The sequence below is a fragment of the Caballeronia cordobensis genome, assembly GCF_001544575.2.
GTDB classification, from domain to species: Bacteria; Pseudomonadota; Gammaproteobacteria; order Burkholderiales; family Burkholderiaceae; genus Caballeronia; species Caballeronia cordobensis.
The window spans coordinates 114195-229537 of sequence record NZ_FCNY02000004.1 but is presented as its reverse complement, the minus strand read 5'-3'; the positions used below and the strand labels follow the sequence as shown (position 1 = coordinate 229537).

Genomic DNA, 115343 nt, shown 5'->3' with positions numbered 1-115343 from the left:
CGTGTGGTCCGTCATCAAGGCGAATGCGTACGGTCATGGCATCGAGCGCATCTATCCGGCGCTTGCGGAGGCCGATGGCATCGCGCTGCTCGATCTCGACGAAGCCGTGCGCGTGCGCGAACTCGGCTGGACGAAGCCCGTTCTGCTGCTCGAAGGCGTGTTCGAACCGAAGGATGTCGAGACGGCGGACCGGCATCGGCTGACCGTCACCGTGCATTGCGAGGAGCAGCTGGCCATGCTCGAAGCCGCGCGGCCGCGCGAGCGCATCGATATCCAGTTGAAAATGAACTCCGGCATGAACCGGCTCGGCTTCCGGCCGGGCGAGTTCGAGCGCGCGTGGCGGCGCGCGTCGGCGATCGGGTCGATCGGCTCCATCGGTCTGATGAGCCACTTTGCGAACGCGGACGACGGCGCCATCGACTGGCAAATCGACGCATTCGACGCCGTCGCGCGCGATCTGCCCGGCACGCGCTCGCTGGCCAATTCGGCGGCGGTGCTATGGCACCCGCGCGCGCATCGCGACTGGGTGCGGCCCGGAACGATCCTGTACGGCGCATCGCCGACGGGCTGCGCGCGGCATATCGAAGACGCCGGTCTGCGCGCCGCGATGACGCTGTCGAGCCGCATTATCGGCGTGCAGACGCTTACGCCCGGCGAAACCATCGGCTATGGCCGCACGTTCGCCGCGGATCGCCCGATGAAGATCGGCGTGGTCGCATGCGGCTACGCGGACGGCTATCCGCGCCACGCGCCCGCAGGCACGCCCGTCGCGGTGGACGGCGTGAGCACGCGCATCGTGGGGCGGGTGTCGATGGACATGCTCACCGTCGATCTCACGCCGTGTCCCGCGGCGGGCATCGGTTCATCGGTCGAACTGTGGGGCGAGCGGATCAAGGTGGATGAGGTCGCGGAGCCTTCCGGCACGATCGGCTATGAGCTGATGTGCGCGCTCGCGCGGCGTGTGCCCGTTGCCGTCGATGCGGGGGTGATGGCTGAAAAGGAAGCGCATACCGTTTGACCCTCACCGGATTGCGCACACCGCCGGCGCTTATTCGCGCGCTGTCGCAAAACTTGAAATCGACCTTTCGTCCCGCTATACCTTCAAAGAATCGGGAGTAAATCTGTAAGGAATCGCTGTTGCCCGGGCGCTCGCGTATCCGGCGGCGTGTCGTTTCGTCCGGACCGCGGGCACGTTTCGAATCCAAGATCAACGAGGAAACGACATGTACCATCAGACGTACAACCCGCTGGGCAATGTCTTCCTTTCTACGATCGTCGCGGCGATTCCGATTCTCACGCTGCTTTATTTCATTGCGCTGCATCGCCATCGCGACTCGCAGGGCAACGTGCATCTGGGCATATCGGCGCCGTATGCGGCGTTCTTCGGCGTGATTGCCGCGTTCATCATCTCGTGTCTCGTGTTCCGGATGCCGGTGACATCGGCGGTGTCGGCGTTCGCGCTCGGCTCGCTTTCGGGATTTCTCGGCATCATCTGGATCGTGCTGGCCGCGATGTTTCTCTACACGATGAGCGTCGTGACCGGCAAGTTCGAGATCGTCAAGGATTCGATCGTCCACATCTCCTTCGACCGGCGCTTGCAGTGCGTGCTGATCGCGTTTTCGTTCGGCGCGATCATAGAGGGCACGTCGGGATTCGGCACGCCGGTGGCGATTGCCGGGGCGGTGATGGTGGGGCTCGGCTTCCGGCCGTTCCAGTCCGCCGTGCTGAATCTGCTTGCGAATACGGCGCCTGTCGCGTGGGGCGCGATCGGCACGCCGATCGTCACGCTCGCCGCCGTCAGCGAACTCGATCAGGTCACGCTCTCCGCGATGGCGGGCCATCAGTTGCCGCTCGTCTCGGTGCTCGTGCCGTTCTGGCTCGTCGCGACCTTCGTGAAAATGGAAGGCGGCTCGTGGAAGGAAGTCTTCGAAGTGTGGCCGGCGATGCTCTGCGCGGGCGGCTCGTTCGCGATCATGCAGTTCTACGCGTCCGGCAGTCACGCGCTGCATTTGATGACGGATGTGGTGTCGGGCGTGTTCTCGGTGATCTGCACGGCGCTGTTCCTGCGTTTCGTGTGGCATCCGAAGACGCGCTTTCTGCTCAGGTCCGAGCGCGAGGCGTTGGCGCAGCAGGGCAAGACCACGACGACGGTCGCGTTGAACAAGGCGGAATGGAAGTACAAGTATTCGGTCGGCGAAACGATTTATGCGTGGATGCCGTGGGTGATTCTGATCGCGTGTTGTGCGCTGTGGGGCGTGCCCGAATTCAAGAAATTCCTGAATAACGTGTTCGCGGGCGTCCCGTTCTCCACGACGCTTTTGGGCTCGCCGTTCAAGGGCACGCTGTCGCTACCGGTGTGGGACATGCCCGCGCTGCACAACCTCGTGCAACGCATGCCGCCCGTCGCGCCCGTCAATGCGAAGGCGGAAGCGGCGCGCTTCACGATCAACTGGCTGTCGGCGGCGGGCACGGGCGTGTTCGTCGCGGCGATGCTGTCGGGCTTCGTGCTGCGTCTGTCCGCTTCGCAGTGGAAGGACGCGTTCACGCAGACCATGCGCCGCATGAAGATTCCGGTGCTCGTCATTGCGCAGGTGCTGGGTCTTGGCTTTCTCACGCGCTACTCGGGCACGGATGCCGTCCTCGGCCTGGCGTTCACGGGCGCGGGCGTGTTCTATCCGTTCTTCGCGGCGTTCCTCGGCTGGCTCGGCGTGTTCCTGACGGGTTCCGACACGGCTTCGAACGCGCTCTTCGGCAGCCTGCAGCGCATCACCGCGCAACAGCTCAATCTCAATCCGATCCTTATCGTCGCGACGAATTCGACGGGCGGCGTGATGGGCAAGATGATCGATGCGCAATCGATCATGGTCGCGTGCGCCGCGTGCTATGACGATCCGAAAGAGCGCGCGTTTGCGTTAGGGCCGATTTTCCGGACGGTGTTTTTCCATTCGATCGCGGGGGCGGCGGTGATCGGTATTATCGCGATGCTGCAGGCTTATGTGTTCCCGTGGATGATTCCGGTGCCGCCGGGGGGGTGAGGGGGGGCGGGGTGTGGGTGGGTTCTTGCGGCCTCGCAGCGATCCTTCAGTCCCGCGTGGATACAAAGGTGGTTTTCATCCTCGGCCAGCTTGCGGCGATCCAACCGCTTACCGATAAAGGAAGGGGAGCGAGATCGCAAGGCAAGGCAGTCGTGACTTGCTGAAAGCGTGCGCTTACCTTATGCCCGGTCGCAGTGTCATAGTTGCCGGGGTCGCTCATCTACTCCGGTTCGATGTCGTTGAAATACACGTCGTGCGTTATCGGCAACAATCCGACGTCGTCGCGTCCGTTGCATTTTTCGCGAGATGCCGCTTCACCTCGTTAGCCACCGTGTTCGCTGTGACGAGTTCAAAATCGCTCTCGCGAAACTGCTCGAGCCGAGCGAGCAGCCCGCTCTCCGGCGCGAGACTGTTCTTTTCGAAAATCGTCGTGTCAATGGCCAGTGCGGTGATTTCACCGGCAAGGATTTGATTGTTGATTTTCTCATCCATGAACGTTGGTGCAGCTAACAGTAGTGGTCAGATCCTCGCCCGGCACAAGTCATATTTCCCAGGTGTCGATGATCGCAGGAGCGACTTGAAAATAGCATGCGACGTCCATCCGATGACAGCCTATCCCAGCGCTTGATTTGAAACAGTTTTTCATCGATTGTTCACATGAACATCCGGTAATCGTAGACCTCATTCACGATGGCAGACGATTGCTTTACGACTTCCGCAAAGACCTGTGAATACACCAGCGTGACCGGCAACGTCTTATATAGTGTGTTGTTATTCCAATCGACCCTCGTGAGCGCAAGAATACTTGCACATGTCGCATGCCAGCCTCCTGCGCCGGAAAAACGACGCAGCATGATCGGACTGGCGAGAGGTTTGAGCGGCGCCTCTTTAAAAACTGGTTGATTAGGATTCTGCTGATTGATCTTATCGACAGATCCCTGTGTCCACAATAGGCACTCGTTTTCGGTAAGCGGTTGATAAAGCCCCCGATCAACCGAATATCCTGCAGGGGCAGGTTTCGTATTCCATTTGTTTGGACCGTCAATTTTTAAACCATACCAATTGCTTCCACGCACGATTTGAATCAACTCTATTTCCATCTTCGACCCGAAAGCATCGAACGCACCCTGAATTTCATCCTCAGTGAAGTGCGTCGTCTTATGGACATAGATCTTCTTCGGTAACCGCCCGTTGTGAGAGTTTTGATAAAGCAACAAGCTTTTCGAGAGTACAGATTGCATCTCTTGATACGTCAGGTAGGGATTGCCTTTTCGATCGGTTGTATAATCGCGCGCATCGTAGGCGATGAATTCGAAGCCGGTTCCATCCGGATCAAAAACCTGACTGCAACAAGTGCTGTATTCAACACCGTCCTCAAGCTTTTTGATGGCATAGCTAAGCCCGATATACGCTTCGTCTTTGTCCCAATCAGCGAGCTTCCACGGAATTCCGTTTGCCTTCGCATAAAGGGCAACACTCAATCCCCAGGCAACCTGCGCACGACACGTCCGCTCGAACATGGTGTCATTGACAATCTGTATCGGAATGTTGAGTGGCGCGACGTTCGCTTTGATTTTGTCATGAAGATTGAAGCCCTCGTAGAGATAAGATGCCTTCCATACCGCAGGCAAATAGACAATGAGTACGTCAAAGGTATGTTTAAGCTTCTGTAGGGGAAGGCTTGCCTGCAAGATCAATTCGGCTAGACCGTTGCCATTCCCAGCAGAGGCCATGGCATTGCATTCATTCGGCGTAGCCAGACGTAGACATTCCGGCGCCGGGATGAGCCGAGTTCGAAAGATATTTTCGAACCCCTCGTACGCGATGTAGTAGTTGGGAGCCTCGCGTACTTGCTGCTTGCCCATCAATTCTCGAACAAGCGCATCGAGCCTTGGAAGGAGGTCCATCGGCGCGAGGTACGCCAGCCGAACCACTGTCGGCGCGCCGATGTCAAGGCTATACGGCCCGTGATCCATTAGACCGCGAAGCGGATGAGCGTGAGTCTTTCCGCCCGCAAAAAGCAGGTTCGGTTCCGGTAGGATGGAATTGGCTGGCAGTTCACTAGGATCGTTAGTCATTTGTGCCGCTCCTCTTGCTAAATGCAGAGCGTGTAATAATTTGGAATTGCGCGGGATGGTCCGTGCCTTTGTACGCGGTGACTATTGCCTCGCCCTTCCCAATGCTTCCGAGAAGAATTTTGATCCAAGCGCTCAGAATTTCTGAAGCCTGTTTATTGTATCGACGTATTTTTTTCTTGTAGACAAAGTCAGTTGCCTGTTCGCGCATCTTATTTGGAGAAATCCAAATATCCGGTTTCAGAAGCAACCATATCTGGCCGTTCCGCTCTTCAACCCTCAGCGAAACAGCCTCAGCCCAATACACATCCTTGAGTCCAGCCACCTGGCCGTTTACAACACCGTTGTGCATTTTGCCGTCTCTATCCTTCCAGGAAAGTGCCTCTCGCAATGGTTTTAACGTATCACTGCTCGCTTCTTTGTGGTCAGTAATCGCATACCAAGTTTTTCTCTGCTTGCGAAGAACGAGAGGCTTTTCGTAAATTAATGCATTCGCAACCGTTTCCTCCACCATCGACTTAAAATAGGTTGAAGTGTTGATTGCGACGACTAGATCATCAATCTCGAATGACGAAACTGATTTCACTCGGTCCGGTTCGTATATCTTGACAAGTTCCTTTCCGTTTCCCCAAAACAGAATGCGATCCGTGTAGCAGACTGAGCATTGGGGGCGCTTTTCAAACAAGACACTCTTCAACTGCGCAAGGTCCACAGCTCCGTCATAATCGATGGCGCCGCAGCTAACTGGCACCCTTTTGATTTGAAGCGCGTTCGTGCGAAGAATGGGGTATCCCGATCCGGCAGGAGGTAGAGGAATCCTCACTTGCTTCGCCGTAGCACTCCTAACTTTTGCGTCGACGGCCGGATTCTTATCGGAGACCAATCGCCATATCTTCGCAAGCATTTCATCAAATGTGCCGGTTTCGACAATCCCGCCCTTAACGCCCTTGCTGTTGGCGTAATCCATCAACTGACGCACCGACGCTTCAACATGGGAAATGCGTGGCACCGTCCAATAAAGACCATGTGGAAACGAGTTGTTCTGTTCAATGGCTTCGCCGAACATCGCCATCACGTTGCGATCGCGCCCACTGTACCCACTCACGACCATGCCGAAACGGACAGAGGCAGCCACGAAACATTTTTGAATTTCTCTATCGTTGCTTAGCAAATCGGCTGCAAGATTTTTAACCGTCTGGTAACGAAAGTCACCGTGAACCTTTGCTAAGAAAGGAAACCGTTCGGAGTTCAATGCCTCAAGCGCGGCGTAGGATCCTTCAAGGTGGAATGTCGTAAGATTCTTGCCTGCAATTGAGGCATAGGTAGATTCCACAACCTCGTCGAAATTCGTAGTAAAGATGATCCGGGCAAGACCCATTTGCATGAGTGCAGCAAGTGCGCGCTGACCGATCGTCGAGGATATTTTCTCTGTGGCAAGTGCTTTATTGAGATATTTTTGTTGCGACGAATAGTCTCCTCCAAATAGCAGCTCGAAATAGAACGAGTATTCGGCCGGATCCCAAAGTGGCGGAAAGCTTTTACTGTCCATGTACGCCTGAATGCGGGCTTGCACAGCCCTATTGCTCACGTCGTGTGCAACTACGTCTTGGTTTTCCTGAGCGCAGTAGTAACGAAGCTTAAGGTCCCAAATTAAGTCTGTTGCGGTCGGAAGCCCGGAACTACGTGACGCCCCAGCCCCCAGAAACCACATTAGTTGTTGCCCGTTCTGGATGACTTGCTGACGGAAATCAATTTCTTTAATCTCTGACATCGGCATTGCGGACCGCACCTCTTCTTATGGTCTAAACTAGGAATCCTGAATTCAAAGGCTATTGTATTACCAATTTTTCATTCGTCTGCCTGTGCCGGCGCCGTAGAGTTTGCGGCAGACGTCAAAGAAAGATCTCGTCTGATCGCCGACAGATTTCCGCTTTTGGCCGTCAGCAGACCGACGAACCGCAGCGTCCTGCAGCATTCCTCGGGTGACTACACCGCCGCGAGTCCTTCCTCCAAGGCGGACCGCACAACCATACCGCCGCCTTTTCCCACGCCCCCTCACGGTCCCAGCGACTGCATCAACCGCCCAAGATCCCGCGGCTCCACCCGAATCATCCCCCCTTTCGGGCTATCGATATCCGCGATCAATGCGAGCGACAGCGCGACCGTCGTCGGAAGAATCGTGATGAGCAGGCCTTTCCGCAGACTCCCCTTCGCCCCGTAACCCTGCACGACGCAGCCGAGCAGCGCGATGATGATCATCAGATACCAAGCGCCTAGCGGAATGTGATTGATGCGCGCGGCCTCCGAGTAGTCCTGCGAATTCAAAACGTCGTTCATGCCTGACACGACCAGCGCGCCGATAGGCGTCGGCTGCGCTTTCGCCACCTGGGTCGCGAGCTGCCACAGTTCCGCCTCGACGTTCGTCGTATCGCTTACGATTTTCGCGAGCGCGTCGGGCGCGCGCGTCTTGTAGTTCGCCAGGCGCAGCTTCGTATAGCGGATCAGCGCGGACTTGATCTTTGCCGCGGTGGCCGCATCGGCGAGATCCGCGCGGGAATACTCGGTGCCGATCGCATTGGCCTCGCTTTCCTCCAGCGTCTTGCGCAGGTCGTAACGGTTCACCGCCATCGACAGGCTGAAGCCGACCAGCAGCGCAAGCAGCGTCAGTGTGGAAGTCTGGACGAGGTTGAAGTCTTCACGGTCGTTCTCCGGCAGCAGCGCCCAGCGGCGCAGCACGAACGCGCCGAACGCCACCGCGCTCACGAAAAGCGCGAGCAGAACGACGAACAACACAGCCGGGTGGTCGATGAAAGCTCTCATTCCGTGCCCCTGTCTCGTCCTCGCTCAGCGCGCATCGACCACGAGAGATTCGGCGTCCGCGAGCATGGCCGTCGCGCCGGTCAGATAGAAGTTGCGCCGTGGCGCGGATCGTTCTTGAGGCAAACTCTGCGGTGAAGCATGACGACGCATTGAAGCAATACTTGAAAAGCGGGGCGTTGACGGATGAATTCCGTCTATCGGCGTCATCTTTCAATTGATGAAGATGAAGCGCTTTTTAACGAGGCTTCCGTCGTCTTCGACGAAACGGGCCAACAACTTCCGTCGAAGCCCTTCGATTCAACTTTCCGCTGGCGATGGCATTCCCGACATCCGTTTGTTCAACAGCAGACGCTTCCTTAGCTCGATTCAGTGACTCTCGATCGACAAGTGCAGCGAGGGCGTCGTAAATGAGCCTGGAAGTCTCTTGCGGCGTACCCTTTCCATTTATCCGGATGAACTGGGCTAAGCTGTCCGGGGGAGGGGTGTCGTCTAGAGCAACGACCAGAATCGGCTTTCTTCTCTCGATACATGCCGATATTGCGCTCCCGAGCTCGAAATGCACCCAAGGTGCGTCCTTGCAGTGCCTCGACCAAAAGATAGTAAAGTGACTAGACTCGGTCAAGCCCGCATTCAACGAAAGCCCGAGAGAGTCTGACGGAAGCATTCTCTCTTTGTCCAACCAGGTCGAAATTCCGGTTTTGAACAGATTATCCGAAATGGCTTCGACGACAGGCTTGTCCACCGAACGGTGACTGAGAAATAAACAGACCCCACGAAAACGAGAGATGGATCCCAGCCTTTCATGATTCTCAACGGCTGCCCGGAGATGTCGGATTATATTGATAATCCACTCGATGTTTCCGTGGCTTTTCTTAGTCACATAATTCGATGAGACTCTGGCTGCGATTGCAACCAGATAGCCTCTTCCCAGTTGGCAGACCGACGCGAAAGGCCCGAAGCTGCCTCCGCCCATCGGACTTTGTGGATGATAACGAAGGCGGTGCTGATCGAATCCAGTCTCAGGGGGTTCCCACCAACAGTCTTGACACATTGTTCCCATAGTATGACTGACAATATTGGCGAGCCAGCTTTGAGAATTCCCCAGATCTAAAGGACCACCTACCAGAATAGTGGAAAGGCCGTTGTATATTGGCTGGAGCCATTCCGCACAATGGGTTCGTGCAGCTTCACAATCGACCCAAATCTCTGACCAATATGAGTTCTCGCAGCGTCCCGGGTCGACGATTTCGATCGGATTACCTTGCCTGCCATCTTCACGTCGAAACCATGCCTTGAAGAGACGTCCGAAGCGGTCTTCGTCAATCGACCGTGCGATGTTGATATCAAGATCCGCTACAACGACAATCCCTCCACGCCTTGCGAACTCCTCGATCATTGGAGCCGACATCTTCCAGTCTGAGCCGTCGAACCCCGTTAGACAGTGGGAATCTAATCCGCCCTCTAGATACACCACGTTGACGCCCGACCGATGGAATTCGCTCTGCGTGATTACGTCATCGAGAATAGATTCTGGAAGTCCCTCGGAAACCGAGTCTGGAATGATCATATGCGAAGTCACTGCAGCATCGAGGTCCGCCTTTAATGCCTCGTACAGCAGTTTTCCCATAATGGCGTCCGGACCGTCGAGTCCAAAATGGCGGCGGTGCAAATAAAGAAGCCGGTTTTTCGCCATTGATACCCCCACGAATCGATCGATCACTCCGGTGCGACACCGGCCCGAACGATTCCTCATAGTAGGAGGAGGATACTTTTAAAACAATCCTGTCTGCGGACGAAATGGCCCCCTCACCACCTCGCCGCCGACGCCCCCGGCTGCTCTGATCGCCGCGGATATCCCACCGCCGTCCGCTCCAGTTGCGCACTCGGCGTCACCGCCACCAACTCCCCAAACCCCGACTCATACCGCTCGACAAACCCCGCGATATCCGGCTTTGCGACCTTCAATCCGCCATCGACGCGACCCAACCCCCGCAACCAGTGCCCCGTCTGCGCAAGCGAAACCTCCACATGCCAGCTCCCGCCTTCCCGCTGCTGCTTCCACAACGCCGCCGCAGCGCCAAAAGCCATCAAAAACCCGCTCGCCATATCGAGCATCTGCATCGGCAACGGACGCGGTTTGCCATCGCCCGCCGCCTCGCCTTCGGCCGCATTGAAGCCCATCGCGGTCTGCACGAGCGAATCGAAGCCACGCCGGGAACCCCACGGCCCACGCGTACCATAAGCCGTCAGCGACGTATAAACGATCCCCGGCCGGCGTGCCGCCAGCGCCTCCGGTCCGAACCCGAGCGAAGCGATCCCGCCCGGCCGATAACCCTGCGCAAACACATGCGCCTCATCGATCAGACGCCAGAGCGCGTCCCGCTCCGAAGCCGACCGCAGATCGAGCAGCGCCGAACGCTTGCCGCGGCTCGTATCCGCGATCGCCGGAATGTTCGGCAGATGCGGCCCGTTCACGAGCATCACGTCCGCACCGAACGCGGCCAGCGCGCGCCCGCCGACCGGTCCCGCGAGAATGCGCGTGAGATCGAGCACGCGAACACCGTCGAGCGGACGCGCGTTAGCCGATAAAGCCGGCAACGCGAGCGCAGGCCCATCGCCGATGCGCGTGATCGTCATCAGCGGCTGCGCGGCAATGGCGCGCCCCTGCGGCGTCGCATCCCATTCGTCGAAGGTGCGCAGCATCGTCGCGACGAGCCCTTGCGCCGCCGCCGCATCCTCGAAATCGCCACCACGCCACGCCAGCAACGCGCGCTCGGCATCCTCGCGCGTGGCCGTCTTCGGGTCGAGTCCGAGCAGACGCAGCGCGCCATCCTGATGATGTTCGAAGTTCGCGTGAATGCGCACGTAGCCATCGGCGCATCGATAGAGACCGGAGAAGCGTCCCCACGTCTCGGGCTCCTTGCCATCGAGGGTGAACGCGCCCGTGCATTCGACGGCCGCATGCGTCATGTCGACGGCCACGCGCTGCCGCTCGACGCCGCGCGCATGCGCCAGTTCGCACGCAGCGAGCGCCGCCGCGCCGATGGTGGCCTGCGCGGCCGTGCCGACGGCAAAGGTGGAAGGAAAAACCGGATCGTGACCGGAAAGGTCGACGAAAGAAAGCGCATCGTCGGGCAAGCCGGCGATGCGCCATAGGTTGCGCAGCGTATCGAGAGAAGCAGTCATGACGGGCGCTCGCACGTGTGTGAAGCGCCCATTATCACGCCATAAGCGTCAATGACGCCGTGTCGCCAGTTCCGCGCCCTGACGCAGCGCTTCGAGCATGCTGCCTTCGTCGGCGATGCCCTTGCCCGCGATATCGAACGCGGTGCCGTGATCGACCGACGTGCGGATCACGTCGAGCCCGACCGTCACGTTCACGCCGGCTTCGAGGCCGAGCACCTTCACGGGACCGTGCCCCTGATCGTGATACATCGCAACGACGAGATCGAAATCGCCACGCCCCGCGCGATAGAACAGCGTGTCGGCGGGCAGCGGGCCGGTCACGTCCAGGCCGCGTTCCTGCAGCACTTTCACGGCGGGAATGATCTTCTCTTCTTCCTCGCCATAGCCGAAAAGGCCGTTCTCGCCCGCATGCGGATTGATCCCGCACACGCCGATACGCGGCTTCGCAATGCCCGCCTTCACGAGCGTCGCATTGCCGCGCTCGATCGTGCGCTCGACGAGACCCGGCTCGATCTTGCGGATCGCATCGATGATGCCGATATGCGTCGTCACGTGAATCACGCGCAATTGCGGCGCGACGAGCATCATCGAGACTTCGTCGACGCCGGTCAGATGCGCGAGCATCTCCGTATGGCCGGGAAACTTGTGGCCGCCCGCGTGCAGCGCTTCCTTGTTAAGCGGCGCGGTGCAGATCGCGTCGATCTGATTCGCCTGCGCGAGCTCGACTGCGCGCGCGATGTACTGGTATGCCGCATCGCCCGCGACCGCCGACAGTTCGCCGAAGGGCAGGTCGTCAGGAATCAGGCCGAGGTCGATGCACTCGATCACGCCCGGCTCGTAACGCGCCTCGGTGGCGTCCTTGACGCGCCGCACCGTCGCCTTGCCGCCGGTGATCTGGTTCGCGCGTTCGAGACGCCGCGCGTCGCCGATCACGAGCGGGCGGCACTGCTTGTAGACCGCATCGTGCGCGAGGCTCTTGACGACGACTTCCGGGCCGACGCCGGTCGCGTCGCCCATCGTGATGCCGATTACGGGAAGATAGTTGCTCATGATGTTCGTCTGGTGATGTCTGTTCTCAACGCGCGACGGGAAGGTCCGCGCCGCGCAAATGCAGGTAAGCGCCGAGCAATGCGTGCTCGCTGCCGAACGCGCCGGCTTTCGTCACGATCGACGGTCCGCTTGAAGGTCCGTTTCCATTCGATGGCCGCCCGAGTGCGACGCCCGCCTCGATCTCGGTCACGAGTTCCAGGCTGCCGACGTGAGCCGCCGCGAGCATCGCGCGCGCGGTTTCGCCGCCGGTCGCGATGAGCCCGCCGAGCGCATCGAAAGAGGGCGCGACGAGCGCCGCCAGCGCCGTCGAGAGCAGCGCGCCCTCGGCGGGATCGAACGCGTCGTCGCGGCCGATGCGCACGATCGCGTCGATCTGATCGCGCACCGAAGCGCCGATCCGCTCGCTCCACGCCTGCCATTCCGGATGCCGCGCGCCCTCGCGCAACACGGCGGGCGGCACGATCATTTCCTGTACGCCGGCTTCCGTGCAGAGCATCGCGCATTGACGCTCCGAAATCGCCGAAAGACTGCCGACGAGCGCGAGGATCGGGCCACGCGCAGGCTCGACGGAACGCGCCGCTGCCACGGAAGCGCGCGCATCGAACAGATCAGGCAAGGCGGCCAGCTCGCGGGCGAGGCCACCCGAGCCGACCCAGAAAAACTCCGCGTCCACGGCGGCGGTCACGCGTGCGAGCGTGGCGAGGTCGTCGCTGGCTTCGGCATCGACGACGATCGCGTCGATGCCTTTCGCCGTCGCCGCCGACGCCACCATTGCCGCGATGTCCCGCGGCGCGGCGCGCAACGCATCGAGCGAAACATGCGCCGTGCGCAGGCCGACCATGTCGAGCATGACGCGCAGTTCGGCTTTCTGTCCGGCGTTTTCGAGCTGCCACGTTTCGGTGTCTTCGAGCGGCACGCCGCGCACGATCACGCGGCCATCGCGCACGATGCGGCCCGTCGCCGGAAACGCGGGCGTGACGATCGCCGGGCCGGCGAGCTTCGTCAGCGCCGCGACTTCGGCGGTCCAGTTGCCGCGCAAGGTCGAATCGATCTTCTTGTAGAGGCGGCGTCCCGGCGCGCGCAACGCCTGCCACGCGGCCGTGGTGCGCTTCGCGGCTTCGGCGGGCGTGAGGCGGCGCGTGTCGGTGTCGGCGGCGATGACGGCGGCGTCGTCGTGCGGCGCGTTCGCGTCAAGCGAGACGATCGTCTTCGAACCCGCCGCCGCGAACGGAATCGCGCAGTCGGCCGCGCCCGAGAGATCGTCCGCGACGATCAGCAAGCTCTTCATTGCGTGGCCCCGCGTGCCTTCGCGCGTTCCTTCGAATCGGACGACGCGCGCGCCTCGTTGCGCGCATTCACGCGCTTCGCGATGGACGCCGTCAGGATCGGCGAGATGATCGCGGTGACGACCACGCAGGCCGCGACCAGCAGCGTCGCCGATTTCGCCGCTTCTTCATAGACCGGATTGGCCGCCGCTATCAGCGCCGGAACGGCCGCCGCGTTGCCCGCGGTATTCGCCGCCGCCGCGCCCGCCACGCCCGTGCCACCCGTCAGACGATCCGCGAAGTAGAGCGGAATGCCCGTCACGATGACGACCGCGAGACCCAGGCCGATGCCGAGCAGGCCCGCCTGCCAGACCTTGTGCAGATCGAGGCCCGCGCCGAGCGCCAGCGCGAAGAACGGAATCATCACCGGCACGGCGCGGGCGAGGAAGTCGCGCATTTCGCGATCGAGGTTGCCGAGCAGCATGCCGACCGCGAGCGGCAGGATGCTGCCGACGAGCGTCGGCCACGGGAACGCGGAGAGGCCCGCGACGCCGAGCGTGACCATCGTCAGGAACGGGCCGGATTCGAGCGACATGATCGTGTACGCGCCCACGTCCTCCGAGCGGCCGTACTGGCCCATCAGCGCCATATACAGGCCGCCGTTCGTGTCGTTCATCGCGGCGACGACGGCGAGCGTCGAAAGGCCGGCGAACAGGCCCGACGTGATCGGCTGCTCGCCGAGGAAATGCCCGAGCACGATGCCCGCGACGATTGCCGTGCCGACTTTCGTCGCGAACAGCGCGCCGCCTTTCTTGATGAGATACGGCGTCGCTTTCACGTCGATGCTCGCGCCCATGCAGACGTAGAACACCGCGAGAATCGGCAGCGCGCCGGTGAAAAGCGCGCTCGTGAACGAGCCGAAGAACTTCGGCATGCCGGGCAGGAAGGTCGCGATCAGCGAGCCGATCAGGAGCGGGACGATCATCATCCCGCCGGGTACGCGCTCGACGGCGCGCTTGATGTGAATTTGAGCCATGCAAGTCTCCACTGTGGTTTCCGTCCGATTCGATCAATAAGTGATTGAATCGATCAAATCGGAGTGTAGTCCTCCGCTGTGTTTTGCGCAAATCGGGCGGTATGCGGGTTTACTCTGATCGATTCGCGCGCTTTCAACTGTTCGAATGATCGAATCAGTCAAAATGTTTGACACGGTGCCGGGCAGGGCGAGCATTCGATGGTCCCGGCCAGTTCGCTACACTGTGCCTCGCCGCCGCAACCGCAAGAATTCAGGGAACAGGATGAAAGTCGAGAAACGCCGCGAGGCGATGCTCAAGGCCGTGCTCTCGGGCATGAACGATGTCGCCGCGCTGTGCGATCACTTCGGCATGTCCGAGGCGACGGTGCGGCGCGACCTGCGCGCGCTCGCCGACGAACGGCGCATCGTGCGCACGTATGGCGGCGCGGCGTCGGTGGGCATGCACGAGCCGGAAGAATCGCTCGATACGCGGCGCGAGAGTTTTCGGGAGCAGAAGGAAGCGATCGCGCGCGCGGCTGCGAAACACGTGCAGGACGGCGACACGATTTTTCTCGACGGCGGCACGACCACCGCCGCGCTCGCGCGCTGCCTTGCCGGACGCACGCAGGTTCACGTCGTCACGAACAATCTGCTCGCGGTCGGCGTGCTTGCGGCGGCGGAGGTGCGCGTGACGCTGATCGGCGGCGACGTGCGGCCGTCGAGCATGAGCACGCTCGGGGCCTTTGCGCAGGTGGCGCTTTCGCGCGTCACGTTCGACAAGGCGTTTCTCGGCGCGGACGGCGTCGTCGCGGGTCGTGGGCTGTGCGAAGCCACGGCGGAGCAGGCGTTTTTGAAGGAATGCATCGCGCGCCAGGCGGCCGGGTTGTTCGTGCTGGTCACGTCGAACAAGCTGGAGCGCGCGAGCCAGCAGCACTGGACGCCGCTCGCGCGCGACTGGACGCTAATTACCGATGCGTTGGCCGAAGCGCCGGTGCTCGCGCGCTTCGAAGAGCAGGAGAATGTGACGGTGGAGCTCGCCGGGCCCAACGACTGATCAGGTCGAAAGAATCGTGACCAGCGCGACGGCCGAATCGCCCGCGAGCTGACCGCCGTTGTTCTCCGCGAGCGCGACCTTCGCGTGAGGGCGTTGCCGCGCGCCCGCCCGGCCGCGCAACTGCTGCGTCAGTTCCACGATCTGCGCGACGCCCGTCGCGCCGACCGGATGCCCGCGCGACAGCAGGCCGCCGCTCGGATTCACGCTGATGCGCCCGCCGATATCCGTCTCGCCCGAACGGATCAGCTTCGGCGCATCGCCGGGCGCGCACAGGCCGAGGTTCTCGTAGTGAATGAGCTCGGCGGGCGCGGATGCATCGTGCAATTCGACGACATGCACGTCTTCCGGCCCGATGCCCGCTTCCTCATACGCCTCGCGCGCCGCGCGCACCGCGACCAGTTCGCCGGAGCCATCCGCTTTCGCCGAGACGATCGAGCTTGCGCGGATGAACACCGGCTGAATGTCGTGCTTCGCCGCGAAGTCTTCGGAGCAGATGAATACGGCAGCGCCGCCATCGCCGATCGACGAGCACATGAAAAGCGTCAGCGGATCGCTGACCATGCGGCTCGTCAGCACTTCCTCCACGCTCGTTTCTTTGCGGAATTGCGCGTGCGGATTGAGCGAGCCCGCACGACGGCTTTTCACGACCACGCGCGCGAAGTCGCTCGCTTGCGCGCCGGTCTTTTCCATCCACTTGCGCGCCTTTGCCGCGTACAAGTCCATGAAGAGCGAGCCGGTTCCGGTCGTCACGCCTTCGGGCAGCGGCTCTTCGAGATCGACCGCCTTCGCGAACGCGCCGAACGAAACCGCCTTGTCCTCGTGCGAGAGCTTTTCCACGCCGACGACGAGCGCCGTTTCCACTTGCCCCGACGCCACCGCGAGGCACGCGAGATTCAGCGCCGAACTGCCCGACGCGCACGCATTTTCCACGTTGAACATCGGCTTGCCGTCGAGGCCCGTGTTGCGCAGCGACGACTGCGCGCGAATCATCTCCTGCCCGGTGACGACACCCGCCGCCGCATTGCCGAAGAACACGCGGTCCACCTCGTTCACGCCGACGTGCGCGTCTTTCAGCGCGAGCGACACCGCTTCTTCCGCGAGCGATTTCAGATTGCGTTCGAGAAACTTGCCGAAGGGCGTCATGCCGACGCCGCCGATCACTACTTTGCGCATGGTTGTCTCCATTGCATGTAAAGAAAGAAGGTCTTAATCGAGCGTCTTGCCGCGTGTTTCCGGCATGCGCGCATAGACCACGCAGCTCGCCACGCACACGGCCGCCACGTAGATCCAGAGGTATTGCGCGAGACCGGCGTTGTTCATCGCGGTGACGATGGTCGGCAGCGTGCCGCCGAAAAGTGCCGCCGAGATCGCATAGGGAAGCGCGACGCCCGTTGCCCGGACATGCGCGGGGAATTGCTCGGCCATCACGGTGGCGCAGGTCGCGGCGAAACCCGAGGACAGCACCATGCCGATGGTGACGATGAGCGTCGCGGTGCCGTAGTCGTTGCCGAGAAAGTGCAGCGCGGGCCAGGCGAACAGCGCGGAACCGGCGGCGAAGGCGAGCAGCACGGGCTTGCGTCCGATGCGGTCCGACAGGATGCCGAGCAACGGAATCGCGACGAGCGATACGACGATCGACACGACGCTCGCGCTGAACGCATCGCGCAGCGGCAGGCCGCGCATATGGGCGAGGGTCGGAAACATCACGAGCCAGAGATAGACGCAGAGATTGCCAGCCATCGCGATGCCGATCACGCGCAGCGCCGCGCGCCGGTGTTCGCGCACGATCGTGACGAACGGATGCCGCGTGTGCTGCCGTGCCGATGCGCTCTTCTTGAACGCATCGGTTTCCGCGACGGCAAGGCGGAACCACAGCGCGACGAAGCCCATCAGCCCCGCGATCGTGAACGCGACGCGCCAGCCCCACGCGGCCATCGAAGGCGCGTCGATCATCGACGTGAGCAGCGCGCCGATCGAGGCGGCCACGAGCACGCCCGCATTCACCGCGAAGTGCTGCCACGATCCCGCGAAGCCGCGTCGCGCGGGCGTCGCCGATTCCATCAGGAACGTCGATGCCGAGCCGAACTCGCCGCCCGCGGCAAAGCCCTGCACGAGCCGCGCCGCGACCAGCACGAGCGGCGCGGCGACGCCGATCGACGCATAGCCCGGACACGCCGCGATCACGAGCGAGCTGCCCGCCATGAGCGCAACGGAGAGCGCGAGGCCGTTCTTGCGCCCGTGGCGGTCCGCATACGCGCCGAGCAGCGCGCCGCCGATCGGCCGCATCACGAAGCCGACCGCGAACACCGCGAAGGTCGCGAGCAGCGCGATGCTGGCGTTGTCGGCGGGAAAGAACTGGCGCGAGAACAGCGAGGCGAACGTCGCGTAGATGATCCAGTCCGTGAACTCGACGATGGTGCCGAGCGTCGCCGCGACGATCGCTTTTTTCTGCGCTCGCGTGAGTGAAGTCGCGGCGGGCTGCGCGACGTTCGGAAGCGTGGTGTCCATGATGTCGTCTCCGTATGGGTATGGGATGGACGCATCGTAGATTTGGCTTTGCACGCGCTCAAACGACATTTTTTGCGCGCTCGATTGAGTTTTTTTGCTTAACAAGAAGTCAATCGAAACCGCAAAAAATGTCGTTTGAGCGCGTGGCCGATGACGTCCTAGCATCGGGGCATTCGTTCAAGGAGACAGCAATGAATGCATCGAAGGAAGTCGCGATCGTCACGGGCGGCGCGAAAGGCATCGGTTTCGGCATCGCGCAGGGATTGGCCCGCGACGGCAAGCGCATCGCACTATTCGATCTCGATCGCGCGGCGCTCGACGAAGCCGCGACGCGTCTCGCCGCGCAAGGCGCGGACGTGATCGCGCTGCCGGTCGATGTGACGGACAGCGCTTCGGTGAACCACGCCGTGGACGCCGTGATCGAGCGCTTTCAAAGAATCGACGTGCTCGTGAACAACGCGGGCATCGTGCGCGACAAGCGCATCACGCGCATGAGCGACGACGACTGGGACGCGGTCATCGACGTCAATCTCAAGTCGCAATTTCTCTGCTGCCGCGCCGTGCTCGCGCCTATGAGCGCGGCGAAGTACGGGCGCGTCGTGAACATCTCGTCGCGCGCGTGGCTCGGCGGCGCGGGGCAGGCGAACTATTCGGCGGCGAAGGGGGGCGTCGTGAGTCTCACGCGCAGTCTCGCGCTCGAATGGGCGAAAGACGGCGTGACGGTGAACGCGGTCGCGCCCGGCATCGTCGATACGCCCTTGTTTCAGGCTTTCGATATCGAGTTGCAGGAGAAGCTCAAGCGATCCGTGCCGGTGCAGCGTATCGGCACGCCGGACGATATCGCGGAAGCAGTGCGCTTTTTCGCGCGGCGCGAGGCGTCGTACATCACGGGCCAGACGCTCTATGTGTGCGGCGGGCGCTCGCTCGCGTCGCCGAGCGTGTAAGGAGACGACGATGAGCATTCGCTACAGCGTGTCCGGCCATGTGGCCATCGTGACGCTCGATCGGCCCGAAGCGCTCAACGCGCTCGATCTCGACAGTCTCACCGAACTGCGCGCGCGCCTCGCCGATGCCCGCGACGATGACGAGGTGCGCGTGATCGTCCTCACCGCCGCGGGGTCGAAATCGTTCTGCGTGGGCGCGGATCTGAAGCGCACGCTGCCGCCTTCGACATCGTTCGGATCGTCGTTCGTGAAATCGCTCGATCGAGCGGGCGCGGAAGGCATTTACGTGCGGCTGATGGAGCTGAGTTCGCTGCGCATCTTCAAGCCGATGATCGCCGCGATCAACGGCTATTGCCTCGGCGGCGGGCTCGAACTCGCGCTGCAATGCGATCTGCGCATTGCATCGAAAAGCGCGGTGTTCGGCTTGCCGGAAGCGGTCGTCGCGAGCATTCCCGCCGTGTGCGGCATTCAGGCGTTGCAGCGCGCGGTGCCCTCCGCGATTGCGATGAAGATGCTTTTTACCGGCGCGAAGATCGATGCGGCGTATGCGCATCGGATCGGTTTGATATCGGATATCGCGGAGCCGGACGCGCTGCTCGACGATGCGCTCGCACTCGCGCGAAGCATCGCATCGAACGGGCCGCTCGCGGTGCAGATGATCAAGAAGGTCATCGAGACGAGCGCCAACGTGCCGCTCGCGCAGGCGCTCGAATTTACCGAGCTGGCGTGGGGCGCGATGCGCGAATCGGAAGACCGCGTCGAAGGACGCAAGGCGTTTGCGGAGAAGCGCCAGCCGGTTTATCGCGGGCGCTGAAACATCAGGCCGCCAGCAGCCACGTGCGGAACGCGGCGAATTCCGGATTCGCAAGATGCGCGGGCGGATAGATCAGGTAGTACGTGAACGCGCCGAGATCGAGCACGAAGGAAAACGGCATGACGAGCGTGCCCGCGCGCAACTGCTCTTCGACGAGCACGCGCTGGGCGATGGCGATGCCGTGCCCTTGCGTGGCGGCGAAGTACGCGAGGATCGAGCTTTCGTAACTCAGGCCGCCGAGCGGATTCACGCCGCGCACGCCGGCGGCGTCGAGCCATGTGGCCCAGTCTTCGCGGCGCGCGAGCGAGTGCAGGAGCGGCACGTTGCGCAAGCTTTCGGGCGTGGCGTCGCCGAGATCGGGATGCGCTTGCAAGAACGCCGGGCTGCATACGGGCACGAGTTCGTTCGGCACGAGGCGGTCGAAGCCGAAATCGGACGAAGGCGCATGCGACAGGCGAATCGCCGCATCGACGTCTTCGGCGTTGAAATCGACCGGCTGAAGCGAGGTCGTCAGGCTCACTTCGATATCCGGATGATCGCGATGAAACGTCGAGAGACGCGGCAGCAGCCAGTTCATCGAAAACGTGGTGTAGGCGCGGATTTTCAGCGTGCGCCGCCGCCGCGCCTCGGTGAGATTGACGGTCGCGGTGCGCAGCGTGTCGAAGCTGCGGATGACGTCGGCGAGATAGCGCGAGCCCATTGGCGTGAGTGTGATCGCGCGATGCCCGCGCTCGAACAGCAGCACGCCGAGCTGGTCTTCGAGCAGCTTGATCTGCCGGCTGACGGCGGCGGGCGTGACGTTCAGTTCATCGGCGGCGAGCTGAATGCTGAGCAGGCGCCCGCAGACTTCGAAGGCGCGCAGCGCGTTGAGTGACGGAAGGGTTCGCATCGAAAAATGGTAGCAATGTGCGCGATGGCGCGCCAGCGGTGGAAACAAGGAGACGATCATGCTGGAAGGTGTGCGAGTGCTGGCCTGCGGCGGGCGCGATGCGGTGACGCTGTGCGCGACGCTGCTCGAACGGGCGGGCGCGACGGTGGATGTTTGCGCGAAGGATCCGGTGGATTACGACGTGATCGTCGTTTCATCGGATGTGGATCGGGCGGCCGGCTGGAGGTCATCGGGCGAGGCTATCGTGTGCGACATCACCGCGACGGGTCCGCAAGACTCGCGCGCGGGCACGCCCTGGTCCGATGCGCACATCCAGGCGATGAGCGGCCTCATGGACACGACCGGTTTCGCGCAAGGCGCGCCGGCGCGCATCGGCGTTGCGTTCACGGAAGTGTCGGCGGCGCTGTATGCATCGGCGGCGATTGCGGCGGCGGTGCGCGTGAAGCGCAGGCGCGGCATCGTGCAGAACATCGACGTGACCTTGAGCGGCTGCGCCGCGAGCGCGCTCACGACTTTTCTTCCGGCGGCGTTCGCGGGGCGCACGGCCGGTCGCGTCGGCAATCGCCATCCGGCGTGCGCGCCGTGGAACGCGTATCGCACGTGCGACGGCTGGATTCTCATCTGCACGAGCACCGAAGCGCAATGGTGCAAGCTCAGGCAGGAAGCCCGCGTGCCGCAACTCGACGACGCTCGCTTCGCGACGCTTGGCGATCGCGTGCGCCACGCCGACGAACTCGATGCGCTGATCGAATCGTGGACGGCGACGCTCGCCACCGACGCCTGCACGCGCATCTGCGAGCGCATCGGCGTGGCGGCGGGGCCGATCGTCGGCATCGGGGAATTGTCGCGCGAGCCGAACTTTCGCATGCGTCACGCCGAGGCGGCACAGGCGATCGAAACCGGCGGCATCGATGCCGATACGTATAAGCAGGTGTCGATCTTTCAAACGTCGGCGTTGAGCCGGACGCCAGCCATCGCAAAGCCGCAAACAGGCGAATGCGGCGGGCCGCTCGCGGGCGTCAAGGTGATCGAGATCGGCCAGTACACGACAGCGCCGCTCGTCGGCAAGCATCTCGCGGCGCTGGGCGCGAAGGTCGTGAAGATCGAACCGCCCGAAGGCGAAGTCGCGCGTTCGTGGCTGCCGGGGCAGGGCGGCACCAGCTATTTCTTCGCGCTCAACAACACGGACAAGGAGACGATTGCGCTCGATCTCAAGCAGGAAAGCGATCGCGCGCACCTGCGCACGCTGTTGGCCGATGCCGACGTGCTCGTCGAAAACCTGCGGCCCGGCGCGCTCGCGAAGCTCGGCTTCACGCGCGAGGCGCTCGGCGCGATCAATCCGCGTCTCGTCTATTGCTCGATATCGGGCTTCGGCATCGCGTCGGCGTATCCGTCGCGGCCCGCGTTCGACACCGTCATTCAGGCGATGGGCGGCCTCATGGATCTCACGCGCGGCGAGGGCGCGCCGGTCAAGATCGGCGCGTCGGGCGCGGATATTCTCGGCGGGCAGGCGGCGCTTTTCGCGATCGTCGCGCGCCTAGCCACGCGAAGCGAAGAGGCGGATGAGGCCGGCACGTTCATCGAAATAGCGATGCAGGACGTCGCCGCGTGGTGCGCGCTGTTCGCTGCGGGCCGCGAGCGGCCGCGCGGGCAGGCGCTCGCGTGTCTGGACGGCCACGTGTGGGTCGAGCGCGATATCACCGACGCCGAGCGCGCATGCTGCATCGCGCTGACGAGGAAAGAGGCGGCGGCAAGGCTCGGCGGCGCGACGCCGGTCGCGCGCGTCGACGAACTGCTGCAAGACGGCGATTTTCTCGCCGACGTGCTGAGCGCCGCCCGCGATGCGAACGGCGCGTTCTGGCCGGTGCTGAAAGTGCCTTATCGGCTCTCGAAGACGCCCGCCAGCGTGCGCGCCGTGCCGGGCGCGCCGCACAGGATCAGACGCGTCCGGCCAGCGACAGCACCCGCTCCAGTTCCGGAAGATCGACCGGCTTGACGAGATGCGCATCGAAGCCGGCGGCGCGCGTGCGGGCGATATCTTCGTCGGAACCGAGGCCCGTCATGGCCGCGACGATCACGCGCGTGCCGGGCCTGTCGTTCTCGTCGCGCATGCGGCGGATCACGTCGAAGCCCGTCAGTCCCGGCATCGACAGATCGAGCAGCACGACCTGCGGCCGCGACGTCTCGAACGAATCGAGCGCGGCCGTGCCGTCGTAGGCGGCGCGCGCGCTGTGACCGAGCATATCGACGAGCAAGGTCATGCTGTCGGCGGAATCGCGGTTGTCGTCGACGACGAGCACGTCGAGCTGGCGGCCCGCGATCGCGGGTGGGGCCGCGCCGTGCTCCGTGCCCCGCGTGGGCGGCTCGGCGAGCGGCAGCCACAGCGAAAACGCGCTGCCTCGCCCCGCGCCGCCGCTTTTCGCTTCGACATGACCGCCGTGCAGTTCCGCGATCGCGCGCACGAGCGTGAGTCCGATGCCGAGGCCGCCTTCGTCGAGATGCGCGCCCGGCGGATGCTCCTGCACGAAAAGATCGAACACCATGCCGAGCGCTTCCGGCGAAATGCCGCGGCCCTCGTCGATCACGCGCACCATCGCCGAGCCGCCGCGCGGGCCGGCTTCGAGCGTGATGGTCGAACCGTGCGGGCTGAACTTCGACGCGTTGTTGAGCAGATTGTTGAGCGCCTGCACGAGCCGCGTCGGGTCGCCGTTGACAAAGAGCGGCTGGCCGCCGTCCTGCACGACGATGCGCTGCCCGCGGTCGTCGCACAAAGGCTGGCTCGCCTCGACGCTCAGATGCACCACGTCGGCGATATCGACGGTTTCGGTCGTGAGGCGGATCTTGCCCGAACTCATGCGCCCGGCTTCGAGCAGATCGTCGACGAGCTTGGTCAGATGCGCGAGCTGGCGATCGACGATCTGCCGGCTGCGGATCACGTCGGCGTCGTTCGATGCTTTCAGCTTCAGGATGCTGACGGCGTTGCGGATCGGCGCGAGCGGATTGCGCAACTCGTGCCCGAGCAGCGCGAGAAACTCGTTCATGCGCCGGCTCGACGCTTCGAGCTCTTCCAGCCGCCGCCGCGCCGTCATGTCGCGCGTGATCTTCACGAAGCCCTGCACGCCGTCGCCGTTGCCGGGCAGCGCGCTCAGAATGACGTGCGCCCAGAACTCGGAGCCGTCCTTGCGCACCTGCCAGTCTTCGTGCTCGACGCGCCCGCGTGTCGCCGCGAGGATGAGATCGTCGCCGGGACGGTCGCGGCCGTGTTCGTCGGCGGTATAGAAGAGCGCGAAGTGGCGGCCGATCGCTTCGGCCGGCGTGAAGCCGTAGATCGCCCGCGCGCCGTCGTTCCATGAGCGCACGTAGCCTTTCTGGTCGAGCATGCAGATCGCGTAATCGCTCACCGAGTCGATGAGCAGGCGCAGACGTTCGTTCGCCTCCGTCGCCGCGCGCCGGTCGGTGATGTCGTGCACGAAGCACGCGAACTGGCGCTGGCCTTCGTACCAGACTTCGCTGATGGTCAGCTCGGCGGTGAACTCGCTGCCGTCGCGGCGCAGCGAGGGCAGTTCGACGCGCTCGTTGATCATGCGCGCCTCGCCCGTGGCGAGATAGCGCGTGAGCCCGGCGCGATGCCCGTCGCGAAAGCGCTCGGGCACGATGAACGCAGCGAGTTCCTTGCCCGCGACCTCGCTGGCCTTCCAGCCGAACAGCAGCGCGGCGGCCTCGTTCCAGTCGACGACCATGCCGGCTTCGTCCATCGACACGAAGGCGACGTGCGCATTGTCGAGCACCGTCTGACGGCGGCGCAGGGCGTCGGCGAGCTTCTTTTCATACTCGATGCGCAGCGTCGATTCGACGGTCAGATCCGCCGCGACGCTGGCGTTTTCCTTCAGCAGCTTGCGGTTTTCCTGCGCGCTTTCCTCACGCGCGATGGTCTCCGCGATGCACGCGCAGAAGGCATCGAGAATGCTGATGTCCGACTGCCCGAAATGATCCGTTTCGCCGGAGATGAGCTTCAGCACCGCGACCGATCGGCCGTTGTAGACGACGGGCGCGACCACCATCGACACTGCGCCGACCGCCTCGCACGCGGCGCGATCGACGCGGTGATCCGTCGCCGAATTGCGGCAGATGAGCGCCTGCTGGCGCGTGATGCAGAGTCCCGAGAGGCTGCCGGCCGTGGGCAGCCGCACGCCGATGTGCGCCGCCGCCGCGCCGCTCGCCGCGCGATACAGCAGTTCGTCGCCTTCGATCCATTCCACGACGGCGGACGCGACGCCCGCGACTTCTCTCAGCGTATCGGTGACTTTCTGAAGATAGGCGGGAAGCGGCAGACGCGAGTGCGCGAGACTCGCGAATGTGGCGAACCAGCGCTGGAAATGCGCCTGACGCCTGTGCTCCGCCTTGATTTTCCTGTCCGGTGTCGATGCCTCGTATTGTGTCCGCATAGGCCCTGTCCGATCGATGCATCGCGATGGTGGATCGCAGAGGTATCGGGGTTTTCGAAACGGATATTCGGAAGCATTGAAACATAAATCGGGGGCAATCGTTTGCGGAGAGCGGAGAAGACTCAATACGCATACCGCCCGACCACTTCCGCAACCCGCTTCAACGCGCCCTCCAAAGTCGCCGCATCCACCGATCCCAGCGCCAGCCGCAGCGCATGCGGCACATGCGCCGAGGTGCAGAACGGTCCGGCCATCGATACCGAAATGCGCTCCTCCGCCAGCGCCGCCGCGATGCGGTCCGCGCGCACCTCCTCGGGCATCGGCAGCCATACGAAGTACGAAGCCGGATGCGCGACGCGCGTAAGCCGGCCGAGCGCGCGCGACGCGATGACCTGCCGCATCGAGGCGTCCGCGCGCTTTTCCGCTTCGAGCCGCTCGACGGTGCCGTCTTCGAGCCAGCCGCACGCGATCGCCGTCATCACGCCGGGCGTGTTCCACGTCGTCACGCGGATCGCGCGCTCGATCTTGCGCACCCATTCGAGCGGCGCGACGACGTAGCCGACGCGCAAGCCCGTCGCGACGTTCTTCGAAAAGCCCGAGACATACACCGTCAGTTCGGGCGCGATCGCGGCAATCGGCGGCGGCGCGTCGTCGGCGAGAAAGGCGTAGGCGGCATCTTCGATGATGAAAAAACCCTGCTTGCGCGCGAGCGACGCCACTTGTTTGCGGCGCGTCGCCGTCATGACCCAGCCGAGCGGATTGTGCAGCGTCGGCATGGTGTAGAGCGCGCGCACGCGGCGGCGCTTGCACAGCGCGTCGAGCGCGTCCGGGTCCGGGCCCGCGCCCGATGCCGGCAAGGGCGCGAGTTCGAGCCCGTACGCCTCGGCCAGCATCTTGAAGCCGGGATAGGTCAGCGTATCGACGGCGACGACATCGCCCGGTTTCAGCAGCGCCATGACGGTCGTCGCGAGGCCGTGCTGCGCGCCATCGACGAGCACCACGCGCTCGCCGCTTGCCGCAAGCCCGCGCCGCGCCAGATGCCGCGCCACAGAAGCGCGGTCGCGCGCGCGGCCGCCATGTGGCTGATAGCGCAGCAACGCTTCGAGATCGCCCGCCGACGCCAACTGCCGCAATGCCTGGCGCAGCAGATCCGCCTGGCCCGCCAGCGCGGGATAATTGAAGTTGAGATCGACCATGTCCGCGGCGATCGCGACCTGATCGATGCCGAGTTCGCGCGCGAGCGTCGTTTCCTTCACAAAGGTGCCGCGGCCTGTTTCGCCGCTGACGAGCCCCATCGCGTTCAGTTCGGAATAGACGCGCGTGGCGGTCACGATGCCGAGCCCTTCGCGCGCGGCCAGTTCGCGATGCGTCGGCAATCGCGTGCCGGGTTTCAGGCGGCCTGCGCGGATATCGTCCGCGAACCGGTCGACGATTTGCTTGTAGCGCGGCGCTTGCGGCATGACGTGGCAGGTGTATCCATGACAATGTTTTGATTGTATTCGCTCATGGCCGTAGCATGGGTCCATGCGCAATTCATGCGCCTGAAGGAGCACATCGTGCATATCGCCATACTCACGTTCGAGGGCTTCAACGAACTGGATTCGCTGATCGCGCTCGGCATACTGAATCGCGTGAAGAAGCCGGACTGGAAGGTGTCGATCGCGTGTCCGTCGGAAGAAGTGCGGTCGATGAACGGCGTCGTGCTGAAGGCGCAGGCGACGCTGGAAGACGCGTCGCGCGCCGATGCCGTGATCGTCGGCAGCGGCATGCTGACGCGCGAAGTCGTCGCCGATGCCGCATTGATGGCGCGCATCAGGCTCGATCCCGCGCGTCAGTTACTGGCGGCGCAATGCTCCGGCACGCTCGTTCTCGCGAAGCTCGGCCTGCTCGCCGACGTGCCCGCCTGCACCGATCTGACGACGAAGCCGTGGGTCGAGGAAGCGGGCGTGCGCACGCTCGATCAACCGTTCGTCGCGCACGGCAACGTGGCGACGGCGGGCGGCTGTCTCGCGTCGCAGTATCTCGCGACGTGGGTGATTGCGCGGCTCGAAGGCGTGAACGCGGCGCGCGCTGCGATGCATTACGTCGCGCCCGTCGGCGAGAAAGAAACGTATGTGGACCGCGCGATGCGCAACATCGCGCCGTATCTCGACGTCAGCGTGCCGGCGTGACTCATGTCCGCTTTTACGCCCGCTTCTTTTCGCGCGCCGTTTCGTCCACGCGCTTGGCTCGGCCTTTGCCCGGCACGACCTTCAGCTTCGTGTGCATGAGCGCGAGGGCTTCCGACTTCGTCGCGACGCATGGGCCGGAGCCGAGCAGCGGCTGGCGCGCCGTCTCGCGCAACGCGCGCACGGACACGATACCGATCACCGATGCGGCCATCAGGTAGTACGCGGGCACCATCAGGTTGCCGGTCGCATCGACGAGCCATGCGGCGACGAGCGGCGTCGTGCCGCCGAAGAGCGACACGGATACGTTGAAGCCGATAGCGAGCGCGCCGTAACGAATGCGCGTCGGAAAGAGCGCGGGCAACGCTGACGGCATCACGCCCGTGAACGTGGAAAGCAGCGCGCCGAGGATCAGCAAGCCGAGAAACACCGGCAGGAGCGCGCCCGTGCGCACGAGCAGCAGCGCGGGAATGGCCAGCACGAAGAGACCGACGCAGCCCGCCATCATCACCGGCTTGCGGCCGATCATGTCGGAGAGATGACCCGCGAAGAGCGTCATCGGGATCATCAGCACCATGACCAGCAGCACGAGAAAGAGGCCGTGCGTTTCGTCGAAATGCAGTGTCGCCGAGAGGAAACTCGGCAGGTACGACAGCGCCATGTAGTCGGTGACATTGAAGATCAGCACGAGGCCGACGCATTGCATCATGGGCCTGAACTGCTGCCGCAGCAGGTCGAGAAACGACTGCTTCGGACGCGACCGTTCGTGCGCTTCGCGCGCTTCCGCCTCTTTCCTGAAGGCGGGCGTCTCTTCGAGCTTCATGCGGATATAAAGGCCCACGAGCCCGAGCGGCCCCGCGATCATGAACGGCACGCGCCATCCCCATGAAAGCAAGGCGTCGTGCGAGAGCGTCGCGGTGAGGAGCGCGACCGTGCCCGCGCCGAGGATATAGCCCGCGAGCGTGCCGACTTCGAGAAAGCTGCCATAGAAGCCGCGCCGCGCATCGGTCGAAAATTCGGCGATGAACGTGGCGGCCCCGCCGTATTCGCCGCCCGTCGAAAAGCCCTGCACGAGACGCGCGACGAGCAGCAGCACGGGCGCGAATATGCCGATCGAGGCGTAGCTCGGAATCAGGCCGATGCAGAAGGTGCCGACGGCCATCATGATCATCGTCATGGCGAGCACGCGCTGGCGGCCGATCTTGTCGCCGAGCGGGCCGAACACCATGCCGCCGATGGGCCGCACGAGAAAAGCCGCGGCGAACGTGCCGAAAGTCGCGATCAGTTGCGCGGACGGGCTGCTCGACGGAAAGAACACCTTGCCGAGCACGACGGCGATATAGCTATACACGCCGAAGTCGAACCATTCCATGGCATTGCCGAGCGCCATCGCGCCGACAGCGCGTTTCAGCAAGGCTCGATCGACGATGGTGATATCGCCCAGCGTGGGCGGCGGCGGTGATTTGCTTCGGGCAGTGCGATCGTACGAGGGGCTCAATTGTCTCACTCCTGATTTCCGATGAGCGCGCGGCCCCCGGCTTGATGGTCCGTCAGAGTGTGCGCAACGCGGCGCGTGCATGCCTTCGCTCACGCGTCTGGAAATCGGCTGAAAACGACACTGGCGCGGCGGCGCTGTCGGGTGGCGGCAACCACACGCGGGCCAAGCGTTGGCCGCGCTCCGACAGGCGTGCCCGCGCGCGGCGGGCGCGTGCCGCTGCGCAACCCTTTGCCCTCAAGGCTTTCAGCGATTCGAAGCGATCCGCCGATACGACTGGCATGGGCCATGCATCGTTGGGCGTGGGCGCGATGAACCCTCGGCACACAAGGTTCGATGTCCGGCGAACGTGTCGACGGTTCCATCGCGCTTCTTTTTATCGACACGCCATTGGAGTCGCAATGAAAGCGAAATACCTCGCCGCTATTCTGGCCGCGCATGCGGTCGCGTTCGCCGTTCCCGCTCTTGCGGACGAGTGCACGGCCGACATGGTCGTTGGCGCCGCGGCCGCCGCACCGGCATCGCCGGGCGAGCAGACCATGCATGCGATGGCGGCGAAAGACGCCAGGCACGATATGCACGATATGCCCGACGTCGGCGGCGCGGATGCGTACAAGACGCAGTCGGGCAAGCACGAAGCACGCGACAGCATCGACGCGTGGCTTCGCGGAGGCTGATCAGTCGAACGTGATGCCGTCGAAGCGATGCCCGCCGAGCGGGCTGATCAGATAGCCGTGCACGCGCTTCGAGATCGGCTGAAAGATGTTCGCGTGCGCGAGCGGCGTGTACGGCACCTGATCCTTGAACACGACTTGCGCTTCTTCGTAGAGCTTCGTGCGCGCGTTCTGATCCGTGACGAGGCGCGCCTTCGCGAGCAGATCGTCGAACTGCCTGTTGCACCACTTCGCCATGTTGCTGCCGTGAACCGCGTCGCAGCCGAGCGTCGTGCCGAGCCAGTTGTCGGGATCGCCGTTGTCGCCGAGCCAGCCGTAGAGAATCGCGTCGTGCTCGCCGTTCGTTTTCGCGCGCTTGTTGTACTCGGCCCATTCGTACGTGATGATGTTCGCCTTCACGCCGATCTTCGCCCAGTCCGACTGGATCAGCTGCGCCATCAGCCGCGCGTTCGGGTTATAGCCGCGCTGCACGGGCATGGCCCAGAGCGTGATCGTGAAGCCGTTCGGAAAGCCAGCTTCCTTCAGCAGTTCCTTCGCCTTCGCGGGATCGTGCGGCGCGTCTTTCAGCGCCTTGTTATACGACCATTGCGAGGGCGGCATGGGATTCGTCGCGACGGTCGCCGCGCCTTCGTAGACGGTCTTGATGATCGCCTGCTTGTCGATGGCCATGTCGAGCGCGCGGCGCACGTTGACGTTGTCGAGGGGCTTGTGCGTGGTGTTGTAGCCCACGTACGCGACGTTGAAGCCGACGCCCGACAGCACCGTGAGCTTCGGATCGTTCTTCGACGCGGCGATGTCGGCGGGGCGCGGGAACGACGTCACCTGGCATTCGCCGCCCGAGAGCTTCTGCTGACGCACGGCGGCATCCGGCGTGATGGAAAACACGAGCTTGTCGATATGCACGTCCTTGCGATTCCAGTACGTCGGGTTCGCGTCATAGCGGATCGTCGCATCCTTCTGATAGTCGCGGAACACGAACGCGCCCGTGCCGACCGGCTTCTGATTGAGATCCTCCGGCTTGCCGAGCTTCAGCAATTGCGCGGCATACTCCGCGGACACGATGGATGCGAACTCCATCGCGATGTTGCGCACGAACACGACATCCGCCGTCTTGAGCGTGAAGCGCACGGTGTAGTCGTCGAGCTTGTCGACCGATGCGACGTTCTTGTCGTAGCCGAGGTCGGTCAGATACGGAAAGCTGACGGGATGCGCTTTCTGGAACGGTTCGTTCGGATCGATCATGCGCCTGAACGTGAACACCACATCGTCCGCATTGAAGTCGCGCGTGGGCTTGAACCACGCGGTCGATTGAAACTTCACGCCGCGCCGCAGATGAAACGTGAAGGTCTTCGCGTCCGGCGACTCGTCCCACTTTTCCGCGAGACCGGGCACGAGATCGAGCGTGCCGCGCCTGAATTCGACGAGCTGGTCGTAGACGGCATGCGCGCCCGCGTCGAAGTCGGTGCTGGTCGTGTATTGCGCGGAGTCGAAACCGGCGGGGCTGCCTTCGGAGCAGAAGACGAGCGTCTTGCTCGCGGCCGATGCGTCGTGCGCGGTGATGGCAAGCGCGGCGGAAAGAGAAACGGCAAGAGAAGCAGACAACACGCGTCGTGAAAGAAGCATTTTTCTTGTTTGCTCGGAAGAGTGGGCGAGCCGCCTCGCGGCGGGCGTGAGCCATACTCTACCAAGCAAACATTTTTTCGGCGCTACATGGCGCGCAATGCGAAGCGCTTGAGCTTGCCCGTCTCCGTGCGCGGCAACGCATCGAGGAACGTGACGAGACGCGGATACTTGTACGGCGCGACAGTGCGCTTCACGAACGCCTGCAACTCGGCGATCAGCGCATCGTCGCCCGTGAAGCCCGCATTGAGCACGACGAACGCCTTCACCACTTGCCCGCGCGTGTCGTCGGGCACGCCGATCACGCCGCACTCCGCGACCGCTTCATGCTGCATCAGCACGCTTTCGACTTCCGGCCCGGAGATGTTATAGCCCGCCGATACGATCATGTCGTCGGCGCGCGCCTGATAGAACACGTAGCCGTCCGCATCGATCATCACGGAATCGCCCGGCAGGTTCCAGCCGTCGCGCACGAACTTCGACTGACGTTCATCCGCGAGATAGCGGCAGCCGGTCGGCCCGCGCACCGCGAGCTTGCCGAGCGTGCCGGGCGGCACAGGCTGCATCGCGTCATCGACGGCCTGCACGATGTAACCCGGCACCGCGCGTCCGATCGCGTGTTCGCGCACGTCCGTTCCCGCCGACGCGATGAAGATGTGGATCATCTCCGTGCCGCCGATGCCGTCGATCATCTCGATGCCGCTCGCTTCGCGCCACAAGGCGCGCGTCGAGTCCGGCAAGGCCTCGCCGGCGGATACCGTCTTCGCGAGACTCGATATGTCGAACCGGCCGACGAGCGGGGCCATTTGGCGGTAGAACGTCGGCGCGGTGAACATGATCGTCGCGCGAAAGCGTTCGACGGTCTGCAGCAAGGTCTCGGGCGTGAGCTTTTCGAGCAGCACTGTCGACGCCCCGGCGCGCAGCGGAAAGCACAGCAGGCCGCCGAGCCCGAACGTGAACGCGAGCGGCGGCGTGCCGCAGAACACATCGTCCGCCGTGGGCTTAAGGATGTGACGCGGGAAGAGATCGCACATGGCGAGCACGTCGCGATGAAAATGCATGCAGCCCTTCGGCGCGCCCGTGGTGCCGCTCGTGAACGCGATGAGGCAGACGTCGTCGGCGGCGGTATCGCAGGCATCGAAACGATCGGGCTTCGACGCCGCAAGCGATTCGAGCGAACCGGGCGCATCGTCGTGAAAATAAAGCACTTGCGTGAGCGCTTCGCAATGGAACTCGTCGCCTGGCTTCGTGCAGCGCGCGAGCTCGTCGGTCAGGCGCACGTCGCATAGCGCCGCCGTGATCTGCGCCTTGTCGGCGATCTGCTTCAGTTCCTTCGCGCGCAGCAGCGGCATGGTCGGCACGACGACGAGACCCGCCTTCAACGCCGCGAAGAACGCGACGGCCATCTGCAGCGTGTTCGGGCCGCGCAACAGGATGCGGTTGCCGGGGCGCAGGCGCATCTCGTCGACGAGCACATGCGCGCTGCGATTCACGAGCGCGCGCAATTCGCGATAGCTCGTGGCGTGCGGCTTGCCGTTGACATCGGACCAGATCGCGGGACGATCGCCCTGTCCGTTTTCGATCGCGCGATCCAGCAGTTCCGTCGCGCAATTGAGGCGCGCGGGATAGGTCACGTCCGCGTTGTCGAGCATCAATACCGGCCATTGCTCCTGCGGCGGCAGATGATCGCGCGCGAACGTATCGACGTGTGCTGACCGTTCCATCGTGCTCTCCGCTTCAGTTGGGGATGACAGCCGTGGCTTCGATTTCCACCAGTGCATCGTCTTCGATGAGCGCGACGACTTGCACCGCGCTCATCGCGATGTCGTAATCGCCGATCAGTTCGCGAAACGCCGCGCCGATTTCCTTCGCCGCCGCGAGATAGGCGCGCTTGTCGGTGACGTACCACGTCATGCGCACGAGATGCGCGGGCTCGCCGCCCGCTTCGCGCAGCACCGCGACGACGTTGCGCAACGCCTGCGCCGCCTGCGGGCCGAACGCCTTGCTGACGAAGCGCGCCTGTTCGTCCCAGCCGATTTGCCCCGCGATATACACCTGCGTGCCGCGCACGGCGACGCCGTTCGCATAGCCGCGCGGCTTGATCCAGCCCGAAGGCAGAAGCGTCTTTTTCATGAGCGTGTCTCCTCTTGCATGACGCGGCTCGTGCCCGGCGCGAACTGCTCGATTGCGCGGGCGATGTCGCCGGGAATGTCGATCGAACGGCCATCGTCGAGCGATGTCGTCACCAGAACCTGCTTTGCGCGAAAGCGCACTTCGCCGCCGCAATGACAGACGATGTCGATGCGAATCGAGCGCTGGCCGACCGTATCGACGGCGAGCGCGAGCGTCACCGTTTCACCCATGCGGCTCGGCCGCGAGAAGTCGCAATTGAGCTTCACGATGGGCAGCCCGACGCGGCGCACCGAAATCATGTGCGCATAGTCGATGCAGAGCGCCTCGTTGAACCAGTCTTCGACGAGCGCGTTCGTCATCACGAGGTATTGCGGAAAATAGACGATGCCGGCCGGATCGCAATGCCCGAAACGGATGCGCACCGGCATGTCGAAGGTCGGCTTCGTCATCGACGTTCTCCGTGCGCTTTCAGCAGATCACGCCCGACGATCAGCTGCTGCACTTCGGTCGCGCCTTCGTAGATGCGCAGCGCGCGAATCTCGCGATACAGCGATTCGACCGCCATGCCGCGCGTCACGCCGAGACCGCCCCATAGCTGCACGGCCGCGTCGATGACCTGTTGCGCGCCTTCGCTCGCGTGCCACTTCGCCATGGCGGCTTCGCGCGTCACGCTTTCGCCCTGATCGCGCAACCACGCGGCGCGATAGACGAGCAGCGCGCTCGTGTCGATGGTCAGCGCCATCTGCGCGAGCTTCGCCTGCGTGAGTTGAAAGTCGCCGAGCGTCTGGCCGAACATCTTGCGCGATGCGGCGCGATCGAGTCCTTCCTGCATCGCGCGGCGTGCGAAGCCGAGCGATGCGGCCGCCACCGACGTGCGGAAGATATCGAGCGTGCGCATGGCGATCTTGAAGCCTTCGCCCGCCGCGCCGAGCATCTGGCTGCGCGGCACGCGCGCGTTGTCGAAATGCAGGCGCGCGAGCGGATGCGGCGCGATCACGTCGATGCGTTCGGCGATCCGCAAGCCCGGCGTGTCGGCATCGACGATGAACGCGCTGATGCCGCGCGCGCCCGGCGCTTCACCGGTGCGCGCGAACACGACATAGAAGTCCGCGATGCCGCCGTTCGAAATCCACGTCTTGTCGCCGTTCAGCACGTAGGCGTCGCCGTCGATGCGCGCATCGAGCGACATCGCCGCTACATCGGAACCGGCGTCCGGCTCCGACAAGGCGAACGCCGCCAACGCCGTTCCCTTCGCGACACGCGGCAAATAGCGCTCTTTTTGCGCATCGGTGCCCGCGAGCGAGATCGCGCCCGAGCCTAAGCCTTGCATCGCGAAAGCGAAATCGGCGAGGCCGTCGTGTTTCGCGAGCGATTCACGCAACAGGCACACGGCGCGCGTATCGATGGTGTCGTGCGATGCGCCGTAGCGCGTGCCGCCGATGCAATGCGTGAGCCAGCCCGCATCGCCTAGCATGCGCACGAGGCGCTTGCAGGTGGCGTCGGTGTCGGCGTGATCGATGTGCTTCAGGTGCTCGGCGGCCCATGTATCGACGGCGCGCGCGAGTTCGCGATGCCGTTCGTCGAAGAACGGCCACGCGAGCGCGCTGTGAAGATCGGCGTTCAATTCAGTCTCCTTCGAACACGGGCCGTGACTTCGCCGCGAAGGCGCGATACGCGCGCTCGAAGTCGCGCGTGCTCATGCAGATGGCTTGCGCCTGTGCCTCGGATTCGATCGCTTCGTCGATGCTCATGCTCCATTCCTGATGCAGCATCTTCTTCGTGATGCCGTGCGCGAAGGTCGGTCCCGCGACGAGTTCGGAGGCGAGTTTCGCGGCTTCGTCGAGCAAGGTTTCAGGCGTGCAGAGACGGTTATAGAAGCCCCAGCTATAGCCTTCGTCTCCGCTCGCGGCGCGACCCGTGTAGAGCAGTTCGGCCGCGCGTCCCTGGCCGATGATGCGCGGCAGGATCGAGCACGCGCCCATGTCGCAGCCCGCGAGACCGACGCGCGCGAACAGGAACGCGAGCTTGCTGCGCGCCGTGCCGAGCCGCATGTCGGAGGCCATCGCGAGGATCGCGCCCGCGCCCGCGCAGACGCCGTCCACGGCCGCGATGACGGGCTGCGGGCAATGACGCATCGCCTTCACGAGATCGCCCGTCATGCGCGTGAAGAGCAGCAGTTCCGGCATCGGCAGATCGATGAGCGGCGCGATGATTTCATGCACGTCGCCGCCGGAACAGAAGTTTTCGCCCGCGCCGTGAATCACGACGGCTTTCACATCGGTCGCATAGGCAAGCTGGCGAAATAGGTCGCGCAACTCCGCATACGATTCGAAGGTCAGCGGATTCTTGCGCTCGGGCCGGTTCAGCGTGATGGTCGCGACGCCGTTCGCCGCGGACCAGCCAAAATGCTTCGCGCGATAGCCGGCGAGCGTTGTTCTGTTTCCGGCAAGAAGGGCATTCGATGATGTCATTGTCGTCGTCTCCTTCAGTCCTTCAGCGTTTTCAACAGATGCTGTTTCAGCTTGCCGAGCCGCTGATGCGTCTGCGATTTCTCGTTCAGTTCGAGGCCGCCGAACATTTCGACGACCCATTGCTCATGCGCGGTCGCCATCTTGTCGAACGCGGCGCGGCCTTGCGGCGTGAGGCGCACGCTGATCGAGCGGCGGTCGCTCGGATCGGTATAGCGCGATACGAGGCCTTCTTTTTCGAGCTGATCGGTGATGCCCGTCACGTTGCCGCCCGTGACCATCATGCGGCGCGAGAGCTCGGTCATCTTCAGGCCTTCAGGATGGCGTTCGAGCTGCGCCATCAGATCGAAGCGCGGCAAGGTCGTATCGAACTCGGTGCGCAGGCGCTTGCGCAGTTCGGCTTGCACGAGGTTCGTCGTGGTCAGCATGCGCAGCCACAGGCGCAGTCCCATGTGGCTGTCGACGCCCGTGCTCATCTCCAGATCGACGACGTTGTCCGCCGGTTTCTCGACACCCTTGCGCGGCGTCTTCGGCTCGGCGGCGGCCGTCTTTTTGTTGCGTGCGGCGTGGGTCACGTGACTTCTCCACCTGATACGGAAATGGATTGGCCGTTCATCGCGCCAGAGCCCGGCGCGCACAGCCAGAGCACGGCATGGGCGACTTCTTCCGGCTGCACGAAGCGGCGTTGCGGGTTGTGGCGCGCGAGCGCATCCCGCGCGTCCTGCTCGCTGCGCGATGTCTTCGCCATGATCTGATCGAGCGATTCGCGCAGCAGTTCGGTTTCGGTATAGCCGGGGCAGACCGCGTTGACCGTGACGCCCTTGGTCGCGACTTCGAGCGCGAGCGCGCGTGTCAGACCGATGACGCCATGCTTCGCCGCGCAATAAGCGGCGACATAGGCATAGCCGATTTGCCCCGCCGTGCTCGCGACATTCACGATGCGGCCATAGCCGCGTTCGAGCATCGAAGGCAACGCGGCACGGGTGCAGAGGAACACGCCGGTCAGGTTCACGTCGAGCATGTTGTGCCAGAGCGCGGCGTCGGTCTGCGTGAAGGGCGCGGCGCGCGCGTGGCCCGCGTTGTTCACGAGAATATCCACCGGGCCCGCGCGCGAGAACGCGTCGTTCACGGCGGCTTCATCCGTGACATCGACGCTGATACACGCGACATCGCGAAACGCATGCATCGCGTCGCGCTGCGCTTCGAGACGCGCGATATCGCGGCCCATTAGCGTGACGCGCGCGCCCGCTTGCGCGAGGGCCACCGCGCACGACGCGCCGATGCCGCTGCCGCCGCCCGTCACCACCGCATGTTTGTTGGCAAGCGCTGTCATGGCTTATACCGTTCCTTCGGCGCGTTGCGCCCGTTCTTGCGGCGTCAGGCGCGCGTTGTCGGCGGCCATCGCGCGTTCGCGTTCCAGATTGCGTTCGAGCTGCGATTTGGCGGCGGCATATTGCTTCGGCCACGCGATATCGAAGAAGCCGATCTTCGCGGCTTCGTTCAAGGTCCACGCCGGATTCGCGAGATGCGGACGCGCCACCGCGCATAGATCCGCGCGTCCCGCCGCGATGATGCTGTTCACGTGATCCGCTTCCGATATCGCGCCGACCGCGATCGTCGCGATGCCCGCTTCGTTGCGGATGCGATCGGCGAACGGCGTCTGGAACATGCGGCCGTACACGGGCTTTTCTTCCTTGCTGACCTGACCGGACGACACGTCGATCATGTCCGCGCCCGCGGCCTTGAAGGCGCGTGCGATCTCGACGGCATCGTCGGGCGTCGTGCCGCCATCGACCCAGTCGTGCGCGGAAATGCGCACCGACATCGGCTTGTCTTGCGGCCAGACCGCGCGCATCGCCTTGAAGACTTCGAGCGGATAGCGCAGCCGGTTCTCGAGCGAGCCGCCGTATTCGTCGGCGCGATGATTGGTGAGCGGCGACAGAAAGCTCGACAGGAAATAGCCGTGCGCGCAGTGCAGTTCGAGCCAGTCGAAGCCCGCCTGCGCGGCCATTTGCGTGGCGCGGACGAATTGCGCCTCGATCTCGCGTAACTCCTCGCGCGATGCCTCGTGCGACCACTGGCTCACATCACGCAAATACTGTTGCGGCGATGCCGAAACGAGCGGCCAGTTGTTATCCGAAAGCGGCTGATCGATGCCTTCCCAGCTCACGCGTGTCGAAGCCTTCGCGCCCGCATGACCGAGCTGCATGCCGATCTTCGCGTCCGATTGCGCGTGCACGAAATCGACGATGCGCTTCCACGCGTCGAGATGCGCCGGCGCATACATGCCGGGGCATCCCGGCGTGATGCGCGCTTGCGCCGACACGCATGTCATCTCCGTCATGACGAGCGCCGCGCCGCCCATCGCGCGCGCGCCGAGATGCATGAGGTGATAGTCGCCCGCGACGCCATCCACGGCGGAATACTGCGCCATCGGCGAGACGACGACGCGGTTCTTCAGCGTGATCCCGCGCAGCGTGAAGGGCGTGAACATCGGCGGAACGGAACGTTGCTGCGCGTTGCGTTCGATGCCCGCGCGCGCGGCGAGCCAGTCTTCGAACGAGGCGAGATAGCGTGCGTCGCGTTCGCGCAGGTTTTCATGCGAGATGCGTTGCGAGCGCGTGAGCAGCGAATACGCGAACTGCTCCGGCGCGAACGAGGCGTAGCGGTCCACATGCTCGAACCATTCCGTCGAATTGCGCGCGGCGTTCTGAATGCGCAGCACGTCGATGCTGCGCACTTGCGTGTAATGCGCGAGCGCGCCTTCGAGATCGCCGGACTGCTTCGCGAACGCCGTGTCGATGCTGTTGGCGAGCTCGATCGAGTCTTCGAGCGCGAGCTTCGTGCCCGAGCCGATGGAGAAGTGCGCGGTGTGCGCGGCATCGCCCATCAGCACGATGGGGGTGCGCTTGCCGTTCGCGTTGTCGCGCCAATGCACCCATTCGCGGTTCACGACGCGCGGAAAGCGAATCCATTGCGCCGAGCCGCGCAGATGCGTGGCGTTGGACATCAGCGCGTGGCCGTCGAGATACCGTGCGAAGAGCTTTTCGCAGAACGCGATGCCTTCTTCCTTGCTCATGTCGGCGAGGCCTGCCGCGCGCCATACGCGCTCGGGCGCTTCGACGATGAACGTCGATGTGCTGTCGTCGAAACGATAGGCATGCGCCTGAAACCAGCCCCATTCGGTCTTTTCGAACGCGAACGTGAACGCGTCGAAGCATTTGTTCGTGCCGAGCCACACGAAGCGGCAATCGCGCAGATCGATGTCGGGCTGATACGTCGAGACGTATTTCTGGCGAATGGCGCTGTTCGCGCCGTCGCTCGCGATGATGAGATCGGCCTCGTAGTCCTCGTCGTTCACGACATGCGTTTCGAAGACGAGCTTGACGCCGAGTTCTTCGCAGCGCGCTTGCAGAATGTTCAGCAGACGCTTGCGGCCGATGCCGCAGAAACCGTGACCGGACGAGCGGATCGTGCTGCCGCCAATATGGACTTCGATGTCGTCCCAGTGGTTGAAGGCATCGAGAATGGCGTCGGCGCTTTCCGGGTCGGCTGTGCGGAGGTTGCCGAGCGTCTGGTCGGAGAAGACCACGCCCCAGCCGAAGGTGTCGTAGGGGCGGTTGCGTTCTACAACGGTGATGTCGTAAGACGGGTGGCGGCGCTTCATTAAAAGGCTGAAATACAGGCCCGCCGGGCCCCCGCCGATACAGACGATGCGCATGGTTGATCTCCGACCGTGTCTCCTCGAATCGATAATTTAGGTTTAGATAGTTTAGATGTCAAGTATATGATTTCGTATGCAGATTGAATGGGCGGCTTTTCGTCCTGTTTATTCTCGAATGCAGAAGAATGAATTCTTCGGATCGGCCGTTCTGTTCGTGCGCTCACGTCGTTAGAGTGGCTCCATCTGCTGAAAATCCGGGAGTCAAGCATGTCGAACGTGCCATCATCGCCAGGTTGGGGACTGGATCAATCTCCGTTCCATGAAGGAGAGCTAGCCGTCCAGGAACGGGTGGGTGTCCGCGAAAAGATGGCAGCGGTAAGCCGGCATGTAGTAAGGCACTACCTGACCGAGCAGCACCGCGAATTCTTCGGCCTGCTTCCTTATATCTTCGTTGGCTCTGTGGACGCGCAAGGACGGCCGTGGGCTTCGATCCTGCTGGGGAACGCAGGCTTCATGCACGCGAGCGATAGCACGACGATCACGATCGAGGCGCAGCCGCTCCATGGCGACCCGCTCGTCGAGAACCTTCGCATGGGAGCGGAGATCGCCATGCTCGGTGTGCAACTCCACACGCGCAGACGCAATCGATTTTTCGGCACGGTCACGAGCTTGAAGGATGGCGAGGTCACGATCGGAGTGCGGCAGACGCTCGGGATTTGCCCGCAATACATTCAGGGGCGCGAGCCCGTCTTTCACCGCGATCCGTCAGTAAGCACGGTTTCACCCGTGCATCGCAATCAGCGTATCGATAAAGCGGTGCGGGCGATCATCGAAGGCGCCGATACGTATTTCGTCGCGTCAGCCAATTTGCGCGAGAGCGATGGTGTCGCCCGTGGCGCTGACGTATCACATCGCGGCGGCCGTCCGGGCTTCGTGCGTATCGACGACGACATGACGCTCACGGCCCCCGATTTCGTGGGGAATTTCCTCTTCAATACGCTCGGAAACTGGCAGCTCGATAACCGCGCCGGTCTTCTGTTCATCGACTTCGAAGGCGGCGACCTCGTGTACATTTCTGCCCGCGCCGAAATCATCTGGGACGGGCCGGAGGTGAAGGCCTTCAATGGCGCGCAGCGGCTGGTTCGCTACCACATCGAGGAAATCATTCGTGTGGAAGCCAGCCTTCCAGCCCGCTTTTCGGCGCCGGAGTACTCGCCGTTTCTTGCTCGTACCGGAAGCTGGGGCGACGCAGAGAAAACGCTCGAAGCCGAGCGCTTTCGCAACGAATGGAGACCGTTGCGCATCTCACGCATCGAGGAGGAGAGTTCGACGATTCGATCGTTCTATCTCGAACTCGCCGATGGACGCGGTCTGGCAGGCTACGAGCCGGGTCAGTTCTTGCCGATTCGCGTGCAGCCGGATGCCTGGGCGGAACCGGTGAACCGCACCTACACGCTCTCGAGCGCGCCGGGCGGCGCGTCGTATCGAATCACGGTGAAACGTGAAGGAACAGGAGGCGTCTCGGACTGGCTTCATGACCATGTGACGGTCGGCACCGTGATCGAGGGGATGGCGCCGCGCGGTTCGTTCGTTTTCAACGCCGATGCGCGCGCGCCGGTCGTTTTGATCTCCGCCGGGGTCGGCATCACGCCGATGATTGCCATGATCGACAGCCTGCTCGTGAACAATGGGAGAACGCTTCATCACGCACCGATCTGGTTCGTGCATGGCGCGCGCAACTCCGCCAGTCATGCGTTCAGCGCGTTCCTGAATGACAAGCTCGGCAGGCACGGCAACCTGCATGCGCATGTTCGCTACAGCCGCCCGTTGCCGGACGATCGCATTGGGCTGACGCATGACAGCGAGGGCATCGTCGACATCGACCTGCTGAAGGCGATCCTGCCCTTCGACAATTACCAGTTCTTCCTGTGCGGACCGGCGGCGTTCATGCAGTCGTTGTATGACGGGCTCATCGACCTGGGCGTGCGCGATACATCGATTCACCTGGAAAGTTTCGGCCCTGCTTCGGTGAAGCGTCGTATCGAGCGTGCCGCGGCGGACGAGGCCGAGGAGTCGATCGTCGTGACTTTCGCCAAATCGGGCAAGACGGCTCGCTGGCGTCCTGAACATGGTTCGATTCTCGACCTGGCGGAGCGGGCCGGCATTCCGGCGTTATCGAGTTGCCGTGTCGGAAGCTGCGGTACGTGCTCGGTCAAAGTTCTGAACGGCTCGGTCGATTATGCCCAGCCGCCGGGCCATGAGATTCCTCCCGGCGAGGCGCTCATCTGTTGCGCGGCACCGCATCCTGGCGTTCATCTTGCGGATTCGCTGGACCGGGAGGGCGTATCGCTCGACTTATGAGCGTCAGCGAGAGACAGCGAGACGTAAGCGCGCGCCAACACGGCGCGGACAAGGCCGCCCTTCAGTTTGCGGCCGGGTTTGCCGATAACGGGCGTACCACGCGCGAATCCCGTCACCTTGTCTATCCACAGTTTCCCGATGAAGCTCAGCCTCAAGATACCCCTCGCTTTTGCCGCCGCGCTCGTGCTCATGTTCGCGGGCGCCTTGTACGGCATCTTCGCGCTCAATGCCTCCATCGATGCCTATCGCGATGAAGTCGCGAACAATGTGGCCAACGAGCGGATGGTCTCGGCAACGCTTGTCACGTTCAAGCTGCAGGTGCAGGAGTGGAAGGACACGCTCTTGCGCGGCAAGGACCCGGCCAAGCTCCAGAAGTACTGGAGCGCCTTTCAGACCCGCGAGCGTGCGGTCGGCAAGCTGGCCGACGAACTCAAGCACAGACTTCCGGCGGGCGAAAGCCGCGACCTGATCGAGCGTTTCGCTTCCGCGCATGTCGCCATGGGGGAAGGCTACCGGCGCGGCTTCGAGGCGTTCAAAGCGGCGGGCTTCGAACCTTCGGCGGGCGACGACGCCGTCGCCGGCGTCGATCGTCAACCGGCGGCACTGCTGGAGCAGGCGGCGAAGAACATCGCGGCCGATAGCGCGCGCGTGTCGGAGGAGGCCGATCGCGGCGCCCGGCGCGCGTCCATCGCCAGCGTCGCGCTCATGCTCCTCGTGCTTGCGCTGGCGCTGATCGGCGGCTACCTGTTCAGCCGCACCGTGTCGCGGCCGCTGGCGCGGGCGCTGGGCTGCGCGCAGGCCGTTGCAACGGGCGACCTGTCACTCGAATTCGAAGCGCGCGGCAAGGACGAAATCGCTGAATTGCTCGCAGCGCTCAAGCACATGCAGACGAGTCTCGCGCAGGTCGTGAGCAAGGTGCGGGACAACGCCGAGGGTGTTGCGACGGCGAGCGCGCAGATTGCCTCGGGCAATCTGGACCTGTCATCGCGCACCGAGGAACAGGCGGCATCGCTGCAAGAGACCGCCGCCAGCATGGAGGAAATCACCGCGGCCGTGCGTCAGAATGCGGATCATGCCGCTGACGCGTCGTCGCTGACCCAAAATGCGTGGCAAACTGCAACGAGCGGCGGTGTCATGATGGAAAAGGTCGTCGAGACGATGCACGGGATTTCCGACAGTTCGAGCAAGGTCGGCGAAATCATTGCCGTCATCGATGCGATTGCGTTTCAGACGAACATTCTGGCGCTGAACGCGGCCGTGGAGGCTGCGCGTGCCGGTGAAGAAGGACGCGGCTTCGCGGTCGTGGCGGCCGAGGTCCGGTCGTTGGCGCAGCGCAGCGCCTCGGCGGCGAAAGAGATCAAGGCGCTCATCGAACAGTCGGCCGGGCGCGTTCAGACGGGCTCCGTGCTCGTGCGGGACACGGGAGCGATCATTGCCGATATCGTTGGCTCGGTGCAAAGGGTCGCAGGCGTCGTGAACGGGATCTCGGCGGCGTCGGAGGAGCAGCGCAGCGGCATCGAACAAGTCAATCTGGCCGTCACGCAGATGGACGAGGTGACACAGCAAAACGCGGCGCTGGTCGAGCAGGCGTCGGCGGCGGCGCAGGCGTTGGCGGGCCAGGCGGCCTCGCTGCGCGACGCGGTGGCGGTGTTCAGGTTGCGCGAAGATGCGGCCTTGCCCCCGCAAGCGGCACTGCCGGCTTAACAGGACACGCGGAGACAACGAAGATGAGCGAGCAAAACGTTACGCGCCCACCGGCGCCGCCCAGCGACACGAGTTTCGCCTGGTCCGACGCACGGCTCCTGGGCTTCACGCAGATGGACGAGGTGCACAAGGAGTTCTATACGGTTGCGCGCAAGCTCGTGACCTGCACCGACGCCACCGCCGCGGACGCGATCGACGAGTTCGAGAAGCATGCCGTCAGCCACTTCGAGCAGGAAGACGAGTGGATGCGTTCGACGAATTTCCCGCCACGCGACTGCCACCTCGACGAGCATGCCGCCGTCCTGAAGTCGGTCCGTGAAGTCAAGGAAGCGGTCGGCCTCGGGCAGGCCGGCGCCGAGCTGGTTCGCGATCTCGGCATGCACCTCTTCGACTGGTTCCCCGGGCATGCGGACTACCTGGACTCGGCGCTGGCGGCATGGATGACCAAGCAGACGATGGGCGGCAAGCCGGTCGTGATCAGACGAAAGATCTGATCAGGCTCGGGGCTGCGGCGCGTCAGCGTTTCGCGGAATCATCCTCAGGCGAATCCTTCTGAACGATCTCGGCGTCGATCGTGCGGCCATCGTCGCCGAAGTCGCGCGCTTGCCGGCGCAGCGCGCGCGTTTTCCACCATAGATAGCCGACGACGATCGCGCCCACGCCGAACAGCACGGCGAGCAGCACCAGCGAGAGCATCGCGGCTGCCACGAGCACGATCACGCTCACAATCGTGGCCGTCACCCGGCCGAACCATCCGGAGCCGCCTGCCGGCACTCCGTCCTCATACGTCACGCGCCGTGGCGGCACTCTGCCGTTGTCCATCACTCAATCTCCTTCCTTGCGGCAATGAAAGGGCAGCTTCGCCCGATTCGCCCCTCCGGGTCAACCCGGATTGATCATGGCCCACCGCCGCTGATACCTTCCAGATCATACGTATGACCTAGAGAAAGGTAACACATGCCGACTTTACACAGGCAGGTATTGAACCGGATGGGCGAGCAGATCTGCGCCGGCCGGTTCCAGCCGGGCGACATCCTGCCCGCCGAAGGCGAACTCGCGGAAGAGATGCAGGTGAGCCGCATCACCATCCGCGAGACGATGAAATCGCTGTCCGCGAAGGGCATGCTTCAGGTGCGCCGCCGGCACGGCACCATCGTGCTGCCGCGCTCGCAGTGGCAACTGTTCGATCCGGACGTCATCACCTGGCGCGCGCGCGCCGGCGCGGTCGATGCCGACCTCATTCGCGACCTGATGGAGTTGCGCACGATCATCGAGCCGAACGCCGCCAGGCTGGCCGCAACCCGCGCGACGCCGGAGGATCGCGTGGCGGTGCGGCGCGCCTTCAAGGCGATGGAACGCGCGGTCGCGGGGCAGGGCGAATACGTGCCCGCCGACCTCGCGTTTCACGGCGCGATCCTGACGGCGTGCCACAACCAGTTCATCCAGCAGATGCAAAACGCGCTTTCCGCGATCCTGCGCACGAGCTTCGAACTGAGTTCGGAGATCGAAGGCGGGCCCGCGCGTTCGCTGCCGATGCACGAAGCGCTGTGCGTCGCGATCGAACAGGGCGATGCGCAAGCGGCCGCGAACGCCGTGCTGACGCTGATCGAGCGCGCGGAAAAGGACTTCGACGATCGCGCGGCCCTTACCCGCACCGCGAACGACCAGCCGCTGTAACACGCTTTCAGTGATGCGAAGACCAGGCCGCAGCCTCCCGACGAGGCTGCGCGGGCGCGCTCGCGCCCACGATTTCAAACTAATCGACAGGAACACGGCATGACCACGTTATTCGATCTGAGCGGCCGCACTGCGCTCGTCACCGGTTCGGCGCGCGGCATCGGCTACGCGCTGGCGCAAGGGCTCGCGGCGGCCGGCGCGCGCGTCATCGTCAACGGCACGAAAGCCGATACCGTCGATGCCGCCGCCGGCCGTCTGCGCGCGCAAGGCTTCGACGCACTCGGCCGCGCATTCGACGTCACCGACGAGGCATCGGTTTCCGCCGCGTTCGCGGCATGGGACGCGGAGGGCATCGCCGTGGATATCGTCGTGAATAACGCGGGCATCCAGTTTCGCAAGCCGATGATCGAACTCGCGCTCGCCGACTGGCAACGCGTGATCGACACCAATCTCACGAGCGCGTTCATCGTCGCGAAAGAAGCGGCGCGGCGCATGATCGCGCGCGGCCGCGGCGGCAAGATCATCAATATCGGCTCGCTGACGAGCGAAGGCGCGCGCGCGACCGTTGCGCCTTATACGGCGGCCAAGGGCGGCGTAAAGATGCTCACGCGCGCAATGAGCGCCGAATGGGCCGTGCACGACATTCAGGCCAACGCGATCGGCCCCGGCTACATCCTCACCGACATGAACCAGGCGCTCGTCGACAACCCGAGCTTCGACGCGTGGGTCAAGAGCAGCAATCCGTCGCAACGCTGGGGCAGGCCCGAAGAGCTCGTCGGCACGGCGGTGTATCTGGCATCGCCCGCATCGAGCTATGTGAACGGCCAGATCATTTATGTCGATGGCGGCTGGCTCGCCGTCCTCTGATCACCTCGATACGATTTCCGGAGACATCATGGATCACGTCAAAACCGTGGCGCCGCAGAGATGGTGGTATCTCATGCCCATCATCTTCATCACCTACAGCCTCGCCTATCTGGACCGCGCAAACTACGGATTCGCCGCCGCCGCGGGCATCGACCGCGATCTCGGCATCACGCACGCCACGTCGTCGCTGATCGGCTCGCTGTTTTTCCTCGGCTATTGCCTGTTTCAGATTCCCGGCGCGATCTACGCGCAGAAAAACAGCGTCAAGAAGCTGATCTTCGCGAGCCTGCTGCTGTGGGGCGCGTGCGCGGCGCTCACCGGCATGGTGAGCAATATCCCGATGCTGATGGCGCTGCGCTTCATTCTCGGCATCGTCGAAGCGGCCGTGATGCCGTCCATGCTGATGTACATCAGCCGCTGGTTCACGCGCACCGAGCGCTCTCGCGCGAACACCTTCCTCATTCTCGGCAATCCGGTCACGGTGCTGTGGATGTCGGTGCTGTCGGGCTATCTCGTCAAGAGCTTCGGCTGGCGCGAGATGTTCATCATCGAAGGCGTGCCGGCGATTGCATGGGCGATCGTGTGGTGGTTCACAGTGAAGGACAAGCCCGCCGACGCGCCGTGGATGAGCGACGCCGAGAAGGCCGAACTCGATGCGCGTCTGAAAGCGGAGCAGGCGCATATCGCGCCGGTGCGCGACTACAAGGCGGCGTTCCGTTCGTCGATCGTCCTCAAGTGCTGCGCGATCCATGCGCTGTGGAGCGTCGGCGTATACGGCTTCATCATGTGGCTGCCGTCCATTCTGAAGTCGGCATCGGCGATCGATATCGTCTCGGTCGGCTGGCTCTCGGCCGTGCCCTATCTCGCGGCCATCGTGCTGATGCTGCTCGCCTCCTGGCTCTCCGACAAGACACGCAACCGCAAGCTCTTCGTGTGGCCGCTGCTGCTGATCGGCACGATTGCGTTCGTCGGTTCCTATCTTGTCGGCAGCTCTAACTTCTGGCTGTCGTTCACGCTGCTCGTGATTGCAGGCGCGACCATGTATGCGCCATACGGCCCGTTCTTCGCGCTCGTGCCGGAGCTGATCCCGAGCAACGTGCTTGGCGGCGCGATCGGCTTCATCAACGCGAGCGGCGCGCTCGGCGCGTTCCTCGGTTCATGGGTCGTCGGCTATCTGAACGGTGCGACCGGCAGCCCCGCGGCGTCATACGCGTTCATGGCCGCGGCGCTCTTTGCCTCCGTCGTTCTGATGATGCTCGTGCCGGCGCACTCGGGCGAACGCTCGACGCCATCCGGCAGCGCAGGCAAAAAATCCGTTCCCTCGGCTCTCGCGAAATAAAGCAATGGCAACTCTGATTACCGACATCAAAGTCATCCTGACTGCCCCTGAAGGCATCAATCTCGTCGTCGTCAAGATCGAGACCAATCAGGATGGGCTCTACGGGCTGGGCTGCGCGACCTTCGCGTACCGGCACCTCGCCGTGAAATGCCTGATCGAAGAATATTTGCGGCCGCTGCTCATCGGGCGCAATGCCGAAGCGATCGAGGAACTCTGGCAATTGATGCACCAGAACGCCTACTGGCGCAACGGGCCGATCGAGAACAATGCGATCTCCGGCATCGACATGGCGCTATGGGATATCAAGGGCAAGCAGGCGAACATGCCCTTGTATCAGCTCTTCGCCGGCAAGGTGCGCGAAGGCGTGCCCATCTACCGTCATGCCGACGGGCGCGATCTCGCCGAACTGTGCGACAACATCCAGCGTTATCGCGAGCAGGGCATCACGCATGTTCGCTGTCAGAGCGGAGGCTACGGCGGCGGCGGATTCGGCTCCGCGCCCTCGCATGCGCCACGGGGCGCGCCCGACGGCATCTATCTCGACAGTCGCAAGTACATCCGCGAAACGCTCAAGTTGTTCGATGGCATTCGCAGCAAGATCGGCTTCGATGTCGAGCTTTGTCACGACGTGCATGAGCGATTGAAGCCGGTGGAAGCGATCCGCTTTGCACGCGAGCTCGAACCGTTCGAGCTCTTCTTCCTCGAAGATGCGATTGCGCTGGAAGAAGGCGAATGGATGCGCCAGCTTCGCGACAAGACGACGACGCCGCTCGCGCAGGGCGAGCTGTTCAATAACCCGTATGAGTGGCGTTTCCTGATCAGCGAGCGGCTGATCGATTTTATTCGCGTGCATCTGAGCCAGATCGGCGGCATCACGGCGGGGCGCAAGCTGCAGATATTCGCGGAACAATTCGGCGTACGAACCGCATGGCATGGACCGGGCGATATGTCGCCGCTCGCGCATGCCGCGAATATCCACATCGACCTGACATCGCGCAATTTCGGGGTGCAGGAGTGGTCGGGCACGGAGCCGCCGAACTTCGTGATCCAGGAACTCAAAGGGCCGCGCGCCGCGTTGCTCGACGTCTTCCCTGGCCTGCCCGAATTTCGCGGCGGCTACGTCTATGCGAATGACAAGCCCGGTCTGGGCGTAGACCTCGACGAGAACGAAGCGGCGAAGTATCCGTGCGAATCGAATGTCACGCTCTGGACGCAGACACGTTTGATGGATGGCGGATTGCAGACGCCGTGATGCGATTTCAACGACCTATCACCGCGCGTAATCTTCAAGGAATATGTAATAAGCCATCGATATAACGTAAGGAGGCAGTCACAGCAGATGCATGAAGGGGTCTGATAATTCCGCCGGCAGAAAGATTCACGAGTCCATTACTCGTGAAAACAACAAGAGTGCTCTCCAAACCAGCCGGGTTCCCCACAATGTCAGTCAGCTCGAAGCAACGCATTCCCCTTGTTCTCACATCCCTTGCGATGGCGTGTACGCTGGCCGCCTGCGGCGGCAGCGATTCGACCACGGCGTCGTCAGGTTCCAGCGCACCCGCGAGCAAGACGTTGTCCGGCGTAGTCGCCGCGACGGCGTTTGCGCCGGGCAGCGCCACGGGCGACCCGGTCATCAAGGCGGGCTATTACAGCGGCGCCACGGTGTGCGTCGACGCCAACAGCAACGGCAAGTGCGACGACTCGGAAGTCACCGCCACGACCGACGCGCAAGGCAAGTTCGCGTTGAAGGTCGATGCTTCCGCGAGCGGCCAGTTGCTCGCCGATATCGGTAACAAGGCGAGCAATTCGGCCAGCGGGACCGCCGTTGCGAGCCATCTGATCCTGCGTGCCTCGGCTGCGCAAATCGCCGACCAGGGCGCGGCGAACGTCGTGATCAGCCCGATGTCGACCGAAGTGCAACGCCTCGTCGAAGCGAACGGCAGCGACTACGCGACCGAGAAGGCGAACCTCGCCACGCGCCTGAGCGGCCCGGGCGTCGCGGCACTGCAGGCGACCGTGCCTGCCGCCGACGTGCTCGCCGACGTGAACAAGCTCTCGGGTGCGGAACAGTCGGCCATTCTCTATGAAGACAATGCGCTCACGAGCCGTTACGCCTATGCGGCCACCAAGCTCGATCGCGGCGATCTTTATCCGGACAACCTCGCGATGGCGGGCGGCGACCCGTCGCTGATCGGCGCGGCGGGCGTCTCGACGGCGACGGCAGTCAAGACGAACCAGACTCAGGCGCCCATCACGTTCGCCCAGGCGCAACAGGCTGCGTTCAACCTCGAAGGCATTCCGCGCTACGACGCCGTGTTCATCGTCATGCTCGAGAACCGCTCGATCGGCACGACGGCGAAAGGCACGATCGGTATCGAAGGTTCCGGCGACGCACCGTATATCGCCGGCAACCTGGACTTCAGCACCGGCAAGTGGAATCAGGCGACGACCTACTATTCGACGGGCAACCCGTCGGAGCCGAACTACACGGCGCTCGGCGGCGCGGACGACTGGGGCATCACCGACGACAACTGGTGGGGCTGCGGCATGGATGCATCCGCGCTCAAGGACACCGCTTTCGCGGGCGGCAAGGCGTCGGACGGGCAGCCCCTCGTGGCGTTGCCGGCCGTCCCGGACAACAGCAAGGGCAATCTGTCGGGCTATGGCAAGTGCCCGGTCGGTGCGGACGCGGCGCATAACATCGTCGCGTCGAACCTGTTCACGCAGCTCTCGGCCGCGGGCCTCTCGTGGCGCACCTATAGCGAGTCGATGAACCCCGGACAGGACGTGCGTGCCGACAGCATCGCCGACCCCGCCGTGGTGGCCGGTTACAAGGGCCTGGCGGGAACCGTGACCGCAGGTCTGACCAGCGCGCCCATGGCGATGCCTTCGGCGCTCTACAAGACCAAGCATCATCCGGGCATGGCCTACCAGACCGCGCGCTCGCTGCCGGAGTTCTACGCCAGCAACCGGACGATCTTCGGTACGCAGTACGCCACGGCGATGCAGAGCACGTCCGTCTACCCCATTCCCGCGGGCTACGACTACGATCAGTTCGGCACGGACCTGAAGAACGGCGATATCGGCGCGATCAACTTCGTCGTTCCCGACCAGTGCGACGACATGCACGGCACGGGCAGCGATGCGACCTGCACCGGCGACGCGCTGGTGAAGCGCGGTGACGCCTATGTCCAGCAAGTCGTGACGAAGATCCAGTCCTCGCCGATCTGGAACAACCCGAACCGCCAGGTCGCGATCGTCGTGATGTTCGACGAAGGCGAAGGCAGTTCGACGTCGTGCTGCGGCTGGAATCCGTCGCAGACCAGTGGCGCGGAACCGCTCACGTATTCGAACGGCAAGTATTCCCCGGTGACCACCACGGTCTACAACCACGGGAATCACGGTCACGGCAATTCGATCTTTGGCGTGGTCACGAACCACGGTCCGCAAGGCGTTCAGGATAGCGACGCGTACAGCCACTTCTCGTTCGTTCGCACGCTGCAGGACATGTTCCAGCTTGCCGATCCGGCGCCGGGCCAGGAGTTCACGTACATCGGCCGTTCGAAGTACACGGAGAAGTTCATCACGGCCAACGTCCTGAACCTGCCGGAACTCGCCGGCAGCGCCGATACGCACTTCGATTCGGTGCGCCCGATGAACCATGCGTACATCACGCCGGCCGGCTACACGCAGCGGCTGAATCCGGCTGACATCATCGGTACGCAGGAAGCCAACCGCCAGCCGGGTCCGGACAAGACCCAGACCAACATCTGGGCGGTCAAGTAAGGCGCGTGCCGAAGGGGAAAGGGCTCGCTCTTTCCCTCGGAAATCCGCGTTGGCATGCCGGGTGGCGCGCGCGTCACCCGGCGACTTCTTTAAGCATCCTTCCAGCTTTCCGGCCGGCCGGTTCCCCGGCAAACGTATCGAAACATCGGCCAGAAGACGACATCCGCCATGCGTAAGCTATTTCTCGCTGCACTCTGTTGCACTACTCTCATGCTCGCCGCTTGCGGGGGCAGTTCGTCCGACAACGGGACATCGGCGGCGTCCGGCGCTTCGGCCCCGGTGCAGGCAAGCGCCCCGGCGGCATCGACGTTGAGCGCGAAAGCGCAGCTCGGCGAGAAGATCTTCTTCGACAAGGGCCTGTCGGGCAACAAGAACATGGCGTGCGCCAGCTGCCACGACCCGGCTTTTGCCTACGGTCCGCCGAACAGCCTGTCGGTGCAGCTTGGCTCCGATCCGGCGCAGGCGGGCGTGCGCGCGGTGCCGTCGCTGCGCTACAAGTCGATGACGCCGCCCTACGACGACAATGCCGACAACCCCGATGGCGTGACGCAGAACGCGCCCGGCGGCGGTTTCATGTGGGACGGCCGGGCGACCTCGCTCGCGACGCAGCCTGCGCTGCCGCTCCTGAATCCGATCGAGATGAACAACAGCTCGCCGGATGCGGTCGTCAAGGCCGTGCGAAGCGCGCCGTACGCCGCGCTGTTCCAGCAGGTCTACGGCCAGGCGGTGTTCGGCGACACGACGACCACCTTCAACGATATCGGCGACGCGCTCCAGCAGTATCAGATCGAGGACCCGTCGTTCGCGCCGTATTCGAGCAAGTTCGACCTTTACCTCGGCAACAAGATCGGCGGCACGCTGACAGCCGCCGAGCTGCACGGTCTCCAGCTTTTCAACGACACGACCAACGGCGCCGGTTGCGCGGCCTGCCACTTCGTGGGCGCGAACTTTCACGGCTCGGTCGGACTGATGACCGACTTCACGTATCAGGCGATCGGCGCGCCGCGCAACGATGCGTCGATTCCGAATAACCCCGATCCGATTCCGGCCAACGCGAACGCATCGTTCATCGACATGGGGCTGTGCGGACCCTACGCGACGCTCCATGTTCCCGGCACGGCCACGAGCGGCGCGGGACCGGATCCGCTCACGGGCGTGAACGTGCCGGACCCGTACTGCGGGCGCTTCAAGGTGCCGACGCTGCGCAACGTGGCGTCGCGCAACGCGTTCTTTCATAACGGTGTATTCCATTCGTTGGTGCAGGTCGTGAACTTCTACAACACGCGCGATACGAACCCGGAGTTCTGGTATCCGTCGACGGGGGGCAGCGGCGCGGTCGTCAACAATCCGGGTTTCGCGCTTCAGCCGACCTATACGCCGGGCGCGAAGATCAACCGGTTCAACGACCTGCCCGCGGCGTATCAAGGCAACATCGACGAGGAATTGCCGATGGGGCAAGGCCAGACCGATGCCGGCGGTGCAACCGCGGCGGACGGTGCGAAAGCGCGGCCCTTTCACGGCGCGACCCAGCTCACGCAGAAGGACGTGTCCGACCTGATCTGCTTTCTCAAGACGCTCAGCGACGGCTATCAGCAGCCGGCGCAGGCAGCGAGTTCCGGCGATTGCGTGAACTGATCGAAGCGGGCACGGTCCGGCCCGGCAAAGGCCGGACGGACCACGCAAACATTCATCTATTTTCTTGTGTTCTTCTATTCATGATTCGACCTGTCTTCGCTGTTCTGCTTGCCGTCACGCTTTCCGTATCGATGCACGTCAATGCGGCCACCCGCGACACGAGCCATCTTCAGGAAGCCAATCGCGATAATTTCACTAGCGCCGTCAACGATTTTCTCGCGAAGCGGGGGCACCTGTGTCTCGGGAAATACAACTGGCCCGTCTATGTGATCGATGCGGACAAGGCCGCACGCACGAACGATTCGTTGCAGATGCCCGTACTCGAAAAGCTCGGCCTCGTCACGGGGAAGGACATGACCGTGCAGGGCAAAGACGGGGGCAAGAAACTGATCGCCCATGCGCGTCAATACTCGTTGACGAGTGAAGGCGAGAAATACTATCTGCATATTCCCGAAGTCACCGCGACGGGGACGACCCGCGTCACGCATCCCGCCGATTTCTGCGTAGCGACGCTCACGCTCGATAAGGTGGTCGGCTGGGAAAAACCGGTTCAGCGCGACGGCGACACGATGACGTCCGTGCTCTACACGTACAAGATCGAGCCCGCACGATGGGCGCGGGACCCTTCCTTCTTGCGCGTGTTCCCCATGGTGCAGCGCGTGATCGAGGGCGAGGGCACGCAGCAGTTGCGCGAAGGCATGCATCTCACGCGCGACGGCTGGGTCGCCGACGAGATCTTCCCGCGCTGACATAACCTATGCCCCTGACCGTCGATTTCCCTGCCCCGGTGCGCGACTGGATCGCCCTGAACCTCACGCGCGGCGTGCAGCCCGACCATCTCAAGCGCGATCTGGCCAGCCGAAACAATTCGATGGAGCTGTCTTCGGCCATGGTCGATGCGGTTGCGGCCGCTTTTCTCTATGGCGTGCCCATGCCGGGCGACACGCTGGACCTCGGCGCGCCCGTTATTGCTTTCGAGCCGGATCCGCTGCGGGTGCCTGTGGGGCCATCCATCCAGCTGGCCGAGCGCAAGACGCGCGTGATCGCGCGATTGCAGCGCCCGGCTGCCGTCCTGCTCGACGAGTTCCTCACGGGCAGCGAATGCGACCAGTTGATCGCCCTTGCGCGACCGCGTCTGTCGCGCTCGACCGTGGTCGATCCTGTGACCGGCCGTGACGTTGCCGCCGGTCATCGCAGCAGCGACGGCACGTTCTTTCGTCTGGCGGAGACGCCGCTGGTGGCGCGCCTCGAAATGCGGATCGCCGCGCTCACCGGTCTCGCCGCGGAAAACGGCGAAGGGCTGCAGTTATTGCGCTACCAGCCGGGCGCCGAGTCGACGCCGCATGTCGATTATCTGGTGGCTGGCAACGAGATGAATCGCGAGTCGATTGCGCGCAGCGGGCAACGCATCGGCACCTTGCTCATGTATCTGAACGATGTCGAGGGCGGTGGCGAGACGGTGTTTCCGCAAGTGGGCTGTTCGGTCGTGCCGCGTCGCGGCCAGGCCTTATATTTCGAGTACTGCAACCGCGCGGGGGTGTGCGATCCCGCGTCCCTGCATGCGAGCACGCCGTTGCGTTCGGGCGAAAAGTGGGTCGCGACGAAATGGATTCGCGCCCGCCGCTTCGTGCCGGGCGGGAATGGGCGCTAGCTAGCGATGCGCAGCCCGAAGCCTCATTGAGGAGGACGATCGAACCTGGCGATGCTCGCATCGTACCGGGCTCCCTGTCCGCCGAGAGCGACCGTCGCGCGTCGCGCGCTATCCAGCAGCATCTTCAAAGCCGCGTCGATCGTCGACGCATCGTCGAATCTTCCGCGTGGGCCGGACAAAGTCAGCGCGCCCAGCAACGCGCCGGTCGAGTCGAACACGGGTACGGAAGCGGAAGCCGTCTCCGGATCGCGTTCGCCATACGAGACCGCCCACAACTGCCCGCGTACGTCGTCCCACCTCGAATCGCCGGGTTCCGTGAAGGCGAGCAGCACCTTCCCGGACGCGCCTTTATCGATCGCGAACTCCTCGCCGATCCGGATCGACACTCTCACGCTTCTCGTTGGCTCGACGCGGTACAGCACCAGCCGATGATCGCCCTGACGCACGTAGAAGGATGCCGTTTCGCCCAGTTCGCGGCTCAACTGCTGAAGCAGCGGCTCCACGACAGGACCAACCTGAAAAGACCGTTGATACAGCGTCGCAAGCCGTAACGGCTGATGACCGACGGCGTACTGCCCGTCGCTCAGCTTTCTGATGTAGCCGCCATGCTCCAGCGCGCCCAGCAGCCGCAGGACCGTGCTTTTGTACAAGCCAGTCCGGCGCGACAGTTCCGTGAGCGTCAGTCGATCGTCGTTCGAACCGAAGGCGTTGAGGATCGCGAAAGCGCGATCCAGCACCGCGACGCCGCTGGACGCCTCCTTCGCATCGGCTGAACTCTCCGTCGTTTCGCGCACCGCTCTCTCCCCATGTCTTCAGTGTCGTCACTATACGGTTCTATCCAGCAGAACTCAAGTTCTATTTGACGGGTTAACCCGTCTTTCGCGGCGCCGCGGTTCGTTCTATTGTTCTCTTCAACAGAATCGTGGTCTATCAGATAGAACTTTAGCGAGGTGACAGATGAATTCTCCAGGTCCCGGTGTACTGATCAGCGAGGTCGGGCCGCGCGACGGTCTGCAAAGCATCAGAACCGTCATGCCGACGGCGGCCAAGCTGCAATGGATTTCCGCGCTCGCCGCAGCCGGACTCAGGGAGATCGAAGTCGGCTCCTTCGTTCCGCCGAGACTGTTGCCGCAGATGGCCGACATCCGCGAGGTGGTGACGCATGCGCTCTCGATTCCGGGGCTTCATGTCGCGGTTCTCACGCCCAACTTGCGCGGCGCGCAAAGCGCCTTCGAAGCGGGCGTGCACAAGATCACGCTGCCGGTGTCCGTGACCAATGAACACGCGATGGCCAACATCAGGAAGACGACGCAGCAGATGATCGACGAGGTGCGCAGCATCGTGGCGTTGCGCGACGCGCAGTTCCCGGCGGTGCTGATCGAGGCGGGCGTGTCGGTGGCGTTCGGTTGCACGATCGCGGGCGTCGTCACCGACGACCAGACCATGCGCATGTGCGCGGCGATGGCCGAATGCGGCGTCGATGAAATCGGCCTGTCGGATACCAGCGGCTATGCCAATCCGGTTCAGGTGCGGCGTCTCTTTCGCCGTCTACAATCCGAGTTCGGCGAGAAGGCGGGCGGCGCGCACTTCCACAACACGCGGGGTCAGGGTCTCGCCAACGTCCTCGCGGCGCTCGATGCCGGTGTCACGACGATCGATTCGAGTCAGGCCGGTCTCGGTGGCTGCCCCTATGCGCCGGGCGCGACCGGCAACATCGTGACGGAAGACCTCGCGTTCCTGCTCGAAGCGATGGGCCATGACACGGGCGTCGATATCGACAGACTGGCCGACGCGCGTGCGATTCTCGCCCAGGCGCTTCCGGGCGAAGCGCTGTACGGGCATGTGCACGATGCCGGCCTGCCGAAAGGCTTTATCTATGCGGACGGGCGCGCACCGAGTGCGCCCCAGCCGGAAGGGTGTCTGCTGGGAGTGGCGCAATGAGCGAAGTGCAAGCGAATCAATCTCTGCCGTACAGCGGCGTGCGCGTCGTCGAGATGACGCATATGGTCATGGGTCCGACGTGCGGCATGGTGCTGGCGGACCTGGGCGCCGAAGTCATCAAGGTCGAGCCGATCTCGGGTGACAGCACGCGCACGCTTCGCGGCTCCGGCGCGGGCTTTTTCAGCACGTTCAATCGCAACAAGAAAAGCATTGCGGTCGATGTGAAGGACCCGCGCGGCGTCGAGATCGTGCACAAGCTTCTCGCGGGCGCCGATGTCTTCAGCGAAAACTTCAAGAGCGGCACGATGGACAAGCTGGGCCTCGGCTATGCGGCGCTGTCGAAGCTCAATCCCCGGCTGGTCTACGTCTCGCACAAGGGCTTCCTGCCCGGCCCCTATGACCATCGCACGGCGCTCGACGAAGTCGTGCAGATGATGGGCGGTCTCGCGTATATGACCGGACCGGAAGGCAAGCCGTTGCGCGCGGGCACGAGCGTCAACGACATCATGGGCGGCATGTTCGGCGCGATCGGGGCAATGGCGGCGCTCGCGCAACGCGAGCGCACCGGACGCGGCCAGGCCGTGCAGAGCGCCTTATTCGAGAACAACGTCTTTCTGGTCGCCCAGCACATGATGCAGTTCGCCGTGACCGGCAAGGCCGCCGCGCCGATGCCGAGCCGCATTTCCGCATGGGCGGTGTACGACGTGTTCTCCGTCAGGCACGGCGAACAGATTTTCCTGGCGGTGGTTTCCGACACGCAATGGGCGCTGTTCTGCGACGCATTCGGTCTCTCGGCGCTAAAGGCGGACGAGCGAATCGCCACCAACAATCAGCGCGTGCAGGCGAGGAGCTGGTTGCTGCCGCAGCTTCGCAAGCACATGGAGCAATTCACCGCCGCCGAGATCAGCGCAGTCTTCGAGCGCTGTGGCTTGCCTTATGCGCCGATCACGAGGCCACAAGACCTGTTCGACGATCCGCATCTGCTTGCAACCGGCGGGCTCGCCGACGTGACGTTGCCGCCCGACGCGAGCGGCGCCGAGCGGCCGGTTTCGACGAAGACGGCCTTGCTCCCGCTGACACTGGACGGCGAACGCCTGCAACTGCGCGCCGCTCCGCCTTCGCTGGGGCAGGACACGAGAACGCTGCTCCAGCAGCTCGGGTATTCGTCCGAGGACGTGAGGCAACTGACCGGGGCGGGCGTCGTCAAGTGCCAGGAACGAAAGCCCGGCGATGCGGCAAGTCCATCGGCCAACGAAGTGGCCAGCGCCTGAAATCGATAAAACAACCAGGAAGCGCGGCGTCGTGCGTAGCGGCATGACTTCGCGCGCCCGGTGATTCGTCCGGAGACGACAGATGACATCCTTATCCTCGAATGTGACGGCCGAGAGCCCCGTTTATTCGACGCTCGAACAGCAGGCGGTCAGGAAAGCCGCGTGGCGATTCATTCCGCTGCTGGCGCTTGCCTACTTCTTCAACTATCTCGACCGCACGAGCGTCGGCTTCGCGGCGCTGACGATGAACCGCGATCTCGGCCTCACCGCGACGCAGTTCGGCTGGGGAGCGGGCATCATGTTCGCGGGCTACTGCCTGTGCGAAGTGCCGAGCAATCTCGCCATGTATCGATTCGGCGCGCGCCGCTGGCTCGCCCGCATCATGATCACGTGGGGCTTCTTCGCGGCGGCGACGGCGCTCGCCGTGGGCCCGACCAGCTTCTATGTGATCCGCCTGCTGCTGGGCATCGGTGAAGCCGGCTTCTTTCCCGGGGTCATCTTCTTTCTCGCCGTATGGTTTCCGGCGAGTTACCGCACGCGCGTGCTCGCGTGGTTCACTGTGTCCACGCCGCTCTCGTCGCTCATCGGCGGGCCCTTGTCGGCATGGCTCCTCAAGATGGACGGGTTGCTCGGTCTGGCGGGCTGGAAGTGGATGTTCATCATCGAAGGTCTGCCTGCGTGCGTCCTGGGTATTCTCGTGTTGAAGATGCTCGCCGACAAGCCGGCCGATGCGACATGGCTCTCGCCGGAAGAACGGCAGGCGCTGCAAAGCGCGTTTGACCGCGAGGGCGCGTCGAGTCAAAAGAAGAAGCACTTCGCGGCGGCACTGAAGGATGTGCGCATGTATATCCTCGCGATGATCTCGTTCGGCTTCACGATGGGCTCGTACGGCATCGGCATCTGGCTGCCGCAGATGCTCAAGGCGCACGGCATGAGCGTCACGCAGACCGGATGGGTGTCGGCCGTGCCGTACTTCTTTGCGACCATCGCGTTGCTCTGGTGGGCGAAGCGCGTGGATCGCCGTGGCGGGCATATCGCGAATCTCGCGGCGGGACTTTTCATCGGCGCGGTTGCACTCGGGGTGTCGGCGTACTTCCAGCAACTCGTTCCCGCGATGACCGGTATCACGCTGGCGCTGATCGGCACGATCGCGGGACGCACGATCTTCTATACGCTGCCGGCCCGGTTTCTCTCCGGTCAGGCCGCCGCGGGCGGATTGGCGCTCATCAATTCGATCGGTGCGCTGGGCGGGTTCGCGGGCCCGTATCTCGTAGGCTTCCTGAAGGACAGCTTCGGCACGTTCACGGCCGGCATGGTTGGCTTGTCCATCGTGCTCGTCGTCACGACCTTGCTGACGCTCTCGCTGTTTGCCTTCGACAAGGGAGAGTGACGATGGATTCGCTTCTTTCCCCCCGACGACGCCGGTTGCTCGGCGCGGCCGCCGCATCGGTCATGATCCCGGCGCTCGCATCGCGCGGGGCCATTGCAAAAGAGGAGCCTCGCAGCATGAGCACGACCAGCAACTATCTTCCTGTTCGAGCGCAGTGGCTCGCATCCGGCACCGAGGCGGCGCTCGAACCGGAGATGCCGATCATCGACGCGCATCATCATTTCTATGAACGCACGGGCTGGACTTACCTGCTCGACGACTATCTCGAAGACGCCGGGTCAGGGCACAACATCACCGCCTCCGTGTATATGCAGGCGCTCACGCGTTACCGGAAGGACGGACCCGAGCCCATGCGCCCGGTCGGTGAAATCGAGTACGTCACCGGCACGACCGCCGCATTGCAGAAGGGAACGCCGCAGGTCGCGAAAGGCATCGTGGGCTATGCGGATCTGCGTCGCGGCGCCGCGATTCGCGACGTGCTCGAAGCGGAGCTTGCGGCCGGCGATGGCCGGCTGCGCGGCGTGCGCCACCTCGTGACCTGGGATGCGGACCCGACGCTCGTCAATCCGCTCTCGGCGGCGCCGCGCGGGCTGCTGCTCGATCCGACGTATCGCGCGGGCGTTGCGCAACTCGGGTCGCTCGGACTGTCGTACGACGCCTGGCTGTTTTTTCCGCAGCTTCCCGAACTGTTCGATCTGGCGAAGGCGTATCCCGATACGCCTTTCATCGTCAATCATTGCGGGGGCGTCGTGCGAATCGCGAGTTATGCGGATCAACGCAAGGACGTGTTCGACACATGGAGCCGCTCGATGCGTGAGCTTGCGCAGTTGCCCAACGTGTTCGTCAAGGTCGGCGGTCTGGGCATGCGCATCAACGGCTTCGAATTCGAGAAGGGCGAGCGTCCGCCCGCATCGACCGAGCTTGCGGAAGCATGGAAACCGTGGATGCACACGTGCATCGACGCGTTCGGCGCCGATCGCTGCATGTTCGAGAGCAATTTTCCCGTGGACAAGGGCTCGTACCCGTTCAGCAACGGCTGGAATGCGTTCAAGCGCCTGACCGTGCAGGCAAGCGAGCACGAGCGGGAAGGCTTGTTCCGGGGAACCGTGGCGAAGGTCTATCGACTTGCGTGAGCGACCGCATGCGCCTCAGCTCGCGCCGGCGATCTGCCAGATACGATCCAGCACCTGCGATACGGCCTGAATAGCCGGGTCGCCGCTGCGTCCTTCGGCATAGACGAACGCAACCTGAGTGCTCGCGCGGTGCTCGCCGAAGAACACGGCTTCGCCGGCATCGCGCGCTTCGTTGGCCAGCGCCTCGCGCATCAGACCGACGCCGACGCCCGCCGCGACGAGCGCGCGCATCAACTGCTCGTGATCGGCTTCGACGGTTTCGACCGGCTTGATCGCCGCGCTTTGCAGAATCTCGTTCAACACTTCCTGATGCCCGCTGCGCGGCGCCATGCGGATCCACGGCTTGTGCGCGAGGCGTTCCAGCGCGAAGTCCTCGAAGGGCTCCCACGACGCGGGCACCACGAGGCGAAACGTCATTTCATCCAGCACCTTGACGTGCGCGCCTTCGGGCCGTTTCTTGCAGACCAGCAGCGCCGCATCGATTTCCGCGCTGCGCAGCGCATCGATCAGCCAGCTCGTGCGGCCGACCTGCAAGTCGATCTTCAGGCCCGGATGCCGCGCGACCATCTCCGCGAGCAGCGGGCCGACGCGCAGCGCGGCGGGATCGAGCATCACGAAGCCGATGCGCAAACGGCCCTCGATCTGGCCGCGAAAGCCGCGCGCCGCGTGAACGAACTCGCCGAACGTTTCGATGGCTTTTTCCGCGCGGCCGAGCAGCGCCTCGCCGCATTGCGTGAGCGTGACCGAGGAAGTCGTGCGCGACAGCAGGCGTACGTCGAGCTCTTCTTCAAGACTGCGAAGCTGGCCGCTCACGGCCGGCTGCGTCACGTGCAGCGCTTCGGCTGCCTTGGTCACGCTGCCGAAGCGCGCGACGGTCACGAAGGTTCGAAGCTGGCGAATGTCCATCTGATTCTCGCGTCCTGCCTCAGAAGAGGCGCTTATGAGCTTTATCCGGGAAAGTGATTTCCGCGGGCCGACCGACGCGACTATTCTCGATCACACCCGATGAGCCGGGCAATCCGCTTCGACACCGACTGACCCACACGGAGACACGCACGACTTCATCGATCCTTCCCCGACACGCGGCCGAAGGCCTGTGCGCCCTGAGCGCGACGCAGGCCGTCGAGATGCTGCGACGCCATGAAGCCTCGCCGCTCGATTTCGTCGATGCCGCCATCGCGCGCATCGAGGAAGTCGATCCGCACATCAACGCGCTGCCCTTGCGTCGCTTCGAGGCGGCCCGCGATGCGGCGCGCCGCTTCCCGAAACCCGACGACGAAACCCTCGCGATGCCCGGTTATCTCGCGGGCCTGCCGATTGCCGTGAAGGATTACAACGACCTCGCGGGCGTGCCGACGACCTACGGCTCGCCCATCTTCCGGGACAACGTGGCGCCGGCATCCGATCTGACCGTGGCGAATCTCGAACGTCACGGCGCGATTCCGCTCGCCAAGTCCAACGTGCCGGAATTCGCGGGCGCGAACACCTTCAACACCGTGTTCGGCGCGACGCGCAACCCGTGGAACACGCGGCTCTCGGTCGGCGGTTCGTCGGGCGGTTCGGCGGCGGCGCTCGCCTCGCAGATGGTGTGGCTCGCGACCGGCAACGATCTCGGCGGCAGCCTGCGCATTCCCGCGAGTTACTGCGGCGTGGTCGGCATGCGGCCGAGCGTGGGGCGCGTGCCGCGGCCGGTCTCGCCCGTGCCCTACGATCCGCTGTGGGTCGAAGGCCCGATGGGCCGCACCGTCGCCGATGTCGCGCTGATGCTGGACGCACAGGCGCATTTCGATGCGCGCGATCCGCTGTCGTGGCCGCGCAATCCGGTGCCGTTCGTCGAAGCGGTGCGCCGTCCGCGCGCGCCGCGCCGCGTCGGCTTCACGCCGGATCTGGGCATCGGCCGGGTGGAGGCGGAGGTCGCGCGCATCTGCGAACGGGCGGCACGGCGTTTCGCGGAGCACGGCGCGGCGGTCGACGACGGCTGCCCCGATTTCAGCGGCGGCTTCGAGGCGTTCCAGACCTTGCGCGCGAATCTCGTCGCGGCGGTGCGCGCGCCGCTGCTCGACGCCGCGCGCGATCGCATCTGCCCGGAGATCGTCTGGAACATCGAAAAGGGCCTTCGGCAGGGCGGCGAAGATGTCGCGCGCGCCGAGCGTCTGCGCGGCGCGCTGTTCAATCGCGTGAGCGCGTTTTTTGGGCAGTACGACGTGCTCGCGTGTCCGACCGTCGCGGTCGCGCCGTTTCCGGTCGATCAGCGCTTTCCCACGGAGATCGACGGCACGCCGCTCGATTCGTACATCGACTGGATGTATCTCACTTTCGTGCTGACGCTGACGGGTTGCCCGTCGATCTCGATTCCCGCCGGCACGACCGATGACGGCCGTCCGGTCGGCCTGCAACTGCTGGGCCGTCCGCGTGGCGATTTCGAATTGCTCGGCGCCGCGCAACTGCTCGAAACGACGCTCGGCGTATCGGCGTTCGCGCAGCGGGCGCTCGCCTGAGGCGCGCGCCGGTCCTCACGTTCCACGAGAGAACACAGACAGAGGAAGGAGACAGACATGTCGGTCGACAGCAGAGACGTAGTACCTGCGCACGCGCGCAGCGACGATGCACCCATGCTCGAACGCTTCGCGCTGCGCGTCACGGCCTGGTGCGAGAAGTGGTATCCGGATGCTTTCGTATTCGTCGCGTTGACGGTGCTGGCGGTCGCGCTGGGCGCACTCGCGATCGGCGCGTCGCCGCGTGCGGTGGCGGTGTCGTTCGGGGACGGCTTCTGGAGCCTTATCCCCTTCACTATGCAGATGGCGATGGTCGCGATCACCGGTTACGTGATCGCGAGTTCACCGCCGGTTGCGCGGCTCGTCACGCGCGCGGCGCGCGTGCCCAAAAGCGGTCGCGCCGCCGTGGCGTACGTCGCCTTTCTCAGCGTGCTGACGTCGCTCCTGCACTGGGCGATCAGCCTCGTGTTCGCGGGCCTGCTGGTGCGCGAACTGGCGCGTCGCTCGGCGTTGCGCATGGACTATCGCGCGGCGGGCGCGGCGGCGTATCTGGGCATCGGTGCGACCTGGGCGCTGGGTCTCAGTTCGTCGGCCGCGCAATTGCAGGCGAATCCGGCCAGCATTCCCGCGACGCTGCTGCCGATCACGGGCGTCATTCCCTTCAGCGAGACGCTGTTTCTGTGGCAGAGCCTCTGCATCGCCGGGGCGCTCATCGCCGTCTCGACGCTGATCGCGTGGTGGACCGCGCCCGGCCCGGCGCGCGCGAAGACCGCCGCCGATCTCGGCATCGCGCTCGACACGATCGAGGATGCGCTGCCCGCCCGCGAGCGCCCCGGCGAATGGCTCGAATACAGCCCCGCGCTGATTCTCGTGCTGGTGGCGCTCGGCGGCGGCTGGGTCATCAACGAGTTCGCGAGCAAGAACTGGCTCATCGCGATTTCCGGGCTCAACACGTACAACCTGATCTTTCTGCTGCTCGGCATGCTGCTGCACTGGCGGCCGAAGCGTTTTCTGCGCGCCGTGTCGAAGGCCGTGCCCGTGACCTCGGGCGTGCTGATCCAGTTTCCGCTCTACGGCGCGATTGCGAGCATGCTGACTTCGGCCAAGGGCGCGGCGGGCGATTCGCTGACGCATCATCTGTCGACGCTGTTCGTGAGCATCGCATCGACGGATACGTTCGCGCTCGTGATGGGCGTGTATTCGGCGGTGCTGGGCTTCTTCGTGCCGTCGGGCGGCGGCAAGTGGATCATCGAGGCGCCGTATGTGATGCAGGCGGCCAACGACCTGCACGTGCATCTGGGCTGGGCCGTGCAGATCTATAACGCGGCGGAGGCGCTGCCGAACCTGATCAATCCGTTCTGGATGCTGCCGCTGCTGGGCATTCTCGGACTGAAGGCACGGGATCTCGTCGGATTCACGTTCGCGCAGTTCATCTGCGGCACGGTGCTCGTGCTGACGATGCTGTGGCTGCTGGCGCCGACGCTGGCCTATCACCTGCCGGTCATGCCGTAGGCGTTCCGGCAGGCCGCGCGGCGGAGTCGGGAATACGCGATCAGTTCCTTGATCGTTGCCCGAAGCCGCCGTCTCTTAACGCGGATTAAGCGCCTCCGTTGCGCCACCAGTCACATCACGCGAGGGCGTCGAAACATCGGTATCGTCCGGCCGCGCGCTGGTGTCGTAAAGCCGATCCGGAATGAAGGCCGCACAGATTCCGCTCAAGAAAAACACCGCGCCCACCAGCAGGAAACTCACGCCGAACGAGAACTGCGTAGCGATAAACCCGATCGCCACGGGCGCCGCGCCCGAGCAGAATCGCCCCACGTTATACGAGCCGCCTACGGCCGTGCCGCGAACACGCGTGGCGAAGCTCTCGGACATGAACGCGCCCATCGTGCCGAGCGGCACGCCATAGAGAAAGCCGAAAAACAGCATCAGCCAGACGATATTCTCGCGCGTGTGAAGAAACACGATGACCGGCAAAAACAACGCCGCGCCGATGCAGCCGATCACATACACGCCGCGCCGGCTCCATACATCGCCGAGCCAGCCCGCGACGATCTTGCCCATGAATGCGACCACATACGTGCCGATCATGTAACCCGCCATCGAGCCGAAGCGCACGTGCAGTTCTTTCTCGAGATAAGTCGGCAGCCAGTTGTTCAGCCCGTAAAAGCCCGACAACGCAAACACGGATGCCAGCGCCCACAGGATGAACATCTTGCGCGCCTCGCGATCCGAGAAGATCAGGTAATAACGGTTCTCGCGCCATGGACGGCGCACGCGCGGCGCGCCCGCCCGCAGCGCCATGCTTGCGCGCCAGCCGGGCGGCTCCGGCACGAACCAGTGAATCGCGAACGCGAGTACGACCGGAATCGTCGCGACATAGAAGAGCATGCGCCAGCCGTAGTGCGGCAAGATCCAGTTGGCGAGCGAGATCACGACGATATAACCCGCCGAGATTCCCGTTTGCAGAATGCCGAGAATCAGCGAGCGCCGCTCGGTCGGCACATATTCGGCGACGAGTGTGCTCACGAGCACCATGCAGCCAATCCCGAGCGAACTGATGAAGCGCACGAGCGCGAACTCGGCGAAGGTATGCGTGAGTCCGAGCAGGCCCGCGCCGAGCGAGAAGAGCGCGAGCGCCCACACGACCACGCGCACGCGGCCGAGCGTATCGCTTGCCCAGCCGCCCAGAATGCCGCCCACCGCCATGCCGACGAGCGTCAGGCTGCCGAGCGCGCCCGCCTCGACATTGGTGAGCCCGAATTCGGCCTTGATGCGTGTGAGCGTGAGGCCGTACATCATGACGTCCGCGCCGTCGACGAGCAGCGCGAGATAGCCGAGCGCGAAGACGATCAGCCAGCGTCCGGTTTCCGGAGACGACGCGCGGTTCATGCGCGCGGCTCCGCATCGGCGTAAAGCGGCATGCGCGCAACCAGCGCGGGCGCGAGAAACGAGCCGAGCAGCACGCCCGCGTCTTCATGCTCGCGCGTGTACCAGTGCTCGACATGCGTGAGATTCATCGTGCCGATGCACTCGCCGTCATAGGCAATGGGAATGTTGAGAATCGAGCCGAGGCCCATGTTCGCCATTGTCATGTGATCGTCGAACGCATTGCGGATGTCGTGCGCGGTCTCGCCGCGAAACGGCCGCATTTCCTGCAGGATTTGCGTGGCCCACGCGGTGCCGCGCTTCTTCTTGCGGCCGCCTGTCGGGTAGACGTCGGGCATGTTGGTGTAGACGCGCTCCACTTCGTGATGGCGCGCGTCGTACGCCATGATCGTGAACAGACGGAAGCCGATGGTTTCGGCGGCAACGGCGGCGACCGCATCGAACAATGTCGATGGCTGGGCGGGCGCGCGCATCGCGTGCGCGAGGCGTTGAAGATCGGTCAGTTGCATGTAGCGCATGATGTCGTCGTCGTGTGAGTCGTGTGAGTCGTGTGAGTCGCGTGACTAGCCGCGTGCGAGGCGATCGCGTGCATCGCCTTCGATCGCGCCGTTGATTTCGATGTCTTCGAGCGAGCGGTTGCGCGTCTCGATACCGAGAAAGAACACCACGCACGCGCCCGCGAGCAACACGGCGGTCGTCATCGCGAACACGCCGAAGAAGCCGAACGACGGATACACGATGCCGACGAGAATCGGTGCGCTCACCGAGCCGATGCGCCCGAAAGACGACGACGATCCCGTGCCCGTGGTGCGCACCGAAGTCGGGAAGATTTCCGGCGTGTACGCGTAGACGCCCGCAAACGCGCCGTTCATGAAGAACGACAGGCAGATGCCCGCCGCCATGATCTGCACGCCGGTATGCGAGAGCGACAGCATGATCGCCGCGATGCCGCCGAGCGTCATGTACGAGGCCACCACGCCCTTGCGGCCGATCTTTTCGTTGAGCCACGCCGCCGAGAAATAGCCCGGAATCTGCGCGCCGTAGATGGCGATGGAAAAGCCGAAGCTCTTCGTGATCGTGAGGCCTTCCTTGACGAGCAGGCTCGGAATCCACGAGAAGAACGAGTAATACGCGAAGGCCACGGCGAACCACATGAGCCAGCTCACCGCCGTCGTGCCCGCGAGGCGCTTGCTCCACAGCGTCTTCACGTTGCGCCACGCGCTGCCGCTGCCCTTGGCGGCGGACGGAATCGCGCCCACGGCCGACAGCGGCGCGAGCTCGAAGCCGCGCTTCACGTACCACGCCTCGATATCGTCGACGATAACGTTCGCTTCGGCGACGCGGCCCTGGCTTTCCATCCAGCGCGGCGATTCGGGCAGCGTGCGGCGCCACCACAGCAGCATCACGACCGGCAGCGAGGTGATGACCGCGAGATAGCGCCAGCCGTCCGGGAAATTGCGCACGACGGTGTAGCCGAGAATCGACGAGCTCAGATAGCCGAACGACATGAAGCCGACGAGCGCGCCGCAGAACATGCCGCGATAGCGCCGCGGCACGAATTCCGCGAGAAACGGCGCGATCACGACGGTCTCCGCGCCCGAGCCGAAGCCCGCAATGATTCGCAGCGCGAAGAAGGTATGCCAGTCTTGCGCGGTGGCGCTCGCGAGCGAGGCGACGCAATAGATCGCGAGCGCGCTCATCATGATGCGGCGTCGGCCGATGATATCCGCGAGCACGCCCGACAAAAACGCGCCGAAGAAATAGCCGATATACGTGCTGCTCGCGACCAGCCCGGTCTGCGCGCTCGTCAGGTTCCACAGCTTGCTGACGACGGGAAGCAGGAACGCGAGCGACGACGAATCGAGGCCGTCGAACAGATAGCCGCATCCGCCGATAATGAGCAGTTTGCGATGAAAGCCGGATAACGGCAGCCGTTCGAGGCGGGCGGCGATAGCGGACATGATCGATGTTCTCCCGTGAATTCGGCGTCAGCGCCCGATCGCGTAAGCCTGCATCTGGCGCGGCGTGGCGGCCCCGCGCATCAGGCCGTTGCGGATGCCGACGGCGCACACGCGTCCGAGCGACCACGGCTCGGCGACGGTGAGATCGTGGCCGCGTGCACGCAGGGCGTCGAGCGTCGCTTGCGGAAAATTGCCTTCCGCCGACATCTTGCCGAGCTGAATGTCGCGCGGATAAAACGAGCCGGGAAAATGCGCGGTCTGGAACGATGGTGCATCCACCGCCGCTTGCAGGTTCATGCCGAAGTGCGCGTGCCGCAGCAGCAGTTGCAGCGACCATTGATCCTGCTGATCGCCGCCCGGCGTGCCGAGCGCGGCATACGGCTTGCCGCCGCGCGTGACGAGCGTGGGCGACAGCGTGGTGCGCGGGCGGCGTCCCGGTCCGAGCGACGAGGGCAGGCCTTCCTCCATCCAGAACATCTGGCCGCGCGTGGTCACGTTGAAGCCCAGTCCCGGCACCGCGGGCGATGCCTGCAGCCAGCCGCCCGACGGCGTCGCCGACACCATGTTGCCCCAGCGGTCGACGACATCGAGATGCACGGTGTCGCCGCGCAATTCCGGCAGCGGCGCGAAGGTGGGTTCGCCCTGGCCGAAACCGCCCGGCTGCTGGCGGCCCGCGTTGGCGAGAATCTTCGCGGCGCGCGCTTCGCTGTCGAGCAGACGCCCCGGACGGAATTCGAACGACGCGCGCCGCGGATCGATCTCTTTGCGGCGCGCGTCGTTGTAGGCGTCGCTGAGCAGCGTGTCCATCGGCACGTCGGAGAAGTTCGGGTCGCCGTAGAAGACATCGCGATCGGCGAACGCGAGCTTCGAGCACTCGATGACCGTGTGCACGAAGTCCGGCCCGAGCGGGTCCATGCTCGCGAGATCGAAACCCTTCAGCAGCGCGAGCTGTTGCAGGAACATCGGGCCTTGCCCCCACGGTCCCGTCTTGTGGACCACGAGGCCTTCGTATTCGTAGGACACCGCGTCTTCGTAGGTCGGCTCCCAGCGCGCGAGATCGGCGGCGTCGAGCAGGCCGCGATTGCGCTGGCCCGAGGTATCGAGAACATCGGTCGAGCGGAAGTACTGATCGATCGCATCCGCGACGAAGCCGCGATAGAACGCGATGCGCGCCCGTTCGCACTGCTCCGCGCGGTCGCTTTGCGTGTTCGCCTCGCGCAGGATGCGCTTGTACGTTTCCGCGATGGCGGGATTCGCGAACAGATGGTTCGGACGCGGCGCTTCCCCGTCGCGCAGCCATTGCTCGGCGGACGTGCGCCATTCGCGCCTGAAGAAATCCTGAATCGCGAGAATGGACGACGCCATGCGCGGCAGCACCGGATAGCCGTGCTCCGCATAGCCGATCGCATAGCTCAGCACGTCTTCGAGCGGCAACTGGCCATAGTCGCGCAGCATCGCCATCCAGCCGCCGAACGCGCCGGGCACGACGGCGGGCAGCAGGCCCGTGCCGGGCATCACGGTGAGGCCGAGTTCCTTCATGCGCCCGATGGTCATGGCGGCGGGCGTCACGCCCTGGCCGCACAGCACGCGCACGCGGTCTTCCTTCGCGCTATAGAACACGGCGGGCAGTTCGCCGCCCGGCCCGTTCAGATGCGGCTCGACGATTTGCAGCACAAAACCGGCCGCCGCCGCCGCATCGAAAGCATTGCCGCCTTTTTCGAGCACCGCCATCGCGGAAGCGCTGGCAAGCCAGTGCGTCGATGCCACCATGCCGAATGTGCCGATCAGCTCGGGTCGTGTCGTGAAACTCATGGCTTTCGTCCGTTTTTGCGAACCAATTCAGATTGGTTCGGATCGATGAAATACAAAATATGTGTGCAGCGTACGCGAACAGAAAAAGTAAAGCAATGCCGCGCGGCCCGGTCGCGTTTCTGATACATTGAACCAATGATTATTGGTTCACATTCGATCATGGAAAAATCCGCACTCGACAGGCTGCTCGATTACCTCGCGCAGCACAATCTGAAGGATGGCGATGCGCTGCCGCCCGAACGCAGCCTCGCCGAAGCGCTCGGCATGAGCCGGCGCGATCTGCGCGCCGCGCTGGCGTCGATGGAAGCGGCGGGGCGCGTCTGGCGCGGCGTCGGACGCGGCACGTATCTGGGCGCGCGGCCGCTGAAATTTTCGGCTTCGCTGCGCAGCCTGCGCGCGGGGTCGAGCCCGGCCGACATCGCGGAAATGCGGCTCGTGCTGGAACCGGCGTTCGTCGAGCTGGCGACGCTCAAGGCGAGTCCCGACGATCTCGCGGAACTGGAGAAATGCGCGCGGCGCAACGCCACGGCGAAAGACGACGACGAGTGGCAGCAGTGGGATCATCGCTTTCACTTGCTCATTGCTCAGGCCACGCGCAATCCCGCGATCATCGCGCTGATGGACGTGGTCAACGGCATGCGCATGAAGCCGAACGCGCGCGAAAAGACGGCCGATCAGGACACGCGCCGGCATTTCGCCATGCAGCATCAGGATGTCGTGAAGGCGATGCTCGAGCGCGATGGGGCAACGGCCGCCGCCCGCATGCGCGACCATCTGCTGAACGTGCAATGGCGCATTCCCTCGCAGCGGGAAAGAGGCGACGACGCCGTTCGATAGCCGGAGTAGACTGAAATTTCGCGGCGCGCACGCTGCGAAAGGAGGTTGCAATGAAACTCGCTGAAATGTTCAGGCACGCGAGGCGGAGCATCACCGCCGGGCATGGCGACGCAGAGCACCATCACGAGGAAGGCGCGAAGTCGGCGCAGAAAGAGTCGAAAAGGCTGTGGGACGTTATTGGCCGCAATCGCCATAAAAAGGCGAAATGGCAATAGCGGCGGCGCGGGCGCATCGGCTCGAATGACAAGGCCCGGGAATGCACATTCCCGGGCCTTGTCGTTTCATCACGCGTACCGCAAGGAAAGCCCGCTCAACCCGCTGCTTCGGCTTCGGTGGGCGCGTGACCCGCCGGCCCCTCGTTGACCGCGCCCGCGGCCTTGCCGAGCTCGCGCAGCAACGGCGGAACGTCCATGCCCGGCACGACGGCCTCGATGAGCGAGAGCCGGTCGCCCGACGCGCGCGCGCACGCGAGCGCTTCGCGTAACTCGGCGGGCGTCGAAGCACATGCGCTGTAGCTGGATCGGCCTTTGCCCAGCGCGGCGGGCAAGGCGGTCCAGTCCCAGCGGGCGATATCGTTGTAGGCCGCGTCGGCGCCGTGAATCGCGCGCTCGACCGTGTACCCGTCGTTGTTCACGACGACGATGATCGCGTTGACGTGTTGCCGGATCATCGTGCCGAGTTCCGCGATCGTCAGTTGCGCGGAGCCGTCGCCGATGAGCAGCACGGGACGCCGCCGCGGCGCCGCCAGCGATGCGCCGAGCAGCGCCGGCAGCGTGTAGCCGATCGACGCCCAGAGCGGCTGGCCGATGAACAGCACGTCGTCGGGCAAGCGGTGCGCGCCCAGCCCGTAAAACGACGTGCCTTGCTCCGCGATCAGGAGATCGCCCGGACGCAGCGCTTCGCTCACCGTTTGCCAGAGCGTCGATTGGGACAGCGCCGCGCTGGCGTGCGCTTCGTCATGTCGATGCCCGGCGACCCGATGGCGTTCCGTGCGCGGCAACGGCGCGCGGTCCACGAAGACCGCATGCAAGGCATCGAGCGCGTCGGCGAGTTCGATCGGACCGTATTGCCTGCCGGCCACGCTCGACGCATGCGGTCCGATGTCGATCAACCGGTCGATGGCAAGATGCTGGCTGAAGAAGCCGCTCGTCAGGTCCGTGAAGCGCACGCCGGCCTTGATCAGCACCTCCGCTTCCTCGATGGCCGCGCGTACCGCGGGCTCGCTCGCGGCGCCGTTGTACGTGCCGAGATACGCGGGATGCTCTTCGTTCACGACCCGGCGGCCCGAGAGCAGCGTGGCGTGCGGAATGTCGCCGGCATCGATGAGCGAGTGCAGATTCGGCTCCGCGCCCATTCGTTGCACCAGCACGTCCGCGAGAAGCGACACGCTCGATGCATGTTGCAGCAACGCGCGGGCGTCGCGTGAAAACTGACGCAGCGCATCGGGATCGGTCGTATCGCTCGACCGCGCGAGCGGCGCTTCCGGCGCGCGTACCGGAAGATCCGCGAGATCGGAGGGCATCACGATATAGCCCGGACGACGCTGCGACATGACGGTACGCAATACCCGGTCGATCTCGGCGCAGGCGTCGTGTTCGTCGAGCGTGGCATGGGCGCACACCACTTCGTGCGCCATGCGTTCGAACACCCCGAAATCGCCCGTGCCCAGGCTGTGATGCGTGCAATTGCGCGCGGCCTGCACGGCACGCGACGGCGCGCCCACGACATGCACGACGGGCACGTACTCCGCGAAGCTGCCCGCAATCGCATTGATGGCGCTCAGCTCGCCCACGCCGAATGTCGTGCACAGAACGCCGATTCCGCGAACGCGGGCATAGCCGTCGGCGGCATACCCCGCGCCCAGTTCGTTGGCGCAGCCAACCCATTGGAGACGGCCGTCGCGCCCGATATGGTCGAGCATGGCAAGGGTGAAGTCGCCGGGTACGCCGAACACGCGATCCGCGCCGAGTTCGCGAAGACGCTCCAGAAGATAGTCGGTCAGGGTGAATGCTTTGGACATGTGAAACTCCATCGGTTGAGCGTGTGGCTTACAAGGCGTCGGCATACGTCGGGATGACCATCCGTTCCAGCAGCGACTGCTGCTGTGCGCCGAACACATCTCGTTCGTTGCGCGAGGCGGAAATGATCGGCCGCTCGATAGTCACTTTGATCCCGTTGCAGTTATCGACGAAGTAAGCGCCGACGATGGAAGAAACGTCGTACGCGAGTTCCTCGGCGAGATTGCGCGCGCAGAACATGTTCGAGTACAACGCCGTCTCGTACATCTCTTTCGATACGAAGAGCACATCGAACGTGATCCGGTTCACGCCCGCGTTCTTGCTGCGAATCACGCGCGCCATGTCGAGCAGGCGTCGCTTTCCGATGGGCTCTCGTTGCGGCGGCACGTCTTCGATCGACGACAGGCTCCGGTCGTCGAGATTCACCGTGCCCGCCGGCTCGCCGATGTCGAAGTACCTTGCGCGCGTCTCGCCCGCTTCGGTCCATGCGCTTCCGTTCGCAAGGTAATGACGGATGGGGAACATCTGCTCGCGGATCACCGCTTCGTTTTGCAGCAGATGGAAGAGGGTCCATTCATAGGCGTCGGCGGCGTCGAGCGCGAGCAGCGATCCGGCGCCCATCGGCGCGACGGATGCAATGCGTTCGATCTCCGCCCGGTGCAGCGTGTCGAGCGCGGCGGCATCGTCGTGAATCGTGCGCAGCAATGCCACCGGACGCTCGGCGTCCGCTTCGACGAATTCGTACTGTGCATCGGCGAGCGCCTCCGGAAACTCGCGGCGAACGAGTTCCACGACCTGTTGCCGGATCGTTGCGTACTTTGCGATGAAGATCGGGTCGCGCGTGCCGCTCGGCACGATCGCGCCATACGTCCCGTTTTCATAGCGGAAGCTGACCAGATTCGGCGAAAGCGGATACGCGATGTTGCCCGCTGTCGATTCGCGTCCGGCATAGCCGTAGTGGATCAGATAGTGCGTGAGCAGACTGGCCAGCATGGTTGCCGCCTCGGGCGTGCGCGCACGCGTCTGCACGATGATGCCGAGTTCGCGTTCATTCGATCCGGCGGGCCGCTTCTCCACGCCGTTGCGTCCATAGACGAGGACATCGGCGGGAATGCTGTGCATATCGCCCGGGCGCAGATGAATCAGTGAGACCTTTCGCATGCCGACGCGGCGCGAGCCTTCCAGCTTGATGCTGAGCGGCCAGGGCTTGCCCGTGCGATAGAAGCGGCTGTCGCGGATGCCGGCGCTGCGTGCATCGACGGCAAAGAATGCCGTGCTTGCCATCGCCAGCACGCCTTCCGGATAAAACTGCAACTGCGGATGAGATTCCTCATACAGCGAATGCGCGGCGATCGAATACGGCGTGCAGCGGCGGCTGTCGTTCGGCGCGGTGAACACGGCGCTGCCGTCGTCGTAGATTTCGGCGACGAGGCAGTCGGACGGCGAGCCGGGGTCGCATGCCAGCGCGCCGCATTCGAGCACATGGCCGACGTGATACGCGAGCCCCGGCGCGATGCCGCGGCGGATCATGTCGGCGGCGAACAGCGCCACGTCGCATGAACGGCCGGCGAAGATATACTTCGCGCCGCTTTCGAGTGCGGCAAGAATCGGATGGATGCCCATCTGACCGACGATCGTGCTGTCGCGCAAGGACGCTTCGCTCAACTCCGGACCCGCGCCGACGGGACGCAACCGGCCCGCGCGCAGTTCGTCGATAACGACAGCGGGATCCAGTTCGCTATGGATCACGGCGACTTTCGCGTCGCGCACGTCCAGTTCCTCGAACACTTCGCGCGCAACGTCGAGCATCCATTCGAGGTTGCGGTCGCCGCCCGCCATGCCGCAACTGCCGAGTATCACGGGGCCGTCGATCCGCTTGCCGGCTTCGACCATCTGACGAAAATCGTTCTTGACGGCCTCGCGCTCGAAATACTGCGTGCCCGCGCCGAGATAGTACGGGCCCGCATCCATCGAGCCGGCGTCGGAGATCACCGCATCGACGCGGCCTGTCATGGCCGTTTGCAGCGATTCCTTCGGAAATCCATATCCCAGCGCGCCGCAGGCCGACACGATGCGGTAAATCAGCTTTGCCATTTCGCTTCTCCCGTTGCATCGGACCACGACATGTGGTCCTTCCGATGCGTTGGGAGCAAGTCTGCTGTTTTTCGCCGAGCGGGAAAAATACCGTCTTTCAATGGCGGTATACGCGGCCGATATAGCTAATCGCCGGAACCTTCGTCGTCCGATGGCGTCGCCTCGGCGGGCTGGCCGCCCGACTGCTTGCCGATGAACTCGACGATGAAGTCGCGCACCGCTTCGCCCGCCGCACCGAGCGGTGCGTCAGCGGAGGACACGATGCAGGCCGTCATCCAGACGGCGGGCTCGATGACCTGCGAGACGAGACCGGCCTTGCCCGGCAGTTCATCCGTGCTGTCCAGCGGCAGGATCGTCGCGCCGACCCCGGCCTGCACGGCGGCCAGCATGTCGCTCATCACGTCCGCTTCCGCGGCGACGAGGGGTTCGATCTTCGCCTGCTCGAACATGCGGTCGACGACCGTGCGCGCGACATTGGGCGGGCGCGCCAGCACGAGCTGGAGATCGGCCAGTTGTTCCTGACGTATCGATGCCGGCATGACGCTTCCGCTTGCGCGACGCACGAGATAGAGGCGTCGCTGAAGCAGAGGAACGGTGACGTAGTCGGGAGAAGGCGCGCACTCGAACAGCACGGCGAGATCGAGCGAATGGTCGCGCAGGCGCGCCGCGAGCCGTGCGCTGCCCGCGGACGAAAACGTGAGCCGCACCTTCGGCAAGGCATCTCGGCACGCTGCGATCAGCGGCCCGCTGAACCGCGCAGCCAGCGTCGACGACATGCCGATATGCACGCTGCCTTCGATGTCCTCGCCCTGACCGAGCGCCACCTCGCGCAAACGATCGATGCGCCGGAGGATCGCCGTGGCTTCGAGGTACACCCGCTTGCCCGCGGCGGTCGCGTTCACGCCGCGCGGCGTTCGCTGCAACAGCACGACGCCAAGCGCTTCCTCGAGATCGGCGATCTGCAGACTCAGCGCCGGCTGAGCGACGTGCGCGATCTGGGCCGCGCGCGAAAAACTGCCGGCATCGACGACGGTGACGAAGTACCGCAATTGTCGAAGTTTCATGGCGGCCTGTAGGTGAACAAGCTGCGAGCCGTTGAGGGAGGCAAGACGGCTCACCTTCGCCGCGAAGCGCCTCTTTGTCAACCGCCTTTCAGGAGCAACGCGGCATCGCGCGATAAAAAGTTCAGATGATTAGCTATATCGGCTGCGTATACGGCCATTGAAAGACGGTATTTTTCCCGCGTTCGCGAAGCCGGCAGACTGCGTTCTCGACACATCGGATGAGCGACCCACCGCTCGCAAGCGAGCCGGCTGCTCAAGATCATGCATAGAGGGAAACATGCGAGTCCTGCTGATTGAGAACGATCTCGAAGCGGGTCGTAAGCTGCTCTCCGCATTGCGGGGCGCGGATTACGGCGTCGACTGGGTGCGCGACGGCGAGTCCGGCCGGAGCGCGATGGCGTCCGCCTATTACGCCGTCGTGCTGCTGAACGCGTCGGTTCCGCGGCTGGGCGGCATCGACTTCCTGAAGGCCTCGCGTGCCGCCGGAAACCGCATTCCCGTGCTGCTGCTCACCGCGCACGACGACCCCGGAATGCGCGCACGCGCCCTGGATACCGGCGCCGACGATTGCCTGCTCAAGCCGCTGGATTCGCGCGAAGTGCTCGCGCGCATTCGCGCCGTGCTGCGTCGCGCGGCAGGCTATGCGACATCGTGCATCGGCGACGGCGTGCTCAATCTCGACCTCGACAAGCGAACGATCCGCCATAACGGCATCGAATCGACGCTCTCGGCGCGTGAATTCGCCTTGATGCATGCCTTCCTGGAGCGGCGCGGTTCCATTCTTTCGCGCGGTCAACTCGAAGAGCGCCTGTATAGCTGGGGCAGGGAAGTGGAAAGCAATGCAATCGACGTGCTGATCCACGCAATGAGAAAGCGCTTCGGCCGCGATCTGATCCGTAACGTGAGAGGCCTCGGCTGGACGCTGACGCAGCACGTTCCGGCCGGCGATGAGCGGGCGATCATTTCCGGCTAATTCTTCGGACCTACATTTTTCCTGTACGAAACAGGAGAAAACATCATGCTCGCGCCACTTAAACCGCTTGGCTCTCACGCATTCCAGTCCGATAACTTTCGAGCCATCCCTGCGTATCTGAGAGATAACATTCTCGAACCTTATAAGCCCGAATGCGTGTATATCGGCCGAGCGTTCCGCGATATGTCGTTCGATAAAGAACTCGTTGCACTCGCCGAAGTTTGCGTGCCCTACACCTTCTATGGATCGCAGACGGGTCACTTCAACGCGGTGGAATCGTTGCTCTGTCTCAATCAGCTCGCCTTTCTGACGATCGCCGATCTGGTCGTCGACGATGAACCTCACGCATTTCGCCAGGCGATCAAGACGACCGATCTTCAGGACTTCAAGGAGCAGGTGCTGAGCCGGACATTCATCACCTCCGTGAAGACGCAGTTCAGGCGCACGCTCGACGGCCATCATGTCGTCATGCGCCTCGCGTTCACGACGATGCGCAAGCACGCCGGCATGGTGTTTCTCGCATCGGAGTTTGCGTTCATCGACGGGACGCGTTCCCTCGACGCACCGCCCGCGTTCTTTGGCCAGGCGACCTTCGCGATTCCGGCCATGTGAAAAAAACGCGGGCGGCGGTTCACACGTGACGCCGGATCAGCCTCCCCAGAGATCGTCGGCGGCGCGGATCGCCAGCAAGTAGCCATTCGCGCCGGCTCCGCAGATCACCGCGATGGCGGCCACCGAGATCGTCGAGTGACGGTACTCTTCTGAGCGCCGGTGGATGTTGGTGATGTGCACTTCCACCACCGGGCGGCGGATCAGCTTGACTGCGTCGAGCACCGGAATGCGTCCGAACGAAAAGCCCGCCGGGTTGATGATCAGCGCGGCATCCTGAAGGAATGCTTCCTGAATCCAGTCGATCAGCTGGCTCTCGCTGTTGGTCTGGCGGAAGATGCAATCGAACTTGAGATCTTCGGCGAGCGCGAGACAGTTCTGTTCGATGTCCTTCAGCGTCGTATTGCCGTAAATGTGCGGCTCCCGCACGCCGAGCATGTTCAGATTGGAGCCGTTGAGAATGTAGAGTTTGCGAGTCATGGTTTCAGTGGGTAGCGCTACGTTCGAGGGCCGTGTCTTTGGTTTCCCGCGACGTCGCGATCATGATGAAGGAGAGCAGGTTCAGCGAGCCGCACACCGCGACGATGGCCCACGGCGAACCGTGAAAGGCGTTGAGCAGCGCGACCGCGACGATCGGCATCGGCCCGCCGGTCAGCAGATTCGCGCCCGAGTACGACAGCGCAGAGCCCGTGTAGCGCGCCTCGGTCGGGAAAGACTCCGCGAACCAGACCGGCTGGATGCCGCTCTGAAACTGCGTGAAGCCGAGGAAGGCGCCCATCACGGCCATCGTCATGGCGACGGAGTGTTGCTGGAGGATCGGAAAGTAGATCAGGCAGCAGACCAGCGTGCAGAACGAGCCGATCAGGAGCGCGCGCTTGCGCCCGATCCGGTCGCTCAGATAGCCGCCCGCCAGTGCACCCACGATGGCGCAGACATTGGCGACCATCAGGAGCATGAAGCCGGTCTGCTTGGGCACGCCGAGGTTCTTCGTGAGATAGCTGAGCGAGAACACCACGATCAGATAGAACAGCGCAGCCGGGCCGCAGAAGAACAGCGTGAGACGCAGCGCGGTGCGCCAGTGAAACTTGAAGACGACGCCGAGCGGATTCGCGGCGCGCGCCCCTTCGCCTTTCTGCTTGAGCGCCTCGAAGGCCGGCGTCTCGCTGACCTTCATGCGGATATAGATGCCCAGCAGCACGAGCACGAAACTCGCGAGGAACGGGATTCGCCATCCGAACGATTCGAAGTCGTCGGCCGAAAGCAGACTGGACAGCGCGAAGAGGGCGAAATTGGCGAGGATCTGGCTGAGCGGCGAGCAAATGCCGAGCAGGCCCGAATACAAGCCGCGTTTCTTCGCGGACGCATGTTCGACCGCCATCAGTTGCGCACCCGTCGATTCGCCGCCGAGCGCGAACCCCTGAACGATGCGCAGCGAGACCAGCAGCGTCGGCGCAAGAATGCCGACTTGCTGGTAGGTGGGCAGCAGCCCCATCAGGAACGACGACACGCCCATCACCGACACAGTGGCCAGCATCAGGTTGCGGCGTCCCCAGCGGTCGCCGAGCATGCCGCAGATCACCGCGCCGAGCGGGCGCGCGGCAAGCCCCGCCCAGAAGCTCGCCAGCGACGCCAGCAGCGAGGCGGTCGGATCGAGCGACGGGAAGAACAGCTTCGGAAAGATGGTGGCCGCGACGACGCCGTACAACGCGAAGTCGAACCATTCCAGCGCCGTTCCGACGGTGGCGCCCGCCACCGCGCGGCGCGCCATCAAGTGAGTGTGCGCGGATCGTGTGCCCGCGGCGATGTCTGAGTCAGCAGGAACTGACATTGGCGTCTCCCATTTTTTAGATATGAAGCGTTCGTTTCCGGCCACGAACAGGTGCTATTGTTTGCGCTTCGAGGGCGGAGCGTTCCGCACCGGAACTGCATTTCACATCTTGAAAACCCACTGGCGATGTCGCTTAGAAACGGCCTGAGAATTCTCGATTTCCTCGCGTCGCAAGGTGAAGGCGCGGGCCTCGTGGCCATTGCCGACGCTTTGAGCCTGCCGCGCAGTACGTGCCATCGCCTGCTCGCCGATCTCGTCGAAAGCGGCTATGTCAGGCAACTGGTCGATCACAGCCGCTACTTCCTGACCATGCGCATGACGTCGAACGGGCTGGAATTCCTGAGCCTGACCGGCATCGCGGATATCGCCCAGCCGATCATCGAACGCGTCGCGGCGCAGACCGGCGAACTGGCGCGGCTGTCGCTCGTGGACGGCGAAGCGATCATCTGGGTGGGGAAGGCGGACGGACAGCGCACGGGCTTTCGCTACGATCCCGACATGGGTCAGGCGGCGCGGCTTTCATGCACGTCGACCGGGCATGCGTGGCTCATGACGATGACCGACGAACAGGCGGTCGCGCTGGTGCTGAAGCAGGGCTTCGGCGAGCCGAACGAGTTCGGACCCAATGCGCCGACGACGCTCAAGGCGCTGCTGGGTTTTCTGCACGCCGCGCGCGTGCGTGGCTACGCGATGATCGACGAGGTGTTCGCCCCGCGCATGTCGGCGGTGGCGGCGCCCGTGGTGAGCGGCTCGCGCTGCGTCGGCGTCATCAGCCTGGCCGGTCCGCGCAAGCGGCTGACGGCCGGGAAGATTCACGAATACTCGGCGCTGCTGCGCGAGGCGGCCAACGAACTGGCCCAACTGAGCAATATGGCCGGCTTCCCGAGCCGGCCGCCGCTTGGCAAGGGCTGAGTTTTAGCCTGGTTACACGCTCGCGCCGCGCGCAAGCAGGAACGCGTCGAGTTGCTCGAAGGTCTCGGGCATCGCTTCGTCCATGCCTTCGATGGCGGCGTCGAGCGCTTCCTTCGACGGATACAGCTCACGCATCACCAATAGCGTCTTGCCATCCTGCTCTTCGAAGGTCACCGTGGTCACGGCGCCATCTTCGCTTTCCTCGTTGGTCCAGACGAGGCGCGCGTTCGGTACTACTTCGAGATATTTACCGAAGAACGCCAGGGGCGCCGCGGCCTTCGGGTGCGCGAATTCAAGGCGATAGCCGCCGCCGACGCGGACATCCTGTTCGCAGGACAGCAGGGTCGCGCCGCTCGACTTCGGCACCCACCACTGCCTGAATAGCTCGGGCGTGGTCCACGCTTCGAACACCAGCCGCGGCGGCGCGTCGAAGACGCGCGTGATGACCATTTCCCGATCGGACTTGCGTTCCGACGTCGTGCGGTTGCGCGCGGGGGAGGGTTCATTCTCTCTTTTTGCGACCATCACGTTGCTCCTTGCGTTTGAGTTCCTCGATGACCGTGTCCAGCGCGTCGAAGCGCGCGGCCCACATCTGGCGGTAGTTTTCGATCCAGGCCGACTCCTCTTCCAGACGGCGCGAACCCAGCTTGCAGGTGCGCACGCGCCCCACTTTCTCCGTGGTGACGAGTTCCGCCCGCTCCAGGATGCCGATGTGCTTCCTCATGCCGGTCAGCGTCATGTGGAAGCGCTCGGCTAAGTCCGTGACGGACGCGTCGGCGCGCATCAACTGCTCCAGCACGCCGCGCCGGGTCGGGTCGGAGAGCGCGGCGAAGGAGACGTCGAAGCGATCTGTTTGAGAATACTGAGCCATTTGGTTCAGTATTGCACACGCATGGGCGGCAGGCAAGCAGACAAGCAGCGCCTGCGAGCCGGATAGTTTTTCTATTCCGGTGGCGCACTTCTTCTCGTTTGCTTCGGCGTCTTGGGAGACCGATCATTGAGTCACCGGAAAGCAGCACTGCTTCCGATCTCTCTTCAACGACATCGAAGGACGGACATCATGAAACTCGCAAACAAGGTGGCACTCGTCACGGGCGGTACGTCAGGCATCGGCCTCGCGGCGGCCAGGCTGTTCATCGACGAAGGCGCGAAAGTCATCGTCTTCGGCAGCAACGAGAAGCGCCTTGCCGACGCGCAACGCGAACTCGGCGACGCCGCCACGGTCCTGCGCGCCGACGTGCGCGATCCGGCGCAGATCGACCGCGCGGTGGCGGAAGCGATCGAAGTCCACGGCGCGATCGATATCGTGTTCGCCAACGCGGGCGCGGGCACAGCGGCGCCGTTCGCCGATGTAACGCCGGCGCAGTTCGATGAGCAGTTCGCCTTGAACGTGAGCGGTCTTTTCTTCACGATCCAGAAGAGCGCGCCGTACCTTCGCGATGGTGGCAGCATCGTCGTGACCACCTCGTTTCTCAACAGCGTCGGGACGCCCGGACTCTCGGTGCTGTCGGCGACCAAGGCGGCGGTGCGCTCGCTGGTGCGGTCGATCGGCGCCGAACTCGCGCCGCGCGGGATTCGCGTGAACGCGGTCAGCCCCGGCCCGATCGATACGCCGTTCGCGAGCAAGCTCGGCCTCGGTGAAGACGAACTGCGCAAGACCGGCGAAGCGCTCGCCGCCGCCGTGCCGCTCAAGCGCGTCGGCCGGCCGGACGAGATCGCCCGGGCCGTGCTGTTCCTCGCAAGCGATGACGCGTCGTACATGACCGGCGCGGAACTCGTGGTCGATGGCGGCCTGTCGCAGATCTGACGCGCGCGCCGGGCGTGCCGCAGAGTAAAGTGGCCGCATCGAACCCATTGCCCCGATCCTCATGCGCGCGCCCACCAATCTCAATGCACTGCGAGCTTTCGAAGCGGTTGCGCGTCACCTCAGCTACGCGGCGGCGGCCGCGGAGCTGAACGTGACGCCCGCCGCGGTCGGCCAACTGGTTCGTGGGCTGGAAGATTATCTGGGCGTGGAACTGTTTCATCGTTCCACATCGGGCGCGTCACGGCTGACGCTCACCGATGCCGCAAGCAGTGCGCTCGCCGATCTGCAGGGCGGATTCGATCTGCTGTCGAGCGCCGTCGAGCGACTGAAGGCGAGCAAGTCGCGCATCACCTTCACCGTCACGGTGCCTCCGGCCTTCGCGGACAAATGGCTGCTATGGCGCGTCGAGCGGTTTCAACGCAAGCATCCTTATTACGATCTGCGTATCGATACCAGCGGGCATCTGGTCGACTTCACCGCCGAGCGTATCGACGTCGGCATTCGATACGGCGACGGCAATTGGCCCAAGCTCGTCTCGACCTTTCTGTTGCGCGACGAGTTCTTTCCCGTCTGCAGTCCGACGCTGCTCAAAGGACGCGGCGCGTTGAAGACCCCGCTCGATCTCAAACATCACGCATTGATTCACGACACGTCGATGCGCGAGTCCGGCGTGTTTCCGACATGGCGTTCGTGGCTCCTGCACGCCGGTGTGCGCGATGGCGTGGACACCGATCGTGGACTTCGGCTGAACGACTCCGCCATGAGCATCCAGACGGCGATATCCGGCAACGGCGTCGCGCTCGGCCGCACGACACTGGTGGCGCGCGATCTGGCGGAGGGCCGTCTCGTGCGGCCATTCGACGCCGTGCAGACCTGTGAACTGGCGTACTACCTCGTTCACCGCAAAGAAAGCAGCGAAAGCGCGGCGGTGATCGCCTTCAAGGACTGGCTGCTCGAGGAAGTGGCGATCGGATGAATGTTATCTATCCGCCACGCCGCGTTTTCGACGCGCGTTCGGCGGCGCGCCGGAAGACGCTCTCACGATGATCTCCGCCTCGCATTTGATGCTGCGCGCGCTGCCCTTTTCCGCCAGCTCCGCGAGAATCATCCCGGCGGCGAGCGTCCCGATTTCGGCGCTCGGAACGCGCACGGTGGTGATCGGTATAGGCAGTTCCGACATCAGTTCGAAATCGTCGAAGCCGACGAGACTCAAGTCGCGCGGGATGTCGTAACCGCGTTGCATGGCTTCGAGCATCGCGCCCATCGCAAAAGAACCGTTGCCGCAGATCACCACGGTCGGCGGTTGCGGCGTGCTCATCACTTTTGAAAAAAGCGCCCGCCCGACTCGCGCGCCCCAGAAGCCCTCGACCATATGAGCCGCGGACATGCCCAGTCCATGTTCGGCGAGGGCATCGCGCACGCCTTCGCGCCGGGCGCGTGCCCGGTCGTTGGTATCGGAGTCTTGCGAAAGCATTGCAAAGCGACGATGTCCCAGGCCGACAAGATACGTGGTGAAGTCGAAAAAGGCCTGATGGTTGTCCACGCCCACGCACAACGACTCGCTGCCTTCCCGGTACACGAACGTGTTGACGAAGGGAATCCGCCGCTGCGAAAGCAACGGTTGCAAATCCTGATGATGCGCTTCGCCCACGAGCACGACGGCGTCGACACCCCGTTCGAGCATCGTTCTGACCTGCCGATATTCGCGTTCGAGGTCGTACTCGGAACACGCGAGCAGCAGCGTATAGCCGGCCTGTTCGAGCGACTCCTGCAGCTTCTGAATCGCGGTGGCGAAATGCTCGTTCGCCAGGGTCGGAAACACCGCTCCGATCGTGCCGGTCCGGTGAGTGGCAAGCGCGCGCGCGGCCGCGTGCGGCACCCAGCCAAGGTGATCGATCGCGACCATGATGCGCGCGCGCAGTTCTTCCGATACGACGTCCGGGTTGTTCATGACCCGCGAAACCGTCGCGGATGACACGCCGGCAAAGCGCGCGACATCGCGCAAGGTCACGCCCGATGCGCGTGAACGCTTCCCGGCTTCTTCTGAGGGTGCAGCTTTCTTCTTCGCCATGGATAGGAATGGTCGGACGGGCGCGGGGTGGTCGAGTATATCAACGGCCATACCGTCGATTGCTTGCACGGGTAAACCCTATAGAAATGGGCGATGCGGGAAATTCCCTACCCATCAAGCATTCAAGATGGAATACAGTTCAATCAACGAACGACGTAAGATCTTGCCGCATTCCCCGCCTCAGAAGTGTTGAAACGAACGAACGTTTTGCACGCCACTCGCAGAAGGAGACACCGATGTCCATGAAGTTATCTTCGCGTCAGGTCGACGGTCTACAAAGCCGAAACGCGGGGCAGCCAGCAGCCGATGAACGCCCCGTGCCGCGTCGGTCCTCCGGCATGCGCAAGATCAGGCGCATCGGCTGGAACATGCTGCCGCCGCTGACGTTCGTCGCGATCATCGCCATCTGGGCGGCGGCGGTCCGTCTCTTCGACATTCCGCCCTATGTCATGCCGGGTCCGGGCCTGGTTTTCTCGCGGCTCGTCGAGGAATATCCGCAGCTTTGGACCAACTCGATCGTCACGGTGACGGAAATCGTCTGGGGCTTCGGATTGACGATCGTGACCGCGATTCCCGTGGGGCTCGTGATCGCGTTGTCGCCGCTCGCCAAGCAAGTGGTGTATCCGCCGCTCATGTTCCTGCAGCTCGTACCGAAGATCGCGGTTGCGCCGCTGTTCCTCGTGTGGCTTGGCTTCGGCATGGAGTCGAAGGTGCTGCTGACGGTGCTGATGACCTTCTTCCCGCTGCTGCTGGCGAGCATCAGCGGCTTTCAGATTCTCGACAACCGGCTGCTCTACCTCACGCAGTCCATGGGCGCCAGCTCGTGGCAGACGTTCCGCTACCTGCGCTTTCCCGCCGCGCTGCCGGTGATCTTCTCGGGCATTAAAACGTCCGCCACCATCGCCGCCACGGCCGCGATCGTCGCCGAGTTCGTCGGGGCGAACAAGGGGCTCGGCTATGTGCTGCTGCGCGGCACGAGCACGCTGGATATCGGCCTGACCTTCGCGGTGATCGCGGTGCTCACGTTCATCGGCATTGCGATCAACTACATCGTCGAGTTCGCCGAATGGGCCATGACGCCGTGGCAGCGGGACATGAATTGATGCGCGAATCGGATTGAATGCACGGCCGGACACGGTCGATCCCCTATCGGAAGTCAAGGAGACTAAAAGATGCGTCGTTTCATCAGCCGCCTGCTGGTCGCAAGCGCTGTGTCGTCAGCGTTGCTTACCGGCGCCGACGGCGTCGCGCTCGCCGCGACCCCCGTCACGTTTCAACTGAACTGGGTCGCGGGAGGCGCGAATGCGGGATTCGCGGCCGCGCTCACCGAGGGCTACTACAAGGAAGCCGGTCTCGATGTGACGCTGGTCGAAGGCAATGGATCGGGCACGACCGCCCAGCTCGTCGCCACGAACCGCGTGCAGATCGGTTATGCCGACGCCGTCGCGGTGAGCCAGCTCATCGCGAAGGGCGCGCCGATGAAAGTGATCTCGACGATCTATCAGTCCAATCCCAACGAAGTCTCGGCGCTGAAGAAGTCGAATATCAATTCCATCAAGGATCTCGTCGGCAAGAAAGTGGGCGTGCCGTCGGGGTCGTCGCAGACGACGATGCTCCCGCTCTTCCTGAAAGCCAACGGCCTCAAGGAATCGGACGTCAATTTGATCAACATGCCGCTGACGTCGATGGTGCCGACGCTGCTTCAGGGCCAGGTCGATGCCATTCTCGGCTCGATCGACTCGTACCAGATCCAGCTCGAAGCGCAGGGCGCGCAACTGACGAACTTCCGCTTTGCGGATTACGGCGTGCCGACCGTCAGCACGTCGATTTTCGCCAACGACGCCTATCTCAAGGACAACGCGGACGTCGTCAAAAAGTTCATCGCCGCGAGCCTGAAAGGCTGGAGCTTCGCGCTCGATAACCCCGCCAAGGCCGTCAAGGATCTCAAGGCGGTCTTCCCGAACATGTCGGAAAAGACGGCCACGGCCGAAATGGCGGCGATCACGCCGTTGTTCTGCAGCGGCGGCGCGAAATTCATCGGCAAGGCGGAAGACGCGCAATGGGTGAAGACGCAGGATCTGCTCTCGCAGGTCGGTCTGCTGCCGGCGGGGCGCGACCCGAAGTCGTACTACACGAACGACTTCCTTCCGCCGGCATCGGCAATGCGTCCCTGCAAGTGAATCGAGGATCGACATGACTGAATATCGAAACACGGGCTTGCGCTATGCCGATCTCGAAGTCGGGCTCACGTTCCGTAGCCCTGGGCGCACGATCACCGATGCCGACCTCGTCGGATTCGCCGGGCTGACAGGCGACTTTTCCGAACTGCATACGAGCGACGTCTACGCGAAGGCCAGTCAGTTCGGCCGCCGCGTGGCGCACGGCATGCTCGGACTGGCCTACGCCCACGGCCTGATGTGGGCGCGCACGGGTGAGTTGCGCGAAACGGCGATCGCGTTTCTCGGGATCAGCGAATGGAAGTTCCTCAATCCCATCTTCGTCGGGGACACCATCTTCGTGAACTACGAGATCAGCGAGCTTCGCGAAAGCAAGTCGCGGCCGACGCAGGCTATCGCGACCTTCGACGTCTCCGTGGTGGATCAGGACGATCGTGTCGTGCAAAAAGGGAAGAAGGCATTGCTGCTGTCCAAGGTGCCGCTTTCCGCCGTCGCCGCAAGCAACACGTCTGCCGGAACCAGCGAGGAGCGCAAGTCATGAGCAGTCAGACCGCAGAACAGCAGGACGTCGCGGCCCGGTCGGGCGTGCCGATCAGTATCCGGCACGTCGCGAAGACATTCGGCGAAGACAGCGACAAGCCGTTTCAGGCGCTCAGGGAAGTCAGTATCGACATCCATCCGGGCGAATTCGTCTCCATCGTGGGGCCGTCGGGTTGCGGCAAGAGCACCCTGATGCTGATGGTGGCCGGATTGCTCAAGCAGAGCCAGGGCGACATTCTGGTGGGCGGCAAGCCGGTCACGAAGCCGATCACCGATGTCGGCATCGCGTTCCAGGATCACCTGCTGCTCGAATTCAGAACGGCGCTCGAGAACGTGATGCTGCAAGCCGACATTCGCGGCTTGCCGAGGAAGAAGATCGAGGCGCGCGCCAAGGACTTGTTCGAGCAACTGCGTCTGACGCATGCGATGCAGAAATATCCGCGCCAGCTCTCGGGCGGCATGCGGCAGCGCGTTTCGCTCGTGAGAACGCTGGTGCACGAGCCGTCCGTCATTCTCATGGATGAGCCGTTCGGCGCGCTGGACGCCTTGACGAGACTTCAGGTGCGGATGGATCTCGAAGCGCTGTGGCTGCGCCGCCGGCCTACCGTGGTGTTCATCACGCACAGCGTGGAAGAGGCCGTGGGCTTGTCGGACCGCATCTTCGTGATGAGCCCGAACCCCGGCGAAGTCGTCGACGAGATCACGGTCGATCTGCCGCGCCCGAGACCCATCGTGCTCGGCGATGCGCCGGAATTCGCGGCTTATGTGGACCGCATCTACGGGCATTTCGAGCGCATGGGCGTGCTGCACGGCATCGAAGTGCCCAAGGCCAGCACTGCCGCATCGTGAACCCAGCCATCGACAGGACGACATGAGCACAGCAACGCACACGCGCGACCGGCTGGTCACGACCGAAGTGGAGGGCTTCATCGCCACGGTGGGCATCAGCCACGGACCGCTCAATCTGGTCACGGCCGACTTGCTGCGCGAGTTGAACGAGGCGTTTTCAGCCGTTTCGGCGCTGCCCGACGTTCGCTGCCTGATCCTGCACGGCGGCCAGTCGCGGGCATTTTGCGCGGGAAGCGACATCCGGGAATTCGCCCAAATCCGCGAGCATGCCAGCGAAAAGAAGATCCTGTTCGAAGACATGGTGCTGCGTCAGCTCGCCCGTCTGCCGATGCCGACCATCGCGGCGATCGATGGCGCGGCGCTCGGCGGCGGTCTGGAACTCGCGCTGGCCTGCGATCTTCGTGTCGCGCGACACGGCGTGACGATGGGCCTCACCGAATCGCGGCTGGGCGGACTGGCCGGCAGCGGCGCGCTGAGGCTCACGCGTCTGGTGGGTCCGGCCCGCGCGAAGCAGATGCTGTTCGCCGGCGAGATCATCGAATGCTATCAGGCGCTGTCGTGGGGATTGATCAATCAGGTGGCGAAAGACGGCTCGGCATTCGACGCCGCGCTCGAACTCGCCCGGACGATCGCCGCGCGCGGGCCGGTGTCGAATCGCCTCGCGAAGCAGCTTGTCGATGCGGCGCAGGACTATCCGCTCGATGCCGGCCTGTCGATGTCGACCGTCGCGCTTCAGAAGATCTTTGACAGCCGGGACCTGCACGAGGGGGTCGACGCGTTCTTCGCAAAACGCGCGCCGTCCTTCGAAGGTCACTGAACGTCAGGCAAAAATCATGAGCGAACTGAACTCTGAAATTGGTACTACTGAAAACGTTCGAGCGGCCGACCACGCCCTGCTCGGCGAAGGCGCCGTGCTCGTCTGGAACGATGTGGTCTCCGCGGGACGCGAGCAGTTCTACGAATGGCACGACAAGGAGCACATTCCAGAACGCCTTGCCATTCCGGGCTTCCGGCGTGGACGCCGCTACGTGCGGCCGGGGCATTCGCCCGAATGGCTGACGATGTACGAGGCCGCCGATCTCGATGTCGTGGTGTCGCCGGCCTATCTCGAACGCCTGAACACGCCGACGCCCGCGACCGTCGACACCTTGCGTTACTTCCGCAACACCTCGCGCGCGGTCTGCCGGATCGTTCACTCGGTCGGCTCCAGCAGCGGCGGCCATGTGCTCGCCTTGCGCCTGGACGTGCCCGCGCAGCAGGCCGAAGCGATGAAAGCCTATTTGTGCGCGGAGGCGTTTCCCCGCGCGGCGGCGCTCACGAGCGTCGTCGCCTGTCATCTGTATATGGCGGATCAATCCGGCAGCCATATCGACACGGCCGAGTCGAGCACGCGCGCGTTCGACGTGCCCGCATGGGTCGTGCTGATCGAAACCACGACGCCGCAGGCGGCCGAAAGCGCGCGTGAGTTGCTCGACACGCAAAAGCTGGCGTCACTCGGCGCGAAGGTGCGCGCCGACGGCACGACGTATTCGATGGAGATTTGCCGGCTGGCGACCGCCACGGCAGCGCTTTGACCCTTCCCGATAACCTGAAAGAGAACCTCCCATGAAACTCGTCAGACACGGACAACCCGGCCAGGAGCGCCCGGGCATCATCGACGCTCAAGGTCAGATCCGCGATCTCAGCGCGCACTGCAAGGATTTCGATGCGGCCTTCTTTGCCGCCGATGGCCTTCAGCAATTGAAGTCGATCGACACGCAGAGCCTGCCGGTCGTCGCACCCGGCACGCGGCTCGGTCCGTGCGTCGGCCAGCCGGGGCTGTTTCTCGCGATCGGGCTGAACTACGTGCAGCACGCCATCGAAACGAACGCGCCGATTCCGACCGACCCGATCATCTTCAGCAAGGCGCCTTCGTGCGTTTCCGGTCCGAGCGATCCCGTATTGCTGCCCAAGGGTTCGACGAAAACCGACTGGGAAGTGGAACTGGCCTTCGTGGTCGGCAAGCGCGCGCACTACGTGGCGGAATCGGAGGCGCTCGATTACATCGCGGGCTATTTCATCTGCAACGATGTGTCGGAGCGCGAGTTCCAGCTCGAACGAAGCGGACAGTGGCAAAAAGGCAAGATGTGCCCCACGTTCGGCCCGATCGGTCCGTGGCTCGTCACCGCCGATGAGATCGCGGATGTGCAGAACCTGGGCCTCTGGCTCGAACTGAACGGCAAGCGTATCCAGGACTCGTCGACCAGCGACATGATCTTTTCGATCGCGAAGATTCTCGCGGACGTGAGTCAGTACGTGGTCCTGCAGCCGGGCGACATCATCACCACCGGCACGCCTCCGGGCGTCGGGCTGGGCATGAAGCCGGAAGCGTATCTCAAGCCCGGCGATGTCATGCGGCTCGGCATCGACGGACTCGGTGTGCAGGAGCAGCGCGTACTGCGCTGGGGCGAACAGTGAATGACGCGCGGGCGGCGCCACGAAGGGCCGCCGGCACGTCTCGGGCGATCACGAAAGACTGAGCGGATCATGGAACGAATAACAGCGGACGAAGCAGCGGGACTCGTCGAAGACGGCGATGCGATTCTCATCAGCGGATCGGGCGGCGGGCACGCGGTGCCGGAAGCATTGCTTGCCGCCGTGGAGCGGCGTTTCCTGGAAGAGAACACGCCACGGGGCCTCACGTCGGTCAGCGTCGTGGGCGTGGGCGACCGCGCGGCGCTGGGCGCGAGCCATCTGGCGCACGAAGGCCTGTCGCACCGGGCGATCACGAGCGCGCTCGTCGATTCGCCCGGACTGGTGCGCCTGGCCGCGGAAAACAAGATCGAAGCCTATACGTTGCCGCAAGGCGTGCTCTCGCAACTGATGCGCGATATGGCCGCGGGCCGGCCGGGCCTGTTGACCAAGACGGGCCTCGGCACCTTCGTCGATCCGCGCCAGCAAGGCGCGCGGCAGAGTCCGTGCACGCCCGAAGACTTTGTCGAAGTCGTGAACCTCGCGGGCGAGGAGTGGCTGTTCTTCAAGCCCGTGCCGGTCAACGTCGCGTTTCTGCGCGGCACGACAGCCGACGAAGACGGCAACGTCACGATGGAAGAAGAGGCCGTTCTCGGCGAAATGCTCGCGATGGCGCAAGCGACGCGTCGCGCGGGCGGCATCGTCGTGGTGCAGGTCAAGCGCATGGCGAGACGCGGCACGTTGCCCGCCAAGCAGGTGAAAATTCCCGGCATTCTGGTGGATTTCGTGGTCGTGGATGCCGAGCAGCGGCAGACCTACGCGACGTACTACGACCCGAGCTACTCCGGCGAACTGCGCATTCCCGTGGAGGGCATCAAGCCGCTGCCGTTCGGTCCCCGCAAGGTCATCGTCAGACGCGCGGCCATGGAGCTGTTTCCGGGCGCGATCTGCAATCTCGGCGCGGGTGTATCGACCGGCCTCTCGACGGTGGCCGCCGAAGAAGGACTGCTCGATGCCGTCTATCTGACCAACGAGCAAGGGATCATCGGCGGCGCGCCGATCACCGGACGCGATTCGGGCGGCGGGCAGAATTTCGCGGCCATGATCGAGCAGCCCTCGCAGTTCGACTTCTACGACGGCGGCGGGCTGGATGTCGCGTTTCTCTCCTTCGCGGAAGTCGACGCGCAGGCCAATGTCAACGTCTCACGGTTCGGCGAAAAGATCATCGGCGTGGGCGGTTTCATCAATATCAGCGCGAATGCCCGCTGCGTGGTTTTCAGCGGCACGCTGACGGCCGGCGATCTCGATGTAGGCTGGGAGCAGGGCCGCACGATCATCCGGCAGGAAGGGCGGCACCAGAAGTTCGTGCCGAAGCTGGAGCAGATCTGCTACAGCGCGTCGATGGCGCGCGCCAAGGGGCAGACCGCGCTCTTCGTGACGGAGCGCGCGGTATTCACGATCGGCGAAGCGGGGCTCGAACTGATCGAGATCGCGCCCGGCATCGATGTGGAGCGCGACGTGATTGCGCACATGGGTTTCAGGCCCGCCGTGTCGCCGAAACTGAAGGAAATGGATGCCCGAATCTTCGATCCCTCGCTGATGGGGCTGGGCGCGCACGTGCACGCGAAGGCGCGGCGCTACCGGTCCGGGCGTGTGGCGCAATGGCATAATCAGCGCGATGGAGGTGCCCGGCGATGAGCATGCCTGCTATCACGGGGGCGACCCGTCTGTTTGCCATCGTCGGCGATCCCATCGTTCAGGTGCGCTCGCCGGAGGTGTACACGCAGCAGTTCGCGTCCGCCGGGATCGACGCCGTTCTGGTCCCGATGCACGTACCGGCGAAGCGGTGCGAAGAGATCGTTCCGGCACTCATGGCGCTGGGCAATCTCGACGGCCTGCTGGTCACGGCGCCCCTGAAAGCGCGCGTGGCGGCCTACGCGGACCGCCTGGGGCCCACGGCTTCCTGCATCGGCGCGGTGAATGCGCTGCGGCGTGAGCCCGACGGTTCGTGGACGGGCGACATGTTCGACGGCGAAGGCTTCGTCCGCGGCCTGCTCGCGAAAGGCGCGCGCGTGCGCGGCCGGCGTGTCCTGCAGTTCGGCGCGGGCGGGGCGGGCAGCGCGATTGCCTGTGCGCTCGCCAACGCCGGCGTCCAGTCGATCCGTATCGTCAACCCGGACCTCAGGCAGACGCACGCGCTCGTCGCGGCGATGTCGAAAGCCTTTCCCGAGTGCGACGTACAGCCCGCGGAGGCCGTTCGCGGCGATATCGACATGATCGTGAACGCGTCGCCCGTGGGCATGCGTCCCGGCGACGGCTTGCCGGGCGATCTGGGCGCCGTGACCGCGGACACCCTGATCGGCGACGTGGTGCTGTCCTCTTCTCCGACAGCGTTCATTCAACAGGCTCTCGATCGTGGCTGTCAGTGGGCGGACGGCCGGGACATGCATTCCGGCCAGATCGGCGCAATCATGAATTTCTTCGTTGCGCGCACCTAGTTTTTTCTTGACCGAGATTCATATGGCTCACATTCCCGCAGAGCGCTGCCTGGACATCATTGAACTGCTAGCCGACGGCGCCGTCGCGATGCCGCTGGGTGAGATCGCGACGCGGCTAAGCCTGGCGAAGAGTGGCGCGCATCGGTTGCTCGCGACGCTGGTCGATCTCGGATGGGCCGAACAGGACGCCGAGACCGGCTTCTATCGGCTTTCGATGCGGCTCGCGATACTGGGGCAGCGATTTTTCGTGGCGACCGGCATTCCGGATATCTGTCAGCCGCTGGTTGACCGTCTGGCGGGCGCATCCCGCGAGTTCGTCCGTCTCGCCGTGGTGGATGGTTCTTCGCTGACCTGGGTTGCGCACGCACAAGGCGCGACGGGCGGGCTGCTCTATCAGCCCACGCTCGACAGCAATACCGTCCCGCTGCACGCAACGGCGACCGGCAAGGCCTGGCTCGCGACCTTGCCGACCGAGCAGGCCGCGGAGAACGTGCTGCGCGTCGGGTTCGGCGATTCCGACAAGTACGGGCCCAACGTCATCCGCTCACTGGATGCGCTCTTGCAGGAAATCGAAGCGACGCGGCGGCGCGGCTATGGCATTGCGGTCAACGAAGGCGAGCCGGGCGTCAGTGCGCTCGCGGCGGCCATTCGTCCGCCCGAGGGCGGGCCCGCGCTGGGCGTGGTGAGCGTGGCCGGACCCGGCGCGCGGATGACGGAAGCGCGCATCGCGGAGATGGCGCCGTTGGTCATTCAGGCCGCGACCGAACTTGCGTCGTTCTGGCCGTTGCGCACGCGTTCGAGCAAGCTGCCCAGCCCGAACACGATGATCGCAGCGTGAGCCGCGAGTAAGGGCCGCTTACACGCGGTGAATGTGCAGCCCGCCATCGATATGAATCGCTTCGCCGGTGCAGAACGGAAAGCAGCCTGTCGCCAGCGAGGCGACCGCCTTCGCGAGTTCTTCTTCGCGTCCCCATCTCGCAACCGGTGAAAAACCGCGCGCGATTTTCGCGTCGTAATCGGCCTTGGCGACTTCGGTCATGCGGGTCGGAAAGATGCCCGGCCGAACCTCGTAGACCGGAATGTCGAGTTCCGCCAGCCGGGCCGCGAACAGCTTGGTCAATGTCGTGATCGCGGACTTGGAAATGCAGTACTCGGCGCGATTGGTGGCAATCAGAAAGGCATTCGCCGAAGAGATGTTGATGATCGACCGCGAGCGATGACGAGGCGAGTTCTCGCGGGCAAAACGGCGCGCCAGTTTCTGCGACAGAAAGAACGTCCCGCGCAGGTTGACGTCGATGAGCCTGTCGAAACTCTCCGGTGTCACGTCCAGCAGATCGCCTCGCGTTTCCACACTGATTCCCGCGTTATTCACGAGGCAGGCCGTGTCGCCCAGCGACGCCTGAACCCGGTCCAGCAATGCATCATGCCGATCGATGTCGGCGATATCGGCTTCGAAGAAAGCGGCGCGACGGCCGTGCAATCGAATGGCCTGCAGCGTTTCGTTTGCATCGTCGTCGCACACCAGGTCTGCAATGGCGATATCGAAGCCGGCAGCGGCCAATGCCTGCGCGATGGCGCTGCCGAGGCCGCGTCTGCCGCCCGTCACCAAGGCAACGCGGGAAGACGCGTCTTCGTCGGTCTCGTGGATTCCGGTCACGTTCTGGCTCCGGCTCAGGCATGCGTGCGCGACCATTGCGCCACGCGTTCGGAACGATAGCGCCGCGCCTTGCGCGACATGTCCTCGCCGAGACCCATGAGGCCCGCGCCGAAGATTCGAACATCCATCTCCCGCAAGTCGGGAGCGATCGGCGTCCTGAAGGCCATTTGCCCGAAGACATCGCGCTCGAGATCGATGCCGGGCGCAATCTCGATCAATTCCAGACCCGCTGCGCCCACTCGAAAAACGGCGCGCTCGGTCACGAACAAGGCCGAATTCCCGCGCTCGTGGGCGAATGCCGCGTGATAGGAAATCTGCTCCAGCGCGCCGACGAACTTGCGGTGCCGTCCTTCCTTGTGGATGGTCGCGCGGCCGTCGTTCCACCGCACGTCCAGACCGCCCGCGGTGAACGTGCCGCTGAAAATCACGCGCTTGGCGTTCTGGCTGATATTGACGAAGCCGCCCACGCCGACGATCTTGTCGCCGAAGCGGCTGATATTGACGTTTCCTTTCGCATCGACTTCGGCAAAGGAGAGGAACGCGAGATCGAGACCGCCGCCGTCGTAGAAATCGAACTGCGACGTTTGCTCGATCATGGCGGCGAAGTTCTGCGCGCCGCCCGAGTCGCGGCCCGTGATCGGCGCGCCGCCGATGAGTCCTTGCTCGTTCGTGAGCACGACGGCGTCGAGCAATCCTTCTTCCGCTGCGACCGTCGAGAGTCCCGTCGAGACGCCCGCGCCGAGATTGCAGATGGCCGACGGATACAGCTCCATGGCCGCGCGTCTCACGATGACCTTGCGCGGGCCGAACGGAATCGGTTTGATCTCATCGACCGGCACGCGCAATTCGCCCGAGTAGCTCGGATCGTAGTAAGTGGCATATGTCTGACGCTGTTCCGGTTCGACGACGACGAAGTCGACGAGGATGCCCGGAATTTTCACCTGCTTGGGGGGAAGCGTGCCGGCGCGCGCCATGCGTTTGACCTGCACGACGACCACACCGCCTGCACGGCGGGTCGCCTGCGCCATGGCCAGCATCTCGCCCAGCACGGCTTCCTGTTCCATCGTGACATTGCCGTCTTCGTCGGCTGTCGTGCCGCGCAGAAACGCGATATCGATGGGAAACGGCTTGAAGCGCAGCCATTCTTCGCCGTCGAGATGCATGAGTTCGACGAGTTGCTCTTCCGTCCTCGGGCTCTGCCGGCCGCCGCGCTGGCGGGGATCGATGAACGTATGGAGCCCGGTCTTGGTGATCAGGCCCGGCCGTCCGCCCGCCATTTCGCGCATGAGCTGCGAGAGCACGCCCTGCGGCAAGGTGTAGGCCTCGATCAGATCGTCCGCGGCCATCTTCAGGAGCCCGGGCGAATCGATGAGCGCGCCCGAGATAGCCCGCTTGATCAGCCCGGCCTGCGCGAGATGATCGGCGCCGAGGCAAACGCGGTCTCCAATGCCGACGACGCTGATCGAGGTGAGGTCGCGCGGCGCGTGCTCCGTTCGAAAGCGCTGCCCGAGCGCTGCGAGCAAGGCCTCGGGCACGGCATGCCCGGCGCCCGATCCGCTGATCAGGACCGAGTCGCCCGTCCGCACGAGGCTCGCGGCCTCTTCAGAAGTCATTCGTTGCATGGAGGCTGCCGGGTTGAATGTAACCGGTAACATTATCGCGGCTTAACCGTGGCGCGCTCCATAAGGGTATTCGACTACGCTCACAAAACGGGGCGGCCGCGCGCCGCTTCGAGGATCGCGTACCAGTCCTCGCGTTCCAGCGCGATGCCAAGCCCTTCGACGGCATAACGGAGCGATTCCATTCGCCGGCTCCCGACCAGGACATACGGTGCGCAGGGAAGACGGAAGATCCAGGCGTAGACGATCGGCAGCCAGCACGAGGCGCCGCAGGTTTGCGCCACTGAGTTCAACGTGGCGCGCAGCCGTGCCGCTGCTTCGTCGTTCTCCGAGAAGAGACGTCCGCCGCCGAGCGCGGACCAGATCATCGGTGCGACATTCGCCGAGGACAAGGCGGGAAAGAGGTCGCCTTCGAGTGCGCCGAGTTCGAAGGGCGAGAACTCGATCTGGTTGGTCGCGAGATCGATTCGGGATCGCAGCGATTCGAATTGTCGGGTGGAATAATTGGACACGCCGAAGGCGCGGATTTTTCCTTGTTCGAGAAGGCGCTGGGCGGTATCGGCGATTTCATCGTCGTCGGCCAGAAAATCCGGACGATGAATGAGGAATAGGTCGAGATAGTCGGTCTTCAGGCGCTGCAAGGATCGCTCGACCGCCGCTTGCAGATAGGCTCGGCTCGTATCGTAGTGTTTCACTCCGACACCGGCAGGCGATGCGCCGCGCGGCCTGATTCCCGCCTTGCTCACGATCTGAATCGTCGCGCGCAGCGACGGCGTGTCCCGCAACGCTTCTCCGAAAAGCGCTTCGACTTCGCCCGCGCCGTAGATATCGGCATGGTCGAACGTCGTCACGCCCGATTCCACGCTTTCGCGGACAAAGCGGTTCAGTTCCGCCGACGACATCTGCCATTCGCGCACTCGCCACATGCCGGCGACGACTCTCGAACAGCCGAGCGTGGTCATGGCGTTTTTCTTGTGTTCGCTTTCGCGTGAAGCAAGGGCGCTTTTCATCGGCTATCTCTCGACTCGGTTCGGGAACGCATCGCAAGTCGTTATGATACCGGTTACATCGTGTATTGGGGCGTTGTAAAAAGCGCTGCGCCGGGATGCGGGCCGCATGTGCGCGACCCGCATCCCGGCGCCCGTTACCGCGCAGCGGTTGCCCGACCGATCAGCGATTGACCACCTTCTTCGGCATCGTCAGAACGACGCCCGCTGCGACGATCAGCGAGGCGGCCACGCAGTACAGGCCGACATCGGTGCTGTGCGTCATGTCCTTGATCCAGCCGACCAGATAGGGGCTGACGAAGCCCGCGAGATTGCCGACCGAATTGATCAGCGCGATGCCCGCCGCAGCCGCGACGCCGCCGAGGAACGCGGGCGGAATCGCCCAGAACTGACATAGCGCGCCGAGAATGCCGATGGTCGCGACCGTGAGCGAGGCCACCGCCAGCGTGACGTTGTGCGGCACCAGCGTGCTCGCCACGAGACCGGCCGCGCCGATGATCGCCGGCAGCGCGACGTGCCAGCGCCGTTCCTTGCTGCGGTCCGAACTGCGCCCGAGCAGCACCATCGCGACGGCGGCCGCGCCGTAGGGAATCATCGTCAGAAGGCCGACGTTGAGCGCGTCCGATACGCCCGATGCCTTGATGAGCGTCGGCAGCCAGAAACCGATGCCGTACAGCCCCATGATGATGCCGAAGTAGCACAGGCTCAGCACCCACACGCGGCGATTGGCGAACGCGCCGCTCGCGCTATGCACCTCGATATGCTCCGACTCGTTCGCGAGACCCTTCTCGAGCAGCGTCTTCTCGTCGGCGCTGAGCCATTTCGCGGAGCTGATCTTGTCGTCGAGATACATCAGCACGACGAAGCCGCCGATGATCGAAGGCAACGCTTCGAGCAGGAACAGCCAGCGCCAGCCGGCCATGCCGCCGACGCCGCCGAAGTTGTTCAGAATCCAGCCCGACAGCGGACCGCCGATGACGCCCGCGATCGGAATGCCGGTCATGAACATCGCCGTGATCTTCGCGCGGCGCGATGACGGATACCAGTACGTCAGATAAAGAATGATGCCCGGAAAGAAGCCCGCTTCCGCCACGCCGAGCAGGAAGCGCAGCACGTAGAACGCGGTGGGCGTCTTCACGAAGATCATCATGCCGGAGAGCACGCCCCAGCTCAGCATGATGCGCGCGATCCACTTGCGCGCGCCGAAGCGATGCAATGCGATGTTGCTCGGCACTTCAAAAATGAAATAGCCGATAAAGAAAATGCCTGCGCCCAGACCATAAACGGTTTCGCTGAATTTCAGATCCGCCAGCATTTGCAGCTTGGCGAAGCCGACGTTCACGCGGTCCAGATACGCAAAGACATAGCAAAGAAACAGGAAGGGGATGAGTCGCCAAGTCACCTTGGCATACGTTCGGTCCTCGGCGTCGGCTTGCGCGACGACATCGCCGTAAGTGGTTTTCAACATGGTTGTCTCCGTAAATCGTCACCGGCGTGCTGCGTGGTCACGCCGGCCTGTGGCTCGCGGTGTATGACGGCCCATGCGGGCCGCTCAGTCGAACATGTCCGGGTTCGTCTGCACGAGCTGCTCGTAGATCGGCTGAAAATGCAGCCAGCCGATATATTCGCTGCCGACGTTATCGCGGCTGTAGCGCGAGCTATGCTCCGGCACCATGATGGGTTTGATGCCGGTTGCTTCGACGAGAAGCTGCTGCTGGCAGCATCGTTCCAGTGCGATGAACCAGAACGCCGCCGCTTCGATGCTATGACGGCTCACCGTCAGAAGGCCGTGATTCTGATGAATGGCCGCCTTGACGTTCTTGAAGTAATCGGCCACGGACAAGCCCGCTTTTTCTTCCACCGCCACCGCGCCCGCTTCGTCCTTGATGACGACGTGATCTTCGAAGAATGCGGCGGCGTCCTGCGTGATCGGATCGAGCGGACGGCCGAGCGCCGCGAACGCGGTGCCGTAGACGGTGTGCGCATGGCACATCGCGACGATATCGGGATTCGCGTCATGCACGGCGGCGTGCAACACGAAGCCCGCGCGATTCAACGCATACTCGCCTTCCACCACTTTGCCGGCGTGATTCGCGAGAATCAGGTTGGAGAGCTTGACCTGCGAGAAATGCACGGCCATCGGATTGGTCCAGTACAACTCGGGAAACTCCGGATCGCGCACCGTCAGATGGCCCGCGAAACCATAGTCGAGGTTATGCAGCGCGAACGCGCGGCATGCGGCGACGAGACGTTCCTTGCGATGCTGGCGCTCTTCCGCGAACGAGCTGAAATCGGGCAATTCGGGAAACTTCAGACCCGCCTGCTTCGGCCGATAAATCGAATTGTTAGACGGATGAGAGATCGTGCGGCGCAGTTCGGCTTTTTGCGCGCTGGTCTGCTGTTCGTCGGTGGCGGTGGTCATGCATGTCTCCTGTTCGAGCGGTATTGGCACGATCGCTACGATAAGGAAACCGGCTTCGACCATCTACCGGCGCCGGACAATAAGATCTATTGCGCCCGCATATAAATGCCGGTTTATGCCGTCTGCCATGGCGGCGTGCGAAAGGCATCGGCGAAATGATCGATGAAGGCGCGAATGCGCGGCACCACCTGCCGCTCGGGAAGATAGACGATATGGATCGCGGTATCGTCCTTCGCTTCGTATTCGCTCAGAAGCCGCACGAGTTCGCCGCGGCGGATGGCGGGCAGCGCGAGATGTTCGGCAAGGCGCATGATGCCCACGCCCGCCACGCACAACTGGAACAGCGTGGTGCCGTCCGTGCTGCGAAAACTGCCGCGCACGGCCACGCGTTCGAGCTTGCCGTTGATCATGAATGGCCACTGATTCAGATGCTCGCGCGGCGATTCCCACGTCAGACACGTATGCTTGGTGAGGCCTTGCGGCGTGACGGGCTGACCATGCGCGGCGAGATAAGCGGGCGAAGCCACGACGATGCGCTGCAGGTTGCACAACTTGCGGCTGCGCAGCGATGAATCCTGCAGGCGGCCCATGCGCACGGCAATATCGAAATTGTCTTCGATCAGATTGACGTTGGAATCCGATAAGGAAAAGTGCACGCACAGCTTCGGATAGGCCGCGAGAAAGCGCGGCAACTGAGGCACCAGTTGATCCATGCCGAACGCATGCGGCGCGCTGACGCGCAGATTGCCGGTCGGTTCGCTCGATCGTACTTGCGCTTCGGCTTCTTCGAGGGTTTCCAGAATCTCGTTGCACGAGCGGAGGAATCGTTCGCCTTCGCCGGTAAGGCGCATGGTGCGTGTCGAGCGATGCAGCAATTGCACGCCGAGCCTGCGTTCGAGATTGTTCACGCTCTGGCTCACGAAAGGCTGGCTGACGTTCAGGACGTTTGCGGCCGCGGTGAATCCACCGGTTTCCACTACGGTTTTGAAAACCCGCATTTCCAGCAATCTTTCATCTTTCATTAGCCTGGACGACTCTTGGAATTCTCACATCGACAGACTACAGTTTTCCGGTGGTGGGTGCTTAGCGGAGATTGGACATGTCGGACGATAAAAGCGAACGGCCTTCCGATTCAAAGCCCCACTATGCGTTGATTGGGACCTGCATCACTGCGGTTGCCGGAATCATCGCGGCCGTTATCGCGCTGCATAAGTCGCCTGAATCTCCGACGACGGCCGTGACGGTGAGCGGTCAAGGCAACTTTTCCGGTAACTCGGCACCGACCGTCATCGGTAGCCAAGACGTACATATCGACAGGCACGACGTGCACGGACTGCAAATAAGCGAGTTCGACAAGACGTTCGGCTTAAAGGTGGCGTCGGCCACAGGCACTTATGTGGTCGACGCGCCGCCGACTGAAAAGACTCATCGCGCGCGCGTGCCCACTGGCTACAAGAGCCATTTTTCGATCGTGTTGTATAACGCGGCCGAACACGATATCAATTCACTGCGACTTGCCGTCTATCCGGACGGCGCAAGCCCGAATCAAAAACCGCTTGGAGAGTTGGATAAAAGTAAGTTCGGGTACAAGGGGCTGGCGCAGGTCGATATTCCATTGGCGGCGTCGCAAGTGCCGCCTGAGACGCTTCACCTCTGCCTGACTTTTCAAACCCAGGATGCAGGACAGTATGTAACGTTCCTGCTTCATGCCGAGCAGGATGACGTGATGAATAACGTGCCGGTCGATCCTCGCACGCGATTGAAGACATTCCGCTATCGCGTGTTCTATACGGACGACGCGTTCAAATCGACAGAACCGGGTAACTGCACGAAGCACGGACCGGTGCAGGAGATCGACTTAGCCGACTCGCACATCTATCACAAGTCGAATTGACGTTCGGCCTGGCCTTCGAGCGCAGCGAAGCAGTTCACCGACCCACAACAAACCGCCAGAGCGCCACGCACTCCGCATCGGCGATCCGGTAGCGAGGCATGGACTTGCGCAGCAGAACGCTCGCCGGGTCGATGCCCTCTCTCACCGCACGGCAGAAAGCCGTCTCATCGTAGGAACTGATCGGGCCTCCCCGGCGACTTGTTACGCCGAGCAGCGAGTCGCGTGTCAGCGGCGGCGCGAAAGCCTGCTCCTTCGACGTGCCGACATGGCAATTGACGCACCGTGTCGTCCAGGCGGGCAACGGGCGATCGTCGTCGCGCAGATGCGCCGCCATCGGATGTTGTCCGTTGAAAATGGCGCATCCAAGGTCGGACGGAGCGCACGCGGCCGCCGCGCGGGCAAGCGGCGTCATCGCGACGAGCGCAAGGACGATTGCCGCGGCGCGCGTGGCGCAATGGCGTCGCCGGGCCATGTCAATGCACGAGCAGGACGCGCGAGACGCTCGGAACACCGCTCGAATTCAGGGCGAACAGCATGTAATAGCCGGGCACCACCACGCCGGGATCGGAAGGGATGCGCAAGTGAAATTCGCCTGCGGTGCCGACCGTGAATGTCAGCGGCACGCGTCGTTGCTCGTTGTTCAGCGAATGCGTGACCGACGATGAACGCATCAGCGCAAACGCGCGAACGCTTCGGCTGGCTGTTACGACGATCGTCGTGCCAAGCTGCGCGTCGGACGGAACGGACGAGAGACTCGGCCGGGACGCGGCAGAGCCGTCCGCGTTGAGCAAATAGGGCGGTGTCAGTATCTCCACATCGGTGTGATTGGTCGCGCATCCGCCGCACAATCCGCCGCCGCCGCTCAGCACGCGCCCGTCGTTCAGAAGCAGCGCGACGCTGTGATACGTGCGCGGCACGGCTTGACGCACGAGCAGGGAAAACGCGTTGGTCGCCGGGTCCCATAGTTCCGGGGTGAGGATCGCGTTGTCATCCGAGAAAGGCGCGGCGAAGGTCTGTCCACCGACCACGACGACCTGTCCGTTCGGCAGCACGACGCTGTTGCCGAACGCGCGCTGATAACTCATCGGCGCGATGGTTTGCGTCACCGCATTGCCGTTGCTGATGTCGATGAGCGTCGCATTGGACGTGGCCTGCGACTGGTCATAACTCGGCGCACCCCCGACAGCGAGTATCTTGCCGATGTCATACATGACCGCGTTGCCGTTCATCGCATCGTTGTCGCTGCCCCGATTGCCCGCCGCGGTGACGCTGCCGTTGCCGGCCGTATCGAACCAGTGCATGGCGCGGCTGGGGCCCGCGTGAAACACGCGTCCATTGCCGACCGCGAACATCCATGCGTGATTGTCGGCGCGAAATATGCCTGCGTTGTCGTGCGTGAGAATGTAATCGTCGAGGATGGCTCCGTTGATCTGCCAGCCCTGGCCCGGGCTCCATGTTTCGCCGTTCTTTCCGCCGACCCCGCCGCTCCAGGAGCCGCCCACCTGAAACACGTTGCCGTTGCTCAGCGTGACGCTTCCCTGATAGCCGCGTGGAATCTTCATGCGATCGCCCGGACTCCACGCGCCGGTCGAAGGCGAATAGATGCTGGTCGCTTGCGTGGTCAATCCGCCCGTCACGAGAATCCGGCCATCGGGCAGATTGACGATGCCTGGACAGAACATGTCATGTCCAGTGTTGCTCACGATCACCTGCCTGCTACTGCCGGTCGATGGATTGAAGATCGTGGTGTAGGTCCGGCCCGGCGGGTTGCTTGAGTTGGTGAAGTCGAGCGCGCTATCCGCCGACCAGAACAGCACATTGCCGTTGGGAAGATTGGCGGCTTGCACCGGAACGATCGGCAGCGTCATCGGCGCGGACCACTTCGAAGGCAACGTCGGTTTCTGCGTGGGCAAGCCGCTCACTTTCCACGTCTGTGTCGCGCTTCCGTTGCACGCTTGCTGCGTCAACTGGACACCCTGCGAGGTCGTGCTCGACGCGCTCACGCATAAGCCGCTATGTCCCGCGACGATTGCATAGCCTCCGCCTTGCGGCGTCAGCGAGAAGGCCTGATTCAGGCCGCCATTGCAGGTCCACTGGATGATGGGGCCGCCCGCGTCCATGGCCTGACCCGACACGTCCAGGCACAGGTCGCTGTTCAGGTTGATGAGCTTGTAGCGCGCGCCGGTCGCAACCGGCAGCCATTGCTGATTCGGGCCGCCCCAGCAGGCCCATGAAATCACGGGCGCGCCCGGCGTCACGGATTGACCGCTGACATCCGCGCACAGGCTGGTGCCATTCAGGGTGATGGGGGCCGAAGTTTGCGCGCGGACAGCGGGCGACAAACCCGCCAAAATCAGCGGTAACGCGATCGGCAGCAACAGGCGCATGCGTCGGACGAGCAAGCCGCGCGCGTGCCTAGTCGAACGGATTCCTGGCATGGTTGCTCCCGTACATGAGCTGGTTATGCGCGCGCAAGCGCGCCGAGCACATCGCAGAGATCGTTGACGCGAGGAAGGTCGGCGCTTCGCCAGCGCAGCATCGCGTTGGCATCGAAGCAATAGACCTGCGTGGAATGGTCCGCGATGTTGCCGAGAGGCGTCTTGCTGCCCGACAGCGCCATGCGCATCCGGTCTACATCGCTTAGTGCAGGCGTCGCCGCGTTCCATGCGGGACCGGCACGATAGCGTGCGAGCCAGGCGCGCAATGCCGAGGGTGAATCCGACAGCGGATCGATTCCTACCGACAGCAATTGCACGGAATGACGGGCGCGGATTGCCGGAAGCTGGTCCTGCACCGTGCCGAATAGCACGCCCTGCATGGGACATACCGTGCCGCATCCTGTGTAGACCGTCTGCAGCGCGGTAACGCCCTGGCGCAGCAAGTCGTTCAGCAGGCGCTTCCTGCCGGTCTGATCGACGAGCCATGTATCGTCGAGGCGAACCGGTGGCGTGACGAGGCCCGGCCCGCCATGCTGCGCGAAGGACACGGGGCACACCGCGCCGAGCGCGAGGGCGGCGATGTCGCGCAGCAGGGCGCGGCGGATGAGCAAGGGAGCAAACGCACGCATACCGGAGTTCCCGCAGTCGGGCATGTCGGAGTCAAGGGGCTCTTGCGTATTGCAATACCATCGGATCAGAGATTAGCAGCCCAAATCGGCAATAAAGCTTCTACGCACGAAATGGATAGGTAGTTATGTGCACTTGGCCACATTCGTTTTTGGCGACCGAACAGCGGTGTCATCGAGACGAGATTTTCTCGTGGAAAATTGCAGCTTTCGAGACGATCGCCGGCGCGATGAAATCTTTCGAGGCTTATCGGATAATGTTTCCGAAGCAAGTCACTGGTAAGACGCGCTTAATAAAACCGTAATATCCTTGTCTGTCACCGACGCCGGATAGCGCCGCTCGCTGCGCTGTTCTAGGATGAAAGTCGCTTCGGAGCACGACGATTGCTTCATCGATACATCGTCGCCGCTCGACACCGCGTTGCCTGTTCCGGCCCTTCCGGAGAAGGAGACTGCAATGAATGCGCGTTTTTCCGCCTATGCCGCCGCAATCGGCGCCGTGCTGACCGCAATCATCATCGTCGCGTGCAGCGGCGGTGACTCCGGCGGCGATTCGACGGCGGCCGCGAGCAAGACGCCAGCGAGCGTAGCGAATGCAGCGACCCCCAGCAATCCGATGGATGTCGTCACGTGGCATAACGACATCGCCCGAACCGGTCAGCAACTGGCCGAAACGATCCTCACGACGGCGAACGTCCGTTCGAACACTTTCGGCAAGCTCGGCGTGTTTGCCGTAGACGGCCTCGTCGACGCGCAGCCGCTCTTTCTCGCGGGCGTTTCGATCGCGGGCGGCACGCACAACGTGCTGTACGTCGTGACCGAAAACGCCAGCGTCTACGCCTTCGATGCCGACAACGGAACCGTGCTCTGGAACGTGTCGACGCTCGGCAACGGCGAGACGCCGAGCGACGATCACGGCTGCAGCCAGATCACGCCGAAGATCGGCATTACGGCGACGCCGGTGATCGACCGTTCGCGCGGGCCGAATGGCGCGATGTATGTCGTCGGCATGTCGAAGGACGCGTCGGGCGGCTATCACCAGCGCATTCACGCCCTCGACATCGCGACGGGCGCCGAGCTTTTCAACGGTCCCACTGAAATCCGCGCGACCTATCCTGGCACCGGCGCGGGCAGCCAGAACGGCACGCTTACGTTCGATCCGGGCCAGTACGCCGAGCGCGTGGGGCTGCTCTTGCTCAGAGGCACCGTCTATACCGCATGGACCTCGCATTGCGATTTCATGCCGTACACCGGCTGGGTGATCGGCTACGACGCCAATACGCTGCAGCAGGCGAGCGTGCTGAACGTGACGCCGAACGGCCAGATGGGCGCGATCTGGATGAGCGGCGCGGGACTCGCGTCGGACGGCGAAGCGATATTTCTGCTCGACGGCAACGGCACGTTCGATCCGACGCAAAACGAGCACGAGATGCCGATTCACGACAATCATGGCAACGGGTTTTTGAGGCTCAACCTGGATCCGCTGCGGGTGCAGGACTATTTTCAGCCATCGAACACGGTGCAGGAAACGAACGAGGACGAAGATCTCGGCTCGGGCGGCGCGATGGTCTTGCCTAATTTCACCGATGCGAACGGCATCGTGCGATATCTCGCGATCGGCGCGGGCAAGAACTCGACCATCTACGTCGTGAACCGCTTTTCAATGGGCAAGTTCGATTCGAACGGGGATCACATCTATCAGGAACTCGTCGGCCGTATCCGCGGACCGATGTTCGGCGCGCCCGCTTACTTCAACAACACGGTTTATTTCGGCGCGGTGCGCGACACGCTTAAGGCGTTCACGATTTCGAATGCCTTGCTCTCGCAAACGCCGACGAGTCAGTCACAGAACACGTTCGGTTTCCCGGGCGCGACGCCCTCCATTTCCGCCAATGGGACGACGAACGGCATCTTGTGGGCGGCGGAGAACGGCACGGTCGGCGTGCTGCGCGCCTACGATGCGACCAACCTGGACCACCAGATCTACAGCAGCAACGATGCCGGCAGCCGCGATCAGTTCGGCCAGGGCAACAAGTTCATCACGCCGATGATCGCGAACGGCAAGGTGTATGTGGGCACGAGGAGCGGGGTCGCCGTGTTCGGGTTGCTGCAGAGATAAAGCAGGAAGTGCTCGCTGACGCGCGTCGGCGAGCACTATCGAATGTATCCGTTGAATAAGGAATGCTTAGTCACGACTCGCTATTGACGCTAGAAGCGCGACCGATTATTGAATGAAACCTGCATCGGCGCGACGCGCACCGCAAAAAGAAGCAGAAGAGGGCGGCGAACATGAAGCGAATCGTTCTGCTTTCCGATGGAACCGGTAATAGTTCCGCCAAAGCTCAAAAGACGAACGTCTGGCGTCTGTTTCAGGCGCTGGATCAGACCGCGCCCGGCCAGTACGTCATGTACGACGATGGCGTCGGCACATCGTCCAACAAGTATCTCGCGCTGCTCGGCGGCGCGTTCGGCTGGGGACTCAAGCGTAACGTCATCGACCTGTACGAGTTCGTCTGCCGCAACTACTCGCCCGGCGATACCGAAATCAGCGGCTTCGGCTTCAGTCGTGGAGCCTTCACGATTCGCGTGCTCGTGGGATTCATCACGCATGAAGGGCTCGTCAGGTTTCGCTCCGACGAGGAACTCCATCGCTATGCACGGGCTGCCTACCGGCACTATCGTTCGGAACGTCTCAAATCCAGTGTGCTCGTGAAGGCTGCGCGCGGCGTGAGGGATCTGGCGCTGGCCGCGATCACCAAGATACGCGGCCTCGAAAGCTACGAGAAAGTGCGATCGACGAATATCCGCGGCGGCGAAGGCAAGGAAATACCCATTCGCTTTCTTGGTCTATGGGACACCGTATCGGCGTATGGCGTGCCCATCAAGGAACTGAAAAAGGCCATCAGCAAGGCGTTCTGGCCGATGGAGTTCCATGAACTCTCCCTGTCGAGCAATGTGCAGCGTGCCTGCCACGCGCTCTCACTCGACGACGAGCGCGCGACGTTTCATCCGGTACTCTGGGACGAAAAGCATGAAGCTTTGGATGACGGAAGAATCACGCAAGTCTGGTTCGCGGGAGTGCATTCGAACGTAGGCGGAGGCTATCCTGAAGACCGGCTCTCCTACGTTTCACTTCACTGGATACTGAGTCAGGCGCATGACGCGGGCCTTGAATTCATTCGCGCAGAAATCGACAAGATCGCGCGAATGAAGTCACCTTATGCGCGCTTATACGACTCGCGCGCCCGCTTCGGCATGTTCTATCGCTACCGTCCGCGCGCGATACCTGAATGCACGAGAGCCGATAGCAACGGCAAAAGGCACCCCATCCTGCCGATCGTCGACGAGAGCGTGATCTTGCGAATGGCGTTCGGCGGCGATCAGCATATCCCGATTCCGTTGAATGGCGATTTTTGCGTGTTGACAGCCGACGGAAAGCTGAAGCCATTCAAGCATGGTTTGCAATACACGAAGGTGGATTACGACCTTCCGCCATGTCATTGCGCGCCACTGCTCGGCGGAGAGAAGACCGCCGATGACAATACGAAATACACGCTCGACGAGGCGATGGATGCGCTCGATCATCCGGCCAAAGAGGCCGTCGATCTGGTTCAGAACACGGTGTGGTGGCGGCAGGTTTTTTATTTGGTCACGTTGTTCTTTACGGTCCTTCTCGTTTGTTTTCCGCTGATCGGCGCATGGTTGTCGCATCGCCTGGATACGTACGAAAGATCGAGTGACGTGACCAGGCGAGGGGTCCATTGGCTGGAAGATACCCTCGATACGGTGCTCGTGGCGCTCAAGAATTTGCTGCCCGCCGTGAGCACGCCATGGACGCGAGCATTCGGCGCACATCTCGATGCATTCGCGCTAGTCTCTGTCGGCCTTCTTATTTCTATCCTTGTGGGACGCGTTCTTAGAACGCGCGTAAGCGATCGCGCGGGCATTGCGTGGCACGAGAAGGCGTGGCCTCAGTATATGGCGGTGCGGGTGCGGTCCGAGGAAGCCGGTTTGAAGGCGACGATCTGGGCCGCAAGAGCCGCATGGCTCGTCGCAGCGATAGTCTTTCTATTACGTCACTTCGATCTTTCTATCTGGCCGATCGCGCTAGTCGCACTCGTACTTACGATCCTGGCGATGCTGCGGTCCCGTCGCGTGACGCAATTGCAGACGATCGTTTCCGATCTGAAAAACACTCAGGAAGCGCTTGCACGCCACAACAACTCGAATGCTCCGCGCGGCGCTTACATCGAAATTCTGAAGGGAAACAAGGCTGCTTCGCTTTCGCTTTGTATCGCGCAGAAACTCAGAACGACCCCATGGCTATGCAAAGGCTATGACCGCCTTCGCAAGGACGTGATTCCCTGGGGCTTCGTGGTCATCCTATGCTTGGCCGCACTGTTCGTCGTGAACCGCGCGATCTTCGATAGCCTCAATTCGATCGGACTCGTTTGCGATGAAAAGACCAAGGCCGATGCCGCACCATTCAGCACCGACGAGACCTGCTGGAACTCCGGAATCAGACTGGAGCGCGATGCGCGCTATGAGGTCGTTATCGAAACGCAGGAGCCCTGGTTCGATCTTGCGGGCATCGCAGACGTCGGTGGGTTTGGTTCGCACGGCATCGCTCAGTACGCCTTCTACTTCCTCAAACGCTACTGGTTCGAGGACTGGTTCAAGCCAATCGTCAAGATCGGCAGCATGGGGCGCGATGAGTATGTGCTCGAACCCGTTGCGCCAATGCGCGAGAGAAAGGTGCCGACGATCAAATACGACGGACCGTGGCTAGAGAAGATACCTGACAAAATGGCCAACTCGCTAGCGAGCGAGCACCGCGTTCCCGACGACCGGACCGCATTGCGCGCGCAATTCACCGCGCGTACCAGCGGCCCCATGTTTCTGTTCGTCAACGACGCCGTCATACCGTGGCCAAAATCTCCGTTCTACGAGAACAATCGAGGAACTGCGAATGTGACGGTTTATCGGCTGTTGCCCGACGGACGTTCCGTACAAGTTCCGCCGAATGACGGCAAATAAACAGCCCCCCTCAGAACCCATAAACCTCCGCCGGATTATCGACAAAAACCCGCCTGCGCACCTCATCCCCATCCAGAAGCTGCATCGCCCAATCCAGCAGCCGCGCATCTTTAGGCAAGGGCCGAACGTTCGGATGCGGCCAGTTCGATGCCCACAATCCCCGCTCCGGATAACGCGTCGACAAGTCGCGCACGAGCCACGCGACATCGCCATACGCGGGCGCACCCTCGCGCGAGCTTTCATACGGCGCGGACAGTTTGACCCAGCAGCGCGGCCCATCGAGCAGACGGCACAACGAAGCAAAGCCATCGCTCTGCGCCGTAACAGGCGCGAGAAACTTGCCGAGATGATCGATCACGAGCTTCGACGGCAAGCGCGCGAGCATCGCTTCGTGCTGCGGCAGCGTATGCCCGTCGAGCTGAAGATTGATGTTCCAGCCAAGCGGTGCGATGCGCGCCGATATGCCGGCAAGCGCATCCCACGGCATCACGCCGCCGGGCAGCATCATGAAACGCACGCCGCGCACGCCGGCATCGTGCAGACGCTGCAACTCGTCATCGTTGACATCGGGCGGCACGACCGCGATGCCGCGCGCCCCTTCGCCGAGCTGTGCGATGGCCGCCAGCGTGCAGCGATTGTCGAAGCCATATCCGGTCGGCTGCACGACGATCACACGCGACAGCCCCAGCGCGCGCTGCACGTCGCGATACGCCGATGCCGGCGCGGGCGGCGGCGTGAAGGTCGCGCTTGCGGCGAGCGGATAGCCGTCTTCGTACACGTGGATGTGGCAATCGCACGCGCCATCGAATGTAAGCGGCGTGCTCATCGCGCATCCGCCGACATCGAAGCGCGTCAGCCTGAAAGCCCGCGCCGCATTCACCGCGCCCGCCGGCACACGGCCTTCGAACAGCGCCTGGGTTTGCGCGACCGTCTCCATCGACTGATGTTCGATCGCACCCGGCGTCAGCCCGCCCACGTGCGGCGCCGCGATCACGCGCGGATGCGCGGCGAGCGCGGGCGAGGGCATCTGATCCGGCGCGCGGCCCACGTCGAGCGCGCATCCGGCCATGCGGCCGCTTTCGAGCGCATGCAAGAGCGCGGCGTCATCGACCAGTTCGCCGCGCGCCGCGTTGATGAAATACGCATCGGGCTTCATCGCGGCGAAAGTGCGCGCGTTCATCAGGTTCGCGGTCTGCGCGTTGGCGGGCGCGAGACACACGACGAAATCGGCGTCGCCAAGCAAAGCGTCCATGCTCACCTGACGTACGCGTGAATCGTCGATGCGCGTATAAGGATCGGACACGATCACGCGCATGCCGAACGCCAGCGCGAGATCGCAGAGATAGCGCGAAATCTGCCCGTAGCCGATCACGCCGAGCGTGCTGCCGCGCAACTCGCGGCCCATCGCCGGCACGGGCGATTCGTGGCGGCGATACGCGGATGCATACGCCGTCGTCGAGCGCGCGAGATCGAGCATCGCGCCGATGACCCATTCGGAGACCGCCGGCACGAAGCCCGCGCTCGCCTGCGTCACGAGCACGCCGTGCTCGCTCGCGGCATCGACATCGACGGTGCGGATATCGACGGCGCAGCGCACGAACGCGGCGAGCTTCGGCAAGGCCTCGAACAACGCGCGCGGCGCGGGCGTCTGACGATACGCGATGATCACATCGGCATCGCGCGCGGCATCCGCGAGTTCGGGGATCGTCAGTTCCCGGTCTTCGGTGTTATAGGCGGCATCGGCGAACGTCGCGAGCAAAGCCGATGCGCGCGCGCCGAAGTAATGATCCAGCATGTGCCGGGGATGACTCACGAATACCTTGTTCATGTCTTCTTCCTGGAGGGTGTCGCCGGCCCCGCGACCGATTCGCGCTCGACGAGCGTGATATCCGTGAACAGCGCCTGCTCTGATGCGGGCATGGGCTCGTCGTGCGGACGCATGACGCGCTCGACCATCGCGGCGGCCATCGCGGGCACGGGAAGCTGAACGGTGGTCAGCGCGGGATTCGAAATTGCCGCGAGAAAGTGCCCGTCCATGCCGACGACGGATACATCTTCCGGCACGCGCAGGCCGGATTCGCGCAGGCCCGCCATCAAGCCGAGCGCCATCAGATCGTTGACGGCGACCACGCCGGTCGGGCGTTCGTGGTCCGCCGCGAGCCTGCGCGCGAGGGCGCGGCCGTTCTCCGCGATCATCGAATCGCCGTATTCGTCGACCGGGCCGCTGTCCAACACATGCGCGCTGTCCGACAAACCCGCTTCTCGCGCCGCGGCCAGAAAGCCGTCGATCTTGTCGCGGCGGCTCATCGTCAGGCCGGTCAGCGTCGCGAACGCGAGGCGTGTGTGGCCGCGCGCAATCAGGTGACGCGTCGCGAGCCGCGCGGCCTCGAAGTTGTCCGGCGTGACGTGATCGACGCGCGTCGTCTCGCCTTCGGTCGCGCGCCGGTCGTAACTCACGACGACCATGCCGCGCTCGGCGGCGGTTTCCAGATGCCGTTCGTTGGCGAGCGATGAAATCACGATTACGCGCCGCACGCCCTGCGAAAACAGATCCTCGAAAAACGACGCTTCCTTTGCCGGATCGCGATACGTGTTGCCGATCATCACGCGATAGCCGTAGCGCTCCTGCGCGTAGGTTTCGACTTCGCGCGCGATATAGCCGTACATCGGATTGGCGATGGACGGCACCAGCAGCCCGACGAGCGGCGTCTGCCCGGTCTTGAGCTGGCGCGCGAGCGTGCTCGGCCGGTATTGCAGCGTGCTCATCGCGGCCTGCACGCGCGCCAGCGTTTCCTGGCGCATCTGATCCGTGCGGCCATTGAGCACGTTCGACACGGTGCTCACCGACACGCCGGCTTCGCGGGCGACATCCTGAATGGTGCTCATAAGGTTTTGCATCTGCCGGCTACAGGCCGAGCCGGGTCGGCAGCCAAAGTGAAAAGGACGGCACCAGAATCAGCACCACCAGTGCGACGAACAATACCAGCAGATATTTGAGCATAGGCCGCGCCACCGCCTTCATGTCCGTGCCGGTGATCGCGCAGGTCGCGAACAGGCCGAGACCCACGGGCGGCGCGAAGAGCCCGAGCCCCATCGCGACGACGATCACCGTGCCGAAGTGCAGCGGGTTGATGCCGAGCTGCGTGGCGATCGGCGTGAGCAGCGGACCGAAGATGATGAGCGCGGGCGCGCCTTCCAGCACCGCGCCGAACACGATCATGATGAGCACCGACAGCAGCAGGAACATGGTCGGGCCGTACTGATGCGCGAAGGCGATCATCGAATCGGAGACGAGCGCGGGAATCTGCTCGATCGTCAGCGCGAACGACACGCTCGACGCCGCCGCGACAATGAACAGGATGCTGCTCGCCATCGACGCCGAGCGCACGAACACGCGCGCAATCGACTTCGGCGTAAGCTCGCGAAACGCCAGCCAGCCGACGACGAGCGCATAGACGACCGCGAACGCCGACACTTCCGTCGATGTCGCGATACCCGAGGTCACGCCCTTGCCGATCATCGCGATCATGATGAGCGCGACGAGCGCGCCGCCGGCGAGCGGCAGCCACTTGCGCGGGTTGGTCAATGCGGCGGCGAGATCGATGCGGCGGCCGAAGATGACGGCGACGATCGCCAGCGCCACCGCGAGCACGGCCGCCGGCACCACGCCCGCGAGAAACAGCCCCGCGATCGAGATATTCGCGACGAAGCCCATGATGATCATGTTCACGCACGGCGGAATGGTCTCGGCCATCACGGCGCTGCACGCGAGCAGCGCCGCGGCTTCGTTCGGGTCTTCCTTGCTCTGGCGCACCGCGGGCATCACCACGCCGCCGACCGCCGCGATATCCGCGAGCTTGGAGCCGGACACGCCGGAGAAGAACGCCGTCGCCATGATCGTGATGAGGCCGAGGCCGCCGCGCACGCGCCCGAAGAGGCGCAGCAGCAGTTCGATCAGGCGCGACGACATGCCGTTCGTTTCCATCAGCAGACCGGCCAGCACGAAGAACGGAATGGCGAGCAACACGAAGTGGTCGGTGCCGGCCATCACCTGCTGCGAATAGACGAGCATCGGCAAGGACGGTTCGGCGAGGAAGTAGAGCAGCGCCGAGAAGGCGAGGACGAAGCCGATCGGCACGCCGAGCACGAGTCCGCCGATGAAACCGATCGCGAGCAGCGCGCCCGCCTTCACCGCGTGGCCCGGCACGAGCAGGTTCCACGCGTACACGGCGGCAGCGATCAGCACGCAGCCGATCAGCGTGCCGATCACGGTCTTGCGCGCGCCGTTGAGCGCGTTGGCGAGCCCGAAGACCGCCATGAATACGCTGCCGATCACGAGCGGATACACGTTGATCCACGCGGGCAGGCCGCTCGGCGTCATCTGCCCGTAGGAATCGACGAGCAGCAGGCACGACGACACGCACAGATTGCCCGCGACGCCCGCGATCACCCAGTGCCCCGCATGCACGAGCGCCGGTTGCCAGCGCTTCGGCAGCATGCCGCGAAACAGATCGACGCCGACATGCTGGCTGCGACCCAGCACGGTCGCGGCGCCGAAGAAGACGAGCACGATCATCAGCGCGCGGGCGACTTCCTCGGCCCAGTCGAACGGATCGTGCAGGAAGTATCGATAGATCACGGAGAGGAACACCACGAGCACATCGGCCGCGAGCACGGCCGCGCACAGATATTCGATGCCGTGCATCAGGCGCACGAGGCCGCGCGCGAGCAGGGTCTCGTGGCCGAAGCCGGGCGCGGCAAGCTGCGCTTCCGGTCCGGGCGTCGCGGAGAAAGTGGTCATGGCGTCCTTGCCTCCCTTAGCCGCGAGCCGTGGCGATGGCCGCGAAAAGCGGCGCGGTCGCGGGATACTGCTTCGAGAAATTCGCGTACAACTGCGTCTGCATTTCCTTGCGCGCGGTGTCGCGGTCGGCCTTCGACATCGGATAGAACGTCATGCCGCGCTTCCTGAGTTCCTGCTCGGCGCTGGCGGCGGTCTGGATGGCCGCGACGCGCTGCTTCACGGTCGCGTCCTGCGCCGCTTTCTGGAATGCGGGGCGCAGGTTCTCCGGAATCTTCGCGAGCGCGCGGCGGCCCATCGCGACGACGAGCGGGCTGAAAACGTGCTGCGTTTGCCAGCACGACTTCACGACTTCGTCGTACTTGCTCGCGACCACGGTCGCGCAATCGTGCTCGAAGCCGTCCACCACGCCGGTCTGCGCGGCCATGTACAGCTCGCCGATGGGAATGGGCGTCGGCACCGCGCCCATCAGCTTGAAGGTCTCCATGAAGGCGGGCGTGGGCAGCACGCGCAGCTTCACGCCCTTGATGTCCGCGAGCGATTGCGTCGGCTTCTTCGTGAAGACGTTGCGCGCGCCGAACGAGTAGCCCCACGTGAGCACGGAGCAGCCCGCGCGCTGCTGCAGCATGCTGTCGAACGATTTGCCGACGCTGCCGTCCATCGCGCGGCCGACGTGATCGAAGCTGTCGAACACGTAGCCGAGATCGAGCATGCCGAGCTCCGGCAGCACCGTCGCCCAGATCGATGAGCCGGTGACCATCATGTCCACCGCGCCGACCTTCACCTGCTGCACGACGTCGCTTTCCTTGCCGAGCTGGCTGTTCGGAAAATAGTCGATGCGAATCTGGTCGCCCACGCTCGCCTTCAGATTGGCGGCGAGATGCTGATACCAGACGTAGTGCGCGGCGTTTTCGTTCGCGGGCATCGAGGACGACAGCCGCAGCGTGACTGCAGGCTGCGCGCGGACGATGGCGGGCAATCCCGCGCCCGCCGCGGCGAGCGAGGTTGCTGAGACGGTCTGAAGGAACCGTCGCCGGGAAGTCGAATGCATGGTCTGTCTCCTGGATGCCGCGTGAGCGCGCGGGCGAGTTAGCGCGACGCGTGAATGCCGTCGCGTCACTGTATCGATTTAGTGTATCGATACAGTAGAGCAACCAGGAGATTCCGGCAAACGGGTGTTAACCCTTGCCTTCGGTATGACCGATGGGAAAGCGCGCGTCAGCCGTGCCGCGTGCCGATCTGCGCAATCGCGATACGCGCGGCCTTCCGCACTTCGGGATCGCCGTCCTGAAGCGCGGCTTCGAGCACGCGCAGCGCGTCGAGGCCGCCAAGCTCGCCGAGCGCGAGCGCCGCTTCCTTGCGCACGTTGCTGATCGGATAGGTCAGCAGTTCGGCGACCGCATGCGAACTCGCGGCATCGCGCAAACGGCCCAGCGCGCGCGCCGCCTGCAGCGTCACCTGCCAGTAGTCGTCGGCGAGCGCGGCTTCGAGCGCGACGCGCGCGGGCACGAGACGCAACTTGCCGAGCGTGGCCGCCGCTTCCTCGCGCACGCGCCATGCTTCGTCGTGCAGCGCTGCGCTCAGCGTGTCGAGCACCGAATCGTCGGTGGCGAAGCCCAATGCGCCGATGGCCGCATGCCGCACATCCGCCGATGCATCGTCGCGCGCAAGCGATGCGAGTTGCGCGAGCGCCGCCGTATGCCGAAGCCAGCCGAGCACGCCGACCGCTTCGCGCCGCACCTGCTCCGATGCGTCGGACAGCGCTTGTTTCGCGTGCTCCGCCGCGCCCGGCAGCCGCAGCTCCCGCACGCCGCGCAGCAACGCGGCCCGCGCGAACGGATCGGCGCCGGCGAAATGATGCAGCACGCGCGCGCCCGCCG

At 63.7% G+C, this 115343-nt stretch carries 98 protein-coding genes and 1 pseudogene (2 of these 99 cut by a window edge); 45 read left to right on the top strand and 54 right to left on the bottom strand.

Annotated elements, in window-relative coordinates:
* A protein-coding gene (gene alr, locus AWB70_RS09710; protein WP_053571896.1) for an alanine racemase crosses the window boundary here: on the top strand, positions 1-1018 show its 3' portion. 86 nt of this gene lie to the left of the window's left edge; the window shows 1018 of its 1104 coding nt (coding positions 87-1104); its start codon lies beyond the left edge, outside the window; it ends in the stop codon at positions 1016-1018.
* Between the two features lie 205 nt (positions 1019-1223).
* Positions 1224-3035 carry an L-lactate permease gene (locus AWB70_RS09705; RefSeq protein WP_053571897.1) on the top strand — a complete coding sequence of 604 codons (1812 nt, stop codon included), beginning with the start codon at positions 1224-1226 and terminating at the stop codon, positions 3033-3035.
* A 258-nt stretch (positions 3036-3293) separates the two neighbouring features.
* Here the strand turns inward: AWB70_RS09705 and AWB70_RS09700 are convergent, their stop codons facing one another.
* The 9 genes from AWB70_RS09700 to AWB70_RS09660 form a co-directional block, all read right to left on the bottom strand.
* Complete coding sequence (locus tag AWB70_RS09700) at positions 3294-3527, bottom strand: PIN domain-containing protein (RefSeq protein WP_053571898.1); 234 nt, start codon at positions 3525-3527, stop codon at positions 3294-3296.
* A gap of 161 nt (positions 3528-3688) precedes the next feature.
* The gene (locus tag AWB70_RS09695) at positions 3689-5113 is read right to left on the bottom strand and encodes an argonaute/piwi family protein (protein WP_053571899.1); all 1425 of its coding nucleotides are present in this window, start codon (positions 5111-5113) and stop codon (positions 3689-3691) included.
* Entirely contained in the window at positions 5106-6881 is a 1776-nt protein-coding gene (locus AWB70_RS09690) for an SIR2 family protein (protein WP_235024190.1), read from the bottom strand. The genes AWB70_RS09695 and AWB70_RS09690 overlap by 8 nt, the downstream gene beginning before the upstream one ends.
* A 284-nt stretch (positions 6882-7165) precedes the next feature.
* Positions 7166-7930: a bestrophin-like domain gene (locus tag AWB70_RS09685; protein WP_053571901.1), complete on the bottom strand. Its 765-nt coding sequence runs from the start codon at positions 7928-7930 to the stop codon at positions 7166-7168.
* Between the two features lie 235 nt (positions 7931-8165).
* On the bottom strand, positions 8166-9623 hold the full coding sequence (locus AWB70_RS39180) for a toll/interleukin-1 receptor domain-containing protein (protein ID WP_235024189.1): 1458 nt from the start codon (positions 9621-9623) through the stop codon (positions 8166-8168).
* A gap of 113 nt (positions 9624-9736) precedes the next feature.
* On the bottom strand, positions 9737-11116 hold the full coding sequence (locus AWB70_RS09675; RefSeq protein ID WP_053571902.1) for a CoA transferase: 1380 nt from the start codon (positions 11114-11116) through the stop codon (positions 9737-9739).
* Between the two features lie 48 nt (positions 11117-11164).
* The gene (pdxA, locus tag AWB70_RS09670; protein ID WP_053571903.1) at positions 11165-12166 is read right to left on the bottom strand and encodes a 4-hydroxythreonine-4-phosphate dehydrogenase PdxA; all 1002 of its coding nucleotides are present in this window, start codon (positions 12164-12166) and stop codon (positions 11165-11167) included.
* A gap of 25 nt (positions 12167-12191) precedes the next feature.
* Positions 12192-13454: a four-carbon acid sugar kinase family protein gene (locus tag AWB70_RS09665; protein ID WP_053571904.1), complete on the bottom strand. Its 1263-nt coding sequence runs from the start codon at positions 13452-13454 to the stop codon at positions 12192-12194.
* Positions 13451-14467, bottom strand: coding sequence for a 2-keto-3-deoxygluconate permease (locus AWB70_RS09660; RefSeq protein ID WP_014251792.1), 1017 nt, complete (start codon positions 14465-14467; stop codon positions 13451-13453). The genes AWB70_RS09665 and AWB70_RS09660 overlap by 4 nt, the downstream gene beginning before the upstream one ends.
* Positions 14468-14729: 262 nt before the next feature.
* Between AWB70_RS09660 and AWB70_RS09655 the strand changes: the two genes are divergently transcribed.
* Positions 14730-15500, top strand: a complete 771-nt coding sequence (locus AWB70_RS09655; protein WP_053571905.1) for a DeoR/GlpR family DNA-binding transcription regulator — start codon at positions 14730-14732, stop codon at positions 15498-15500.
* Here the strand turns inward: AWB70_RS09655 and AWB70_RS09650 are convergent, their stop codons facing one another.
* Both AWB70_RS09650 and AWB70_RS09645 read right to left on the bottom strand, forming a co-directional pair.
* A complete protein-coding gene (locus AWB70_RS09650; protein ID WP_053571906.1) occupies positions 15501-16673 on the bottom strand; it encodes a thiolase family protein in 1173 nt (390 codons plus the stop codon).
* A 33-nt stretch (positions 16674-16706) separates the two neighbouring features.
* A complete protein-coding gene (locus AWB70_RS09645; RefSeq protein ID WP_041733781.1) occupies positions 16707-18008 on the bottom strand; it encodes an MFS transporter in 1302 nt (433 codons plus the stop codon).
* A 191-nt stretch (positions 18009-18199) separates the two neighbouring features.
* On the opposite strand from AWB70_RS09645, the gene AWB70_RS09640 reads away from it, so the two are divergent.
* Complete coding sequence (locus tag AWB70_RS09640) at positions 18200-18952, top strand: SDR family oxidoreductase (RefSeq protein WP_053571907.1); 753 nt, start codon at positions 18200-18202, stop codon at positions 18950-18952.
* A gap of 10 nt (positions 18953-18962) precedes the next feature.
* Positions 18963-19766 carry an enoyl-CoA hydratase/isomerase family protein gene (locus AWB70_RS09635; protein WP_053571908.1) on the top strand — a complete coding sequence of 268 codons (804 nt, stop codon included), beginning with the start codon at positions 18963-18965 and terminating at the stop codon, positions 19764-19766.
* Between the two features lie 4 nt (positions 19767-19770).
* Here the strand turns inward: AWB70_RS09635 and AWB70_RS09630 are convergent, their stop codons facing one another.
* Positions 19771-20655, bottom strand: coding sequence for a LysR substrate-binding domain-containing protein (locus AWB70_RS09630; protein ID WP_053572145.1), 885 nt, complete (start codon positions 20653-20655; stop codon positions 19771-19773).
* Positions 20656-20713: 58 nt separating this feature from the next.
* Here AWB70_RS09630 and AWB70_RS09625 point away from each other — a divergent pair, with 58 nt between their 5' ends.
* Positions 20714-22651, top strand: a complete 1938-nt coding sequence (locus tag AWB70_RS09625; RefSeq protein ID WP_053571909.1) for a CaiB/BaiF CoA-transferase family protein — start codon at positions 20714-20716, stop codon at positions 22649-22651.
* On the opposite strand, the gene AWB70_RS09620 is transcribed toward AWB70_RS09625, so the two are convergent.
* Together AWB70_RS09620 and AWB70_RS09615 are read right to left on the bottom strand one after the other, a co-directional pair.
* Positions 22593-25100, bottom strand: coding sequence for a hybrid sensor histidine kinase/response regulator (locus AWB70_RS09620; protein ID WP_053571910.1), 2508 nt, complete (start codon positions 25098-25100; stop codon positions 22593-22595). The two genes, AWB70_RS09625 and AWB70_RS09620, sit on opposite strands and share 59 nt — an antisense overlap.
* A gap of 122 nt (positions 25101-25222) precedes the next feature.
* The gene (locus tag AWB70_RS09615) at positions 25223-26560 is read right to left on the bottom strand and encodes an aminotransferase-like domain-containing protein (protein ID WP_053571911.1); all 1338 of its coding nucleotides are present in this window, start codon (positions 26558-26560) and stop codon (positions 25223-25225) included.
* A gap of 96 nt (positions 26561-26656) precedes the next feature.
* Here AWB70_RS09615 and AWB70_RS09610 point away from each other — a divergent pair, with 96 nt between their 5' ends.
* Positions 26657-27271 (top strand): DJ-1/PfpI family protein, encoded by a 615-nt coding sequence (locus tag AWB70_RS09610; protein WP_053572146.1) that lies wholly within the window; start codon positions 26657-26659, stop codon positions 27269-27271.
* 13 nt (positions 27272-27284) lie between these two features.
* Here the strand turns inward: AWB70_RS09610 and proP are convergent, their stop codons facing one another.
* Positions 27285-28766 carry a glycine betaine/L-proline transporter ProP gene (gene proP / locus AWB70_RS09605; RefSeq protein WP_053571912.1) on the bottom strand — a complete coding sequence of 494 codons (1482 nt, stop codon included), beginning with the start codon at positions 28764-28766 and terminating at the stop codon, positions 27285-27287.
* A 398-nt stretch (positions 28767-29164) separates the two neighbouring features.
* On the opposite strand from proP, the gene AWB70_RS09600 reads away from it, so the two are divergent.
* A complete protein-coding gene (locus tag AWB70_RS09600; RefSeq protein WP_053571913.1) occupies positions 29165-29440 on the top strand; it encodes a hypothetical protein in 276 nt (91 codons plus the stop codon).
* Here AWB70_RS09600 and AWB70_RS09595 read toward each other — a convergent pair whose 3' ends face one another.
* From AWB70_RS09595 to AWB70_RS09555, 9 genes are all read right to left on the bottom strand, one after another.
* Positions 29441-31060 carry an ABC transporter substrate-binding protein gene (locus tag AWB70_RS09595; RefSeq protein WP_053571914.1) on the bottom strand — a complete coding sequence of 540 codons (1620 nt, stop codon included), beginning with the start codon at positions 31058-31060 and terminating at the stop codon, positions 29441-29443.
* Positions 31061-31143: 83 nt separating this feature from the next.
* Positions 31144-32781 carry an AMP-binding protein gene (locus AWB70_RS09590; RefSeq protein WP_053571915.1) on the bottom strand — a complete coding sequence of 546 codons (1638 nt, stop codon included), beginning with the start codon at positions 32779-32781 and terminating at the stop codon, positions 31144-31146.
* A gap of 13 nt (positions 32782-32794) precedes the next feature.
* The gene (locus AWB70_RS09585; RefSeq protein ID WP_014251805.1) at positions 32795-33190 is read right to left on the bottom strand and encodes a RidA family protein; all 396 of its coding nucleotides are present in this window, start codon (positions 33188-33190) and stop codon (positions 32795-32797) included.
* Positions 33187-33639, bottom strand: coding sequence for an acyl-CoA thioesterase (locus AWB70_RS09580; RefSeq protein WP_053571916.1), 453 nt, complete (start codon positions 33637-33639; stop codon positions 33187-33189). Before AWB70_RS09580 ends, AWB70_RS09585 begins: the two co-directional genes overlap by 4 nt.
* Entirely contained in the window at positions 33636-34814 is a 1179-nt protein-coding gene (locus tag AWB70_RS09575; RefSeq protein ID WP_053571917.1) for an acyl-CoA dehydrogenase family protein, read from the bottom strand. Before AWB70_RS09575 ends, AWB70_RS09580 begins: the two co-directional genes overlap by 4 nt.
* A gap of 1 nt (position 34815) precedes the next feature.
* Positions 34816-35661 (bottom strand): enoyl-CoA hydratase family protein, encoded by an 846-nt coding sequence (locus AWB70_RS09570; RefSeq protein WP_053571918.1) that lies wholly within the window; start codon positions 35659-35661, stop codon positions 34816-34818.
* A gap of 14 nt (positions 35662-35675) precedes the next feature.
* Positions 35676-36233 (bottom strand): MarR family winged helix-turn-helix transcriptional regulator, encoded by a 558-nt coding sequence (locus AWB70_RS09565; protein ID WP_053571919.1) that lies wholly within the window; start codon positions 36231-36233, stop codon positions 35676-35678.
* The gene (locus AWB70_RS09560; RefSeq protein WP_053571920.1) at positions 36230-36991 is read right to left on the bottom strand and encodes an SDR family NAD(P)-dependent oxidoreductase; all 762 of its coding nucleotides are present in this window, start codon (positions 36989-36991) and stop codon (positions 36230-36232) included. The genes AWB70_RS09565 and AWB70_RS09560 overlap by 4 nt, the downstream gene beginning before the upstream one ends.
* Positions 36992-36994: 3 nt before the next feature.
* Positions 36995-39379 (bottom strand): bifunctional salicylyl-CoA 5-hydroxylase/oxidoreductase, encoded by a 2385-nt coding sequence (locus AWB70_RS09555; protein WP_053571921.1) that lies wholly within the window; start codon positions 39377-39379, stop codon positions 36995-36997.
* 210 nt (positions 39380-39589) lie between these two features.
* Here AWB70_RS09555 and AWB70_RS09550 point away from each other — a divergent pair, with 210 nt between their 5' ends.
* The 3 genes from AWB70_RS09550 (at position 39590) to AWB70_RS09540 (ending at position 43881) form a co-directional block, all read left to right on the top strand.
* Positions 39590-41683 (top strand): pyridoxamine 5'-phosphate oxidase family protein, encoded by a 2094-nt coding sequence (locus AWB70_RS09550; protein WP_063786756.1) that lies wholly within the window; start codon positions 39590-39592, stop codon positions 41681-41683.
* A 138-nt stretch (positions 41684-41821) separates the two neighbouring features.
* A complete protein-coding gene (locus AWB70_RS09545) occupies positions 41822-43387 on the top strand; it encodes a methyl-accepting chemotaxis protein (RefSeq protein ID WP_053571923.1) in 1566 nt (521 codons plus the stop codon).
* A 23-nt stretch (positions 43388-43410) separates the two neighbouring features.
* Complete coding sequence (locus tag AWB70_RS09540; RefSeq protein WP_045459710.1) at positions 43411-43881, top strand: bacteriohemerythrin; 471 nt, start codon at positions 43411-43413, stop codon at positions 43879-43881.
* Between the two features lie 22 nt (positions 43882-43903).
* Here the strand turns inward: AWB70_RS09540 and AWB70_RS09535 are convergent, their stop codons facing one another.
* On the bottom strand, positions 43904-44209 hold the full coding sequence (locus AWB70_RS09535; protein WP_014251814.1) for a LapA family protein: 306 nt from the start codon (positions 44207-44209) through the stop codon (positions 43904-43906).
* Positions 44210-44344: 135 nt separating this feature from the next.
* On the opposite strand from AWB70_RS09535, the gene AWB70_RS09530 reads away from it, so the two are divergent.
* From AWB70_RS09530 to AWB70_RS09495, 8 genes are all read left to right on the top strand, one after another.
* A complete protein-coding gene (locus AWB70_RS09530; protein WP_053571924.1) occupies positions 44345-45064 on the top strand; it encodes a FadR/GntR family transcriptional regulator in 720 nt (239 codons plus the stop codon).
* A 99-nt stretch (positions 45065-45163) separates the two neighbouring features.
* Positions 45164-45931, top strand: coding sequence for an SDR family oxidoreductase (locus tag AWB70_RS09525; RefSeq protein WP_053571925.1), 768 nt, complete (start codon positions 45164-45166; stop codon positions 45929-45931).
* 28 nt (positions 45932-45959) lie between these two features.
* A complete protein-coding gene (locus AWB70_RS09520) occupies positions 45960-47270 on the top strand; it encodes an MFS transporter (RefSeq protein ID WP_053571926.1) in 1311 nt (436 codons plus the stop codon).
* Between the two features lie 4 nt (positions 47271-47274).
* Positions 47275-48522, top strand: coding sequence for an enolase C-terminal domain-like protein (locus AWB70_RS09515; RefSeq protein WP_053571927.1), 1248 nt, complete (start codon positions 47275-47277; stop codon positions 48520-48522).
* A 188-nt stretch (positions 48523-48710) separates the two neighbouring features.
* On the top strand, positions 48711-51056 hold the full coding sequence (locus AWB70_RS09510; RefSeq protein WP_053571928.1) for an alkaline phosphatase family protein: 2346 nt from the start codon (positions 48711-48713) through the stop codon (positions 51054-51056).
* A 168-nt stretch (positions 51057-51224) separates the two neighbouring features.
* A complete protein-coding gene (locus AWB70_RS09505) occupies positions 51225-52691 on the top strand; it encodes a cytochrome-c peroxidase (RefSeq protein WP_053571929.1) in 1467 nt (488 codons plus the stop codon).
* A gap of 80 nt (positions 52692-52771) precedes the next feature.
* Positions 52772-53440 carry an SEN1982 family lipoprotein gene (locus AWB70_RS09500; RefSeq protein WP_053571930.1) on the top strand — a complete coding sequence of 223 codons (669 nt, stop codon included), beginning with the start codon at positions 52772-52774 and terminating at the stop codon, positions 53438-53440.
* 8 nt (positions 53441-53448) lie between these two features.
* The gene (locus AWB70_RS09495) at positions 53449-54342 is read left to right on the top strand and encodes a 2OG-Fe(II) oxygenase (RefSeq protein WP_053571931.1); all 894 of its coding nucleotides are present in this window, start codon (positions 53449-53451) and stop codon (positions 54340-54342) included.
* Positions 54343-54365: 23 nt separating this feature from the next.
* Here the strand turns inward: AWB70_RS09495 and AWB70_RS09490 are convergent, their stop codons facing one another.
* On the bottom strand, positions 54366-55136 hold the full coding sequence (locus tag AWB70_RS09490) for an IclR family transcriptional regulator (protein ID WP_014251823.1): 771 nt from the start codon (positions 55134-55136) through the stop codon (positions 54366-54368).
* A gap of 163 nt (positions 55137-55299) precedes the next feature.
* Here AWB70_RS09490 and AWB70_RS09485 point away from each other — a divergent pair, with 163 nt between their 5' ends.
* The 4 genes from AWB70_RS09485 (at position 55300) to AWB70_RS09470 (ending at position 60077) form a co-directional block, all read left to right on the top strand.
* Positions 55300-56283, top strand: coding sequence for a hydroxymethylglutaryl-CoA lyase (locus AWB70_RS09485; protein ID WP_053571932.1), 984 nt, complete (start codon positions 55300-55302; stop codon positions 56281-56283).
* Complete coding sequence (locus AWB70_RS09480; RefSeq protein WP_053571933.1) at positions 56280-57554, top strand: CaiB/BaiF CoA transferase family protein; 1275 nt, start codon at positions 56280-56282, stop codon at positions 57552-57554. The genes AWB70_RS09485 and AWB70_RS09480 overlap by 4 nt, the downstream gene beginning before the upstream one ends.
* Before the next feature lie 82 nt (positions 57555-57636).
* Positions 57637-58944 (top strand): MFS transporter, encoded by a 1308-nt coding sequence (locus AWB70_RS09475; RefSeq protein WP_053571934.1) that lies wholly within the window; start codon positions 57637-57639, stop codon positions 58942-58944.
* A gap of 2 nt (positions 58945-58946) precedes the next feature.
* Positions 58947-60077, top strand: coding sequence for an amidohydrolase family protein (locus tag AWB70_RS09470; protein WP_053571935.1), 1131 nt, complete (start codon positions 58947-58949; stop codon positions 60075-60077).
* 15 nt (positions 60078-60092) lie between these two features.
* On the opposite strand, the gene AWB70_RS09465 is transcribed toward AWB70_RS09470, so the two are convergent.
* Positions 60093-60983 carry a LysR family transcriptional regulator gene (locus AWB70_RS09465; RefSeq protein WP_053571936.1) on the bottom strand — a complete coding sequence of 297 codons (891 nt, stop codon included), beginning with the start codon at positions 60981-60983 and terminating at the stop codon, positions 60093-60095.
* A 221-nt stretch (positions 60984-61204) separates the two neighbouring features.
* Here AWB70_RS09465 and AWB70_RS09460 point away from each other — a divergent pair, with 221 nt between their 5' ends.
* Both AWB70_RS09460 and AWB70_RS09455 read left to right on the top strand, forming a co-directional pair.
* Positions 61205-62575, top strand: coding sequence for an amidase (locus AWB70_RS09460; RefSeq protein ID WP_063786757.1), 1371 nt, complete (start codon positions 61205-61207; stop codon positions 62573-62575).
* Positions 62576-62632: 57 nt separating this feature from the next.
* Complete coding sequence (locus AWB70_RS09455; protein ID WP_014251830.1) at positions 62633-64084, top strand: short-chain fatty acid transporter; 1452 nt, start codon at positions 62633-62635, stop codon at positions 64082-64084.
* A gap of 75 nt (positions 64085-64159) precedes the next feature.
* Here AWB70_RS09455 and AWB70_RS09450 read toward each other — a convergent pair whose 3' ends face one another.
* Genes AWB70_RS09450 through AWB70_RS09435 form a run of 4 tightly spaced genes read right to left on the bottom strand, consistent with a single transcriptional unit; the run spans position 64160 to position 69237 of the window.
* On the bottom strand, positions 64160-65467 hold the full coding sequence (locus AWB70_RS09450; protein ID WP_053571937.1) for an MFS transporter: 1308 nt from the start codon (positions 65465-65467) through the stop codon (positions 64160-64162).
* Positions 65464-65982 carry a GAF domain-containing protein gene (locus AWB70_RS09445; protein ID WP_053571938.1) on the bottom strand — a complete coding sequence of 173 codons (519 nt, stop codon included), beginning with the start codon at positions 65980-65982 and terminating at the stop codon, positions 65464-65466. The genes AWB70_RS09450 and AWB70_RS09445 overlap by 4 nt, the downstream gene beginning before the upstream one ends.
* A gap of 45 nt (positions 65983-66027) precedes the next feature.
* Complete coding sequence (locus AWB70_RS09440; protein ID WP_053571939.1) at positions 66028-67425, bottom strand: MFS transporter; 1398 nt, start codon at positions 67423-67425, stop codon at positions 66028-66030.
* Positions 67426-67452: 27 nt separating this feature from the next.
* Positions 67453-69237: a gamma-glutamyltransferase family protein gene (locus tag AWB70_RS09435; RefSeq protein ID WP_014251834.1), complete on the bottom strand. Its 1785-nt coding sequence runs from the start codon at positions 69235-69237 to the stop codon at positions 67453-67455.
* A gap of 159 nt (positions 69238-69396) precedes the next feature.
* Between AWB70_RS09435 and AWB70_RS09430 the strand changes: the two genes are divergently transcribed.
* On the top strand, positions 69397-70074 hold the full coding sequence (locus tag AWB70_RS09430; RefSeq protein ID WP_053571940.1) for a FadR/GntR family transcriptional regulator: 678 nt from the start codon (positions 69397-69399) through the stop codon (positions 70072-70074).
* 50 nt (positions 70075-70124) lie between these two features.
* Positions 70125-70289: a hypothetical protein gene (locus tag AWB70_RS39175; protein ID WP_014251836.1), complete on the top strand. Its 165-nt coding sequence runs from the start codon at positions 70125-70127 to the stop codon at positions 70287-70289.
* Between the two features lie 95 nt (positions 70290-70384).
* On the opposite strand, the gene AWB70_RS09425 is transcribed toward AWB70_RS39175, so the two are convergent.
* From AWB70_RS09425 to AWB70_RS09415, 3 genes are all read right to left on the bottom strand, one after another.
* The gene (locus AWB70_RS09425) at positions 70385-72094 is read right to left on the bottom strand and encodes an alpha-keto acid decarboxylase family protein (protein ID WP_053571941.1); all 1710 of its coding nucleotides are present in this window, start codon (positions 72092-72094) and stop codon (positions 70385-70387) included.
* Between the two features lie 28 nt (positions 72095-72122).
* Positions 72123-74186, bottom strand: a complete 2064-nt coding sequence (locus AWB70_RS09420) for a DUF4387 family protein (protein WP_053571942.1) — start codon at positions 74184-74186, stop codon at positions 72123-72125.
* A 125-nt stretch (positions 74187-74311) separates the two neighbouring features.
* Complete coding sequence (locus tag AWB70_RS09415; protein WP_075644319.1) at positions 74312-75250, bottom strand: LysR substrate-binding domain-containing protein; 939 nt, start codon at positions 75248-75250, stop codon at positions 74312-74314.
* A 277-nt stretch (positions 75251-75527) separates the two neighbouring features.
* Between AWB70_RS09415 and AWB70_RS09410 the strand changes: the two genes are divergently transcribed.
* Both AWB70_RS09410 and AWB70_RS09405 read left to right on the top strand, forming a co-directional pair.
* Positions 75528-76223 carry a response regulator transcription factor gene (locus AWB70_RS09410; protein ID WP_053571944.1) on the top strand — a complete coding sequence of 232 codons (696 nt, stop codon included), beginning with the start codon at positions 75528-75530 and terminating at the stop codon, positions 76221-76223.
* A 45-nt stretch (positions 76224-76268) separates the two neighbouring features.
* Positions 76269-76835 carry an FcoT family thioesterase gene (locus AWB70_RS09405; protein ID WP_075644320.1) on the top strand — a complete coding sequence of 189 codons (567 nt, stop codon included), beginning with the start codon at positions 76269-76271 and terminating at the stop codon, positions 76833-76835.
* 36 nt (positions 76836-76871) lie between these two features.
* Here AWB70_RS09405 and AWB70_RS09400 read toward each other — a convergent pair whose 3' ends face one another.
* Positions 76872-77312, bottom strand: a complete 441-nt coding sequence (locus AWB70_RS09400; RefSeq protein ID WP_053571946.1) for a type II 3-dehydroquinate dehydratase — start codon at positions 77310-77312, stop codon at positions 76872-76874.
* A 4-nt stretch (positions 77313-77316) separates the two neighbouring features.
* Positions 77317-78660 carry an MFS transporter gene (locus AWB70_RS09395; RefSeq protein WP_374730230.1) on the bottom strand — a complete coding sequence of 448 codons (1344 nt, stop codon included), beginning with the start codon at positions 78658-78660 and terminating at the stop codon, positions 77317-77319.
* 126 nt (positions 78661-78786) lie between these two features.
* Between AWB70_RS09395 and AWB70_RS09390 the strand changes: the two genes are divergently transcribed.
* Positions 78787-79572, top strand: coding sequence for an IclR family transcriptional regulator (locus AWB70_RS09390; RefSeq protein ID WP_053571948.1), 786 nt, complete (start codon positions 78787-78789; stop codon positions 79570-79572).
* Positions 79573-79584: 12 nt separating this feature from the next.
* On the opposite strand, the gene AWB70_RS09385 is transcribed toward AWB70_RS09390, so the two are convergent.
* Complete coding sequence (locus AWB70_RS09385) at positions 79585-80097, bottom strand: SRPBCC family protein (RefSeq protein WP_053571949.1); 513 nt, start codon at positions 80095-80097, stop codon at positions 79585-79587.
* Positions 80075-80443 carry an ArsR/SmtB family transcription factor gene (locus AWB70_RS09380; RefSeq protein WP_041733191.1) on the bottom strand — a complete coding sequence of 123 codons (369 nt, stop codon included), beginning with the start codon at positions 80441-80443 and terminating at the stop codon, positions 80075-80077. Before AWB70_RS09380 ends, AWB70_RS09385 begins: the two co-directional genes overlap by 23 nt.
* A 189-nt stretch (positions 80444-80632) precedes the next feature.
* Between AWB70_RS09380 and AWB70_RS09375 the strand changes: the two genes are divergently transcribed.
* Both AWB70_RS09375 and gcvA read left to right on the top strand, forming a co-directional pair.
* Positions 80633-81379, top strand: coding sequence for an SDR family oxidoreductase (locus AWB70_RS09375; RefSeq protein WP_053571950.1), 747 nt, complete (start codon positions 80633-80635; stop codon positions 81377-81379).
* Positions 81380-81440: 61 nt separating this feature from the next.
* Positions 81441-82355, top strand: a complete 915-nt coding sequence (gene gcvA / locus AWB70_RS09370; protein ID WP_053571951.1) for a transcriptional regulator GcvA — start codon at positions 81441-81443, stop codon at positions 82353-82355.
* Positions 82356-82358: 3 nt separating this feature from the next.
* On the opposite strand, the gene AWB70_RS09365 is transcribed toward gcvA, so the two are convergent.
* The gene (locus AWB70_RS09365) at positions 82359-83450 is read right to left on the bottom strand and encodes a LacI family DNA-binding transcriptional regulator (RefSeq protein WP_053571952.1); all 1092 of its coding nucleotides are present in this window, start codon (positions 83448-83450) and stop codon (positions 82359-82361) included.
* A 236-nt stretch (positions 83451-83686) separates the two neighbouring features.
* Here AWB70_RS09365 and AWB70_RS09360 point away from each other — a divergent pair, with 236 nt between their 5' ends.
* The 10 genes from AWB70_RS09360 to AWB70_RS09315 all read left to right on the top strand — a co-directional run bounded on the left by AWB70_RS09360 (position 83687) and on the right by AWB70_RS09315 (position 92803).
* Complete coding sequence (locus tag AWB70_RS09360; RefSeq protein WP_053571953.1) at positions 83687-84553, top strand: ABC transporter permease; 867 nt, start codon at positions 83687-83689, stop codon at positions 84551-84553.
* A 69-nt stretch (positions 84554-84622) separates the two neighbouring features.
* Positions 84623-85630, top strand: a complete 1008-nt coding sequence (locus tag AWB70_RS09355) for an ABC transporter substrate-binding protein (protein WP_053571954.1) — start codon at positions 84623-84625, stop codon at positions 85628-85630.
* Positions 85631-85643: 13 nt separating this feature from the next.
* Complete coding sequence (locus AWB70_RS09350) at positions 85644-86168, top strand: MaoC/PaaZ C-terminal domain-containing protein (protein ID WP_053571955.1); 525 nt, start codon at positions 85644-85646, stop codon at positions 86166-86168.
* Entirely contained in the window at positions 86165-87016 is an 852-nt protein-coding gene (locus AWB70_RS09345; RefSeq protein WP_053571956.1) for an ABC transporter ATP-binding protein, read from the top strand. The genes AWB70_RS09350 and AWB70_RS09345 overlap by 4 nt, the downstream gene beginning before the upstream one ends.
* A gap of 22 nt (positions 87017-87038) precedes the next feature.
* Positions 87039-87833 (top strand): enoyl-CoA hydratase/isomerase family protein, encoded by a 795-nt coding sequence (locus AWB70_RS09340; RefSeq protein ID WP_053571957.1) that lies wholly within the window; start codon positions 87039-87041, stop codon positions 87831-87833.
* A gap of 16 nt (positions 87834-87849) precedes the next feature.
* On the top strand, positions 87850-88590 hold the full coding sequence (locus AWB70_RS09335) for a hypothetical protein (protein WP_014251855.1): 741 nt from the start codon (positions 87850-87852) through the stop codon (positions 88588-88590).
* A 31-nt stretch (positions 88591-88621) separates the two neighbouring features.
* Complete coding sequence (locus AWB70_RS09330) at positions 88622-89473, top strand: fumarylacetoacetate hydrolase family protein (protein WP_053571958.1); 852 nt, start codon at positions 88622-88624, stop codon at positions 89471-89473.
* Positions 89474-89542: 69 nt separating this feature from the next.
* Positions 89543-91165 carry an acyl CoA:acetate/3-ketoacid CoA transferase gene (locus AWB70_RS09325; protein WP_053571959.1) on the top strand — a complete coding sequence of 541 codons (1623 nt, stop codon included), beginning with the start codon at positions 89543-89545 and terminating at the stop codon, positions 91163-91165.
* Between the two features lie 2 nt (positions 91166-91167).
* Positions 91168-91965 (top strand): shikimate dehydrogenase family protein, encoded by a 798-nt coding sequence (locus tag AWB70_RS09320; protein ID WP_235024188.1) that lies wholly within the window; start codon positions 91168-91170, stop codon positions 91963-91965.
* 22 nt (positions 91966-91987) lie between these two features.
* Positions 91988-92803 carry an IclR family transcriptional regulator gene (locus AWB70_RS09315; RefSeq protein WP_041733198.1) on the top strand — a complete coding sequence of 272 codons (816 nt, stop codon included), beginning with the start codon at positions 91988-91990 and terminating at the stop codon, positions 92801-92803.
* A gap of 18 nt (positions 92804-92821) precedes the next feature.
* Here AWB70_RS09315 and AWB70_RS09310 read toward each other — a convergent pair whose 3' ends face one another.
* The 6 genes from AWB70_RS09310 to AWB70_RS09285 form a co-directional block, all read right to left on the bottom strand.
* Entirely contained in the window at positions 92822-93622 is an 801-nt protein-coding gene (locus tag AWB70_RS09310) for a 3-ketoacyl-ACP reductase (protein WP_235024187.1), read from the bottom strand.
* Between the two features lie 14 nt (positions 93623-93636).
* Positions 93637-95244, bottom strand: coding sequence for an acyl CoA:acetate/3-ketoacid CoA transferase (locus AWB70_RS09305; protein WP_053571961.1), 1608 nt, complete (start codon positions 95242-95244; stop codon positions 93637-93639).
* An 80-nt stretch (positions 95245-95324) separates the two neighbouring features.
* Positions 95325-96251: an aldo/keto reductase gene (locus tag AWB70_RS09300; protein ID WP_053571962.1), complete on the bottom strand. Its 927-nt coding sequence runs from the start codon at positions 96249-96251 to the stop codon at positions 95325-95327.
* Between the two features lie 160 nt (positions 96252-96411).
* On the bottom strand, positions 96412-97716 hold the full coding sequence (locus AWB70_RS09295; protein ID WP_053571963.1) for an MFS transporter: 1305 nt from the start codon (positions 97714-97716) through the stop codon (positions 96412-96414).
* Between the two features lie 84 nt (positions 97717-97800).
* Positions 97801-98670 carry a class II aldolase/adducin family protein gene (locus AWB70_RS09290; RefSeq protein WP_053571964.1) on the bottom strand — a complete coding sequence of 290 codons (870 nt, stop codon included), beginning with the start codon at positions 98668-98670 and terminating at the stop codon, positions 97801-97803.
* A 113-nt stretch (positions 98671-98783) separates the two neighbouring features.
* Complete coding sequence (locus tag AWB70_RS09285) at positions 98784-99692, bottom strand: LysR family transcriptional regulator (RefSeq protein ID WP_053571965.1); 909 nt, start codon at positions 99690-99692, stop codon at positions 98784-98786.
* A 77-nt stretch (positions 99693-99769) separates the two neighbouring features.
* Between AWB70_RS09285 and AWB70_RS09280 the strand changes: the two genes are divergently transcribed.
* Positions 99770-100564 (top strand): hypothetical protein, encoded by a 795-nt coding sequence (locus tag AWB70_RS09280; RefSeq protein ID WP_053571966.1) that lies wholly within the window; start codon positions 99770-99772, stop codon positions 100562-100564.
* A 34-nt stretch (positions 100565-100598) separates the two neighbouring features.
* Here AWB70_RS09280 and AWB70_RS09275 read toward each other — a convergent pair whose 3' ends face one another.
* From AWB70_RS09275 to AWB70_RS09265, 3 genes are read right to left on the bottom strand one after another with little or no spacing between them, the layout of a single operon-like run.
* A complete protein-coding gene (locus tag AWB70_RS09275) occupies positions 100599-101036 on the bottom strand; it encodes a hypothetical protein (protein WP_053571967.1) in 438 nt (145 codons plus the stop codon).
* A 1-nt stretch (position 101037) separates the two neighbouring features.
* A complete protein-coding gene (locus AWB70_RS09270; RefSeq protein WP_053571968.1) occupies positions 101038-103002 on the bottom strand; it encodes an RICIN domain-containing protein in 1965 nt (654 codons plus the stop codon).
* A 23-nt stretch (positions 103003-103025) separates the two neighbouring features.
* Positions 103026-103631 carry an SCO family protein gene (locus AWB70_RS09265; RefSeq protein WP_235024186.1) on the bottom strand — a complete coding sequence of 202 codons (606 nt, stop codon included), beginning with the start codon at positions 103629-103631 and terminating at the stop codon, positions 103026-103028.
* 454 nt (positions 103632-104085) lie between these two features.
* Between AWB70_RS09265 and AWB70_RS09260 the strand changes: the two genes are divergently transcribed.
* Both AWB70_RS09260 and AWB70_RS09255 read left to right on the top strand, forming a co-directional pair.
* Entirely contained in the window at positions 104086-105747 is a 1662-nt protein-coding gene (locus AWB70_RS09260; protein ID WP_053572149.1) for an outer membrane protein assembly factor BamB family protein, read from the top strand.
* Between the two features lie 170 nt (positions 105748-105917).
* On the top strand, positions 105918-108665 hold the full coding sequence (locus AWB70_RS09255; RefSeq protein WP_053571970.1) for a T6SS phospholipase effector Tle1-like catalytic domain-containing protein: 2748 nt from the start codon (positions 105918-105920) through the stop codon (positions 108663-108665).
* 10 nt (positions 108666-108675) lie between these two features.
* Here the strand turns inward: AWB70_RS09255 and AWB70_RS38985 are convergent, their stop codons facing one another.
* The 6 genes and pseudogenes from AWB70_RS38985 to AWB70_RS09230 all read right to left on the bottom strand — a co-directional run.
* On the bottom strand, positions 108676-109491 hold the full coding sequence (locus AWB70_RS38985) for an amidohydrolase family protein (RefSeq protein WP_053572150.1): 816 nt from the start codon (positions 109489-109491) through the stop codon (positions 108676-108678).
* A gap of 12 nt (positions 109492-109503) precedes the next feature.
* Positions 109504-110493, bottom strand: a pseudogene (locus tag AWB70_RS38980) (hydroxyacid dehydrogenase); the annotation flags it as partial.
* Entirely contained in the window at positions 110490-111551 is a 1062-nt protein-coding gene (locus AWB70_RS09245; protein ID WP_045462025.1) for a LacI family DNA-binding transcriptional regulator, read from the bottom strand. The pseudogene AWB70_RS38980 and the gene AWB70_RS09245, both read right to left, overlap by 4 nt.
* Positions 111552-111570: 19 nt before the next feature.
* The gene (locus tag AWB70_RS09240) at positions 111571-113466 is read right to left on the bottom strand and encodes a TRAP transporter large permease (RefSeq protein ID WP_053571971.1); all 1896 of its coding nucleotides are present in this window, start codon (positions 113464-113466) and stop codon (positions 111571-111573) included.
* Between the two features lie 16 nt (positions 113467-113482).
* Complete coding sequence (locus AWB70_RS09235) at positions 113483-114514, bottom strand: TRAP transporter substrate-binding protein (RefSeq protein ID WP_045459820.1); 1032 nt, start codon at positions 114512-114514, stop codon at positions 113483-113485.
* Between the two features lie 167 nt (positions 114515-114681).
* Positions 114682-115343, bottom strand: partial view of a HEAT repeat domain-containing protein gene (locus AWB70_RS09230; protein ID WP_053571972.1) — the 3' portion only. It continues 328 nt past the right edge of the window; 662 of the gene's 990 nt are visible here — the last part of the coding sequence; its start codon lies beyond the right edge, outside the window; the stop codon is at positions 114682-114684.

Coding starts and splice junctions, on each gene's coding strand:
- AWB70_RS09255 (WP_053571970.1), top strand. CDS start 105,918: ATGAAGCGAATCGTTCTGCTTTCCGATGGAACCGGTAATAGTTCCGCC.
- AWB70_RS09285 (WP_053571965.1), bottom strand. CDS start 99,692: ATGAAAGATGAAAGATTGCTGGAAATGCGGGTTTTCAAAACCGTAGTG.
- AWB70_RS09480 (WP_053571933.1), top strand. CDS start 56,280: ATGAGCGAAGTGCAAGCGAATCAATCTCTGCCGTACAGCGGCGTGCGC.
- AWB70_RS09640 (WP_053571907.1), top strand. CDS start 18,200: ATGAATGCATCGAAGGAAGTCGCGATCGTCACGGGCGGCGCGAAAGGC.
- AWB70_RS09380 (WP_041733191.1), bottom strand. CDS start 80,443: ATGGCTCAGTATTCTCAAACAGATCGCTTCGACGTCTCCTTCGCCGCG.
- AWB70_RS09290 (WP_053571964.1), bottom strand. CDS start 98,670: ATGACCACCGCCACCGACGAACAGCAGACCAGCGCGCAAAAAGCCGAA.
- AWB70_RS09510 (WP_053571928.1), top strand. CDS start 48,711: ATGTCAGTCAGCTCGAAGCAACGCATTCCCCTTGTTCTCACATCCCTT.
- AWB70_RS09385 (WP_053571949.1), bottom strand. CDS start 80,097: ATGGTCGCAAAAAGAGAGAATGAACCCTCCCCCGCGCGCAACCGCACG.
- AWB70_RS09520 (WP_053571926.1), top strand. CDS start 45,960: ATGGATCACGTCAAAACCGTGGCGCCGCAGAGATGGTGGTATCTCATG.
- AWB70_RS09645 (WP_041733781.1), bottom strand. CDS start 18,008: ATGGACACCACGCTTCCGAACGTCGCGCAGCCCGCCGCGACTTCACTC.
- AWB70_RS09550 (WP_063786756.1), top strand. CDS start 39,590: ATGTCGAACGTGCCATCATCGCCAGGTTGGGGACTGGATCAATCTCCG.
- AWB70_RS09600 (WP_053571913.1), top strand. CDS start 29,165: ATGAAAGCGAAATACCTCGCCGCTATTCTGGCCGCGCATGCGGTCGCG.
- AWB70_RS09430 (WP_053571940.1), top strand. CDS start 69,397: ATGGAAAAATCCGCACTCGACAGGCTGCTCGATTACCTCGCGCAGCAC.
- AWB70_RS09360 (WP_053571953.1), top strand. CDS start 83,687: ATGTCCATGAAGTTATCTTCGCGTCAGGTCGACGGTCTACAAAGCCGA.
- AWB70_RS09515 (WP_053571927.1), top strand. CDS start 47,275: ATGGCAACTCTGATTACCGACATCAAAGTCATCCTGACTGCCCCTGAA.
- AWB70_RS09690 (WP_235024190.1), bottom strand. CDS start 6,881: ATGTCAGAGATTAAAGAAATTGATTTCCGTCAGCAAGTCATCCAGAAC.
- AWB70_RS09270 (WP_053571968.1), bottom strand. CDS start 103,002: ATGCCAGGAATCCGTTCGACTAGGCACGCGCGCGGCTTGCTCGTCCGA.
- AWB70_RS38985 (WP_053572150.1), bottom strand. CDS start 109,491: ATGAGCACGCCGCTTACATTCGATGGCGCGTGCGATTGCCACATCCAC.
- AWB70_RS09315 (WP_041733198.1), top strand. CDS start 91,988: ATGGCTCACATTCCCGCAGAGCGCTGCCTGGACATCATTGAACTGCTA.
- AWB70_RS09340 (WP_053571957.1), top strand. CDS start 87,039: ATGAGCACAGCAACGCACACGCGCGACCGGCTGGTCACGACCGAAGTG.
- AWB70_RS09435 (WP_014251834.1), bottom strand. CDS start 69,237: ATGAGTTTCACGACACGACCCGAGCTGATCGGCACATTCGGCATGGTG.
- AWB70_RS09595 (WP_053571914.1), bottom strand. CDS start 31,060: ATGCTTCTTTCACGACGCGTGTTGTCTGCTTCTCTTGCCGTTTCTCTT.
- AWB70_RS09460 (WP_063786757.1), top strand. CDS start 61,205: ATGCTGCGACGCCATGAAGCCTCGCCGCTCGATTTCGTCGATGCCGCC.
- AWB70_RS09420 (WP_053571942.1), bottom strand. CDS start 74,186: ATGGCAAAGCTGATTTACCGCATCGTGTCGGCCTGCGGCGCGCTGGGA.
- AWB70_RS09665 (WP_053571904.1), bottom strand. CDS start 13,454: ATGAAGAGCTTGCTGATCGTCGCGGACGATCTCTCGGGCGCGGCCGAC.
- AWB70_RS09535 (WP_014251814.1), bottom strand. CDS start 44,209: ATGGACAACGGCAGAGTGCCGCCACGGCGCGTGACGTATGAGGACGGA.
- AWB70_RS09355 (WP_053571954.1), top strand. CDS start 84,623: ATGCGTCGTTTCATCAGCCGCCTGCTGGTCGCAAGCGCTGTGTCGTCA.
- AWB70_RS09525 (WP_053571925.1), top strand. CDS start 45,164: ATGACCACGTTATTCGATCTGAGCGGCCGCACTGCGCTCGTCACCGGT.
- AWB70_RS09400 (WP_053571946.1), bottom strand. CDS start 77,312: ATGACTCGCAAACTCTACATTCTCAACGGCTCCAATCTGAACATGCTC.
- AWB70_RS09695 (WP_053571899.1), bottom strand. CDS start 5,113: ATGACTAACGATCCTAGTGAACTGCCAGCCAATTCCATCCTACCGGAA.
- AWB70_RS09495 (WP_053571931.1), top strand. CDS start 53,449: ATGCCCCTGACCGTCGATTTCCCTGCCCCGGTGCGCGACTGGATCGCC.
- AWB70_RS09415 (WP_075644319.1), bottom strand. CDS start 75,250: ATGAAACTTCGACAATTGCGGTACTTCGTCACCGTCGTCGATGCCGGC.
- AWB70_RS09295 (WP_053571963.1), bottom strand. CDS start 97,716: ATGTTGAAAACCACTTACGGCGATGTCGTCGCGCAAGCCGACGCCGAG.
- AWB70_RS09620 (WP_053571910.1), bottom strand. CDS start 25,100: ATGCGGACACAATACGAGGCATCGACACCGGACAGGAAAATCAAGGCG.
- AWB70_RS09545 (WP_053571923.1), top strand. CDS start 41,822: ATGAAGCTCAGCCTCAAGATACCCCTCGCTTTTGCCGCCGCGCTCGTG.
- AWB70_RS09410 (WP_053571944.1), top strand. CDS start 75,528: ATGCGAGTCCTGCTGATTGAGAACGATCTCGAAGCGGGTCGTAAGCTG.
- AWB70_RS09675 (WP_053571902.1), bottom strand. CDS start 11,116: ATGACTGCTTCTCTCGATACGCTGCGCAACCTATGGCGCATCGCCGGC.
- gcvA (WP_053571951.1), top strand. CDS start 81,441: ATGCGCGCGCCCACCAATCTCAATGCACTGCGAGCTTTCGAAGCGGTT.
- AWB70_RS09585 (WP_014251805.1), bottom strand. CDS start 33,190: ATGAAAAAGACGCTTCTGCCTTCGGGCTGGATCAAGCCGCGCGGCTAT.
- AWB70_RS09390 (WP_053571948.1), top strand. CDS start 78,787: ATGTCGCTTAGAAACGGCCTGAGAATTCTCGATTTCCTCGCGTCGCAA.
- AWB70_RS09470 (WP_053571935.1), top strand. CDS start 58,947: ATGGATTCGCTTCTTTCCCCCCGACGACGCCGGTTGCTCGGCGCGGCC.
- AWB70_RS09590 (WP_053571915.1), bottom strand. CDS start 32,781: ATGGAACGGTCAGCACACGTCGATACGTTCGCGCGCGATCATCTGCCG.
- AWB70_RS09570 (WP_053571918.1), bottom strand. CDS start 35,661: ATGACATCATCGAATGCCCTTCTTGCCGGAAACAGAACAACGCTCGCC.
- AWB70_RS09475 (WP_053571934.1), top strand. CDS start 57,637: ATGACATCCTTATCCTCGAATGTGACGGCCGAGAGCCCCGTTTATTCG.
- AWB70_RS09445 (WP_053571938.1), bottom strand. CDS start 65,982: ATGCGCTACATGCAACTGACCGATCTTCAACGCCTCGCGCACGCGATG.
- AWB70_RS09280 (WP_053571966.1), top strand. CDS start 99,770: ATGTCGGACGATAAAAGCGAACGGCCTTCCGATTCAAAGCCCCACTAT.
- AWB70_RS09615 (WP_053571911.1), bottom strand. CDS start 26,560: ATGCCGCAAGCGCCGCGCTACAAGCAAATCGTCGACCGGTTCGCGGAC.
- AWB70_RS09505 (WP_053571929.1), top strand. CDS start 51,225: ATGCGTAAGCTATTTCTCGCTGCACTCTGTTGCACTACTCTCATGCTC.
- AWB70_RS09245 (WP_045462025.1), bottom strand. CDS start 111,551: ATGAGCACCATTCAGGATGTCGCCCGCGAAGCCGGCGTGTCGGTGAGC.
- AWB70_RS09450 (WP_053571937.1), bottom strand. CDS start 65,467: ATGAACCGCGCGTCGTCTCCGGAAACCGGACGCTGGCTGATCGTCTTC.
- AWB70_RS09320 (WP_235024188.1), top strand. CDS start 91,168: ATGCCTGCTATCACGGGGGCGACCCGTCTGTTTGCCATCGTCGGCGAT.
- pdxA (WP_053571903.1), bottom strand. CDS start 12,166: ATGAGCAACTATCTTCCCGTAATCGGCATCACGATGGGCGACGCGACC.
- AWB70_RS09625 (WP_053571909.1), top strand. CDS start 20,714: ATGCTGGAAGGTGTGCGAGTGCTGGCCTGCGGCGGGCGCGATGCGGTG.
- AWB70_RS09425 (WP_053571941.1), bottom strand. CDS start 72,094: ATGTCCAAAGCATTCACCCTGACCGACTATCTTCTGGAGCGTCTTCGC.
- AWB70_RS09260 (WP_053572149.1), top strand. CDS start 104,086: ATGAATGCGCGTTTTTCCGCCTATGCCGCCGCAATCGGCGCCGTGCTG.
- AWB70_RS09500 (WP_053571930.1), top strand. CDS start 52,772: ATGATTCGACCTGTCTTCGCTGTTCTGCTTGCCGTCACGCTTTCCGTA.
- AWB70_RS09300 (WP_053571962.1), bottom strand. CDS start 96,251: ATGAAAAGCGCCCTTGCTTCACGCGAAAGCGAACACAAGAAAAACGCC.
- AWB70_RS09580 (WP_053571916.1), bottom strand. CDS start 33,639: ATGACGAAGCCGACCTTCGACATGCCGGTGCGCATCCGTTTCGGGCAT.
- AWB70_RS09540 (WP_045459710.1), top strand. CDS start 43,411: ATGAGCGAGCAAAACGTTACGCGCCCACCGGCGCCGCCCAGCGACACG.
- AWB70_RS39180 (WP_235024189.1), bottom strand. CDS start 9,623: ATGGCGAAAAACCGGCTTCTTTATTTGCACCGCCGCCATTTTGGACTC.
- AWB70_RS09530 (WP_053571924.1), top strand. CDS start 44,345: ATGCCGACTTTACACAGGCAGGTATTGAACCGGATGGGCGAGCAGATC.
- AWB70_RS09440 (WP_053571939.1), bottom strand. CDS start 67,425: ATGTCCGCTATCGCCGCCCGCCTCGAACGGCTGCCGTTATCCGGCTTT.
- AWB70_RS09660 (WP_014251792.1), bottom strand. CDS start 14,467: ATGGCTCAAATTCACATCAAGCGCGCCGTCGAGCGCGTACCCGGCGGG.
- AWB70_RS39175 (WP_014251836.1), top strand. CDS start 70,125: ATGAAACTCGCTGAAATGTTCAGGCACGCGAGGCGGAGCATCACCGCC.
- AWB70_RS09555 (WP_053571921.1), bottom strand. CDS start 39,379: ATGCGCATCGTCTGTATCGGCGGGGGCCCGGCGGGCCTGTATTTCAGC.
- AWB70_RS09325 (WP_053571959.1), top strand. CDS start 89,543: ATGGAACGAATAACAGCGGACGAAGCAGCGGGACTCGTCGAAGACGGC.
- AWB70_RS09375 (WP_053571950.1), top strand. CDS start 80,633: ATGAAACTCGCAAACAAGGTGGCACTCGTCACGGGCGGTACGTCAGGC.
- AWB70_RS09350 (WP_053571955.1), top strand. CDS start 85,644: ATGACTGAATATCGAAACACGGGCTTGCGCTATGCCGATCTCGAAGTC.
- AWB70_RS09275 (WP_053571967.1), bottom strand. CDS start 101,036: ATGGCCCGGCGACGCCATTGCGCCACGCGCGCCGCGGCAATCGTCCTT.
- AWB70_RS09485 (WP_053571932.1), top strand. CDS start 55,300: ATGAATTCTCCAGGTCCCGGTGTACTGATCAGCGAGGTCGGGCCGCGC.
- AWB70_RS09685 (WP_053571901.1), bottom strand. CDS start 7,930: ATGAGAGCTTTCATCGACCACCCGGCTGTGTTGTTCGTCGTTCTGCTC.
- AWB70_RS09630 (WP_053572145.1), bottom strand. CDS start 20,655: ATGCGAACCCTTCCGTCACTCAACGCGCTGCGCGCCTTCGAAGTCTGC.
- AWB70_RS09265 (WP_235024186.1), bottom strand. CDS start 103,631: ATGCGTGCGTTTGCTCCCTTGCTCATCCGCCGCGCCCTGCTGCGCGAC.
- AWB70_RS09700 (WP_053571898.1), bottom strand. CDS start 3,527: ATGGATGAGAAAATCAACAATCAAATCCTTGCCGGTGAAATCACCGCA.
- AWB70_RS09345 (WP_053571956.1), top strand. CDS start 86,165: ATGAGCAGTCAGACCGCAGAACAGCAGGACGTCGCGGCCCGGTCGGGC.
- AWB70_RS09655 (WP_053571905.1), top strand. CDS start 14,730: ATGAAAGTCGAGAAACGCCGCGAGGCGATGCTCAAGGCCGTGCTCTCG.
- AWB70_RS09465 (WP_053571936.1), bottom strand. CDS start 60,983: ATGGACATTCGCCAGCTTCGAACCTTCGTGACCGTCGCGCGCTTCGGC.
- AWB70_RS09635 (WP_053571908.1), top strand. CDS start 18,963: ATGAGCATTCGCTACAGCGTGTCCGGCCATGTGGCCATCGTGACGCTC.
- AWB70_RS09650 (WP_053571906.1), bottom strand. CDS start 16,673: ATGCGCAAAGTAGTGATCGGCGGCGTCGGCATGACGCCCTTCGGCAAG.
- AWB70_RS09365 (WP_053571952.1), bottom strand. CDS start 83,450: ATGGCGAAGAAGAAAGCTGCACCCTCAGAAGAAGCCGGGAAGCGTTCA.
- AWB70_RS09395 (WP_374730230.1), bottom strand. CDS start 78,660: ATGTCAGTTCCTGCTGACTCAGACATCGCCGCGGGCACACGATCCGCG.
- AWB70_RS09305 (WP_053571961.1), bottom strand. CDS start 95,244: ATGCAACGAATGACTTCTGAAGAGGCCGCGAGCCTCGTGCGGACGGGC.
- AWB70_RS09455 (WP_014251830.1), top strand. CDS start 62,633: ATGTCGGTCGACAGCAGAGACGTAGTACCTGCGCACGCGCGCAGCGAC.
- AWB70_RS09405 (WP_075644320.1), top strand. CDS start 76,269: ATGCTCGCGCCACTTAAACCGCTTGGCTCTCACGCATTCCAGTCCGAT.
- AWB70_RS09705 (WP_053571897.1), top strand. CDS start 1,224: ATGTACCATCAGACGTACAACCCGCTGGGCAATGTCTTCCTTTCTACG.
- AWB70_RS09330 (WP_053571958.1), top strand. CDS start 88,622: ATGAAACTCGTCAGACACGGACAACCCGGCCAGGAGCGCCCGGGCATC.
- AWB70_RS09335 (WP_014251855.1), top strand. CDS start 87,850: ATGAGCGAACTGAACTCTGAAATTGGTACTACTGAAAACGTTCGAGCG.
- AWB70_RS09560 (WP_053571920.1), bottom strand. CDS start 36,991: ATGACAGCGCTTGCCAACAAACATGCGGTGGTGACGGGCGGCGGCAGC.
- AWB70_RS09240 (WP_053571971.1), bottom strand. CDS start 113,466: ATGACCACTTTCTCCGCGACGCCCGGACCGGAAGCGCAGCTTGCCGCG.
- AWB70_RS09235 (WP_045459820.1), bottom strand. CDS start 114,514: ATGCATTCGACTTCCCGGCGACGGTTCCTTCAGACCGTCTCAGCAACC.